Here is a 115,343-nt window from a genome sequence, read left to right on the forward strand (position 1 = left end):
AGAGCTGTCGCTGGCACTCAAGCAAATCCGGACAACGATCAGTTTGTTGGATGAAGGGAATACAATTCCTTTTATCGCGCGTTATCGTAAGGAAATGACAGGAGAGCTGGATGAAAATCAGCTACGTGAAATTGAAGATCGTGTAGTGTATTTGCGTAATCTGGAGGATCGTAAGGTAGAGGTCATCCGCATTATTGATGAGCAGGGCAAGCTGACGGAAGACCTGCAGGCGGCTATCACCTCTGCGGTTAAACTTCAGGAAGTGGAGGATCTGTACCGTCCGTATCGGCAAAAGCGCAAAACCCGCGCCAGTGTAGCAAAGGAACGGGGACTGGAGCCGCTGTCCATCTGGATCTGGAGCCAGCCGAAGCAGGGCGATGCTCTGAAAGAAGCCGAGTCTTATGTAAATGCGGAACTGGGAGTGGACAGCGCCGAGGCGGCCATCCAAGGAGCCTTGGACATTTTAGCTGAAAATATAGCGGATGATGCGGCTATTCGCCAATGGGTACGCCGATATACGCTGGACCATGGTATGCTGACCTCCGAAGCGAAGGACGCAGAGCAAGAATCTGTGTATGAGAACTACTACAGCTATCGTGAACTCGCTAAGAAAATGCCACCTCATCGTATTCTGGCGATTAATCGCGGGGAGCGGGAAGGCATTCTTAAGGTTGGTCTGGAGGTAGTGCCAGATTCCATTTACAATTACGTGGCAGGCCAAGTGATTAAAGGATCGTCTGTCGTGCAAGATCTGCTGCGCAGTGTCATTGAGGATGCGTATAAAAGACTTATCGCGCCGTCTATCGAGCGTGAAGTGCGCGCTGAAATGACGGAGAAGGGCGAGCAGCAGGCGATCTCCATTTTTGCAGGCAACTTGCGCAGCCTGTTGCTACAGGCTCCGATCAAGGGCCGACGTGTGCTCGGTGTCGATCCGGCCTATCGGACAGGCTGCAAGCTGGCGGTTGTCGATGACACCGGCAAGCTGCTCGAAGTGGCTGTGACGTATCCGACACCACCGAACAACAAGAAGCGCGAGGCTGCTGAAAAGTTCAAGCAGCTGATTGCCCAATACGGGATCGAATTGATTGTCATTGGTAACGGAACCGCTTCGCGCGAGACAGAGCAATTCGTAGCGGAAGTCATCGCGGACATTGGTGACAGCAGTCTAGCGTATCTGATCGTCAATGAGGCGGGCGCAAGCGTATACTCTGCCTCCAAGCTGGCACAGGAGGAATTTCCCGATTTGGACGTGGCCGAGCGCAGTGCGGCTTCCATCGCACGTCGTGTGCAGGACCCGCTGGCTGAGTTGGTCAAGATTGAGCCGAAGGCTATTGGTGTAGGCCAATACCAGCATGATGTGTCGCAGAAACATCTGGATGAAAGCTTAAAGGACGTTGTCGAATCAGCCGTTAACCATGTCGGTGTAGATGTGAACACGGCTTCCTCTGCGCTGTTATCCTATGTAGCAGGGATCAATGCGACGATTGCCAAAAACATCGTTAAGTACCGCGAGGAAAACGGTAAATTCAGCAACCGTCGTCAGTTGCAGAAGGTGCCGCGTCTTGGTGCAAAAACCTACGAGCAATCTGTTGGCTTTATCCGTATACCGGGTGGAGAAAATCCGCTGGATCGCACACCGATTCACCCTGAATCCTATGCTGTCGTAGACCGCCTGTTGGCGGAACTGGCCATCAATGCCCACGATCTGGGCACCAAGGCTGCAACGGAAGCACTGAACGTGTCCAACATTGACGAATTGGCCGCGAAGCTGGAAGTCGGCGTGCCGACACTGAAGGATATTCTGGACAGTCTCCAGCGTCCGGGCCGTGACCCGCGTGACGAGCTGCCGTTGCCGGTATTCCGCAAGGATGTGCTGAAGATCGAGGATCTGGCACCGGGTATGGAGCTTCAGGGAACCGTCCGCAATGTCATTGATTTTGGCGCGTTTGTCGATATCGGTATTAAAAGTGACGGGTTGGTTCATATTTCACAGCTGCGCAGTGGCTTCGTAAAGCATCCGATGGATGTCGTATCTGTCGGTGATAACGTAACGGTGTGGGTGTTAAATGTTGATTTGAAAAAAGGCAGGGTTGGTCTGACGATGAAACCTCCTGCAGAGGCGCAATCGCAGGCATAATACTTTAAATAAAACTGTACAACCTTCTTGTGAAGGGTTAACAAAAGCCGGAATCTCCGAACGCATCGGAGATTCCGGCTTTCATTTTGGATGCCTTTAGCTTTTACCCGTTGTTGGCATCGAACTCCACGCCAGGTGCTTTATGATAAAAAAACCAACAATCGTTCAACAGTTTAATTTGGCGCCGGTCCTTTTTGTAAAAGGCCCGCATGAGCTGATTGCTGAGCCATTGAGGCAAGCCGATCTCCTCCTCTGCGTTACATCTGTATGCTTAGCATATGGGGTGGGTACCTAAAGTGTGCTTATGAATTGGGGGTTAGACTTCGGCCGTTATTTTATAATATGCTTGTCAGTAAGGAGCAAAGGAGGAGAGACCGTAAGGATGGAGTCCAAGTCCCTGAGCAATTCAATGAACCATTCAATGAGCCGTTCTATGAGTAATGAAGAGCTTCAAGAATGGGTAGAGCGCATTTCGCTGGAGAGCTTCGGTGTGCCGTTTCGACATCAAGCCACCTTTAATGCACGCCTGTCTTCCACAGGCGGTAGGTATTTTATGAAAAGTCATCATATTGAAATTAATCCACATCAACTCGTAGCTTACGGACGTTCTGAGGTGGAGAAAATTATTAAGCATGAGCTGTGCCATTATCATTTACATTTGCGCGGGATGGGCTATCAGCATCGAGATGCTGACTTCAAAGCATGGTTGGCCCGTGTAGGAGGAAGCAGGCATTGTCAGACTCTGCCGGGAAGAACGGAACGTAAGCCTCAGCCTTATCGTTACAAGCTAGTATGCGTTTCCTGTAAACAGGAGTATATGCGCAAGCGTAAGATGAATCCTCAGCGATATCGCTGTGGGAAATGTGGAGGTAAGCTTCGCCTGTTGCACTTGACGGCACCCCCTGAATCATGGTAAATTAACCATACTGTAAGATAATTTACAGTAATGTTCCCTGATAGCTCAGTTGGTAGAGCACTCGACTGTTAATCGAGTTGTCACAGGTTCAAGTCCTGTTCGGGGAGCCATGGAGAGGTACCCAAGTGGCTATAAGGGGACCCTCTGCTAAGGGGTTAGGCTGCGAAAGCGGTGCGAGGGTTCGAATCCCTCTCTCTCCGTTGGTATTTGAAGCAGAAAAGGACGCTCGTATGCATTGTAATAATGCTTACGAGCGTCCTTTTCGTCTATATCTGCTTTAAGAATAACGGTGGACCGGAAATTGTTTAAATGGAGAGACGAACGTGCTGCGTACGGCATGAAGCGACGTCAGCCTGTCTTGTAAGCAGCCAATGACTTCTATTTCACAGTGTCGGCCTCAACTGTCTTGAGTATGTTCAACAGAGCATGAGCGACGCCATCTTCCGTATTAGTCAGAGTCACTTCGGAGCAGACGGCCTTAATGTCGTCTTTTGCATTGCCCATGGCAATGCCTCTTCCTGCCATTGTCAGCATGGAGATATCGTTGTAACTGTCCCCAATCGCTACAGCTTCCTGCATGGGAATGCTCAGATGATTCGCCAGATAACGCAATGCATTACCTTTAGACGCGTCCTTATGCTCGACTTCAAAGTTACGGTCTGAAGAGATGACCATGTTCAGGCCCTGAAAACTTTGGTAACGCTCACGGCCCCGATCCAATTTGGCTTGATCAAAGGAGAAACAGAGCACGTTATAAATCTCTACATCCAGTGGAATGTCCTCATATGAAGCGATGCGGGTATGTCCGGTCTGTTCATATTGTTTTTCGGCTGCGTGTAATAATGTATCCAGCGAAATATCCGGGTTGGCGCTCAGCAATCGATCCATTTCAACAGCAAGTAGCTGATGTCCGTTTTGTGGAGAATAAATAGCGCGGTCTGTCATGACCTCATAGTAAAAGTCGTTATCGTGCAGCCAGCTCAGCACTTCAAACGTTTCACTGCGGCCCATAGGAGTAGAGGTTAACTGACGACGATGCACATCGTGTACGGTTGCCCCGTTTGCTCCAATGACGGGAGTTATAAGTTCTGCTTCCTCTAGCTTTGTCCAGGCGTCATAAGCGGCTCTACCAGTGGCAATTGTCACCTGAACGCCTTGCTTTTGTGCTTGGCGTATAGCCTCCGCGTTCACTTTGCTTATTTTTCCTTCCTCGTTCAGCAGTGTTCCATCCATATCAATCGCAAACAGTTTCATTTCTCTCCAACTCCTGTCTTTCGATATCTCTGTGATAAATCTTGAGTTCTAGCTAAGCAGTCTCATATTTTATGAGGGGACAACAACTTCAATATCATGATGTTGCAAAATTTCCAGCATTGCTGGTTCTGGCAAGCGATCGGTGATCACGATATTAACTTCAGATAAATCAGCAAAACGATACGGGAAATTAATTCCGAATTTCGAATGGTCCGCAAGGATGATCACCTGATCCGCCTGTTTCATCATCTGATGCTTCAGCATACCGTCTTCTTCATGAATCAGGCTTAGTCCGTGAGATGATATGCCTCCAATCCCGATAAAAGCTTTGTCTACAAAATAGTGAGACAAAGTGGCGATTACGGACGAGCCATATACATACCGGTGCTCTTTTTGCAGGCGGCCTCCCAACAGATGAATGGAGACACCGTCTTTTCCAGATAGTACGTCGGCCTGATTAATTGAATTGGTGATAACCGAACATTCCTGCACATTCAGTCTTTCTGCACACGCCTGTACGGTGGTAGAGGAATCCAATATAATACGATCCCTATCTCGTACCATGTTGGCAGCCAATTGTCCGATCACTTGTTTCTCCTCAGATACAGTAAGCAGTCTTTCGTTATAATTTCCAATTGGATCGTGATGCAGTTTAGGGAGAAGGGCGCCGCCGCGGGTGCGAATAATTTTTTGATGCTCCTCAAGTTTTACCAGGTCTCGACGGGCCGTATCCCGTGAAACATTAAAAATTTCACAAATATCATCCACCGAAATACGCTTGTGAAGCTGTAAGTAATCAACGATTTTTAACATTCGTTCTTCCTGATACATAGAAAGCTCCTCTGATATATAATGATTTCGGTATCTCGTAAGTGATTATAAGTAAATGTAAGTGATATTGCAATCATTTATCATGATTTTTCAGGGATTAAATGATTCTAGATAAGTTAATGTAAGTGGACATGCATTTTGTAATGATAAAAACTGCTTTTTTTAAAATTTCAAAAATAAGTATTGCCATTTGTTATTCTATTTGATATACTCTTTCTTGTCGCCAAGTTGGCGCATAATAATAAGGCCCGTTGGTCAAGGGGTTAAGACACCTCCCTTTCACGGAGGTAACAGGGGTTCGAATCCCCTACGGGTCATTGTTGTCTTTATAGACTACATGTTGCATGCTTAAGGGAAATTCCTGAGGTCTGGTCTAATGGCGGACAGCTTGGATGAACAGCATGAGCCATTAGCTCAGTTGGTAGAGCACCTGACTTTTAATCAGGGTGTCGAAGGTTCGAGTCCTTCATGGCTCACCATTTATATTTTGTTATGCGGTCGTGGTGGAATGGCAGACACGCTATCTTGAGGGGGTAGTGAGCGTACGCTCGTGGAGGTTCGAGTCCTCTCGACCGCATCAATGGAATGAACGGAAAAGTCTCTCGCGGTAGAGGCTTTTTTTATTTGTGTAATGATGTAATAAAGTAATGATTATGATGAAATAATGATTCCATAGTATAATATAACGCCATAATGTTATAGAATGATAAGTATAAACTTATGAAGTGACGGTGAAAAATATGGACACTCAACTGTTAGGAAATATATCAGAAAATATTTTGGGCTTGTTTCCGATTGTGAAGAAGAAATTTTTCACCTACGGTCCGCTCGATTTCCCATTACACTTGTCGCCTAATAACTTTCAGGTGCTAATGCTCCTGCGTGAAGTACGTTCGTCTACGGTATCTGATTTATCCAAACAGCTCAATGTCTCACGTCCGAACATGACTCCTCTTCTGGACAAACTGGTGGAGCATGGGTTGGCTGACCGCCAGTCGTGTGATTCGGATCGCAGAGTCGTGAATGTGGCGATTACACAGGAAGGCGATGCTTTTTGTGAACAGGTATTTCATACCTTCTCCAATAAAATTCAAGAAAGACTGGTGTATCTGCCAGAAGAAGATTTATTGCATCTGAGTGAAACTTTGAATGAATTGAAGCATATTTTACTTAAAATCGACAACTCTGCTACGTGATTGGCGTAAGTGGACTGGCTTAAAGACCGCCCTTTCTTCGGAAAACAGGCGGTTTTTGTTGCGTGTTGTGGTATAATGGAAACCAACATACATAATTCGGTAATTTTAGCATACGTGATCTTTGAAATGGGAACAGAGAACATGATATCGTTATTTGAGAGCCTGCTAGGGAGGAAGGAACTTCTATGCAATCTATTTACCATCGCATCGAGGAACTCATCAAGGAACGGGGAATGACGAAAAAGGCGTTCTGCCAGCAGTTAGGCATTAGTACAGGGAACTTCGGGGATTGGAAAAGAGGAAAAACGACGCCGGGCACGAATAAACTCATTGAAATCGCTTCTTTTTTTGATGCGAGTCTGGACTGGATTATGCTGGGTCGAGATATACAGGGTGAGGTGCTAAAGGAGTCGCAAGACCCTTATTTTTTTGACGCTTCAGGGCAACTGAATTGCCAGGGGGAACCGCTTAGTGAGGCGGAAAGAAATTTTATACTTGAGTATATTGAATTTACCCGCTTTCGTAAAGAGAAAAACCAGCGCAATTCTACTATGGGGTAATGGTTGCTTAGGATTTAATGGGGATTACTAATGAGTAAGGCTGAAAAATGAAAATTATTTCAGAAAAAGTTACTGTTTCGGAGGGGAAACATTTTGGGAGATCAAACTATTTATCAACGGATTGAAGCTTTGATTAAAGATCGGGGAATGACCAAGAAGGCATTTTGTGAAAAGCTTAAAATCAGTTCAGGGAATCTCGGTGATTGGAGAAGGGGGAAAACAACGCCGGGTACCACTCATTTAATTCAGATTTCGGACTTTTTTAATGTATCGCTCGATTGGTTAATGAAAGGGATTAAGCCGGGAGAAGGCGTACTTCAGGAGCAGAAGGCTGCTTATTTTTTTGGAGTGATGGGGCCACTGAATTGCCAGGCAGAAGATCTTGAGACGGAAGAACAGAATTTTATTTTAGAATATGTTGAATTTGCGAAATATCGTAAGCAAAAAAGTGAGAAGGATAAAACAAAGCCGGAATGATTTTTTTGGCTAAAGATTGTCTGGGTTGAAAACCCGTAAACGAACTGGAGGGGTTCGCTTTACGGGTTTATTTGGTTTCTTGGTGATATGGAATGACCTGTATGTAACTGGAATGCTTGTTGGATTTAGAGTGGCGATGCCTCCTTATAATCGTTATCGTCGATGTTCAGAATTGCAGCAACTTGTTTTCTGTACCTTTGTGCTTTGCGGGTGCCGTGAATCAGATTGGACAAGCGTGAAGGCGGAATATTGTGTGTCTCACAAAATGTTTTCTGATCCAGTCGAAGTTCGACAAGCCGTTGTTTGATGGCCCACCCGAAGGAGGTGACAGGCATTTTGTTGTTCAAAAGAAATCGCCCCTTACGGATTCTTACGGAATAATTGGTGTGTTATAATAATCATCAGTAAACATGTTAGAATTAACCATCTGAAACTATGATACACTTTTATACGTGTTTTTACAATCGTAAATACGTTATTTCGTCAAATTAATTACTTAGTTAAGTGCTAGGTGGTTCTGATAATCCGTAAGGGGGCAACATTAATGCATAGTTCAGCAAGCGGTTATCTTTATGCAGGACGGTATTATTATCGCTCATATATGTAAGTTAAAATAATTATAATATTTTTGTTTACAAATAGTTGATGAGAGAGTATAATAAATCTGTTGCCTCAATACATTATGATTTGCGGTCGTGGTGGAATGGCAGACACGCTATCTTGAGGGGGTAGTGGGCGTACGCCCGTGGAGGTTCGAGTCCTCTCGACCGCATTATATGCAAGACCTAGTTAAAAAAGCATCCTGACACGGTTTACGTGAAAGGGTGCTTTTTTTGTTAAGCATTTTCGTTATATTCTTTAGCCACGGAAGCCACGGTTGCAACAGGTCGTTTATTAACTGTGATAATGAAGAATGTCAGTTTTGCTGCAAAAGCTTCTCTATATCTCCCGCCAGTTTATCTGGAGTGGTTTGCGGTGCATAGCGCTTAAACACGTTACCTTCTCTTGTAATTAAGAATTTAGTAAAATTCCATTTGATCGCTTTGGACCCTAATACCCCCGGAGCTGTTTGGGTCAGGTAGCGAAATAAGGGGTGTGCTTGATCGCCATTGACATCTGTCTTGGCGAACATCGGAAAGGTGACACCATAATTGATCTGGCAAAACTCGGAGATCTCCTCACTGGAACCTGGCTCTTGTTTGGCAAACTGGTTGCTGGGAAATCCCAAAATTTCGAGCCCCTGTTCATGATACTGGTCATATAGCTCTTGTAGCGCTTTGTATTGGGGGGTTAACCCACATTTGCTGGCAGTGTTCACGATAAGCAGAACGTTCCCTTCAAATGTGGATAACGGAATTTGTTTCCCTTGCAGGGTTTGCGCATCATATTCATAAACGGTCATAGCATCTCTCCTCATTCAATATTCAGCAATTAAATTTTAGACAATTTAAAGAAGGGTTGCAAGCCTGGAAAAGCTGTATAAAGCCTTCAGGCGCTGTAAAATCGTATTTTGCTCAAAACAGTAAATCGCACCGCAAATGGAGCGAATTAAGGTGTTTCTTCTTATAAAAGCGGGTTCAATCGGTGTTTAGCTGGTACATATAGCTTATTTTCTTCTCTTTTTGCAAAAAAAGGCCAATAACGCTTTACCCTACGCCAATATTGACATGCTTGTCATTTTCAAAAAGGGATGAAAAACAGAGATTAAAGGAGATGTGAGAAGCAAAGTTGCATTGTAAGCGTTATTATTAATCTTTTATGCTCTAAAGCCCGATTTATAACCCTGCAGTTGAGCTTTACAGTCTTCCATGCGCGGGTGTATGATTCAAGACGTAATTTCAAATTAACTTAAATGAAGCAACAACGAAATGTCTATAGCGCTGAATTTTGCAGTTGCAAAAGCGGGGGAACCAATCGAGACTGTACGGCTTCGGAAGCCGTGTGTCTCATGGGGTGAATTTTCCGGTCAAGTGCCAGAAATAGGGCGACTCTCACGTCCGAATCCGACAGCTAACCTCGTAAGCGTACAGGGAGAGGCAACAAACCGCCGTGTGCAGCCATGGTTTATTTTATCATGGATATGTCAGAAGCCGGAGGAAAGCCTTTTTCCTTCGGCTTCTTTTTGTTGTCTTTTTATACCGGGAGAGGAGCTACTGATGGAAGGTCGGTTAATTATTGTCACTGCACCGAATGAAGCGGGCAGAAGTTTTGTGAAATTGCTTATTTTCAAAAAATTGGCGTTTGCAGTTCTCACGAATAGCGCCCAGGAGGAACGACAGCTCAAAAAAATGGGTGTGGAGCACATTGTCCGCATCAATACCATGCAAGCGGGAAAATGGAATTTTCCAAAAAAAGAAATTGGTAGTGTGTATTTGTTCGAGAACAGCTTGAATCTGACTTGCCGTTTCCTGCAAATATGTCGACCACTAACATCGGAATCGATCTATGTTATTACACACGGCTGTAATCCACAAGGAATTTATCGGGGATTGGGAGCGGACCATGTGATCTACACATTGAACGGAGAGGTGGGTTTTCTGCTGAACGGATAAGCACTTATGACATAGTTGTTTTATGATTTTATGATGGAATAAGAATGGCGATCTGAGGATCGATACGGAGGGTATAAACATGATGGATATATACATGCTGCTCGTCATGGCTGTGAGTTATGGAGTGATACTGCTGTTTGTACGCTGGTGTGATGCGCAGACCTCTAAAGGAGGACGAAGAGGATGATCGTTATACTCGGGCTTACGGCTATTGTGTTTATGTATTTAATCTACGCACTCCTGAACCCTGAAAAGTTCTAGTCACTTGTAGGGATAGAGCGGGCGAAGAACAACAGATCTGAGCATTAAAGCATCATTGGTAGCAGGTTTTCGCAAACGTGTGCACTTCATAGATGGTCTAATCGGGTCTGTTGTTCCAAACGCAGGAGCATTTTGAAGGAGGAATAGAGGATGGAGCTGCTTCAAATTGGAATTGTGATCGTTATATTGCTGCTCTTGGTAAAGCCAATGGGTACATATATGTATCATGTATTCTCGAATGAACCGAATCGAACGGATCGGATTTTTGGCAGAACAGAAAAGCTGATTTATAAGGTAGTAGGCTTGAAGAAAGTGGAGAGCATGCGTTGGACTACGTATGTTATGAGTTTCATTGCTACGAACGTCGTGCTTGTGGCAATCAGCTACTTGCTGTTGCGTTTACAGGGAATGCTTCCCGGTAATCCGGCTGGAAACAGTAATATGGAAGCATCACTAGCTTTTAATACGGTAATCAGCTTTATGACGAATACGAATCTCCAACATTATAGCGGAGAAAGCGGGCTTACGTATCTGACACAGATGGCGTTCGTCACGATGATGATGTTCACTTCGGCTGCTTCCGGTTTTTCGGTTGCTGCGGCTTTTATGAGAGGATTGACGCGGCGCGGTGAAGGGATGGGCAATTTCTTTCAAGATTTTATTAAAGCTATTATAAGGATTTTCCTGCCACTGGCCTTTGTGCTTACGCTGGTGCTGGTGGGATTGAAGATACCACAGACGCTACAGCCTACGGCGGATCTTACGACGCTGAGCGGAACACAACAGCAAATTTCTATGGGACCCATTGCTTCTCTGGAGTCCATCAAGCATTTGGGGACGAACGGGGGCGGTTATGCGGGAGCTAACTCTGCGCATCCTTTTGAAAATCCAAGTCCTTGGACGAACGTGCTGGAAATTTTGGCAATGTGGGTAATGCCGGCTTCGTTGCCGTATACCTTTGGATTGTTTGCCCGTAATCGTAAGCAGGGCTGGATTATTTTTAGCTCCATGATGGTATTGTTTCTAATTTTTCTATCCATTACGTATGTGTCTGAGAAGACAGGTAATCCGTTAATCCAGACACTGGGTGTGGATGCTTCTCAGGGAAGCATGGAAGGGAAAGAGGTTCGTTTCGGTATTGGACAATCGGCTTTATTCACTGCGGTCACAACAGCGGCAACGACAGGTTCGGTCAATAATATGCATGATACACTAACCCCGCTAGGTGGCATGGCTGCTTTGGGAGAAATGATGCTAAACGTCATTTTTGGCGGCAAGGGTGTCGGGCTGATGAATATGCTGATGTATGCGATTCTGGGTGTGTTTATATGCGGACTGATGGTCGGGAGAACTCCGGAATTTATGGGAAGGAAAATTGAAGGCAAGGAAATGAAGCTGATCGCCATTGCCATTTTGGTACATCCGTTTCTCATTCTCGCCCCAACTGCGCTTGCGTTTATGAGTCATTGGGGATATGATGCGGTCACTAACCCTGGCTATCACGGGTTGACTCAGGTGCTCTATGAATATGCGTCATCTGCCGCAAATAATGGTTCGGGGTTTGAAGGTCTTTCAGATAACAACGTATTCTGGAATGTAACAACGGGGATGGTTATGTTCTTCGGGCGATATGTATCTATGATTGCATTGTTGGCTGTGGCGGCTTCGTTGAATGCCAAAGCGCCGACTCCGGTGACGACGGGGACACTGCGCACGGACAACAAGTTATTTGGAGCCATTCTGATCGGAGTCGTGCTGCTGATTGGTGCGTTGACCTTTTTACCTGTCATCGTATTGGGACCTGTTGCTGAATTTTTGACCATGTGAAGAAGAAAATGAGAATGGATGAACGGGGTGTTTGACCATGAAGGAACAACGCAAACACATGCTGGACAGAAGCATCTTGAAGCATGCGATCAAGGATAGCTTTATAAAATTAAATCCGATGATGATGATGAAAAATCCTGTCATGTTCGTCGTGGAGATCGGTACATTGGTCGTGCTGCTAATGTTACTGTTTCCCGGTTATTTTGGAACTGACAAGGAAATAGGCTTTAACCTGGCCGTGTTTGTTATTCTGTTGTTTACGTTGCTTTTTGCCAACTTTGCCGAAGCGCTCGCGGAGGGGCGGGGTAAGGCACAAGCTGCCTCTTTAAAAAAATCCAAGCAGGACACGCAAGCTAACAAGCTCGTCGGAAATGACATTCAGGTGGTTAGCTCAACCGAGTTGCGTAAGGGGGACGTAGTTATTGTCTCCCAGGGTGAAATGATTCCAAGCGATGGTGAGGTCATTGAAGGTTTGGCTTCGGTGGATGAATCTGCAATTACGGGAGAATCGGCTCCGGTCATCAAGGAATCGGGTGGTGATTTTTGCTCGGTAACCGGCGGAACGCGAGTGGTTAGTGACCGGATTAAGGTGCGGATTACGACAGAGCCGGGCGAGACATTTATTGATAAAATGATTTCGCTCGTGGAAGGCGCTCAGCGGCAAAAAACGCCGAATGAGATTGCGCTGAACACTTTGCTGATTAGCTTGACGATTATTTTTCTAATTGTGGTGGTTACGCTAGCGCCGATTGCCCGTCATTTTAACATTGATTTGCCTGTTCCTGTGCTGATTTCGTTGCTAGTCTGTCTGATTCCAACCACGATTGGAGGACTATTGTCAGCCATCGGGATTGCCGGTATGGACCGGGTCACCCAGTTTAATGTGCTAGCCATGTCAGGCAAGGCGGTAGAAGCTTCTGGGGATATCAACACGATGATTCTGGATAAAACAGGTACAATCACCTTCGGGAACCGGATGGCGAGTGAATTCGTGCCTGTAGAGGGCGTGGAGAAGGCAGAGCTAGTGAAGTGGGCAGCGACTAGCTCTATGAAGGATGAGACGCCAGAGGGTCGCTCGGTTCTCGAGTTGATGCGCAAACAGGAGCATACGTTGGATGAATCCTTGGCGGCAGGTGGAACCTTTATCGAATTCAAGGCGGAGACCCGGATGAGTGGTCTGGATCTGGCCGATGGACGAAAGGTACGCAAGGGCGCAGTGGATTCCGTTCGGCAATGGATCGTATCGCAAAATGGCAGTGTTCCAGCCGATCTGGAGGAAAAAGCGAATCAGGTAGCCTCTGAAGGAGGTACACCGTTGGCAGTCGCGCTAGATGATCAGATATACGGTATTATTTATTTAAAGGACACAGTGAAGCCAGGCATGAAGGAACGGTTTGATCAGCTCCGGGAAATGGGTATCCGTACGATCATGTGTACCGGAGATAATCCGCTGACAGCAGCTACAATTGCTCGAGAAGCGGGTGTGGACGACTTTGTAGCTGAGAGCAAGCCGGAGGACAAAATCGCGGTTATCCGACGTGAGCAGGAACAGGGTAAGCTGGTTGCCATGACTGGAGACGGCACCAATGATGCACCTGCGTTGGCGCAAGCCGATGTGGGTCTTGCCATGAATAGCGGCACAGTCGCGGCCAAAGAAGCGGCTAATATGGTGGACTTGGATTCCGATCCGTCCAAAATTATTGAGGTGGTCGCGATCGGCAAGCAGCTGCTTATGACGCGCGGAGCATTGACAACGTTCAGCATTGCGAACGATGTTGCCAAATATTTTGCCATCATCCCGGCGATGTTCATGCTAGCCATTCCACAAATGGGCGCTTTGAACGTCATGGGGCTTGGCTCCCCGCTGTCCGCTATTTTGTCGGCGTTGATCTTTAACGCGGTTATTATTCCGCTTTTGATTCCGCTGGCCATGAAGGGCGTGAAGTATAAGCCGATGAGCTCGGATCGCCTGCTGGGACGGAATTTGCTGATTTACGGTCTGGGCGGTATGGTCGTACCGTTTGTCGGTATAAAGGCCATTGATTTGCTGGTGCATTTGTGGATTTAGCGCAGAAAGGGTGAACGACATGAGTGGTTTTTATCGGATGATGTCTGGACGCAGATTTGCTGCACACGAAAAAGCTGAATCTGGCGGACAAGGTCATAACAAACATACAGGGACCGGGACTGTGTCGGAAGGAAAACCGGAGAGACAAGAGATGCGAGGAAGTACAGTTATTGGAGTGGCTTTGCGAACTTCGGTGCTGATGATTCTCTTGTGCGGTTTGGCATATCCGCTAGCCAGTACAGGAATAGCGCAGGTCCTGTTTCCGCAGCAAGCAAATGGCAGTATGCTCCGTGATGCGGAGGGGCGGGTGGTCGGCTCCGAACTGATTGGGCAGTCTTTCACTGATTCGGCGTTTTTTCAAGGTCGGGTATCGAGCGTTGATTATAATGGGGTTGGTTCAGGCTCTAGTAACTACGCACCGTCGAATCCGGCCTTGATACAGCGAGTCAAGGACTCTATTGCGGATTGGCAGAAGCATAACCCGGGTGTACCCGTCAGTCAGGTTCCGGTGGACCTGATTACGAACTCCGGCTCCGGTCTAGACCCACACATCTCGCCACAGGCGGCATGGGTGCAAATTCCGCGCATTAGCGGCTTGACGGGTATCCCGCAGGATCAACTGAGAGCACTGGTGCAGGAGCAGACAGAAGGCCGCAGCGCCGGCGTGTTCGGCGAGCCGCGTGTCAACGTGCTCAAGCTGAATCTCGCGCTTGAGGCGCAAATGAAAGTAGAGCATGTCAAGCCATAGATGGATCAAAAAAAGGTATTCCTGAGCGATAAGCTTGAGGGATACCTTTTTTTCAGGGACTGGAATGCTCTGTGGTGTAAAAATATGTAATAAAATGTTTTATTTCTTATGGGGATATGAATTTTTGGCTTTCCTTAAGGCTGAAGCGAGTACGCACATGTATATAAATACAATAATGCCTATGATTAAATAAGAGAACTTAATATTCATTAGATCCGTGAGAGTACTGCTCAAAATAGGGCCGATCATTAGTCCAATCGAGTATGCCGCGTTATAGAGTGCGAAAGTAATTCCATAAGAATGAATTCCACTTCGTTGAGAGATATCAGCAAGTTGAGGTAAGCAGGGAGCAAGGACCATACCCATGCTAACCCCTAAAACAGCTAAAATAACAGCTTGAAGCGATAATATTGCTGGAAGTGCAGTCAGAGGAAGTGCAATGGATATCATAAGTAGACCGAGGAGAATTCCGTTTTTATAGCCGATTTTACTAGAAAACTGTCCTATAAAAGGTGTTGCTAGGCCATAAGCAAGCGTGGGAATAGCAAATAATAATCCAATAAGTCCTGGGTTAGCGCTAAAATTGTGCTGTAGATGTAACGGTAATGTTGGCTCAAGTACGCTTGGGATGGATGCACCGATAATCACCACTCCAATAACCAAAAGCAAATCTTTATTTTTCATGAACGAGAAAGGGGAAATATACTTTTCATTTTTCGCTTCCGGAATATCATGCAGGAGAATTAGTCGAAGTATAGCATCGATGACGGCCAAGGAGATGGCAAAGTAAAAAGGAAGCTGGTAACTTCCCCATTGATACAACCAACCGCCAATTGTTGGTCCGAGAAGGGTTCCGGCGGCTTGACCGGATAATGCCAAGCCCATGGCTTTACCACGTTCTTCAGAAGGGTATAGATCAGCCAAGAGAGCGAGTCCTGCTGTCCAGGTCATTGCGGCTGCTATTCCCTGAAGAGCGCGTGCCACTACAAGTAGCCAGAAAGTGTGGGCTATGGCAAACATTAAAGTGGAGGCTATGAGTCCAATTAACCCCCATAATAGAGGTGTCTTTCTCCCAATCCGATCCGTTAATAGGCCAAAAACAGGTGTAGCTATAAATAATGCGATTGCATAACTGCTGAATAAAAATCCGATTTCAGTTTGAGTTGCGCCCAAAGAATCTGCATACCTTGGCAAAATGGGAACGACTAATCCATAGATTAACATATCAATGAATACAGCTAATCCGACAACCATTAGTGCAGCTTTTTGCTTATTTTGTGCTCCTTTACTCAGTTTCATTATTACATCCTCCTCATAAATTTCTTCTGATTTCCTCTTTAATTTGTTTGACAAATTTTAATTGAAGCTCACATTGATCATAAATATTTCTGAAAATTAACATAACGTTTACAGGGATATCCATAAGTTCAGCTTTTTGTTCTTGCCCTAATTTCATTTCTTTATAGATTTTTTCGATGGCTTGCTGCTGGAAACTTAAAGCTTCCTCAATTTCATGGAGCCCAGCCTCATTCATAAAAGTTAAAGCTGTGTACAGTGCTGTTGGAAATACAACAGAAGATTCCTTAAATGATTCGATTAAAAGCCGACTAAACTCACTTTTTCCAGCCTCCGTGATAGCATATATAGCTTTGGACCGGTTCCCTGTCTGTTCTAACGTTTCTAACTGTACAATTCCTTCTGAATCCATTTTTTTTAAGGCATGATATATGGAAGCTGGTTGCACATAAGCCCATTTATCCGTTTGTGCTGATTGCATTTTCTGTTGTATTTCGTATCCTGACATTGCTCCATATTGCAGCAAGAGCCCAAGAACCATCACACGTGTTGTACTCAAGATAATATCTCCTCCATATAGTTTAATAATAAACTTTTAATACTAAACATTTAGTATTATGATTTTACTGTAGCATTACAAACTAAGGAAGTAAAGAATTTTACTTAAATGAATAGACATACAATTGAAAATTGGTAATATGACTTTTGAAGTTAAAAGGAGCTTTTGAAAAGCGATACGAACAGGTTCGTAAGTAAGGGGAGCGCTCTACAACTCGGGAAATTCGATCCGTGTCGAGTAAGGAGATCATGAGAGCATGCTTGATGTTAGATTTGTGGAAAAGAATGCGGAGCTAAGCGTAAAGAAAAGAGATATCACTACGCCTTTTATGGCGTTTTGGATATCTCCTGTTTTGGGTGTAGCTAGGCGTCTGTAAGCATTATTGTTCAACCTGAAATCGTTTGGATGATGAGTACTACATTCAAGATGATAATGACTGCGGTCACGAGCCAGGTTAGTACTTTTTGCCACATTTTATTTGCGAATTCGCCCATAATCTTTTTGTCGCTGGTAAAGAGCAGTAATGGAATGATGGCAAAGGGAAGCTGGATGGACAGGATGACCTGGCTCAACACAAGCAGTTCCTCCGCACCTTTTTCACCTGCGATGGCAGTGACGATAACCGCTGGAATGATCGCGATGAGGCGGGTCACCAGACGACGCAACCAAGGTGAAAGACGAAGATTCAAAAAGCCCTCCATCACGATTTGCCCGGCTAAAGTGCCTGTTACGGTTGAATTTTGCCCTGAGGCGAGTAACGCTACCCCAAATAGTATGCTCGCCAGTGTGGTTCCCAGTAGGGGCGAAAGCAGATAGTAGGCATCGCTAATTTCGGCTACATCTGTTCTTCCTGCCGTATGGAATACAGCAGCTGCCACGATCAAGATGGCGGCATTAATAAATAATGCGAACATCAGCGCTATACTGGAATCCCAAGTTGCAAATGTAATAGCTTCCCGTTTACCTGCTGAAGTCTGCTCAAATTTGCGAGTTTGTACAATAGAAGAATGCAGATACAGGTTATGCGGCATTACGGTAGCACCCATAATACCGATAGCAATATACAGCATGCTTGGATTCGTCAAAATTTGCGAGTCTGGTACAAAGCCACCCAATACGCCGCCCCATTCCGGTTGTGCCAAAATGAGATTAATGCCAAAACAGCCGGCAATCGTCGCCATCAGTACAATGACGAGGGTTTCCAATGCCCGAAAGCCTTTGTTTTGCAGCAGTAAAATGAGCATAACATCAAATGCGGTAATGATAACTCCGTATAGTAACGGTAGACCAAACAGCAACTTCAGCGCAATGGCTGAACCGATGACCTCGGCTAAATCCATGGCTGCTATGGCAATTTCGCACAAGAGCCATAAGCCGATCGCGACAGGACGACTGTAGGCATCACGGCACATTTGAGCCAAATCTTTACCTGTGGCAATGCCAAGCTTGCCAGATAAGGCTTGCAGCAGGATGGCCATTAGGTTGGAGATTAGAATGACACTAAGCAGCGTGTAGCCGAATTTTGATCCGCCGGCGATGTCTGTAGCCCAGTTGCCGGGGTCCATATAGCCGACTGCGACCATATAGCCGGGTCCAGCAAAGGCAAGAAACTTCCGAAACCAGGTCCCGTCTTTTGGGACGCTCAAGGAACGATTCACTTCCGACAGTGAAGCGATTTCCGCGAAGTTACCCTTTGTATTTTTCATACGCTTCACCTTCTTTATGGATGTTGAAATATATTATTAGTGACATAACGATTGTGTTATCCCTATTGTACACTCCCAATAGTTTTTGTCTAGTACAACTTTTGTGTGGTCAAGCAAGTTAATCGTATTTTTGAAGCAATATGGCCATCGTATAAGCTGAACCATAGAAAAACCAAGCTATATCGCTCTGAGGGGAGCGGCTTGGTCGTTTTGGATTTTTTAAATTGTTGTCCATCTACCGGGTGAAGGCCCGTTCCATATTTTGTGAATTTCCTTCTCACGTGCGACAGAGTTATCCCATCGAATGGGTAGGACCATAAAATGGTCTTACCTTATTCCGTCCCTGAAAATTAAACGACTGGTGGAGATGGTTGTTCAATGTAGACGGCCCAAGTAGGGACCTATAACATATAGTGTAAACATGGTGGGGTGGAACTAAACGGTAAATGTACTAGTTTACATCCATATTTCAAATGATTCATTTTATGTAGTTCGTTTAAAGTACATACGAGAAGGAAATCATGTATTAACATGACGATAGGTTCCTGCGGAATGCAAAAAAATATAGTGAAGGAGAGATGAAATCATGGAAGCATTATACACAGCATCAGCAACGGTACATGGTGGAAGAGACGGTTCAGTCGCTTCATCCGATGGAGTTTTGAAGCATAAGCTCAGCACGCCGAAGGAACTGGGTGGCGCAGGTGGAGAAGCTACGAATCCAGAGCAATTGTTTGCGGCAGGCTATGGTGCCTGCTATGAGAGCGCATTGGCTAATGTGGCCCGGAAGGCTAAGGTGAAGGTGGACAATGTTGAGGTCACCAGCCACGTATCTATCGGCAAGGATCCAAGCGATGGCGGCTTCCAGCTGGCGGTACGTCTGGATGTGAAAATACCCGGTATTGAACGCGCCCAGGCCGAAGATTTGGCACGCCAAGCGCATGATTTTTGTCCGTACTCCAAAGCAACACGCGGTAACATTGATGTCGAGCTTAATGTCATTTGACTGCATTTCTATAACTTCTACACTCTGGCCGCCGATTTATCGGGGGCTTTTGCACATAGATCTTGATTCGCTGAGATTCACGACCATTTGACATCATCGCCAAAATTCATTAAGATGGCTTAGGTGATTCTGGTCATCAGGTACGAAACAAATTTGAAAAATACGGGTGATATGATGTCTTACAGACCGAATATTGTTAATTTCACGCTGGCTGGCAGCAACGAAAAAGAAGGGCTTTATGAGTTTAAAATGAGTTTGGCCGATGGAACGGAGTGCCGCGTTTTTTCTCAACGTCATCCGGAGTGGACCTTGACGAATATTAGTCGACTGCTAACGACGCCTTGCCCGGTATGCCATAAGGATTTTATCTGCAAGTGTATGGATAAGTTCCATGAGGAGTTTTTAGAGCAAATTAATACGAAACAGCTGTTTGAGAAAGCATTGAGCTAGTTTTTCGAACAGGTAAAGACTATACATTTCTAAACAAGCGTCGGATAATTTCGGCGTTTTTTTGTTTATATTCATATGGTTGCGTTGATGGTATTCATGCCGTTGATTTCCCTGGAGGTGAAATGCTATATGAACCAGTCTGATCATGCTCATTCAGATCACTCCATTGTGTTGGTGGATGGGGTATGCCACTTTTGTCAGGGAGCAGTCCGCTTTATTATCAAGCGTGACCCTAAGGGAACATTTCATTTTGGTTCCCTGCAATCCGAGGCAGGACAAGAACTATTACGTGCAGGAGGACTATCTGCGGATCAGCTGGATACGTTCGTGCTGATTGAAGACGGTACGTATTATACAAGGTCCACCGCGGCTTTGCGAATTGCCAAACGTCTTCGTTTTCCATACCCGCTGGCCTATGGTTTCATCCTGGTACCCCGCTTTGTGCGCAACGCAGTCTATAACTGGGTGGCGCGTAACCGATATCGTTGGTTTGGCAAGGATGAAGAGGATCAATGTCTGATCCCCCCACCAGAAATTAGACAACGATTTTTTTAGTTTCTTTTTTTAAGTTTCTTTTTTGGAGCGATGTCTACGAATTAGTAAGATCACAGCGATCACGATCAATATCAGGCTCGTAACAGCTACATACATGATATGTCGTACATTGGGCACGTTAACAGACAATTTTAGCTCGTTAGATTCCAATGGAGCAATGTTCCAGTACAGTGTTTTTCCGTCTTCCGACACACGGTCCGCATTATGGGTAGCAGGTTGGATGGGTAAGGATAGGCTGAAGTTAAGATCCAGCTGCCGCTCCAGTAATTTGCGCGCAAACACATTCATTTGCTTAAATTTGTCACTCAGTCCTTGAGCTTCTTCAGGAAGCATCCGTGGTAGATCGAGCTTCATGGTAAGATCAATATTCGTTGTGAAAAAATGTTGGCTCACAGCGCGCTTTATTTCTAATCCCTCAGGTAGATGTAATCCCTGACTGGGATTTTTTTTGTTTGTGCTCCAATCTCCTTGATAATGCCCCTTGATTTGATATCCCTTTCTTCCCTGTTCAGCTAGCGGCTGTACATCTACATTGTTGCTTTGAATACGCTTGACTAATTGATCTAGCACCCCGGGATTGTCCAACATCATCAGTGTCTGGTTGTTTACGCTGAACGTCGCATCCATATCTACACTTTGATCGAGATGAACATCTACATGGATGTCACCTCGAGCACAGGAAGTTAGGGCAAGCAGACAGCATACCAGCATAAAAATGAGCAGTATTTTTCGTATCCGAACTTGCCGACGTTTGTTCCGATATGGGCTGTACCCTATTGGCTTCATGACCTACACCTCTTTATATGTATTCTTTGGTTTAACGATTGGATATCTTCTATATATTACACATTGGGAGAACGAAAATCGAACGGTATAACGAAATACATAAGAAGAATTATATTTCGCAAAATGTTTCCCTAGGTAAAAACTTTAGTGTATACTCTAAAATATAGTATTGATAAAAAATAATTGAATCAAGGAAATAGTTTGTCCCAAAACGAAATTCAAAGGAGGATTTTAAAACATGAAAAAGCAGTTTAAGAAGGCTTTGCCGCGCTGGGTAACGACAGTTGGAGTATTGTCTCTAGCTCTGGTTCTAGCGACTGCATGTACCGATGCTAAGAAGAAGGAGCAGGGAAGTGCGAGAGAGACGGGACAAAAAATAAAGGCTACGGCTACCATCGGTATGATCTCTGACATTGTCGGCAAGGTCGGCGGTAATTATGTGGAGGTCACGGGAATTATGAAGTCAGGCGTTGACCCGCATTTGTACAAGGCTTCACAGGGAGATATGCGCAAGCTGGATCAGGCCGACGTTATTTTTTATAACGGATTGCATCTGGAAGGAAAAATGCAGGACATTCTGGAGAAAATCAGCAAGCAAAAACCCGTCATACCCGTGTCCAAAAACATCGCACAGGATCAGTTGCGTGCAGGTAGCCCGGAAATGGGATCTGAGCATGATCCACATATCTGGTTTAACGTACAGAATTGGATGTCTGCGGTAGAAACCGTCAGAGATGAATTGTCGGCGCTAGACGCTGTTCATGCGGAGGAATATAAGGCCAACGCAGAAGCCTATCTTACTGAGCTGCGAGAGCTGGATGATTACACGAGAGAGCAGATTGCCAGTATACCGGAAGCCCAGCGCGTGCTTGTCACGGCACATGATGCTTTCGGCTATTTCGGAGATGCCTACCACATTCAAGTGAGAGGACTTCAAGGTATGAGCACAGAATCAGAAGCGGGTTCTCAAGATGTGACCAAGCTGCGAGATTATTTGGTGGAGCATAAAATCAAGGCCATATTCGTAGAATCTAGTGTTCCGAGAAAGGCCATAGATGCGGTTATTCAGGGGGCCGCTCAGCAAGGTCATACAATTGAGGTTGGTGGCGAGCTGTATTCGGATGCCATGGGTGAAGAGGGCACAGAAAATGGAACATATATCGGAATGGTCAAGCATAACGTCAATACGATTGTTAAAGCTCTTAAATAAGGAGGCAGAGGTACATGGGGCATTCACCACTTGTCGTTCGTGATTTATCGGTAGCTTATCAAAAAAAGCCCGTTTTGTTCGATGTTTCCTTTGAGGTGCCGGAAGGCAAGCTGATTGGTATTATCGGCCCGAACGGGGCTGGGAAATCTACACTGATCAAGGCAACGCTTGGATTGATTCCAAAGCTTAGGGGCGAGGTGCTAGTTTACGGCAAGCCCTATAAGCAACAGCTGCTTAAGGTTGGCTATGTACCACAGCGGGAGTCGGTGGATTGGGATTTTCCGACGAACGCATTGGATGTGGTTTTGATGGGACGGTATGGCAGATTGGGCTGGTTTAAGCGTCCGGGAGCAGCAGATCGTCAGGCTGCAATGGAGAGTTTGGACAAAGTTGGAATGAGCCAATATGCAGACAGACAGATTAGTCAATTGTCTGGCGGCCAGCAACAACGTGTTTTTTTAGCCAGAGCACTCGCGCAGGACGCTCAGCTTTATTTTATGGATGAACCGTTCGTCGGTGTGGACGCTGCAACGGAAAAAGCCATTATTTCATTGCTCAACGATCTGAAACAGCAGGGTAAAACCGTGCTTGTCGTTCATCATGATTTATCTACAGTCACGGATTATTTTGATCAGGTTATGCTGTTGAACGGGCATCTTATGGCGTTTGGAGAGACGACAGATATTTTTACCGAGGAAAATCTGCAGCGTACGTATGGCGGGCGTCTGAGTATACTCAAAACAGGCCCGGATTCCGGCACGATACTTGGAGTGAGGTGAGCAGTATGACAAGCTTGGCAACGCTTTTGACCGATCCAAACATGCAGTGGATTTTGCTGGGCTGCATTTTGCTCGGTTTAAGCAGCGGGGTGATTGGCAGTTTTATGTATTTGCGCAAGCAGTCGCTCATGGGAGATGCTTTGGCACATGCGGCTTTGCCGGGGGTATGTGTGGCATTTATGATCACAGGTACAAAATCTGTGTTTGGATTTATGATTGGGGCCGCCATTGCAGGGATTGTTGCGACCTTTGCTATCAGTGCGTTAACCCGGTATTCGCGAATTAAAAGCGATTCGGCGATTGCAGCGGTGCTGTCGGTATTTTTTGGCTTTGGCATTATGTTGTTGACCGAAATTCAGCATAGTGGCGCAGGAAACCAAAGCGGATTGGACAAATTTCTATTTGGTCAAGCTGCGGCAATGGTATTGTCTGATGTCTATACGATGGCGGTAATTTCAGTGGTACTCATCGGAATATGTATATTATTTTTCAAGGAATTTAAGTTGCTCAGCTTTGATCCTGGCTTTGCGCGCGGACTTGGTTTTCCGGCAGGTTGGCTGGATAAGTTGTTGATGCTATTGATTGTCATTGCGGTGGTTGCTGGCATTCAGGCCGTGGGAGTCATAATGATGGCTGCCTTGCTGATTACCCCGGCAGTGTCGGCAAGATACTGGACAGAGAAGCTGGGTGTCATGGTGTGTCTATCAGGCTTGTTTGGTGCTATAGCGGGGCTTGGTGGGACGCTCATTAGCTCTCTGGGGCAAAATCTGCCTACAGGACCGTTATGTGTGTTGTGTGCGACTGTGGTGTTTGGAATGAGCTTGATTTTTGCGCCGCAGCGCGGGATGATCTCCAAGGCTATCGTTCGGTTGAACGCCAGGAAAAATCTGGAGCTGACAGTCGGAACACAGCCAAGGGAGGAGCGTGCCCTATGAGTTCATTTTATGTAATTTTGACGGGAATGTTAGTGGCAGGGGGATGTAGTATCGTTGGGTGCTTTCTTGTGCTCCGAAAAATGGCTATGATCGGTGATGCAATCAGTCATGCGGTACTACCGGGGATTGTCATTGCCTTTCTCATTAGCGGATCGAGAGATTCGGTGTGGATGATGTTTGGTGCGGCAGTGCTGGGTCTTCTAACGGTGTATTTGATTCAGCTGTTCCAACAAAGCGGTCTGCAAAGTGATGCTGCCATTGGCGTGGTGTTTACGTCATTGTTTGCTATCGGTGTTTTGCTGATCAGCGTGTTTGCTTCCAATGCCCATCTGGATATGGATCACGTTTTATATGGGGAAATTGCTTATGTGCCGTGGAATACGTTAGAGATAGCCGGCTTTGATGTAGGTCCGAGGGCTGTGTGGATTACGGGTGCGATGTTTTTGATCAATTTGCTCGTGATAGGGGGCTTTTTCAAGCAATTTAAAATTACTTCCTTCGATCCCGCTTTGGCAGCTTCATTAGGCATTCCAGTTGTTTTTTTTCATTATCTGCTGATGAGTCTCGTCTCACTAACGACGGTGGCGTCATTTGAGAGCGTGGGCGCAATTCTGGTGGTTGGCATGCTCGTTGTACCGCCTCTTACCGCTTATTTGCTGACGGAGAAGTTGTCCCGTATGATTGTATACAGTGTCGGACTTGGAGCCATCAGCTCGGTCGCAGGCTTTTACACAGCAAGTGTATTGGATGCTTCTATTGCGGCATGTATGCTGTGTGTATCGGGTGTGTTGCTGCTTTTGGCTTTTCTCTTTTCCCCGTCTCACGGTGTGGTATGGCAAAAGTTAATTCAACAGCGGGGGATCGTTGGCGAAGATAGCAAGTGATTATAGGAAGTGATCCCATATGAGTTACCCAATATAGCGTGCATTCAGGCATAAGAGACCCGAATGCACGTTTTTTTGCGCTTATGCTACCCTGTGCGGCTTTTTTTGGGGCAAGCTTGATTGATCATCTTGAATTGATTGGGACACGGGAGTACATTCATTACAACCATATAAGATGAACGGAACGAGCGGCTACGCTGTGGGGAGGAACGAAAGTGGAGAGCTTCAAACGTAAATCACCAGAGGAAATACTGGATTCGATTAACAAACTGCATCGAGGCAGACTCAAAATATACATGGGTGCGGTCAGTGGCTCGGGTAAAACGTATCACATGCTGCATGAGGGACGGTCGCTGCAGCATGAAGGTATCGATGTTGTGATTTGTGCGGTATCGACCATGCAGCGGCCTGTGACCGTGGAACAGGTCGGCACGTTGGAGCGCGTGCCTAGTATTCATTGGATAAAAGATGGTGAGGAGCAAAAGGATCTGGATGTGGAAGCTTTGGTGGCACGAAATCCCGAGGTGGTACTGGTGGATCATTTGGCACATCATAACCGCAAAGACGCCCCATTTCCAACACGGCTGGAGGATATTCGGTATTTGCTGGAGCAGGGGATTAGTGTCATTACGACGGTCAATGTTTATGAACTCGAAGGAATTACGGAGTGGGTATATCAGCTGACAGGCTTTGAAGCGGAATATACGGTTCCGGTTGATACACTGGAGCTGGCGGATGAAATTCGTCTGATTGATGCCACCCCGGAGATGATTTTGGAACGGCTGGCGAAAGGCTACATGCATACGCCCAATCCTGAGATGTTTCACCGGGGAAATCTGGGTAAATTGCGTGAGCTTGCCTTGCGATTGGTAGCGGAGGATGTGAATGATTCGCTGGAACGGCACCGGGAGGAGTTAGGCTTGCACGGGGCGTCAGGAGCCGCAGAGCGTATTTTGGTACCTGTCCAATATCATTGGAATGGGTCCATTTATGTACGCAGGGGGGAACAGGTCGCCAAGCGGTTGGGTGGAGATATGCTAGTAGTCTCCTTTGTCAGCTCGAAGCGCAAGCTGTCCAAGGAATCAGCAGCCTTTAAGCGCTCAATTGAGCAATTGGCTGACAAGATAGGATCAACATTTGAAGAAATCCCGCTTTTTTCCCGCAGAAGGTTGCCTCGCCAACTGATTCATTATGCGGTGACGCACAATGTTACCCGTATTGTTATGGGACATTCTCGGCAGACTCCGTGGCAGGAGCTGATGAAAGGATCGCTGGTGAACGGGATTTTAAAACGAATGAAAAATATGGATCTACTGCTGATTGCGGACCGAGCCGAGCAGGAGGGTGAGCGAATTTTACCAACGATGAGACAGGAGGTAGAAGAGAATGACCCGTATCATCGTTTGAGCGTTGAGGAAGCACAGGCTGAGGCAGCCAAAATCCTGCGAGGCAAGCTCAAGGTATACATTGGCGCTGCTCCGGGGGTCGGCAAAACATACACGATGCTGAGAGAGGGAAACGATCTGCTGGAGAGCGGGATCGATGTGGTTATCGGATTGCTGGAAACGCACGGAAGAGCAGAAACATTGGCCCAGGTAGGCTCTCTGGAGATGATCCCTCGTCAGTCCATTGAGCGTCATGGCGCACACTTGGAAGAAATGGACACCGAAGCTATTCTCAGGCGCAATCCCGAGGTGGTGCTAATTGATGAGCTGGCTCATACCAACGTCCCAGGAAGTCTGAGATCCAAGCGCTATGAGGATGTGCTCGCCATTTTGGAACAAGGGATTTCTGTGATATCCACAATGAATGTACAGCATCTGGAGAGCTTAAATGATGCGGTAGAACAGATTACTGGCATACGAGTGAGAGAGACTGTTCCCGACCATATGATGCGTCTGGCCGATGAAGTACAGCTTGTTGATGTGGCTCCCAAATCGTTGCAGCAACGTATGCGTGAGGGCAAAATATACGATCCTGCGAAGGTGGAACAGGCACTTAGCCACTTTTTTAAACTGGGCAATCTGATTGCGTTGCGTGAACTTGCTTTGCGGGAATTGGCAGATGACGTAGATGAGCGGCTAGAATCCTGGGATCGACACGAATCACTTCGGGGACCGTGGCGCAGGGAGGAAGTGATCTTCGTAGGCGTGACGCTAAGCGAAAATGCTGAAAGGTTGATCCGCCGTGGTTTTCGTATCGCCTTTCGGCTAAAGGCTGTGTGGATTGTGACGTATGTTCATGTCGGTGAGTGTATACCCGAGAGACTGAACCCTCGTCTGGAACAACTAAAGTTGTTGACCCACCGACTGGGGGGAACCTTTGAGATGCGGCTTGTTTCCAGCCGACGCGAGATTGCCGACATTTTGATTGCTCCGGTGGAAGGATATTCAGGTACGCAGCTCATCGTGGGGCAGTCTTCCCGAAGTAGCTGTTGGGGGAAGTCTGCGGTTGTGCCGAGGATTCTTCGTCAAGCACGTCATATGGATGTTCTAATTGTGGCGGATTATGATCCGGATATTAAGCTGGAGGTAGATCATTAATTCGCCCAGTAAATTCATAAATAGTCATATGCTGGTTACCGATGGTTCGCTGCTTCCATAGTATATTCTATCTCAAAGAAATGGAGGCGAATTTAAATGTTTAAACATCGTAAGCATCATTGTCATTTTCCAAAGCCAAAAAAACGTGTCTTTAAGAAGATCATTAAGGTGACTGTCATTAAGTTTAAACCTAAATTTGAACGTGATCATCGGAAACATGAAGATTTTGATATGAAATGTCATTGCCGGAAACGTCATCATCGCCATCATCGCCATCATGACTGTCATCGTCGTCACCACAAATTCTACTAAGATGAAGATGGTAGGAGGCGGGGCTAGACTGCCCGCCTTCTCTTAGTACGAGGATTTTGGAAGATACTTGCACAAAAAATACTTGCTCTAATATAAGCGCTATGCTATTCTACCAGTAATAGATTGCACGTGACGGAAGCACCGTTCACCAACCGTATGTACTTACGGATGGATGAACGGTGCTTTTTTGCGTTGTTGTGTTAGGGAAGGGATGAGCATTATGATTCCAGTGAAAGTGGTATTAGCCGTAGAAGGTCGGGATTATATTGAGCCGCTGCTGAATTATGTTCACGGAAGCGAGTATGCTAGAAGGCTGAGAATAACGGCTTTTTCGCAACCGGAGGCATTTCATCAATACATGATGGAAACCAGCGGAATGAAAAGACCGGATGTGGTGGTTGGTGAAACTGCCTTTTTGAATCTATGGACAGACAGGGAAGCTGCTGATATTCCTTGTTTGGTATTGCATGAGGGAGAACAAGTGAGGGAATATGGACAGCCTTTATTAAAATATCAGCCTTTATCTGAACTGGTCGGTTTTATTTTGGAAACGGCGAGACAGAAGTCAAATGGTCGGAAAAGTGTAAACAGCCGGGAAGGTGGGATGATTATCGGCATGGTAGCAGCTTCCGGAGGACTGGGCAAGACAACGGCCGCACTCAATATGTCCAAACAGCTGGGGAATGAGGGATATTCGGTATTCTATCTGAATCTGGAGACGGTGGATTCAAGCTCATTATTCACTGGTTCAGGCAGTGCTAGCGGAGCAGAAGGAGAAGGGCTGTCCAGGCTGCTCTATGATCTCAAGGCAGAAGGGAGTGAGGAGATTCCGTTATCCATGGCTTCCTATTGTGTTCGTCGCCCTGAAATTCAGGCGGATACTTTTCAGCCTGTCTATAATCGCAAGGAGCTGACGGACATGACTTGTGATGAAGCGAAAGAGCTGATTCGAACAGTTGCCGAAAGTGGACAGTATGATGTAGTGATCGTAGATGGCGATTCTGAAAAAGGTGATCGGGCTCAAGCCGTGCTTGAAGCTAGTCATAAGCTGATTTGGCTGCTGGCAGACGATTTAATGAGCATGCACAAGTGCGGATTATGGCTGGATGTTTTAGAAACCACGCGGCCTGAAGGGCTTGAAGACATGATATGCAAAACCAGCTTTGTGGTGAACCGCTATATGGGAACTATGATCAACTCGTTACCTCGTGACTTCATGGAGCTAAACGGAGCCTTACCCTATATACCTTCATGGAAACAGATGCAGCACCGTGAGCTGTTGCTAAGTTCACCGATTTATCAGCGGGAAATTCGTCATCTATGCCGCGAGCTACTGAATGTGGACGGTGTAACACATCCGGCCACCGTTTGGTCTTAAAAGGGGCTGATGAACATGAATGAGGGACGATTTAAGGCATTGCGAGCAGATATCCGAAACGGGCTGGACGTAACGTCTTCGGTAAAGGATGCAGATCTGGTACGGCATATTGAAAATCGAATTTTACACGATGTAGAGCTGGTGGGCTTAACTTCCCGTGAGAAGCACGCACTTGTCCGCAAGATTTTTAACTCTTTCCGTGGGCTGGACGTACTCCAGCCATTGATTGACGACCCGACCGTTACGGAAATTATGATCAACAGTCACCGGGAAATCTTTGTGGAGCGGGCTGGTGAGGTGATGCAGGTATCCGATCAATTTGAATCCCGCGAGCGACTGGAGGATTTAATCCAGACGATTGTAGCCGGGGTGAATCGAATTGTGAATGAGGCTTCCCCCATTGTGGATGCCCGATTAAAGGATGGATCACGCGTAAATATTGTGCTACCTCCGGTTGCTCTCAAGGGTCCGACGATGACCATACGGAAGTTTCCCGAGCGTCCTATGACGATGGATGACTTGATACGAATGGGTGCGCTGGATGCAGAAGCCGCTGCTATGCTCAAGGACTTGGTACGTAGCAAGTACAACATTTTTATAAGCGGAGGAACGGGTTCTGGTAAAACAACTTTTCTGAATGCATTATCCCAATTTATCCCGCCATCTGAACGGATTATTACCATTGAAGATTCAGCAGAGCTGCAAATTGTGACGGTCCCTAATCTGGTCTCCATGGAAACACGGAACGCGAACACCGAGGGGAAGGGAGAAATCACAATTCGTGATCTGATTCGTTCCTCCCTGCGTATGCGGCCCAACCGCATTGTGGTGGGTGAGGTCCGGGGAAGTGAGGCATTGGATATGCTGCAAGCGATGAATACTGGCCATGATGGGAGCTTGTCAACTGGGCATGCGAATAATATCCGCGATATGGTCAGCCGGCTGGAAACGATGGTGCTGGGAGGGGCAGAGCTTCCGCTTGGAGTAGTACGACAGCAGATCAGCTCGGCTATTGATATATTTGTTCATCTGTCACGGATGCGCGACAAATCCAGACGAGTGCTGGAAATTAGCGAAGTGATTGGTTTTGAAAAGGGTGAGGTGACGCTTAACCCCCTTTATCGGTTTCAGGAGCGAGGAGAAAGCAAGGGGCGAATCGTAGGAGGTCTGGAACGTTGTGGCGAGGGTCTGCAACATACTTTGAAGCTGCAAATGGCCGGGATCAATCCGGAAAACTGGCACAGGGGAGGCGTATCAGCGTGAAGTCAGGAAAAACGGCGGCCAAGCAAGTATCACGTGAGGCCCCTTCTCTGCCAGATTATACGGTGTATACATTATCGACAGTACAAAAAAGTCTGTGCATATTCTTTAGTGGCGTGTTGTTCGCGATGATCGGTTATCTATTTTATCACCAATGGATATTATCGTTGCTGTGCGCTGCCGGGGCTGGGGTGATGCCTCGTTATTTTAGGCAATTTTTGCTGCAAAGACGCAGGTCTGCCCTAAGCATCCAATTCAAACAGGCTTTATATTCGCTCTCGTCTTCTCTTTCAGCGGGAAGGTCGGTGGAGAATGGTTTTCGTGAGGCTGTAGAGGATTTGAGATTGCTTAGTCCAGATGGAGATCACGACCTGATTTTTGAATTTAACATTATTACCGCCTGTCTCGAAATCGGACAGCCTGTAGAAACCGCTTTGCAGGATTTGGCCCGTCGGGCGCAGATGGAAGATATTACGAATTTTGCGGACGTATTTGCGGCTTGCAAACGAACCGGAGGTGATCTGGTGGAAGTCGTAAGACGAGCTTCAAGTGTCATTGGTGAGAAGCTGGAAATTCAACAGGAGATCGGTGTAATGATTGCGCAGAAACGTTTTGAATCGAGGGTTATGTTTGCGGCGCCTTTTTTGTTTGTATTGTTTATGACCATGACAGCGGGTGATTACATGATGCCCTTATACAGCGGTACAGGTATGATTTTATCAACCTTTTGTTTATTAGTGCTTGGTGGGTGTCTCGTGTGGATCAACCACATTATGAAGATTGAAGTGTAAGGAGAGATGGGTGTGGTGATGTTGATTTGTCTGGTCATGCTGGTTCTGCAAGTGGGAGGTTGGGTGGTGCTGAACCAGATGCACGGTGCTAAGTATGCGCATTTTCGCCATATGAAGTTGGAGGGACTGCGGCTGCAAAGACTTTCAGTCCCATTTGTACACATGATTCATGCTTCACGTGCTACTCATAGGCTGCCTTTGCTAATGTTCAAGCTCCAGCGTTCGGTGCAAAAGCTGTATGGTATGCGCAACAGCGGAGAAAAAACGATGCTTTTTCTGGCAGAAATGTTGGGTTACGGATATATGATGGCTGCTGGTGGAGCTATAGTATCGCTTTTGCTGAGTGGGGATGCGACCGGGCTGGTGCTCGGATTGGGACTTGGTCTTCTGGTACCCATCGCGCTGATCAAGGATTTGCACGGGAAAGTACAGAAGCGGGATCAGCAAATTTTAATGGAACTGCCTGAACTGTTGAGTAAAATGATGCTTTTAGTAGGTGCAGGTGAGACGGTACAACGGGCATTGCTACATTGCGTGGAACGTAAAGGGGCGGATACGGAACATCCGTTGTATCGAGAACTGAGGCAGACGGTGGCGGAATGGGAAAGCGGCTTTTCCTTTCAACAGGCATTTGAGCACCTGAGCAAACGTTGTGGTATTCAGGAAATGACAGTATTTACGACCACAGTTTTGTTGAATATGAGGCGCGGCGGGAGCGATTTCGTGATGGCTTTACGTGAGTTGTCCCAGACGTTATGGGGCAAGCGGACTTCAATTAGCCGCACAAGAGGGGAGCAGGCTTCATCTAAGCTGGTATTCCCGATGGCGCTGATTTTGCTAACGGTAATTGTGCTGGTGGGCGCTCCGGCTTTAATGATGATGAATATGTAGGAGGAATACAACGATGATGACATTAGTAACAGGCAGTATTCGTAAATTGTACAAGGATGAGGATGGTCTGGGTACGTTAGAAATGATCCTGATCATTGCCATTCTGATTGCGGTGGCAATTATTTTTAAGGATCAGATCAAGAAAATTGTAGAAGGGCTTTTGAAAAAGGCGGATAAAAAAAGTAACGATTTTATGGATTCATAATGCTGTGCAAATTGGCACAAAAAGAGGACGGGAGCTTCTCCTTGGAAGCTTCCCTCGTCTTTCCCATTCTACTGCTGGTCATTTTTGTGATGTTATTTTTTTGCCTATATATATATCAAAAATCTATATTGGTGCAAGTCGCTTCTACTGCTTCAGAAAGAGCCGCTTACAGCTGGGATAACAGCTTCAAGGACCCACGTACAGGAGCATTTGCGCAAGGGCAACGGGATTCTCTCTATTGGCGCTTGAAGGATGATGTTATGCTGGGAGCCCTGTTTGGCTGGACCGGAGCCAACAATCAGGAAAATGTACAGGTGCCGGGCGGCAATGGGGGAGGCTCGTTACCTGCTCAAAAGCTGTCCAATGCAGAAAATAAAATGCCTGCGGGCATGCAGGGGCAGATGACATATGAGAACAGTATGATTCACCGTAAGGTGACCACAAAGTTAAATAAGATCGTGAAGGTACCTTTGCTGAATCAGTTTTTAGATCAGACAGATTTGCAAGGGAAAATGAGCTCTGGCGTGGTCGAACCTGTGGAATGGATTCGTACGGTGGAGTTGGTCCGTTATTATGGTGCGAAGTTTATGGGCAGAGGATCAGGTGAAAAGGTAGATTCGGCAGTTGTAGGCAAAGTATTGATGCAATATGGTCAAAATGGTCAGTGAGAAGTAAGGAATAGGAATGTAACTTGGAAGGAGGAAGCGGGTGTTTGGTAAGGGTCACAATACAAAGGACGGGGAATCAGGTGCTGTCACGGTCTTTTTAATTCTGATTTTGGCGGTCATGTTCGGTTTTATTGCTGTATTTATTGATTACGCGAGAATTGCTGCACTGCATGTGCAGACCGAACGGCTGACCCATGCGGCGGTTCGTTCAGTGATGTCTGCTTATGATCCGACATTACAACAGGAGTACGGTTTGTTTGCTTATGGCGAAGGCGGCGGAGAACAAATTATGGTCAAAGTGCTGAATGATAGCGCGCGGCGTACGGCACGCGCAGAAACGCTACCGCTTATGAATATGAAGCTGGATTCTAGTTCCCTGCAAATGGAAAGGGAGCTTGGTAAATATGCCATATTTAACGAGCAGATCCGTGAAGAGATGAAGTATAAAGCACCTGTCGATTTTACGTTTGAAGTGCTCGAAAAGCTAAAGCCGCTCTCTCAAAATATGAAAGAGGCTTCTCATACGGTAGATTTGCTGAAACGGCTGCAAAAGCTGTACGACAGACGAGAGACCAAACTGGATGTCATGCTGGAGAAGCAGCGTAAGGCAGGGGCTTATATGGAAGAGGTTCGTAAGCGGATTATTAAACAGAGGGGCACCTATATGCCCAATCAGTATATATGGGACCCGCTTGAGGTTGTAGCCGATATTGCCGCTCAATATAAGCATTACGTACATGTATATGAAGACAATAAGAAGAGTGTGGACGACGTTAAAATCATGCAGATGGAAAAGTATGCACGTAGAGCGAGGGCAGCGCTTGATCGCCTGCGTCAGATCATGGTTCAGGCTGGGGAAGAACATGATAAGTTGCTTCTGGAAGCCAAGGAACCGTTAAATGAGGCCCAACAGATTAATGAAGAGATGCGCAAAGTCATTGCCCAATATAAGCAGAGGGCGGCCAATGCAGGCTACGATGAGGTTTCAGCAGCCCCTACTCCAAGCGGAGCAGGCTCCAACGCAGACCCGTCGGTAGGAAGCGCACGGCAAAAAGCAGAGGATTTATTGATTCCAGACAAGGAATTTGAGCAATGGGAAGCAGAAATTGAAAAGCAACGGACTTCTATAAATACTGCTAACAATAGAATAACGAGTATGATGCGTACGTTATCCTTTTATACAGATCCATTTTTGAATGCAGACATGCTCAAGCAAGAAGTCGCTTCTACGCTCAAGGAGATAGATAAATACTTAAATGCGTATGCTTGGGCGGGACCCGCCAATGTACTCGACGGTGAAGCCAGGACGATGGATACGCGACGCGGCCCGGACAAAGAACGCAAGAAAATGGAAAAAGAGGCGAAAAACAAGCTCAAACAAGCCTATCGGATTATTGAGGTTCTATCCAAGGGTAAACAAAATGCAGAAAAATTCCAAAATATGGAGCGGTATTACAATGAAAGTATTTCGTTTAACCAGTCTACATCCAGTCCATCTGTTTCCTCCGATTTGCCCTATGACACCTATGATGCAGCGGGAGCTTCTATGGATAGTATGGATGGTCTATACGGATCGGCATCTAATTTACTGACTCAACTGGGAGACGAGTTTTACCAGAATGAATACGCACTTTCTTACTTCCATCATGTGGATTTCAGCCGTTTTGGCAGTTTGGCCGGATCGGGTGGAAATGCGGGAAATGCTGCACAGATTTTGGGAGATCAGCTAGAGGTAAATAATCAGGAAGTTGAGTACATCTTGTATGGGTTCCATAATCCGACGGGTAATCTGGCATCCGCCTATGGAGAAATTTTTGCTATGAGACTTGCCATTCGAACAATGGAGGGATTGGTTAAGAACAGCTCAAAAGGTAATCCGCTGGTCGTTTTGGCGGCAGCTTTGTTATATGGAGTAGAAAAAGCGATAGAAGACATGATTATGCTGGCACAAAAGGGGGACGTGCCATTGTCTGATTTTCTGAAATTTCGAATGACATACAAGGATCATCTGCGATTGTTCCTGATGCTCCATAGCAATAATGAACGAAAAATGTCCCGTATGCTGGCTCTGATCCGTCTGAATACAGATGTCAATCCTGCTGAGCGGCAAACGTATGCAACGGGTGAGGTCAAGAATGGGATGAGGCTGTGGTTTCTACCTGGGGTAATGAAGATGCTCGGGACCGCCTCAAAAGAAGGCGAGAGTATTAAGGGAAGTGTGTACTATGTCACGAAAACAGCGCATTTTTCCTATTAATCGGTGTTTACGGAAAGTTTGTGGGCAAAAGCAATGTGAACAAGGAAGTATTGTTTTAGAAGCGTCATTGGTGTTGCCAATGTTTCTGTTTTTTATTATTTTTCTCATTTATATGGTTCAGATGACACTGGTATCTACAGCGTTGCAGACCACCGCTTCAGAAGCGGTTAAACAGGTTTCGGCTAAAATCTACCCAGTTTCTCTAGCCGTGGAGGCGGCGTCCGCAAAAATAGATGCAGTGCGTGAACCGCTGGATGAACTGCCCAAGTTATCTGTGAGTGAATATGCAAGCCAATTCGCTGCCCAGTTGCCACCTCCAATTGGTGATTGGGTAGAAAGCGCTGTTCAGGGCGGTCAAAAGCCGATGGAGGAACTGCGGGGGCGATTTACGGAAGCTGCACTCGATCCTGTTTTGAAGCCGATGCTAAAGCCTTTTATGGAGGAAAGCATTCTGGAATATGACCGTATTCATATAACGAGCGTACATGTACCTGCTCTTACAGGAACTAAGGACCCTTATTTTAGAGTAGAACTGTCGTATGAACTGCCGATGAAGGTTCCTTTTCTGTATCGCAGCATTGTGCTTCAGGCGGCAGCTGAGGAACGTCTTTGGATTGGCGACACAGGGGAAGGGGCAGGTACAGGAAATGCGACGGGGGACAAGGATGCGGAGCATTCCATACAGTTGCTCGTTAAGCCTGAACCTGCTGTGAAGGGTGTGTACAATTTAATCAAGGCCAAGGTTGAGCCTGGGACGACTGCTAACCTTTCTGTGCTTTATAAGTCGGGTGAAAGCACAGCTCAGCACTTGGGCTGGACCTCTGCCAACGCGGACGGGATTATAGAATGGAACTGGTTTGTGGGAACGAACACAACACCTGGTCAATGGAGCTTTGTAATTGAAACAGAGGTTGGTCAACGTATAGAAGTTCCGTTTACCGTGGAAAAGCCAGCTGATGGATAGGATGGATATAGACTTGTAGGGATAGCTACGATGGAAAATGATTTGGCAGTCTGCTAGTTCTATTTTATAAAGGGGGAAGATCGCATTGACGTGGATGTATATTGTATGCGGAGTTCTGCTCGCGATCGCGTTAGTTACGGATTTACGTAGCATGAAAATCCCTAATAAGCTTACATTGCCCGGCATAGTGGTAGGCTTGGTATTCAATACTCTATTTGGGGGGTGGCACGGTTTTTTATTTGCTGTTGCTGGACTGGGTACCGGATTTGGGTTCATGCTGATTTTGTACTGGATGGGAGCTGTTGGTGCAGGAGATGTGAAGCTGTTCGGCTTGATTGGAGCATGGACAGGTGCCGCTTTTGCATGGCAGTCAGCTTTATATTCGATTTTTTTTGCAGGTATTATTGGCATAGGGATTTTGCTATGGAAGAGGGAAACCATCATGAGACTGCGGCGCGTAGCTTTTAATTTAGGAGGATTTTTTCTATTTCGCAGTGGAAAAGCACTGACCAGTGGAAATGAAGCACACCTCAGGTTTCCTTTTATGACGGCAGTCATTCCGGGGGCGATCAGTGCTTATTTTTACTTCTTGCCATGACATGTCCGCTGGGGGAGATCATGCTACCTCACGGAGATAGGAAATTGTTAAGGAGGTCATGAATTGTTTGGTTTAAGCAGGGATTTTGCCCGGAACGGCGGGACATTTATGATTCTAAACAAGGAAGACGGGCTCAAAACCGATGATTTAAATTCCGTGCAAACTGGAATGATGACTGGTAATCGGATTCCCGGTCTACTGGAACTTAGAATAAAGGAAGTCGATTTTCAGATTGAGTTACATTACGACATTTCGGGGCAACGCATGCTTTCCCAGTTATGGAAAGGTGGGGGCGTGTCGACTTCTGATTTCTACCGGATTCTTTTTGAAGTGGCAGATGCCCTCCATCGCAGCCCGCAATATATGTTAGATATTCGCCAGTTTATTTTGCACGAGGATTATATTTTTCTAAGTGGTTCAGGTACAAGGGGAACCGCCAGTTTAACCTATGTTCCTTTACGCAGTGTACAGTATGCAGGGCAAACAGGCAGTCAATTTAAGCAGATGGTTATTCGTTTAATGACTCGTGTGGCCCACTTTCAGGGAGAAAATATACAACGCATACTCGATCTGTGTGATAGAAATGAATTTGAATTGGGTTTGCTAAAGGAACTGCTGTTGCAAGGAATGAAGGCTGGTACAGAGAGTGCTAGCGTGCAGGCAGAAAGTATGGAAGAGCGAGCCTTTTCATCAGCCGATCCTATCCTATCTGCTCATACCTCACAGGGGAACTATACGGATCGTGGCGGAACATACGCGCGAGAGCATCGGGAAACTCTACAGGAGATTCAGGAGCTTAAACGGATCAATCGGCTCAAACCGTCCGTGAAACCAGAGGAGAATTCCGAGCATGTAACAGAAAACGAAGTAGAAGATGTGGAGCCTGGATTGCAAAAATATAAAACCTACATTGCTCTCGGATGTCTGCTCGCTTCGGCCATCGTGTGGCGTTATATTTATCTGGACCATCCAGAGACGGTACCGTTGATTATTTCCATGGTGCTGACCTTGGTACTTGCCGCTGTTGCTTATATAAGCTGGACGGGGAAATGGGAGCGCAATCGAACTTCATCTCATATGTACAGCGATTCAGTACCTGTATTGGATTCGGAATGGTTAGGAACTACTTCTTCCCCAGCACAGCGCAAAAATGATCGTTATCAGGTAGATAAGCTGACCGGATTTGTAGCGGGACGTCATCATCAAGACAAGCAATCTTCCGATTCGAGTGATCAAGGGCCGGAGGACTGGAGATGGACTTTTCCAAACTCAGAATCTAAGAGCGTGGGAAATCGAGTTACGGAAAATAGTAAGAAAACTTCAGCAAATTGTGACTTACACGAGCCATCGTGGAAAGGTGCGGAACGGGGAAATGAATTGGAAGCCAGTGATACCAGCGAGGCTTATTATAAGTCTCTCTCCGGGGTAACGGAGCTTCTAAATGCTGCATCTAAGCAGGAAACGATGCTGCTTCGTGCAGATCAAGAGATGCAGATTTCACCAGTGCAGCAATCACCGATGGCTTGCCTGGATCGCAAGCCACCAGGTAGTGGAGGGACAGAGCGCATCCGGTTGCAGCCAGACCAATTCGTTGCAGGCAGTTTTATCATCGGGAGAGATCCGCAACTGGTTCAGTTTGTAGAGCATACGGATGGAGCTTCCCGTTCTCATATTGAGCTTTGCATAGTTACAGGAGAACATAGCCACATTGTTAAGGATTTATCCTCGACGAATGGAACTGTTCTGAATGGAGAGCCTATGGTGCCTTATAAGGAGTACACAATGAAGGATGGAGATACTTTTAAAATCGCTGGAGTTTCTTATACTTACCGGTTGGACTCTTTTAAATCCTCCAATGCATCATAAATGAAGGTTATATGGATATATGTCAAGAAGAGGCCTGTTATATTCAGAGCCTCTTTCTTTTCCTCTTTTTCAATTCAATGCTGTTTTTGGGAAGAATGGAGTTCTTTAAGAGCGTCCTTAAGTGAAGGATAGTGAAACTTAAATCCGTGCTCCAGCGCTTTGCGCGGTATCACCTTCTGACCATCCAATACTAGCGTGCTCATCTCACCAACTAGCTTTGAAACGAGAATGCTGGGGACGGGAAACCAGTACGGACGGTGATATACCGTAGCTACTGTCCTCCCAAACTGGTCGTTCGTCAAGGGTTGTGGTGATGAAGCATTCACTGCCCCGACAATTTCCGTCGTATGGATGCAGTACGTGATCAGACGAACGATATCTTCAATATGAATCCAGCTCATCCATTGATGGCCGCTACCTATTTTGCCGCCGAATCCGAAGCTATAAGGCATCTTCATGAGTGGGAATGCCCCTTTTTTTCTGTCCAGCACAAGGCTAATGCGTAACTTAATTAAACGGGCTTCAGAAGGGTAGGCATTGGCTGCTTCTTCCCATTGCTCAACCACCTGAGACAGAAAATCTCCCGAACAGCGCGGGCTCGTTTCATCGAATGTTTCGGTCAGGGATGTACCATAGGCGGCAACAGCAGAAGCCTGAATGATTACTTTCGGTTTTTTTTGTAGAGCATTCAATGCTTGAGCCAACCGGGCAACAGATAGCAGTCGAGATTGAAGAATTCTTTGTTTGGACTTATCCGTCCAGCGCTGATTCAGCGTTTCGCCTGCTAAATTAACGACCGCATCTGTGCCTTCCAGTACTTCAGGCTTTTGTTTTAATTCGTTCCAGCTCATATATTGCAAGCGGGGGCTCGCTTCGTGTCCTACCAGTGGCTTGCGGGTAACGACTTTCACGGTGTATCCGTCGTCTAGCAGGCTTTTGACCAGTGCACTCCCCACCAATCCAGTTCCTCCACATACGATGATGTTCATGGAGCCAGCTCTCCTTCCAATTCACAAAAAATACATCTGTTATAGAATATAACCCTTTTCGAGAGAAAAAAACTTCATATGAATGTCCTTTATACGGTTAAGTGTCAATCCATGATTTTATTTACCCCTGTTTGACTAACATATATTCTGATGTGTACTTTATCTACGTATTCCCTTAATAGAGTTATTTGAGGATTTTGCAAAAGCCCAATAAGCGACTTTCAATGAAGAATATATTGATCGAAATGGTCTGGTTCGTCTGTATATTGCACTTTGGAGCGACTGGAATCGAATTTTGCAAAATCCTGATTTAAGAAAGTTGCCATAAAAGCTATGTTGTTTGATTTCAATAATCACGTTAAAATGATTAAATTAAAATAAGACAAGCATAACAGGATAAGGGGATGAATCAGGGTCATGCTGAAAATTGGTTCTCATGTGTCCTTCTCGGACAAGGGTCTGCTCAGCGCTACAAAAGAAGCGTCTACTTACGGGTCCAGCTCCTTTATGATATACACGGGAGCACCGCAAAACACGCGTCGTAAGCCGATGGAGTCCATGTATTTGGAGGAAGGCAAGCAGTTAATGGCTGAGAAGGGAATGGAAGATATCGTGGTGCATGCCCCGTATATCATCAACCTTGGCTCTTACAAAGAAAATACCTATGAGCTTGCGGTCAGCTTTCTTCAGGAGGAAATTCGGCGCACACACGCGATAGGTGTGAAAAATATTGTGCTGCATCCGGGCGCTTTTACCGATAAGGATGCGGAATATGGAATCGGGCGTATTGCCGATGGTTTGAACGAGGTACTGAACGGCGTGAAGGAGACAGATGTTAACATCGCGCTTGAAACGATGGCAGGCAAAGGAACGGAAATGGGGCGTAGCTTTGAGGAGATTGCCTCCATTATAGATAAAGTAGAGCGTAACGAGCGTCTTACGGTTTGTATGGACACCTGTCACATTCACGATGCGGGTTATGATATCGTAAATGATCTGGACGGTGTATTGGAGCAGTTCGACCGTATTGTCGGCTTGAATCGCATTGCAGTTGTTCACATTAATGACAGTAAAAATCCAGTTGGCGCTCATAAAGACCGCCATACTCCGATCGGATCAGGCTGGATTGGCTATCAGACTATTCATAATGTGGTGCATCATGAAGCACTTCAAGGACGTCCGTTTATTTTGGAGACGCCATGGATTGGGAAGGAAGCCAAAACTCAGCGTCCGATGTATGAGGTTGAAATTGCCCTGCTTCGCGGAAATGTAAAGGAGCGCTTTGGGGATGAGTTTTTGGGTCAGGTAGAGCAATTGCATTCGTTTTTCAAAAAACAGGATGTGGATGTCCGCAAATTTGTTCTGGACACCTGGGCTCTGCTGAAAAATGATGCCAAAGCAAGAAAAGCCGATCCACGTGAGCCGTTGGAACGTCTGTATGACATGATAACGGAAGCAGCACTATTTCCAGATTTGAGCGAAGAACACATTAATCAACGGTTGATTGCCTGGTTTGCCGGCAGTCATTTGCCAGTGACGGTATAAGCTAAGGGGGATTAATAGCCACATGGAAATTCACGTAAAACATCAGCCAAATAGCACTCTATCAGCCCATGAAAACCGCGCGCGTATGCTTGTATCTTGTCCAGATGGACCAGGTATTGTAGCGGCCGTGTCCCGTTTTTTGTACGAGCATGGGGCCAATATCGTTCAATCTGACCAATATACAATGGACCCGTCGGGCGGTATGTTTTTTATGCGGATTGAATTTGATCTGCCGAATTTGAGTGCAACCCAGCCACAGTTGGAGCAGGATTTTGCCGCTGTTGCTGAGCAATTCCGTATGGAGTGGACGATTTCTGCGGTTAGCCGCAAGAAAAAACTGGCCATTTTCGTTTCCAAAGAAGATCACTGTTTGGTAGAACTGCTGTGGCAATGGCAGGCAGGAGATCTGGACGCGGATATTTCATTGGTGGTTAGTAATCATCCGGATATGAAGGAGTATGTGGAATCGTTTGGTATCCCATATCACCATATTCCGGTAACCGCCGATACCAAGCCGGAGGCGGAGCGTCGCCAACTAGAGGTTATTGGCGAAGAGATAGACGTTATCATTTTGGCCCGTTACATGCAGATTATATCTCCCAAGTTTATTGAGCATTATCGCAACCGAATTATCAATATCCATCATTCCTTTCTGCCTGCATTCGTGGGTGGGAAGCCATATGCCCAAGCCTATAATCGCGGTGTGAAAATTATTGGTGCTACTGCGCATTATGTAACTGAAGAATTGGACGGCGGCCCGATCATTGAGCAGGACGTGCAGCGTGTAAGCCACGGAGATGATGTAAATGAGCTAAAACGGATCGGTCGCACCATAGAGCGGGTCGTTTTGGCAAGAGCCGTGAAGTGGCATGCAGAGGATCGTATTCTGGTTCATGAGAACAAAACAGTCGTTTTTAACTAATCTTAAAATTTTAGGAAAAATTTGTGAATCTATATTTTTTGTTAAACAAAGCCCATCGCATAACGGGCTTTGTTTTTTTATATAAGGATTTTGCAAAATCCTCATGTGAATTATTAGCCTTATAGCCGGTCAGTACATAATATTTTTGTGATTTTATATTTTTTTAAATGAGGTTAATACATTACGGGTATATTTATATGAGGACACGGTACTACATTTCCCACAATCATCTTTATAAACGATCTGGCAAACTTTCACGGCAAATGGTACAATACTTAAGAATGTATAAGTCATATTGAAACATTCAAGCAGATTCACTCACTTCAACAGATATCGTTTTTGTATCAGGCGGTGATGTTGGGGAGTATGACCGAATGCAATTGACATACTTTTTACAATATGAGGAGGCTAACCATGACTGACCAGAACCAAGCGATTCAAAAGGATGAAAACTCCACGATCGACAATTTGTCCATCACAACTATTCGTACGTTGGCAATTGATGCCATCGAGAAAGCAAACTCGGGACATCCTGGTATGCCGATGGGCTCCGCGCCAATGGGATACCAACTTTTTGCTAAAACGATGAATCATAATCCCGATCAACCTACATGGGTTAACCGTGACCGTTTTGTATTGTCTGCAGGACACGGTTCCATGTTGCTATACAGCCTTCTGCACCTGAGCGGCTATGATCTTCCTATGGAAGAACTGAAACAATTCCGTCAATGGGGCAGCCTTACACCGGGCCACCCTGAGTTTGGCCACACTGCTGGTGTAGATGCTACAACCGGTCCTCTGGGACAAGGTCTAGCAATGTCCGTAGGTATGGCAATGGCTGAAGCTCAACTGGGCGCAACCTATAATAAGGACGAATTTAAAGTTGTAGATCACTTCACATATGCAATTTGCGGCGATGGCGATCTGATGGAAGGTATTTCCCACGAGGCTGCTTCGCTGGCTGGTCGCTTACAACTGGGCAAACTGATCGTATTGTTTGATTCCAATGATATTACACTGGACGGCAAGCTTAATCTGTCCTCTTCCGAGAGTGTTGCCAAACGCTTTGAAGCTTACAACTGGCAAGTACTGCGCGTAGAAGATGGTAACGACCTTCCAGCCATCCAAAAAGCCATTGAAGAAGCGCAAGGCGACTCGACACGTCCTACGTTGATTGAAGTGAAGACAGTCATCGGCTACGGAAGCCCGAACAAACAAGGTAAAGGCGGACACGGCGGTACTCATGGTTCCCCACTGGGATCAGAAGAAGCCAAGCTGACTAAAGAATTCTACAAATGGGTATACGAAGAGGACTTCCACGTACCACAAGAGGTTCGCGAGCATTTTGCTAAAGTAAAAGAGCGCGGTATCGCAGCGAACAAAGCATGGGATGAACAGTTCGCCAAATACAAAGCTGCTCACCCTGATTTGGCAGCTCAGTTCGAAACAGCTGTAAACGGCGATCTCCCAGAAGGATGGGATCGTGACCTTCCGAAGTACACGACTGAAGACAAAGCCGTTTCGACTCGTGTAGCTTCTGGTAATGCTTTGAACGGATTGGCTCCAAACGTACCTTTCCTGACAGGCGGTTCTGCCGATCTGGAGAGCTCCACAATGACACATTTGAACAACCTGACGAACTTTACGCCAGAAGACTACGCCGGCCGTAACATCTATTTCGGTATCCGCGAATTTGGTATGGCTGCTGCGATGAACGGTATGGCGTTGCACCAAGGTGTAAAAGTATTCGGCGGTACATTCTTCGTATTTACAGACTATCTGCGTCCAGCCGTTCGTCTGGCAGCTCTGATGGGATTGCCTGTAACCTACGTTCTGACTCACGACAGTATTGCTGTAGGTGAAGATGGTCCGACTCATGAGCCGATCGAGCAATTGGCTTCCCTGCGTATTATCCCGAACTTGACAGTAATTCGTCCAGCGGACGGTAATGAAACTTCTGCTGCTTGGGCTTACACGCTGGAAAACAAGAAAAACCCGGTTGCTCTGGTATTAACTCGTCAAAACCTGCCAATCCTGGCTGCTAGTGCTGAGCATGCACGCGAAGGTATCAAACGCGGTGCTTATGTGGTTGCAGATGCAACAGATGGCAAACCAGTTGCTCAAATTCTAGCTACAGGCTCCGAAGTGCAATTGGCTGTTAAAGCTCAGGAAGCACTGGCAGAACAAGGTATTCAAGTACGTGTTATCAGCTTCCCAAGCTGGGATCTGTTCGAAAAACAAGACAAAGCATACAAAGATTCCGTTCTGCTGCCAGAAGTGAAAGCTCGTTTGGCTGTAGAAATGGCATATCCACTGGGCTGGGAAAAATATGTTGGCGACCAAGGCGACATTCTCGGTATCAGTACATTCGGCGCATCCGCACCTGGCGATCGCGTGATTAAGGAATACGGCTTTACAGTAGAGAATGTTGTTAGCCGTGTGAAAGCTTTGTTGAAATAAAACATTGGAGCATCTAAAACAGACAGTCGTAACCTGAGTAAGGCTTACGGCTGTTTGTTTCATACAGTTGATGTTTTGCGAAAAGATCACTTTGGAATTCCAGTGTATTGTATACGTGATACAGTGTGTATTTTCATACTGAAGCTGGAATCAAATCTATGTTATGATGCACCAATATTCATTCAACCATTGAGAGCAGATGAGGGGATAACGAATGACACAGTTTGATGGAGTAAGCGTAGTTAAAAAAGCAAACGTTTATTACGATGGTCAGGTTACAAGCCGTACAGTCATCCTGGGTGACGGTAGTAAGGTTACACTGGGGATTATGCTGCCAGGAACGTACGAGTTCGGCACGGATTCCCGTGAGATTATGGAGATTTTGGCAGGGGATCTGAGAGTGTTACTTCCAGGTACTGAGGAATGGCTGGAAATACAAGGGACAGCAACCTTTCACGTACCTGCAAAGTCTTCCTTCAAGCTGGAAGTACGAAGTGTAACTGATTATTGCTGTTCTTATCCCGAATAGTAAGCTAAAACGGGTAAGCACACTCAGCCTTCAAGCTAAGTGTGCTTACCCTAAAGCTATGCCATATGTACACAAGCACAGCAGTATAGTTACACAGAAAGGTACAGCTTATTCGAGAGGTTGACCACCAATGGTGCGGCCAATCCATGCTTCGTATGTCTTCACGACAGCGGATAGGTCCTCGTCGCCGTAGCCTTGCGTTTGCCCGGCTTGAAATAGGCTTTTGGCAATGGATAACATAGGTGCGGGGATGGACAGGCTGTCTGTTAGTGAGGAAGCAAGCTTCAAGTCCTTAAGCATCAAGGCAAGTGAGAACTGGTTGCTAAAATCATGCTCAATGATTTTGCGCCCTTTCAGGTCAGCGGCCTTGCTGCCTGCCGATCCGAGTTGTACCAATTCAAGGAAGCTGTCTGCCGGGATGCCGGATTTAGCCGCGATAGCAAAGCCTTCAGCCAGAGCGAGGTTATGAATACCGACCATCGTATTATGAGCGAGCTTGGCTACGGCCCCGCTTCCATTAGGTCCCATATGAAGTACCTTTTTGCCCAGGGTATCAAAAACATCTGATTGTGCCGCAATGGCTTCTGCATTACCACCAACCATGAACACGAGTGTGCCGTCTACAGCGGCAGGCTTACTGCCTGTTACGGGAGCATCAATGAAGGAACAGCCCAGCTTGTCCGCTTCGGCGGCTAGTTGTTTGACCAGCTCAGGTGAAATCGTGCTGTTGTCCATCACGGTCATGCCAGCCGTAAGGCCGGCAAACACACCGTCTTCGCCGTAATAGATGTCACGAATGGAATGATCATCACTGACCATGGTAATGACCAAGTGCTGACCTTCAGCTGCTTCACGAGGGGTTGAAGCTGTACGTGCGCCTTGCTCTTCCAGTGGCTCGCAGCGCGAAGCGGTGCGATTATAAACTGTGACTCCGAATCCCTGCTTTAGCAGATTGGATGCCATCGGGGCGCCCATGGTGCCCAGTCCGATAAATCCGATGTTTTTCATTGCTAATCACCTTTCTTGTTGGAAGTTGCCGTCCGATGCAGATGCGAGTCGGCCCTGAATTGAATATTGAAACAGGTTGATCTCAGTTAATTGTAGCATGGGCATGCTACCCTATCTACAGGAGGGGCTGTCAAGCACAGGATACATAGGTAACGCAAGCTTGTCAGGCCCAGCAAATTAAAGTATCCTATTCCTAAGTCCTTATGTTCGTATTCATGGTCTTAGTAATACCAAACAGGAGGTTCCAAACATGTCTAAAAAAGTTATTTTTGATTACACTAAAGCTCTCTCCTTTGTAGGTCAGCACGAAATTGATTATTTTGCAGAGCCTATCAAGCTGGCTCATGAGCAACTGCACAACCAAACCGGTGTAGGTTCCGATTTCTTAGGTTGGATCGACCTGCCTACCAATTATGATAAAGAAGAGTTTGCGCGCATCCAAAAGGCTGCTGCTAAAATTCAAAGCGATTCCGAAGTACTGATCGTAATCGGTATCGGCGGTTCTTACCTTGGAGCACGTGCTGCGATCGAAATGCTGTCGCATTCTTTCTACAATGCACTGCCTAAAGATCAACGCAAGGGCCCAGCTATCTATTTTGCAGGCAACAACATCAGCTCTACATATGTGAATCATCTGTTGGAACTGATTGAAGGTAAAGACTTCTCTGTGAACGTCATTTCCAAATCAGGTACGACAACAGAGCCAGCTATCGCATTCCGCGTATTCCGTGCAGCTCTGGAGAAAAAATACGGTAAAGAAGAAGCGCGCAAACGTATTTATGCAACGACCGATAAAGAACGTGGCGCTTTGAAAAAACTGGCTAACGAAGAAGGCTACGAATCTTTCATTATTCCTGATGATGTGGGTGGTCGTTACTCTGTGCTGACAGCAGTAGGCTTGTTGCCGATTGCTACTGCAGGCATTAACATCGAAGAAATGATGCAGGGGGCGGCAGACGCTTCCAAAGAATACAGCAACCCGAATGTAGCTGAGAACGAGGCTTATCAATATGCAGCCGTTCGTAACGCTTTGTACCGCAAAGGTAAAGCAATTGAAATTCTCGTAAACTATGAGCCGTCTCTTCATTTTGTATCCGAGTGGTGGAAACAGTTGTACGGAGAAAGCGAAGGCAAGGATTACAAAGGCATTTATCCTGCTTCTGTTGATTTCTCGACAGACCTGCACTCCATGGGACAATTCATTCAGGAAGGCAGCCGCAATATTTTCGAAACGGTAATCCAAGTAGAAAATGTACCTAGTCACATCACCATCGAAGCAGATGAGGATGATCTGGACGGACTGAATTTCCTGGCAGGCAAAACTGTGGATTTTGTAAATAAAAAAGCATTCCAAGGTACATTGCTGGCTCACACAGACGGACAAGTACCGAACTTGATTGTAAATATTCCTGACTTAAGCCCTTACTCTTTCGGCTATCTTGCTTATTTCTTCGAAAAAGCTTGCGGCATCAGCGGCTACCTGTTGGGTGTAAATCCGTTCGATCAACCGGGCGTAGAAGCTTACAAGAAGAACATGTTTGCGCTGCTCGGTAAACCAGGCTTCGAAAAAGAAAAAGCTGAGCTTGAAGCGAGATTGTCTGAATAAGAGTGCTGTAATCTCTGATGCGAAACAGGATTTCGGTCAGAAGTGTTATAGTGTATAGCAGCAATTAAAGTACAGGAAAGCAGTTCACCAGCTGCCAGTAGCGGGGGACTGCTTTCTTGTAAAATGAAGTAAGGAAGGTTATACGTGTATGTTGGAACAATACCGAACCGTACGCGGTGCCGGCAACAAGGAAATTGTGATCCGAAAATCCCGTTTTATCGGCCATATTCAGCCTGTTCAAACTGAGGAAGAAGCAGTTGCTTTCATAGAGCGCATCAAAAAAGAGCATTGGAACGCTACCCATAATTGTTCTGCTTACATGATTGGGGAAAGAGACGAAATCCAAAAGCAATCGGATGACGGAGAACCGAGTGGTACGGCTGGAAAGCCTATTTTGGAGGTGATCCGCAACCAAAAGCTGAAAAATGTCGCTATTGTTGTTACCCGTTACTTTGGTGGGATTTTGTTGGGAGCAGGCGGTCTGATTCGCGCGTATTCAGATGGTGCTGTTGCAGCAATCGAGGCAGGGGATGCAATTACACGTGTGCTGCATCGTGAAGTTTTTGTAGAATTGGATTATACCTGGTTGGGCAAAGTGGAAAATGAATTACGCAATCGCAGCATCCGTACTGGAGAAACAATGTTTACGGATAAAGTTACCTTAACCTGTCTGCCGCTGGCTGGTGATGCGGAATCCTTCAGCAACTGGATAACAGACTTGACGCAGGGGCAATCGCTTGTGTCGGAGGGAGAGCAGCTTTACTTTATTGAAGGGGAATAAATAATATGGCTAGAAGAGCAGTAGAACAGGAGTTGTCAAGAGGGCGGATTCTGGAAGCGGCTAGGCACTTGTTTATTACCAAGGGCTACCGTGCGATTTCAATGCGCAGCATTGGCCAGCATCTGGGGTACAGTCATGGTTCGTTATATTATCATTTTAAAGAGAAGGCTGAACTGTTCTATGCTATTGTGATTGAAGATTTTAATACATTGCGTGGGATTCTACTGCAAGCAGCAACAGGTACGCCTGATAATGGCTTGAGCAGGCTGGAGTACTTGATGCTGGAATTTATCCGTTTTGGTTTGGAAAATCCATATCAGTACGAAATTATGTTTATGATGCACGATGAAGAACTATTTGCATACTGTCGCACAGAGCAAAACCGTTGTGTGGAACTATTTGCGTCCATGATCCGTCAAGAATTGAGTGGTCTGGGGCATTCGGAGGAAGATTGCTCAAGGGTACCGAAAAGCCTGTTTTTATCCATGCATGGCTTTGTATCCTTTTATATTCAGGACGGTTTAACATTTGAAGAAATTAGGCCCGCTGCTTTAGCACATGTAAAGCTGCTGTGCAGACACCTATGAGCGTACCTGCATTCACACGCTTCACCCATGAACATGTAGGGCGCTTTTCTAGGTGTATGCACTTCATGACGGTGACTTATCATTACGGTACTTTGCGAAAGCGACTAAGAATTTAACAGACGATGATGCATCCAGTAGGAAAACATCATGGTCTGTTTTTTTACCCGTTTCCGTCAGCCCTTCATGATTTTCACATGGTATTGACGTCTGCGTGGTCCGTCGAATTCACAAAAATAAAGTCCCTGCCATCGTCCGAGCAACAGCTTTCCATCATGGATGATGATCGTTTGTGAGGGGCCTGTCGTGATGGATTTTAGGTGGGACGCTGTATTTCCCTCCATATGGCGATATTGGGGATGCTCCCACGGATAGACTTCATCTAGTCTTAACATCACATCATGTTTGACATCTGGGTCTGCATTTTCATTAATGGCGATGCCGGCTGTCGTGTGTGGACAATAAACAAGTGCGGTTCCTTGTTGCACCCCGCTTTTTTCGATCAATGAAGCAACCTCTCGTGTAATATCACGAATTTCATCTCGCCGTGTAGTGGATAATTCTAAAGTATGCAACAATAACTCCATCTCCTTTCTTCCTAATACTTTACCCTTTTAATTCCTAATATAATATATAGAGTTGACGAAAATTACTTTCCTTTGATAAAGTATCACATAAGAAAAAACATAGTATATGCATTGGAATAATTAAATGATTTTAAATGAGGTACGTGCTTTGCGGTAAGCAAGGCTGCTGCTGTTCCTGAACAGGTCCAGAAGCGGAAAGGAAGTGTACGGATATGCATGTGGAAGTAAGAGGATTAAACAAGCATTTCGGTAATTTTCATGCAGTAAAGGACGTATCTTTTGATATTCAGGCGGGCCATCTTATTGGCTTACTCGGTCCAAGTGGTGGGGGGAAAACCTCCATTCTTCGCATTTTGGCGGGTCTGGAGCAACCGGATGCGGGAGAAATTCATTTTCATGGAAAAAGGGTAAACGAGCTGTCCCCGCAGGAACGTGGAATCGGATTTGTATTTCAAAACTATGCTTTGTTCAAGCACATGAGCGTCTACGACAATATTGCCTTTGGTCTGAAAGTGAAAAAAAGCTCCAAAACCCGTATCAAGGAACGGGTCACGGAGTTGGTCGAACTAACGGGGCTCAAAGGATTTGAGCATCGTTATCCGCATCAGTTGTCAGGTGGACAGCGACAGCGAGTTGCTTTTGCGCGTGCTTTGGCACCAGAGCCTCAATTGCTGCTGTTGGATGAGCCTTTTGCAGCTATTGATGCCAAGATTCGTCAGGAGCTGCGCACCTGGCTGCGAGAGTTGATTGAGCGGGTGGGCATTACTTCAATTTTTGTCACCCATGATCAGGATGAGGCGATTGAAGTAGCGGATGAAATTATGGTGATTAATCAGGGACGACTGGAGCAGAAGGGAACGCCTTGGGATATTTATAAAAAACCGGGTACCCCGTTCGTGGCTTCCTTCATTGGGGAATCTACGGTGATTGAACAGGCAGGCAGTCTCAAAGGCTTCGAAGAAGCTGCTGGAGTGGGAACACGTGCCTTGATCCGTCCGGAGTATATTGATGTCGGGCCAAGCGAGGAATTTACGCTTCTGTCGGCGACCGAGGAAGGCGTAGTGAAGCATTTGCATTTTCGTGGAAGTGAGTGGATGGTTGAAGTACAAGTTGGGGACCATCGTCTCATGACGTACCGTTCGCTGGAGAAGTCTACGCTGGAACCTGGTCAGCAGGTGCGAGTGTTGGTGCATCGAGCCTATCTATATAATGACCAGTCCAGCTGGATGGTGGAAAACCGCCTGAAGGAAGATCCCATGCCTATCATCATTTAAAAATCAGGCTTTTGCAAAATTCTCAAATATATATGATCACGCTTGGGGGGATGTCTAGCCTGATTTCACGGCTTTGGGCATGCTCCTTTTGGCGTTGGACGCTGGAAGGATTTACGCAGATGATTTACGTAGAATCGGTCTGTTCGTTATAATAGTAGTAAAAAGACCCAAATAGATAGGAGTTAAACCATGAATCGGCTTATTTTTCTTGGCACGGGGGATGCAATGGGGGTTCCGCGTGTATATTGTGATTGTCTCGTATGCACAGAAGCTCGCACGACAGGGGCGAACATAAGATTGAGATCGTCTGTGCTGATCGAAAGCGAGACGGAGGACTTTATGATTGATTGTGGCCCGGACTGGCGCAGACAGCTAGAATTACGCGATCTGCGTTTTATCCCTACGATCCTTGTGACACATGCACATTTTGACCATATTGGAGGATTACCAGAATGGGCAGATGCCTGTCGCTGGACTGGGAACAGAGGTCGATTGTACGCGCCACAGGAAGTGATCGACACGATCTTGCGGCAATTTTCCTGGCTCTCTGGAAATTTGGATCTTATTCCAGTAGATCAGGGAGCCCAACTTGGCGGGTGGAATATCCGGGGATGGCGTGTGAATCACGGGAAGAACGGATATGCCTACGCTTATCGCCTGGAAAAGGACGGCTTCTCGTGGGCCTACTGTTCGGATTCGATTGGATTAAATGAGGCGGAAATTCTGCCTTTGCACAATCTGAATTTGCTCGTCCTGGGAACGAGTTTTTATCATGAGGAGGCCGAGTATGCCACCCGCTCTGTATATGACATGCTGGAGGCACAGGAGCTTATAGGAAGGCTTAAGCCCCAAAGCACAGTGTTTACACATATGTCCCATGATGTGGATGTCACACGCAATTATGGGCTTCTGGAAGGGATTAGTTTGGCACACACCGGCATGAGTTTGCCGTTAGAATAAAGGTGCATTTTACCTTTACATCGTTCGACTGATACGTAGAAGGGCGGAGATTCCTTCTTTGATTTGTAGCTCGTTGGCGTATGAATAGGACAGTCGTACATGCGTTTTACCCTCTGCGCCGATGGGATCAAATACATTGCCGGGGACAAAGGATACAGATTCTTGTACACTTTTGGCAAGTAATTCATTAGGTTTCAACGTAGAAGGCAGCTGGAGCCACAGGTTGAGTCCTCCCGCTGGGCTGGTCCATGTCCAACCGGAATCGCGGAGACTGTCTTCCATCGTTTCCTTACGAATCTGGAGCGCGATACATAGTTTTTTAATATGCTGCTGCATACGTGGAGATTGAAAGTATTCTAAAAATAGCTTTTGATTCAGCAGTGGCGATCCATTGTCCACCAACGCTTTGACGTTGAGCAGGCTGTTCATGAGCTGTGGTCGGCAGGTCACGGCTGCGATTCGTAGACCGGGTGCGACATATTTACTGTAACTTCGAATGTAGACGACGCTTCCCGAAACATCATAGGCGAAAATCGGAGAAGGAGGCTTTTGCCCAAAGCTGATGTCATAGGTGCTGTCATCCTCAACAATGAGGCAGCCGTAGCGCTCGGCTAGTTCAGGCAGTCGTTTGCGTTGCTCATCGGGGACCGTAAAGCCCGTCGGGTTGTGGAATGTCGGATTCATATAAAAGAGACGTGGTTTTTCCGTTTTCATGCACCACTCAATCTGGTCCATATCATATCCTTCTGGTCGAATATCGGTCATGGTCAGACGTGCGCCTTGTCTGCGGAATATTTCCATGGCAGGACCATAAGCAGGGCGTTCGATCAATACACGGTCTCCTGTATGGAGCAGAGATCGGGCAATTAAATCAATGGCTTGCTGTGCTCCCGAGGTAATCATCACTTCATCCGGTGATAAAGCAAAATGCTTATCCACGCTAAAATGCTGCGCCATGGCCTCCCGAAGCTCGGTATCACCCTGTACAGCGGAATAGGTGGCTGCTACTTTCGGATGCTTTTCAAAAACCTGCATCATCAGCTCTCCCCAAAATCGGTTGGGCAGGAGAGAGGGGTCAATCAGCGCTTTGGAAAACTGGAAATTCGCATTCACTGATTGAACGCGGGTAAGTCCATCCATTCCTCTCCAGGCTGAAACTGACGGATCATCTGCCGCATGGGCAGATTTGGAGTGAATCGTGAGGTCTATGGACGTATGTCTCGAGTAGCCAGCATATTTTGCATGTCCAGTCGCTTGGGAAGCATGAACGTAATATCCTGATTTGTCCCTTACATAGACCAGTCCTCGTTGCTTCAACTCCTGATATGCCCGGAAAACAGTTAGCCGATGTACACCCAGCTCCTGAGCCAAGCTTCGTACGGACGGCAGCTTCATGTCTGTTTGCCAATCCCCGCGATCGATCCGCACAGTTACATAATGGATAACCTGCTCATACAGCTTTAAGGCATGATCGGCTGGAAAAAGTAGTTCGCTGTTGTTCTTACCCATGCTATCCACGCTCCTTTGTGTGTATTGTACTATATAGCACTTCAAAAACGTATACAACTGTTCTGTAGTTATACAACTGTTCTGTTCGTCTCCCTGTATGCTTAAAAGCAACTGAAGGGAGAGGGACGTATCATGATTGGGATCGCGTTTACAGTAATGTGTCTTATTTTTGGCACAACGTTTTTGGCCATAAAAGTGGGAGTGGAAGCCGGGCTTCCGCCGTTTTTATCGGCAGGGGTACGTTTTTTCGCCGCAGGTGCGATATTATTTATTGCTATGAAGCTGACCGGAAAGGTGAAATGGTCGTTATTATGGCGTAAGGAAATGTTGCTGATTGGAGCAGGAACGACCTTCGGTACCTTTTCGGCCTTGTATTGGGCAGAGCAATATGTCAGCTCCGGGATCGGAGCTATTCTGTCAGCTACTGGGCCGATGATGATCGTCATTTTGCAATCTGTACTGCTACGGCAAAAAACGTCACGGATTACGGTCGTTGGCTGCATGATCAGCTTTCTTGGTGTGGTGCTGGTTGTGCTGCCCGGATTGGCGGTTCAGATCAGTGGTCTGTGGCTGGCGGGATGCCTTGTTATTTTGCTGGGGGAGCTGTGTTATTCAGGGGGAGCTCTTTATTCCAAGCGAGTGATGGATGTATTTCGTGAAACGAACCCGATTGCCCTGAATGCGGCGCAAATGATCCATGGGGGATGGATGCTGCTGTTACTGTCTGCGATCACGGAACCGTGGAGTTCTGAGGGGTGGCAGTACCTTCCTGCCATGGGGTCTTTACTCTATCTGATCCTGTTTGGTTCGATGATTGCACATACACTGTTCTACTGGCTCATGGAGCGTACAAATCCCCTGTTTCCGACGACGTGGCTGTATATATCACCGCCGATTGCGGTGGGCTTGGGAGCGTTGTTGTATGGAGAGCATGTAAGCTGGTGGATGCTGGTTGGGGTGCTGCTCATTGTGACCGGACTAATCCTTATGAACAATGGAATTATCCGTTTGGTGAACAGGCGTAAGTTACGTTCTGCTGCCTGATATTTTATAGCGGTCAGGTTATTATATGATCTGACAGAAAAGGCCTCCAAACTGTCGTATGTTACTGATCATGCGACAGTTTGGAGGCTTTGTTGTTGTATTACTTTATTTAAGAATTATGGGAGCAGGCACTTTTTGCTTATTCAACATTGAGTACGAATTTGTCGATGGCGTGCTTAACACCATCTTCGTTATTGCTGCGAGTGATGTAATCAGCCAGCTTCTTCAAATCAGGAATGGCATTCTCCATCGCTATGCCGAGACCAGCGCATTCAAGCATTTCATGGTCGTTCCAAGAGTCGCCGATGGCAATCGTTTCCGACAGTTCACAGCCAAAATGGTTTGCAAGGAAGGTAAGCGCGTGACCCTTGGTGCCTTCATGGTGCATAATTTCCAGAAAGTGAGGCTTGGATTTTGTAATGTGAACTTCATTGCCAAGCAGTACGCGAAGTTCAGGAATTAATTCATCCAACACTTCCGGCTCGTCGATAATCAGCAATTTAGGAGCCGGCTGCTCTATAACTTTACTGAATACAGGCTCTACAAAATATTCCGTGTTGTTCAGCTCCGTGTAATCTTTGATTTTCTGATTATCTTCACGTGTGTACAATTTGTCATCAATATACGTTTGTAGATGCAGATTGCGTTCCACGCAGAATTCATACAGACGACGTGCAGCCACGAGTGGAACATAACGCTCATACAGCACGTTTTCGTCCAGCAGGTTTTTAACCAAAGCTCCTTGATACGTAATGATCGGCACGTTCAAACCAGTCTGGCGAGCAATTTTGTGTGCAGAGGCATAAGCTCGTCCAGTAGCGAGGGTAACCACCACACCTTTCGCTACAGCAGCTTCTAATGCCTGTTGTGTCGCTGGTGTAACTTCTTTTTGGTCGTTAATGAGTGTATCATCAATATCAATGGCAATTAATTTATACATATCGGTATTCTCTCCTTTATCTCTATCATGGGGCAATGCTAAAATTGTATCTTATAATATTCAAAATGACAATATCGCAAGGAAAAGGGGACGGCTCCTATAAGAGCCTGTCCCCTTATAACCACTGAAGTATTGGTTTGAAACGATGGGAAAAAGTAACGGTTAGTCTTCCAAAAATACAAGTCCAACAAAATCGTCCAACTCAATATTACCAAAATAGTGCTTCAAATCGAGAGAGGATAAGGCTTGACGTACCTCACCTTCATCATAACGCTTGCCGCGCAGGATGTTTTCAATATCAGCAACGTCACCCACACCGAAGAAATCCCCATAGATTTTAATATCACGGAGGTAGCCTTCCTTAAGATCCATGCGGATATCAATAATACCGACTGGAAATTTACGTGTGTGCTTGATATTGCTCTCGGGGGATAGACCGTAGTTCCAATCCCACGATTGGTAGCGTTCTTTGGATATTTCATGGATTTTGGCCCAATCGGTATCGGTGAGCTTATATTGAGGTACTTGATCCAATTCTGATTCGAATATGAAACGCAACAGTTCCTCGCGAAATTGCTCTATGGTCATCTCACGGTCCATCAGTTCGCTGATGTTAGCTACGCGACTGCGGACAGATTTAGTGCTTTTGGATTTGAATTTTTCGGGATTGGCATGCAGTGATGCAGCCACATTGTCCAGATTCAGGTTAAACATCAATGTACCGTGGCTGAACATACGTCCGCGTGTGGCAAATTGGGCGTTTCCTGAAATTTTACGTTCTCCGACCTGCAGATCGTTGCGGCCTGTCATTTCAGCTTCTACTCCCATTTGGCGCAGAGCATCAATCACAGGTTGCGTAAATTTAAGGAAATTATGAAAGGACTCCCCGTTATCCTTGGTAATAAAACTGAAATTTAAATTACCGAGGTCATGATATACAGCACCGCCGCCGGACAGGCGACGAACGACTTGAATATTGTTATCTCTGACAAACTCGGCGTTGATTTCTTCAATGGTATTTTGATGCTTGCCTATAATAATAGAAGGCTGATTAATGTAAAACAGCAAATAGCTGTCGTCCAGCGGTAGATGCTTGAGCGCGTATTCCTCAATAGCAAGATTAATGGCTGGATCGTGTATCCCCTGGTTGTCGATGAACAGCATGTCCATTCCTCCGTATATAAACTGTGTAATTTTATGTGTGCCTCCTTCTATTGTAACCCAAGTGAGCCATGTACAAAAGCTCATTTGCATTGACGGGACGCAAAAAGCAGCCTCATAATGGAGCTAAATGATTGGAAACGGGCGGAAAGGATGAGAGGCAATGATAGAGGTTTACGGTCATGGCGGGGACAGGGAAACAGCTGCGGCGACATTTGGCGGGACTGCTGCTGATTTTGTAGATTTTAGTGCAAATATTAATCCGCTTGGTCCACCGCCTGAGGTGCTTGAGGCGCTGCAACACTCATTTGACACTGTGATTCGCTATCCAGACCCTGGGCATCGGAATTTTAAAAATATGCTCGCACGGCGACTGCATGTTCCACCGGAGTCGTTAAGTATCGGAAACGGAGCGGCTGAGAGCATGGCGCTCTTGTTATTGGGACTAGCTCCTAAGCGTGTGGGTACAGTGGAGCCGTGTTTTTCGGAATATGCCGAGCTGGCTGGCAAATTCGGAGCCGAGGTCAACCGGGTGTATGGGAAGGCCTCGCTTCAATGGAAGGCGGACGTGGAGGACATCCTTCAGCTCATGGAGCAGGTAGATGTTTTGTTCCTCGGGCAGCCGAATAATCCAAACGGTGTGCAGTATGGTGAGCAAGAGCTGTGCGAGCTGGCAGAGGCGGCTGGCACAACGGGGACCGTGCTGGTGGTGGATGAAGCATTCATTGATTTTATTCCGCTGGAACGGCGAATCTCACTGCTGCCTGTGCTGGATCGCTATCCTCATGTGATTTTGATCCGGTCAATGACCAAATTTTATGCCATTCCTGGCCTACGATTGGGTTATGCGATTGCTCATCCGGACTATATCCGGCGAATGACGGCCAAACAGGTGACCTGGAGTGTGAATGGATTGGCGTTGCTGGCTGGCGAGGCGTGTTTGAGAAGTGGGCAAGCATATGAGCACCAAACACAGGAGCTGATTGCTGCGGAGCGCAACCGTCTGTTAACCGCCTTGGCGGAATGGGGCTGCGGTGTCGTTCCCGGTGAAGCCAATTACGTGCTGGCAAGGGCGCCGGGTACGTGGAGTGCATCGGCTATTCAGCAGGCGCTTGGACAACGCGGAGTTCTTATACGTAGCTGTGCTATGTATCCGGGACTGACGACGAGCCATTTTCGGATTGCGGTCAAGGATGCAGAAGCCAACGACAGGCTGCTATCTGTATTGGGTGAAGTGCTGGAGGAGGAACAGCGGCGTGACAGTTAGCTTGATTATCCTGGCAGCCTACCTTTTGGACAGGATGATCGGTGATCCGAGGTGGTTGCCGCATCCAGTCATCGGTATGGGACATGCCATTTCGGCATTGGAAAAATTGATTCGCCGCCAGGTCCGAAGTGACCGGGGGCTGAAACGTGCGGGTATACTGCTTCCACTCATTGTGGCGGGAGGCTCCTTTGCGCTCGCCTGGGCGCTGTTGCAATTGCTTGCCTGGATTCATCCGTGGTTATCTGTCGGCGCAGAAATAGTGCTGATTGCGACCACGATTGCTTCCAAAGGACTAAAGGATGCAGGAATGGCAGTCTACCGAGCGTTGCAGGCGGATGACCTGGCTGCGGCACGGCGGGAGCTGGGCATGATAGTCGGGCGGGATACGCAGCAACTTGATGAGCCTGAGATTGTACGCGGTACGGTTGAAACGGTCGCTGAAAATATCGTGGACGCGATTATTTCCCCGCTTTTTTATGCCTTGATCGGGGGAGCACCCTTGGCGCTGGCTTATCGTGCTGTGAATACGCTCGATTCCATGGTTGGCTACAAAAATGAAAAGTATCTGCATTTAGGCTGGGCTTCAGCACGTCTAGATGATGTGGCTAACTACATTCCAGCACGCCTGACAGCGGCAATGCTTGTGATAGCGGCGTGGATGTACAAACGAGATGCTGCAAGAAGCTGGCGCACAGTCAAGCGAGACGCTCGTCTGCACCCAAGTCCGAACAGTGGCTTCCCGGAATCGGCTGTTGCTGGTGCATTGGGGATTCGTCTTGGAGGATATAATGTGTATCATGGCGTGCGCTCCTTTCGTGCATACATGGGGGATTGGATACGACCGCTAGAGTCGAAAGATATACGGCATACGATCCAGCTGATGTTCGCCGTGTCCAGTATGTTTGTAGGATTGTGTTTGTTAGGAGCCGCAGGTTGTTTTGCCTTGGGATGGGTGCGGTGAGGGTGAGGAGTGACACACTGAATAATGATCGAGCAGGAAGTGACATTTCTTGAAACAAGATATAGCAGCAAAAAGGACAGTAGAATACGCACAAAGACCGAACTCACAGGAGGATAAGGTGCCGTATGATGCTAAAGAAGATCTGCATTGGGATATGGAGCTCGTGTTAGTTCGTCACGGCACAACCTTATGGAACAAGGAACGTCGATATCTGGGACACTCCGACTTAGGTTTGCTACCGGGGGCAGAGCAGGAATTAAAGCCTTTGCAGGAAAAATTGCAAGGTCAGTCCTTTGCTCGAATCTATTGCAGCGACTTAATGCGATGTCGCCAGACCTTGCAGATCATTGTGCCGGAATCAGAGTTGACGTCTGGGCGTTCCCTATCTACTATGCCTCCTATGATGGAACCATGTCTGCGAGAGCTTCATTTTGGCGAGTGGGATGGAAAAACGTATGACATGCTCAAGGATGTGTCGTTGTATCGGGCTTGGATTGATGAGCCGCAACGGATCACCCCACCTGGTGGAGAGTCTTGGACAGATTTTGTAAATCGTCTGCGCAAATTTCTTGACTCTCTGTATGAATGGCGTGTTGCTATGGAAGTTCAACCCATGGATTTGACTGCTACGTCGCCCTCTGTTTTGGTCGTTACGCATGGTGGCGTAATTCGTCAGCTAGCTTGCATGCTGATACCGGGCCATGATTTTTGGAGTCTGAATCCGAAGCCGGGAGAAGCATTAAGGATTCAATTGAGGCTGGCAGGACCGCACAATTACATAGCGGAAATGCTTCCTCATTAGGTTAGACACCAGCGGATAAAGAGGCTGTTTGGGTTGTAAGCCGCCTCATTTTAACCTATAATCATCAAGTAAAAGAACGGCTTGACTACCACTACATCAAATATCCAGCAGACGAGGTCGGCGCAGCGTGATGAAACTATGGTTTCCCTCCCTGCGCTGTTAAAAGGGAAGTCGGTGTGAATCCGGCGCGGTCCCGCCACTGTAAATGGAAACATGCCCGTTAGTCCTCTTTATATGTTACTAAGCATATGAAAGAATTTCAGGACATGTATTTTACCATAAGTCAGGATACCTGCCCGTCCGCCTGTCACCATAATCCTTCGAGGAAAGGATGACGTGTTCGCAGTGACTGTCCATGCGGAAAGAAGCTGCCGCCTGCGCACGATCTGCGCTAACGTGACCCCTGTGTCCTGATATGAGGATGCGGGGGTTTTTGATAGGAAAAGAAGGCTAGATTTAGAAGATATCTGATGATGTTCAAGTAACGCTCTTAACGATTTATTTATGAAGGGGTGCAAATCATGGCAGGAAAAAAAATAAAGGTGTGGACAACAGGTCTATTGGCTCTGATTTTGGCAGTTGTGCTGAGTGCATGTGGCGCTAATGGAAAAAATGCAGAAAATAAAGAGGGTCAGGCTTCTTCACAGCAGCCGGGACAGGCAGTAAACGCACAAGAGCCTCCGGGCAAAACGGTTTACCCGCTCACAGTTAAAGATGCAACAGGACAGGAATTTACATTCAAAAAAGCGCCGGATAAAATCGTTTCCGTCTCCCCGGCAGAAACCGAGGCGTTGTTCGCCATTGGGCTGGATAAGGAAATTGTCGGCGTCTCCGACTACTCTGATTACCCGGAAGCAGCTACGAAAAAGCCTAAAGTGGGCGGTATTATGAAACCGAACGAAGAGGCGATCATTGCTGCGAACCCGGAAGTCGTTTTTGCAGGGATATCACTTAGTGAACAGGCTACGACCAAGCTGCGCGACATGGGAATTATGATTTTTAAAACGGAACCGAAGACAGTGGAAGATGTCATGGCTAACATCGAATTGTATGGGAAAATCACCGATCATCAGAGAGAAGCAAGAGCGGTGACTGACAAGATGAGAGCAGATGTAGCAGAAGTAAAAGAAGGAATTAAAAATATCGGTAAAGGGCAGAAGCTGCGGGTATACGTCGAGTTTTCACCAGGCTGGACAGTGGGTAAAGGCGAGTTTATGGACGAGCTGATTACGTTGGCGGGCGGCGAAAATGTAGGTGCCACGCAGAAGGGGTGGTACCAAATCAGTGAGGAAAATATTATTGCTGCGAACCCTGACGTGATTTTGTACAGCAAAAGTGTCAAGGACGACAAAACGGGCCAGACGCTCGGTGATATCATTAAAGCTCGCAGTGGATGGGATCAAATATCGGCTGTTCGCCACAACCGGGTGTTTGCCGTGGATGATAATTTGATCAGTCGTCCGGGTCCACGCGTAACGGAAGGTCTCAAGGAAGTGGCCAAGGGCGTGTATCCTGAAATTTTCAAATGAACCGTAAACTGATCGGCTTTGGAGGGACAGGTCTTGTCCTGCTGTTGCTGACGCTGCTGCTCTGTCTTGGCATCGGCTCGGCCAAGCTTCCGGTCAGCCAAATCACGGGCATTCTGGTTAACCACCTACCGTGGTTAGGCGATACGTTTACACCGGATTGGAATACATCCTCAGAGCAGATTATTTTGAAGGTCAGATTGCCACGAGTGTTACTGGGAATGTTGGTAGGAGCAGCGCTGGCGCTGGCGGGAGCCGGATTTCAGGGTGTGCTGCGTAATCCTTTGGCTGATCCGTATACACTGGGGGTATCCTCGGGGGCTTCGGTAGGAGCGGCAGTACTGATTTATTGGGGCCTTCAATTTTCATTTGTTGGCATATGGACGCTGCCGCTAGTGGCATTTACGACCGGAATGCTTACGCTGTGGATGGTGCTGACGTTGGCACGGGAAGGTGGGAAAATTCCGACACAAAGTCTCATTTTGTCGGGTGTGGTGATGCAATCCTTTCTGGGAGCGGTTGTTTCCTTTCTGACAGCCATGTCGAAGGAGACGGTCAATGAAATATTGTACTGGACGATGGGAAGTCTTAGTCTGCGCGGTTGGTCATATACAGGAATCCTTTTACCTTATGTGGTCATAGGGCTGGTATTTCTATGGAACCGGGCACGTGTGCTGAATATTTTGGCTTTGGGTGAACGTCAGGCGGCGCACATGGGAGTTCATGTAGATGCGACGAAGCTATCTGTTCTGATTATTTCCACGCTGCTGACAGCAGCCGCTGTCTCGGTGTGTGGCGTGATTGGCTTTGTTGGACTCGTTGTACCGCATATCATTCGTCTGGTGACAGGTCCTGATTACCGTATGATTGTTCCATTATCTGCGCTCGGCGGAGCTGTTTTTATGGCTTGGGCAGATACGGCGGCTCGCACATTGTTAGCCCCCACAGAAATTCCTCTGGGCGTGATGACGGCCTTTGTTGGGGCACCGTTCTTCGCATATCTCCTGTACCGAAACAAGAAGCTGCGCAGGGGGGGACTGCTGTGACAGAACAAAGTGAATCACAGAAGGTGCGTGATCGGGCATTAGAGGTAGTGGGTCTGACACGTGCCTATGGAGAGTTCCATGCTTTAAAAAATATAAGCTGGAGCGTCGACGAAGGAACTTGGTGGGGGATTATTGGTCCGAACGGCAGTGGAAAATCGACCTTGTTGCATTTGCTTTCCGGTGTAGATCAGCCAACTTCGGGAAACGTTCATATCTATGGCAAAAAGGTCGGTAGCTACAGCAGGAAAGAGCTTTCCCGACTCATAGCCGTACTCCAACAGGAAGGGCTTCCTCCCGTGGGATACACCGTCAGGGAAGTCGTAGAAATGGGACGTTTTCCCCATCAGGACTGGCTAGGCAGGGAAAAGGGTGTTGATGTGGAGGCGATCGCGGATCGCGTGCTGGAGCGATTGGGTCTTACCACGCTGGCGGACAGAGCATTAGACCGTTTGAGTGGGGGACAGCGACAGCGTGTAGCTTTGGCAAAAGTAATGGTGCAGGAGCCACGAATATTGCTGCTGGACGAGCCTACGACCTATCTGGACTTGCGCTATCAGCTTGAATTTATGGAACTGCTGGCAGATTGGCGCCAAGAAACGGGTGTGACGATCATTGCGGTCTTGCATGATCTTAACTTGACAGCCCAATTTTGCGAAGATTTGCTTGTACTCAAGGATGGAATGGTTGAAGGATTGGGAGCTTCATCGAAGTTATTAACTGAGGATCGGATTCGACGAGTATACGGTGTTGAGCCTGTGATGCTTCCGCATCCTGATAGCGGTGTGCCGCAGCTCTTGCTGCGCAGGAGCGCTTCGGATACAGCAGATTAAATAAACGATGAAACACACTTAAAAAGAGCAGGGAGTGGAAGGTATGAACGACAAGCTGCGTCAGCTGATCGATAGCATTGCCCAGCCGGATGGGGTGGCGGCCTCGGCAGCTTCAGCCCATTTGGACCAATTAACAAAGCCACCGGGAAGTCTTGGAAAGTTGGAAAGTGTGGTCATTCAGCTAGCAGGAATTACAGGAGTGGATAAGCCTGAATTCGATCGTAAAACGGTTATGGTCATGGCTGCGGATCACGGGGTGTGTGAAGAGGGAGTCAGTGCCTTTCCGGCTGAGGTTACACAGCAAATGCTGTATAACATGCTGTCAGGTGGCGCAGCAATTAATGTGCTGGCACGCCATGCGGGCGCAGATGTCAAGGTGGTAGATGTTGGCGTGAATGCGGATGTCGCTCACGCGAATCTGGTGGACCGAAAGGTACGCATGGGTACTTCGAATATAGCTAAAGGGCCAGCGATGCTGCGTACGGAAGCGGAACAGGCGATTTTGGCCGGAGCTGGAGCTGTAATAGAAGCGGTCAAAGGTGGCACACGGCTATTCGTTACTGGAGAGCTGGGCATCGGGAATACCACAGCCAGCGCTGCGGTCGTATGTGCTCTTACCGGGCTAGAGCCGGAAGTTATCGTAGGCCGGGGAACGGGTGTAAATATGGCTGGGCTTACCCGCAAAATAGCGGTTGTCTGCCGCGCATTGGACGTGAACCAGCCAGATGCAAATGATGCGCTCGACGTGCTCACTAAGGTCGGCGGTCTGGAGATTGCCGCCTTGGCAGGAGTTATCCTCGGCGCAGCCGCACATCGCTGTCCAGTCGTGTTGGACGGCTTTATTTCCGGCGCAGCTGCCCTCGCAGCGCGTGCACTTGCGCCTGCAAGCGCTGCGTACATGCTCGCTTCGCACGCCTCGGACGAGCGCGGGCACGCGGCGGTGCTCCGCGAGCTCAAGCTGGAGCCCATGCTTCATTTGGACATGCGGCTCGGGGAGGGCACAGGTGGTGCGCTTAGCTTGCACCTGATTGATGCGGCGTGCCGCATTATGCGCGAAATGGCGACCTTTGCCGATGCAGGCGTATCGGACGGTCAGGGAGCCGCGCAGCGATGAAAGCGCTCGTGACCGGCGGGGCACGCAGCGGGAAAAGCGGCTTTGCCGAGCGATTATGCATGTCGCGCGCGCCTGGCGCATGCTACATTGCAACGGCGCAGGCCTACGACATGGAGATGAAGGAGCGCATCGCCCTTCATCGGGTCCAGCGCGAGTCTGCCGGGTACGACTGGCAGACGCTGGAGGAAGCGCAGGCGCTGCCGGAGCTGCTGCGACGGCTTGGCGGCGATCAAGCGTCGCAGCCATCACCCGCGCCTATGGTGTTAGTCGACTGCCTGACCCTGTGGCTGTCGAACGTGCTGCTGGCCGCAGGCGAGGACGGCGAAGCTGCGTCCAAAGTTGCCATTAATGAACTGACGGCAGCTGTGGAGCAGTATCCGGGGCAGCTTGTCATCGTGACCAACGAGGTTGGTGACGGCATTGTGCCCGAATATCCGCTTGGTCGGCTGTATCGGGATTTGAGTGGGGTTATGAATCAGCGGATTGCCCGTCTTTGTGATGAAGTATTTTTGGTGACGGCGGGTATTCCCGTAGAACTCAAACGGCTGGAATATAAGCTATGAGCCGCGAACGTCAGGCTGTTGCTGCTGCTTTTCAATTTTTAACGCGTCTTCCGGTGAAGGCGGAATTGGATTTTTCCCCGGATTTGCTTAAACGCAGTGCAAGTTATTATCCGCTGGTGGGAGTGGTCATTGGCATCATCGTCTGGGGCTTTGCGGCGCTTGCTTCTATGGTGCTGCCGCCGTTGCCGTGTACGATTCTTACTCTTGTTGTCTGGGTTTGGTTGACGGGTGGATTGCATTTGGACGGGTGGATGGATGCAGCTGATGCCTTGTTCAGCTACCGATCCCGTGAACGGATGCTGGAGATTATGAAGGATAGCCGTGTAGGGGCAATGGGCGTTATTGCTTGCGTGTTGCTGCTCATGCTCAAGGCTTCTTTGCTATATACGGTGCTGGTTGAACGGAATGTGTCTGGCTTGCTGCTGCTTCCGATGGTTTGGAGCCGCTGGTTTATGGTACATGCGATGAAGCGCTGGCCTAAAGCCCGTAATGATGATGGACTGGCTGCGCGTTTTGCTGATATGAGTGGTGGCCGCGTAGGGTTGGCCGTATTCTGGGCTGTATTAGTGACCCTGAGTGCTGCCGTAGGACAATATCTTCTGGCAGGTTTGGCTACAGCAACAAGGGATACTGGGAATCTGTCGTTGGCAGGATCATGCTTACAAACCTTGCCTTCATATTCTGAAAGCCTTCCAATCTCGATAGGTTTTGTGTTGATTCCGCTCTTGGCTTACGGTGTTGGAACCTTCACGGCAAACCGTATTAACCGCCGCTTGGGTGGACTTACGGGAGATATATACGGAACTTTAAACGAATTGCTGGAGACTGTTTTATTGTTGTTTATTGTCATTTTGTACGGGTTGTGACCAGATTTGAAATGAATTCGTTAAAGGGGAAGAGGCAATTGTCAACTTTCGAACCGTCCTGCACGAGCCCGGCAGCCGTATTGATGCTTCAAGGAACAGCGTCGGATGTGGGCAAAAGCGTGGTGACGACTGCGCTTTGCCGTATTTTTACGCAGGACGGATATCGTCCAGCACCGTTTAAGTCGCAAAATATGGCGTTAAACTCTTATGTTACCGAAGACGGCAAGGAAATTGGACGCGCTCAGGGGGTGCAGGCTGAGGCCTGCGGTATTGAGGCCACGACCGACATGAATCCGATTCTGATTAAGCCGGTCAAAGATATGCACTCACAAATTGTTGTACACGGTGTACCTTATGCCTATATGAGCGCCTCCGATTACCGGAGGGATTTTTTGCCAAAAGCCAAGCAGACCGTTATGGATGCTCTGAATCGGTTGCGCGATACCTATGATATTGTCCTTATGGAAGGGGCAGGCAGCCCGGCAGAGATTAATTTGAAGGACCGCGATATCGTAAATATGAATCTGGCAGGTTGGGCGGATGCTCCAGTGTTGCTTATTTCAGATATCGACCGGGGCGGTGTTTTTGCCTCTCTCGTAGGAACCATCGAGTTGCTGGAACCCCATGAAGTACAGCGTATCCGCGGATTTATCATTAACAAATTCAGAGGCGATCTGTCTCTGCTGCAGCCGGGATTAGACTGGCTGGAGGAACGGACAGGCATTCCTGTACTCGGTGTATTGCCCTATCTACCAGACATTCGCATTGAAGCAGAGGATTCGGTAGTACTGGATAAGAAGCCCAAGCTATCTGCAAAGGATAAAGAACTGGATATTGCAGTGATACGATATCCGCGGATTTCCAATTTTACGGACACGGATGCTCTGGCCGCAGAGCCGGATGTGAGTGTTCGTTATGTCACAGAAGCCGGACAGTTGGGCGTACCGGACGCCATTATCTTACCGGGGACCAAAGACACCATTGGAGACCTGTTGGAATTGCGTGAGAGAGGTCTGGAGAAAGACATTCGGCAGGCTATGAATACCGGCTGCACACAGCTAGTTGGCATTTGTGGAGGTTATCAGATGCTGGGTACAGCGCTATTTGATCCCGAAGCCGTCGAATCTGGGTTGCCGCAGCAGGCAGAGGGGTTAGGTTGGCTGGCTCTGTCCACGACCTTTTTGAAGGAAAAGCAAACCGTACGCGTACAAGGAACCCTGTCTAATCATTGTCCGCTTTTGCTTAGCGCTACGCCTGATTCGGGTTATGCCTCTAAGCCAAGCATTGAAGGTTATGAAATACATATGGGCGTTACGGAGTATGTTACGGAACCATACGCACCTACAGATGGAACTTTAAAACTAAGCGAAATGAAAAGGTTATTCCATATCCGGCGTGGCGAAGGAACAGTTTTTGAGGAAGGCTGGGGTACGACAGACGGTAAAATATGGGGAACCTATTTGCACGGTGTGTTTGATAATGACCGTTTTCGCCGATGCTGGCTGGATGGATTGCGACAAGCCAAGGGCTTGGCACCTTTAGAAAGCACTTTTACTGTACGTGAAGCCAAGGAACGAGAGTTTGACCGTGTCGCAGAGGTGGTTCGGGCTCATTTAGATATGGAGCAAATTTATCGTATGATGGGAATGAATTCATAAACTTCATAAAATGATTATTTAAATCGCTCTTAAAAATAAAGAGGTATCTCTACAGCCATTTTCATGACTGAGAGATACCTCTCTTTATTCAGGATTTTGCAAAATCCTCTATGGTATCGGCTTACGTAATTTTAAATTTTTGGACAGCCTTTTGCAGCTCGGTTGCTTGTTTGCTTAATTGGCGAACAACCTCGCTGTGGCTTTCCATTTCATTCAGTTGCTCATCGGCATTTAAACCGATTTCCTGAATCATATGCTGTGCATTGGCAGCGATGAGAGCTGTCTCTTCCACGGAAGCAGATACTTCTTCCGAGCTGGCGGATACTTGTTCCGTTGCTGCAGATACCGTTTGAATCGTAGCATTGATCTTTTGCATAAGCTCACTTAGCTGGTTAAAGGCTGAGCTCGCTTGTTGAACCATTTCCGTTCCCGAATGAATTTCACGGCTCACCTGGGTCACAGAGTCCACAGATTGTTGCGATACTTCTTGAATGGTAACCAAATAGTCGGAAATTTCTTGAGTGGCTTCTTTAGATTGCTCCGCAAGCTTGCGCACTTCTCCGGCTACTACGGCGAAGCCCCGTCCATGTTCGCCCGCACGGGCAGCTTCAATGGAGGCATTCAGGGACAACATTTGGATTTGCTTCGTGATATCGAAAATAGCCGAAACGATACTGCCAATGGCTTCTGAGCGCTCATTCATACTATGGATGTATCGAAGCGATTCATCGGCAGCATGTCCTACCTGTGACATTTGAGCTACAGCTTTTTGAGCGAGCGTAGTACCGTTAACCGTTTCTTTTGTCGCTTCACTGATTTGATCGGATACATCATTGGCAGAGGAGGCGATGTGCTGAACACCTTGAGCGATTTCCTCCATAGCCTGCGCATTTTCAGCAGCAGCTGTAGCTATGCTGGTACTGCCCTTTGCTATTTCCTCTGCGGCAACTGTAGAATCCTGGACTTTTACACTCATAGCCTCAGTCCGACGAAGCAGCTCGTCCGATCCTTCAACAACCGCACCGGATGTAGAAAGCACATGGCCGATCATTTCTTTTAAGTTATGAGACATCGATTGGAAGCTGCGGGCAAGTTGCGCAATTTCATTGACGCCATGAACCTTCGCTTCTTGTGAAAGATCACCTTGAGCAATTTTTTCGCTATGACGAACCAATTCAGCAATGGGTTTTACAACTTTACGTATCACGAGGGTAGAAATAATTCCGCCCAGCAGGAGTGTTGCCACTGTAATACCTATGCAAATCCATAGAATTTGTTGGGATTTTTCTTGTACGAATCCAACATCTTCGTTCACGCCTAGAACTAAATTACTACCCGATATAGCAAAGAAGGCGGTTTTGTGTACTCCGTACGAATCGCTATATATTTCACTGATATTCATCTCGCCTTGTTTTGCCTTTTTTACATCCTCTACAGGAATGAGTGCATCCTTGACCTTGTATACTGATTTTACATTCCGTGCGACGACTTCGGCTTTACCATCCTTCACTACCGCGATATATGCCGATTCTAATTTGAGGGTATCGACTTTGTCCTGCAGATAGGATTCCATCTGTATAGCGGAGCCGGAATCAGAACCGCTTCCTTGCCCGGCCTGAACAGCTAAGGAAATATTGAGATCCTGATATACATTTTTAGCTCCAATTTCTAGCAATTGGTCTACCTGAGGCATGACACTGTTATTAATGATACTCATGGATATTGCATAGAAACTGATGCTGAACAAAAGGGATGCAAAGAGCTGAATCAGCAAAAACATAATTCGTAATTTCGCGCCAATGGAACGATTAAAACTCTTCATGAAAATTCTCCTCTCACATGATGGTAATAAAGTCAGACGAATTCCCCTGCTTGATGTAGGCCGCTTGTCCAATAAGATGCTAGACACGCCATGATCTACTTGTTTTCCTCTCCTTGCTTGAAGAAAAGACTGAAAATGTTCGGATTCTATGTATATTTCAGCTGTATTCAAGGAACAAGAATGTGAAAGGGAAGTAATCCATGATTTACTAAAAAGTAGGTTAGACCTATTTTACATAATTAACAGGCGGTTGAATAGTCATATTTGCCCAAAAACAAACAAAAAATATATAACTATGGTCTTAGGTGTTTAGATGTAAGTTTGATGTAAATTATCAGGTGCATAAAAACGAATAGATTACTCCTTCTTTAAAACTATTGTAAAAAAGAAGTAATATAAGTAGCATAAGGAATACCGCTTTTATAACAATATTCTTCTAAGCTTGGTTTGGTAAGTTCGAAAGTGTTCTTCAATATACATATAAAAGGGGAAAAGGTAGTTATGAATGGGGATTTACTTTCCAAAGAAATGATTTCGCAGGTCAGAGGAGAAGATGAACTAGAGCCGACTTCCGGCAGTAACAGAGCTGCTACAGGGGGAAATCCGATAAGTCGTCTATTAGATTATGTATCAGGCGTATTCACTCCGATCTTGCCGGCAATGATTGGGGCAGGAATCATCAAGGTAATTATATTAGTTTTAATGTCCTTCGGTTTATTGTTGTCTGATCCGCAGGTATATACTATTTTAATGGCTATCAGCGATGGGGTATATTACTTTCTACCTATTTTTGTTGCGGCAAGTGCGGCAAGAAGGCTGCGCAGCAATGTATTTGTTGCGGCAGCCATCGCAGTATCCGTATTCCATCCCCAACTAACAAGTTTATTCCAGTCAAGTGAGGAGGTACGTTTTGCCGGTCTGTCAGTTATAGACCCACAAGCTGCTTCATCTATAGTACTCATACTTGTTGTCGTTTGGATAGCATCGTGTGTCGAAAGATGGTTAGACAGGTATACCCCTTATTCACTTAAATTATTGGTTGTCCCGACTTTGACACTGATAATCACTATACCTTTGATGGTGTTCGCTTTCGGACCACTGTGGAGTTATCTCGGCCAACATGTATCGGATGGACTAGGCTGGTTGTTTGACAATGCAGGAATATTTACAGGGCTGTTGCTCGGAGGCGCGATGTCTTTGCTTATTATTGCAGGCATGCAATATATAATGCTACCGATTATGATCAGCTCGCTTACAACATTGGGTTACGATCATATTTTTCCCGTGGTCATTGCAGCGGCTTTCGCTCAGGCTGGCGCAACATTTGGCGTATGTGTTAAATCCAAAAATCCCAAAGTCAAAACGCTGGCTGCGTCCACAGGTTTGTTAGCCATGCTGGGAATCATTGAGCCGGCCATGTATGGTGTCAATATCCGTTTCAAAAAACCGTTAATAGCAGTTATGATTGGTGGAGCCGTTGGTGGGGCTTGTATGTGTTTGTTTGAAACAGAGCTTACTGCTATTGGTACGTCTGCTGGGCTGCTCAGCTTACCTTTATTTTCTGAACCCACGCTTGTGTACGGTATTGTGGGTATACTGATTTCGTTTGTTACGGCTGGCGTAATTACGTATTTTATGGGCTTTGTGGATGAAAAAGATGAGCATTCGCAAGTAGCATCTACATCTGGCATGAATGCTTCTCCGAACTCGGTTGTGGAAAAGAGCCCCGGCAGCTAAGTTGAATACATGTCGTTCTGTTCAGGATAACAAACAGCAAGCCTTCATCTTACGAAGGCTTGCTGTTTGTCATTTTGATAAATCTAAGGCTGAAGCAGATTTATTATTTTTATTTCAATAAAACCTACAAAAATAGTTGGCTTTGTGATATAGTAATCTTCGAATTGAAGGGTCACTTTAGAAAACATCTTACGTTTAAGTTTGGAGGAAATGATATATGGATACCTTCTTTATTATTTTGAATGTCATCGTGCTGCTTGCACTGCTCGGCGTGTTGGTCTGGATGCAGAAAAAGCACATCTCCTTTACAAAAAGGGTATTTGCCGCACTTGGCTTCGGACTGATCTACGGGGCTATTCTACAATATGCCTATGGGGCAGGCTCAGAGGTCATTACAAAATCAGTTGATTGGTTCAACCTCGCAGGTAATGGTTATGTCCGTTTGCTGCAAATGGTCGTTATTCCGCTTATCATGGTGTCGATTATTTCGGCTATTATGAATTTGAAAGGAAGACAGAACCTTGGCAAAATCAGCGTGTCCATTATTGCAGTACTACTGATTACAACGGCAATTGCTGCTTCAGTGAGTATTGTAACCAGTCTGTCATTTGATTTAAAGGCCATTGAGATTCAAGGTGGAGAAAAGGAACAAGCACAGGGCTTGAAGATGGAAGAGCGCCTTGGAACAGTTCAGGACATGACCATTCCACAGCAGGTGCTGGAATTTATTCCTTCAAATCCTTTTGAGGATATGACGGGAGCACGTCGTACGTCGACGCTGGCGGTGGTTATTTTCTCGGCCTTTATCGGGGTGGCTGTGCTCGGATTGGATCGTAAAAAACCGGAACAGGCGCAAACCTTCCGTAAAGTGATCGATGCAATGTACGCTGTAGTGATGCGGATTGTAACGTTGGTGCTGAGATTGACACCTTACGGTATTTTAGCACTGATCACTAAAGTAGTAGCTACGACCAATCCAGATGAAATTTTGAAGCTAATCAAGTTTGTGCTCGCTTCTTATGTGGCTTTGTTGGTCATGTTTATCATTCATCTTATTTTGCTGGCCTTGTTCGGCTATAATCCGGTGACGTATGTGAAAAAGGTATTGCCTACACTGGTTTTTGCTTTTACTTCTCGTTCCAGTGCGGCGACCATTCCGTTAAATGTTGAAACGCAAACGAAAAAACTTGGTGTGTCCGATGGCATCGCGAATCTGTCTGCGACCTTGGGAGCGACTATTGGACAAAACGGCTGTGCTGGTATTTATCCGGCGATGCTGGCGGTTATGATTGCTCCAACCGTGGGTATTGATCCAACGAGCTGGGATTTTATCCTCACGCTTATTTTAGTCGTTACGATCAGCTCGTTCGGCGTGGCGGGTGTAGGCGGTGGTGCCACTTTCGCTTCCCTGATCGTGCTTTCCACCATGAATCTTCCAGTGGCATTGGCAGGATTGCTCATCTCAGTCGAACCGTTGATTGATATGGGTCGCACAGCGTTAAATGTCAATGATTCTATTACCGCAGGTCTCATTTCAGGCAAGGTGCTCAAAGAGAACGATCAAGACGTGTTCAACAATCAAGGTATGGATTTGGATGCAACGGCGCACTCTTAAGTAAAAGATAGACAAGATGGTGTAAACTACAGTCTCATATCGCATCTATCGCATATGTAACACGTGCACTGTGCACCTCAATACTCAGAGTCGACCTTAAGGTCGGCTCTTTATATTAGGCTTAGGACAGTGTAAATTATAGCTGTTCACGAATCCTAATCTATGATACATTAAAATAATGTTTTTCCGGCTTGCTTCGGATGAACCGCGGTTCGCAACCATCCCGCGCTATCAAAACTAGGAGGATTTTATGTTTAATCTTTTATGGGGGGCAGCTTTTGTCCTCGTCAATTTTATGTTCTTTTTGTTATGTTTTCGGTTGTTCGGTAAAAAAGGGCTGTACGCCTGGATTGGTGTTGCTACTGTACTAGCTAACATTCAGGTAACCAAAACGATTGATCTGGTCGGCATTACCACGACATTGGGAAATACGATGTATGTTTCTATGTATATGGCCAGCGACTTGCTGAATGAAAAATATGGGCCTAAAGAGGCGCGTAAAGCTGTGTGGTTCGGCTTTTTCACTCTGATTATGACGACGGTCACGATGCAAATGGTGCTGCAATTCGAGCCAACTGCAACGGATTTTGCCCAGACCCCGATGCAACAGCTGTTTGGATTGTTGCCAAGGCTTGCGCTTGCCAGCTTGACAGCCTATGCAGTCAGTCAATTGCTGGACGTGCGTCTGTACGCCTGGATTCGCAAGTTTTTCCCGGAACGTCATCAGCTCTGGATTCGCGGCAATGGCAGCACGATGATCAGCTCGTTTATAGATACGCTCATTTTCTGTACTATTGCCTTTTACGGTTATGCGTGGGGGATATGGATCGAGATATTATTCACCACCTACATCTTAAAATTTGTATTGACTGCGGCGGGTACACCCATTTTGTACATTGCACGCAATTTCAGCTTTATAGAAGAGGAGGGGCAAACCCTAAAGCCATGATGGCTTGGGGTTACCCCTCCTTTTTTCATACTTTTTATATAATGAATAGCAAATGGATTTATCCGAGCACTGTCAGTTCTTTTGGAAAAGAGGTAAGCACTTCAACACCATCAGAGGTGACCAGAACGTCATCTTCAATCCGCACACCGCCGAGGCCTGGCACATAGATGCCGGGTTCGATTGTGAACACGAAGCCTTCATGAAGCAGATCGCTATTGCCTCCGTGTACAGATGGATATTCGTGAACACTCATGCCAAGGCCGTGTCCAACTCGATGGTTAAAGGCAGGGCCATATCCAGCGGATTCAACAACAGCCCGTGCTGCCTGATCTACGGATGCGCAGGAAACTCCCGGGCGAATGGCGGCAATTCCTGCTTCGTTCGAGCGAAGAACCGTATTATAAATTGTTTCGAGCTCAGTCGATAGCTTTCCAAAAGCAAAAGTACGTGTAATATCCGAAGCATAACCATCGGAATATACGCCCATATCAAACATGAGCAGATCGCCGTGTTGCAGCTTGCGGGTACCCGGAACACCATGAGGCAAGGCTGTTTTGGGTCCAGACAGCACTGTTGTGTCAAAAGACGGGCCATCTGCACCGATTTTTTTCATCTGGTATTCGATTTCGGCCACCAGCTCGACTTCCGTCACCCCTTCACGCACATGGGTGAGACCGTGACGAAGGGCATCTTCCACCAAACGAGCTGCATGTTTCAGACGTTGTACTTCCTCAGGAGTTTTTCTCACACGCATTTCTTGAAGCACTGGACCCAGGTCCACATATTGAGCCGCGCCAATGGCAGTATGTAGCTGTTCGTAACGGAGGACGGAGACGTGCTCCTTTTCCAGTGCGAATGCTTTCACACCGGTGCCTGTGCGTTGACGAAGCAGATCATATGGATTGTCCGTATCGGTGTGGGTGGATATACGAGTCACAGAAGAAGCAGCTTGGGCGGCTTCTGCATCCAGGGCGGGTACGATCAGTTCTGGTTCTTGGTCCCGAAGCAACACCAGACCAAGAAAACGCTCATGCGGATCACTGGCAAAGCCCGTCAGGTAGTAAATATGTTTAGGATCGGTCACAAGCAGGCCGTCCCAAGACTGTGACTTCAGTTCATCATACAGTCGGGTTATTTTCTCATTCATAAAGTCTCATTCCTTTCTGCCTATTTATTCATTATAGCTCTTCATACATCATTATTTATAGCATGGAATGACTTATTCTCTTTCCTGACTTAATGTTTGCAGACGTGCCTGTACATTCTGATCATAGTAACCACCATGGTAGCAGAGTACCTTATCAACATCCAATACAGTCAGTTTATCGAGGCTCTTTAGGGCCAGTGGCATATCCGGCGTAGCCGACTCAGCGGGACCGACCAGTTCACCTTCGACTACAAGCAACTCATCTGCTGCCAAGAGCAGCTTTTGTGCGGGCACATACAAGCTGATATGCCCGGGCGTGTGGCCGGGTGTATGTATAATCTGTATTCCTCCACCATAGGGTAGATGCTCACCATCCTCAAGAATATGAGCAAAGCGCAAATCTGGCAGGCGGCGAATCAGATCCTCTGCTTGTTGCTTGAGCGTAGTATCCAACTGATTAATCCGTTCCGGCGTTAGCTTCACAAATGGTCGCTCTCCTGTCATATAAGGGACGTCATCCTTATGGGCTAACAGGGCAGTATTCGGCAGCAAGTCCAGCAGTGCATGAACATTTCCGATATGGTCAATATCTTGATGTGTTAAAATAATTCTTTTCAGGCGGCTGATATCCTCACCCACATCTGAAATAGCCTTGCGTAATGGCTCCAATTGGCCGAGCATTCCCGTGTCAATCAGTGTAAGTCCATCCTCGTCCTTGAGCAGTACAGGATAAATGGTTGTTTTTCCAAAAAAAGATTCCATAGGTATTTCCAAAATCAAGAGTTGAGTTCCAATATTCATATTAAGCTGCTTCAGAATCCTTGACTCCGAAACATACCTCCCGTCTCGTCATGTTAAATCGCTTACTCCGTTTTTGTTTTTCTTCAAGCTCTATTATAAAACCCTTTGGGACTAATCCGCAAAACAACTCGATATGGCTGATCGGGCGCTTGTCTTGTACAATAAATAAATCACACAATAGGAGGCGGATACGAATAATGAATAACGACCAATCTTTTTCCATTGAATTTGCATGCAAAGAGGATCTTCCCGATATTGTGGACATTTATAATTCTACGATCGCAGGACGAATGGTCACGGCAGATCTGGAACCGGTGACAGTGGAAAGTCGAATTCCATGGTTTGAGGCTCATCAGGAAAACCACCGGCCTTTGTGGGTTTTAAAACAAAAGGGTACAATTGCCGGATGGGCCAGTCTTCAGTCCTTTTATGGGCGTCCAGCTTATAACGGTACAGCAGAAATTAGCATATACGTCCATGAGGATTCTCGTGGAACCGGAACAGGAAGTCGACTGGTGCAGCACTTGCTAAATGAATGTCCGAGACTGGGGATTACCACGTTGTTGGGATTTGTTTTTGGTCATAATGAGCCAAGTATTGGGCTGCTACGGAAGTTTGGTTTTGAGCAATGGGGGTACTATCCGCGTGTAGCTGTGCTGGACAGCATAGAGCGAGATTTAGCGATATTGGGTAAGCGAGTGGATGAATAAGCTTATGACATATAAATATTCTTTGTAACGTGTACAGAAAAAGGCTGTTTCCAAAATCGTCTCATACACTGCAGATGATTTTGGGAGCAGCCTCTTTTGCTTTTCTATTTTCATCGCTTTTAGCGCTGTGGTTTAAAACGTATACTGTGAAAAATCTGATTAAGCACTTCAGACAGCACCAAACCGACAGCAATCGCTCCTGCGATCATCAGCGTGCTCATCGCCAGCTCCAGTGCCTGCGGATAATGTTGTTGTACGAACTGGCGCATGGCATTATAGGCCATTCCCCCTGGAACGAGCGGAATCATGCCTGCGACACTGAAAATAATCACAGGCATTTTGTACAGCCGCGCAAAGCCTTGACTGACGATGCCGATGAGGATCGTTGCCAAAAGGCTGGCGCTCACAGGTCCCATGCTGTCCGTAGTTGAATAATAGACCAGCCAGCCTAGCATACCGACGAAACCGCATTGCAGCAGCGAGCGCCGGGGGGCATGGAAAAGTATGCCGAATGCAGCGGTGGCAATAAAGCTTGTGAATAATTGTGCAAGCATAGACTTGAATCTCCTCCGAATCACATATAAGAAATGATCACCGCAACGCCAGCTCCAATGCCGAAAGACGTCAGGCAAGCATCGGCTCCCTTGGAAAGACCCGAAACAAGGTGCCCGGACATTAAATCACGGATGGCATTTGTAATTAACAAGCCTGGAACCAGTGGCATGACAGAGCCAATAATAATTTTATCCATCATCTGTCCCCAGCCTACTATCGTTAATAGAGCCGCCAGCAAACCGATTAGAAAAGATGCAGAAAACTCTGAGAAAAACTTAACCTTAACGAGCCTGTGAAAATACTGTACGGCTGCAAATCCGATACCTCCGCATAACACAGCTGCGGGGAAATCTCGCCAAACTCCACCAAACATGATCATAAAGCAACCGCTGGCCAACGCAGCAGCCATCAGCTGTATACGGTTAGAATAACGGAGGGGACCACATTCAATCTCCGAAAGCTCCTTGACGGCAGCGCGGGGAGACAAATCACCTGTGCTGATTTTACGTGAAATGGAATTGACCTCTGTCACCTTGTGCAAATCGGTGGTCCGCTCTACGATGCGAATGAGCGTGGCAGGCTCCGAGTCATTAATGGCAAAAAAAATCCCAGTTGGTGTGACATAGCTATGGGACTGGGATATGCCATAGGCCGAAGCAATGCGGGACATCGTGTCTTCAACACGATAGGTTTCGGCTCCATTTTGCATCATCAGTTTGCCCGCCAACAGACAAACCTCAATGATTTCAGGAGTAGGATAGGAATGATTATTCATGCTCGCTCTCTTTCATTCGTACCGGGCCGTTCGACCCTATTATTTTCATTTATTGTAGCACAAAAAGCCGCCTTTTCGGAGGCGGTTAGGTTAGGGGAAATCCAAGGAATTCATCATGATTCTATCATATCAGGAATAACGGTATAGTAGGACTCTTCCAGATATGTTGCGGCCTCAGATAGGCCCATCAACTTAAGCTGTCCAGCTACAAAAGCACGAAGGGCAGAATGGGTGAACAGATGCCGTGTCTGGGCATCTCGAATAAAGGCCAGTCTGGCTTCACGCGAACCGTTGTGGAATAACTCACGCACAGCTTCGCCTTGTTGTTCCCAAAGGAAAGGCTCCGTTACGGTCAAGAGGGCACTCTCCTTAGAAGAGCTATGCTTCGCAGAAGAAGATACCTGAATGCCCAAGCCGTTCAGCGTAGGAGCTGCTTCATTGTGCTTCCGTTCTGTACGCAAACTATCGATATAGGCAGCCATATCCTGAATCGGTTCGATACCAAAGCGTTCCCGGAAGCATTCGCGTACAAACGCGGTACGTTCATCTACAACCTGAGGCAGTCGCTGACCTGCATGTCCAGAATAGTCATCTCCACTGGCGTAGTATCGTTGTAATGAACTGTTCTCTGTATAAACAACACTTAAAAAATCCTGCAAATGACGGGCAACCACCCATACACCCGTCCAATCGACGGGAGATACGCATACGATAGGGGCCTGTGAAAGGTCCTTTTCAAGACCAAAATCCGTTAAAAAGCCATAATGTATTCCGTCCACCCCTGCATGGGCAAAAGGAATAACATCTGGTGGTGTAGCCATATATCGTGGCGCGCGGCCCTGCTCCATAATCAATCCCAAATCAAAACTCAAAGAATGCCGGTTCGCTTCGAGCTCCTTTTCAAATTCTATAAGTGCCTCAATCAAAGGTGTAGCTGATCCATAGGCTAGGTTAGAACCGGAATCCATCGTGTATGCCTCCCTTATCCAATACATCCATAAAGCGTCCATCCCTAAAAGGTACGTGATTTTACACGAAATGTAAACCTGTATGACGAATCTTTTCAAAAATGTGACCTTTTACCCGTGTGTTGTCAAATAAAACGCTTTCGGGCAAAGCAGGACAAGATACCTATATTAGCTCGGTAGAGAAGTAAAGTGAGTTTGCGAAAATGCGGTCTTTTTCAGTGTATGTTAGCAACCGTGAAGTGTGAATGCAGGAGCGCAGTGTGAAGGACAGGGTGCAACGCAACAGGCCAACGGGTATAATATCAGGACAAGGTGAAAAGGAGCGACATCCGAAGATTTAACAGAAAGAAGTGGGCATATGAACTTGCAAAAGAAGGCTGTTTTTTTTGATGTAGATGATACGATGTACGATCATTTGCACCCTACACGCGATGCATTGCGAACAGTATTAGGATTGAGTGAGCGTTTTCCTTTTGAGAAAGCCTACCATCGTATTCGCTATTACAGCGATGTACTATCGGCTAAAGGAGGACTACTGGAGGGGAAGGCAGGGACGCATGAACTGGATGAGATGAGAGAAGGCCGTTTCATTCTGGCTTTACAAGAATTCGGGATAGAAATTACCCGTGAGCAGGCAGTACATGTTCAACAAGAATATTTGGATCGTCAGTACCGAATTGAGCCTTTTGAGGGGGCTACCTCGTTAATAAATGATTTGAGCTCGGCTGGCTTTTTAGTTGGATTAATTACCAACGGTCTTGAAGAACACCAGATGAGCAAGATCAAGGCTATGGCGTTGGAAAATCATGTTGCAGCAGAGCATATCTTTGTATCTGGAACCGTTGGCTATGCCAAGCCTGATCCGCGCATTTTTGAAGTAGTGAACGAACGGACAGGAACGTTAGCAGAGCACTGCTGTTACATTGGGGATTCCTGGCGCAATGACGTGGCGGGAGCTATAGCTGCGAATTGGCAGGTGATCTGGTTCAATCACAGGAACGCTCCCCCGGAAACTGACGTGCTAGGAATCTATAAAACAGCGGCAAGCTATGCAGAGTTAAGAAGGTTGCTTTTGCCGGACGCTCGTTAGACACGGCACATACCGTTTTTTCTAAAAGAATCAACCTATTTTGAAGCCATTCCCAAAGCTAACCCGTAATACTATTTATCTGTTATAGATCTAATTTCATTGGTAATGGTTTAGAACAGAAAAGGAGGGGATCGCGCATGGTAGAACAATGGAGGCAGGCAGAAGACATCATAAGTCAAGTGACCGTATACAGTACAGAGGATAATGATCCGGTTACCATTAAAACAGCCACTCAAGACGTCCGCTGTATTGGCATCGGGACAGATGCGGCCGTATTTACGCTGGATACGTTGCCAGGCTACGCATTCAAGGTGTACTCAGACATGGCGATCGACAAGAAAGATGCGGAGGCCGACGTATATGAGCGTTTGCGAGGGTCTGACTTTTTTCCTCATTATTACGGAAAAGGCGACAAGTATATTGTCATAAGTTATGAATCCGGTATTACGCTGCTGGATTGTTTGCTGCAAGGAATTCCTGTGCCAGAGCAGGTCATTCTGGATGTGGAAAAGGCGAGAGAATTTGTCCGATCCAAGGGGCTGAACCCCCGTGACATCCACCTCAAGAATGTACTCATGCAAGACGGGCGTGCCAAGGTATTGGACGTATCTGAATACGTGAAGGAAGGCGATGACAAGCGCTGGGAGCATTTGGTGTGGGCGTATCATACGTTTTATTCCGGTATCTCGGAGGTTAAAGTTCCCTCATGGATTTTGGATACGATTAAAAAATGGTACTACAAGCTGGACAACTCCAACTTTAATCTGGAGGAATTTGCCCAGCGTGCCAGTCAATTGTTCTCCAAATGGAGGTCATAACCGCTGTGAAGATAACGGATATGCAGTCTGATCTTTCCATAGCAAAAAGGATTGCACCCGCATTTAGGGGAGCAATCCTTTTCTTTTATCTGAAATCCCGAGGCACTCTTCTCGCTGTACCACTCGCAATTGCGGCTTGAATTACCTTTTCACGCACCCGTTGAACCGCACTCTCGTTAAATACACCAGGGATTATATACAGCTTGTTTAGTTCTTCAGGACGGATCGTGCCTGCGATGGCCTCGGCGGCCGCCAGCTTCATCTCTTCGTTGATTTCACGGGCACGGCAGTCGAGCGCTGCTCGAAAGATGCCTGGGAAACAAAGCACATTGTTAATTTGGTTAGGATAGTCCGAACGTCCGGTGGCGATGACACCCGCAATGTCCTCGACGTCCTCTGGCGCAATTTCGGGAACCGGGTTAGCCATAGTGAACAGTACCGGGGCTTCTTTCATACGTTTCACGTCTTCTCGTTGCAGTAGTCCGCCTGCCGATAGTCCGATAAACACGTCAGCGTCCTTCAGAACCTCGGACAGCGTGCCAGACAGCCGTTCGGGGTTGGTATGCTGCGCATACCAATTCCACATTTGATGCTCGTATGTTTCATGCGCTGTAAGCGCTCCGTGACGATCTACGCCAATGATATTGACTGCTCCTGCAGATAGCAAAATTTTCGTACAGGCCACACCCGCAGCCCCGATACCACAGACGACAATTTTGACGTCAGACAGGGCCTTGCCGACAACCTTGAGCGCATTGATCAGCCCTGCGTACAAAACGACAGCTGTACCGTGCTGATCGTCATGAAAAACAGGTATGTCCAGCTCGTTACGTAACCGCTGTTCAATCTCAAAGCATCGTGGCGATGAAATATCCTCCAGATTAATACCGCCAAAGGCTGGGGCCAATTGCTTAATGGCCTTAATGATTTCTTCGGTGTCCTGCGTGTCCAGACAGATGGGAAAGGCATCGACGGACCCGAGCTGCTTGAACAGCATAGCTTTGCCTTCCATAACTGGCATGGCTGCATAGGGACCGATGTTGCCTAGCCCGAGGACAGCGCTTCCGTCAGAGACGACGGCGACCGTATTGCGCTTGATCGTCAAACGGAAAGCTTTGTCCGGCTCCTCGTGAATCGCCATGCATACGCGTGCTACATCGGGGGTATATACCCGGGATAAGTCATCGCGGTTTTGAATGGGGACCTTGGGCTGCATTTCAATTTTGCCCCCGAGGTGTAATAGGAAGGTACGATCAGAGATGGATAATACCTTAACACCTTGTGCTTTTTTAATCCGGGCAATCATTTGATCGATTTCTGCTGGATCAGCAATGGTGACTGTAATATCTCTCACAGTGACCTTCTCAGAGGTGCGGATGACGTCAATGGCGATTACATCCCCGCCATGTTCGTTTACCAACGTAATCAATTGACCAAATTGGATGTGCTCTGTGGAAATTTCCAGTCGTAAAATGATATTTTTACCGCCAATACCGCCTTGCATGCAAATTCCTCCTTTGTCTTCCATGACAAAATCATACGTAGGATCGATTGATTGCGCTTACAATATGAAGCGGATGTAAAATCTATGCTGATATTTCAAATTAGTGGTTTCTTCCCCTATCATAGTGAACAATCACTCGCTTGTACAGATTAAGTTGAGTAATATCTTTTATTTTGTATCAAAAAAAGGATGAAAGCCTGGCTGTATTTCAGTCCAAGCGATCATCCTTTTTTTCAATGAAATGATTCACTTTATTTTCACGCATTCGATCTGTTACGTCATATTTTTACCGTAGTAAATTTCGTCCATTTCAATTTTGAGACGTGTTGATATATTTTGTTGCTCTTTTTCAGTCAGACTTTCCTTGGTGTAGCCGAACAGGTAATTGTCTAAATCGAATTGTTTTAGCTTACATTTGGTATGGAAAATATTTTCCTGATACACATTCACGTCGATCATGTCATACTGACTGCGCACTTCGTCTGGAATATAGTTTTGAATGGAGCCGATATCATGGTCGATGAAAAGCTTATGTCCATTCATATCACGTGTGAAGCCGCGTACCCGGTAATCAATCGTCATAATGTCGGTGTCGAAAGAATGAGTCAAATAGTGGAGTGCCTTGAGCGGGGAGATTTCCCCACAGGTAGAGACATCAATATCTGCTCGAAACGTACTGATCCCCTCGTCTGGATGATATTCCGGGTAGGTGTGAACCGTAATGTGGCTTTTATCCAGCTGTATCACGACAGATTCAGGTAGGGGGCCTGGTGACTCGGCATAAGATTCAGTCGGAACCTCCACAATGGGTCCCTCTGATATAAGTACTGTCACGCTGGCTCCTTGAGGAACATAATCCTGCTGGGCTACGTTGAGCACATGGGCGCCGATAATGTCAGATACATTCTTTAAAATAGCTGTCAGCCGATCTGAGTTATATTGTTCATCAATATATTCAATATACGCCTCGCGTTCTTCTTTGGTTTTGGTGTAACAAATATCGTACATATTGAAGCTCAATGATTTGGTCAGGTTGTTAAATCCGTGCAGGGTAATCCGCTGTTCCGGTGTTATGGTCATAGGCTATTTCCCCTTATAGTCGCAGTATTCATACATAATATTCCCAACACGCCTTTTCATATACCGATTCATAAAATCAGTTCTGTAGCTGTTAGATTAAAGGCTTGAACAAGTATGTCTTACCCGTTTGGCATAATTAAAAACAGGCAGGGGAGTGGCTTTGTTTTTACATGTATGGAAATTTTAATGTATATATACTTTATTTCTTACTCAGCAATTTTTAAGTAACAGGACTTATAATATGAACTATGTATACGAAGAAGGAACTGAACTGACAGAGAACTCGTAGTAGAACTTAAGAACCAGGTTAGTAATTCAGTAATTTAATGTGTATCACCTTCACAATGCCGAAAGCTTAACCGAATATGATTATAGACCCGGAAAAATAGTGATTTTGTATATTGCATAAATCGAGAAAGCAACTTCAGCTAATAATATGCGTATAATAAAATAAACGTAAGAAGCTGAGAATTATGAAGTTAAAATGAATTTGTTAGCGAGTTTAATTTACAAACCGATCCCATGTTACTGTCAGGATTTTGCACAATTCGATTCCAGTCGCTCCGAGGTGCAAGATATAGACGAACTAAACTACTTCGTTCTATACCTTTGTTCATTGGAAGTCGCTTATTGGATTTTTGCAAAATCCTTTACTGTAAGAAAAACGGTGGAAGGAGTATCAAGATGCTGGCTTTGTCCGATCCGGCCTGGACTCTGCTCCAAGGCCCTTATGGTTCTTCTCAATACGTCCCGGAAATGTTGAAGCAGCTCCAAGCCGGATATGATGGCGAAATGGCTGACACCTTGTATTGGGAGGAGCTGTATCACCAAAATACGTTGTATACTTGTACATTTGCGGCTGTACCTTACCTTGTAGACATTGCGTTAAAAAGTTCTGATATAGGGATTCGTGCAGATATATATAACATTTGCGGAATATTCGAAGCGAAGAATAACAATCCCTTACATACCAAAGTTCCTTTGGAATTTACAAGGGATCAGGTGAAAGTGGATTCTAGTCTGGCTGAATATATTTACGCGCAATATCGGTGTGCCATTGTCCGACTTGCAGAATTGACTGAAGAAATGGTGCTGTATGCGAAAGAACACGAAGGAGATGTCGGTAAACGCTATGTTCTGGCTGCGGGTGCCGCTTTTCAGGGTTATCGCTGCGTAGCTTATATGCTACAAAGCTTCGATACTGGTGACGAATATACGCTGGATTGTCCGCATTGCGGTACCCCGCTCTATATTTGGCCTGATGAACAGAATGACACCTTGGTTGTCTATGATAAGGATCCTGTAAATTCAGATAATCTGGTTCCCCAACCGATTCGCCCCCGTTCATTGGACCATAGAGGTGCTAATATGCAGTGGTTGCACGAATATGCCCAAAAAATTGAAGAGAACAAGCTGATTGCCCAATTACCCTATTTAAATGGTTGGGTAGATTGTCCAGTGTGTAATACGCCCATATATATATGGGATGAGTTGATGAAAATGGCTGATGGTGTTCGGAGGTATACCGCTTAATCAATCAAAAAAGGGTGCTGTCCTTCTACAGCCCCCTCATTTCCTCTTCTATTTTTCTATCTAATCTCCGTATGCTTTGCTCAATTCTACTCCCGGAACGGATTCAAAAAGGTTTTAGGGATGTCGGATTCAAAACGCAGCAATACCCCGGTGACGGGATGAATAAAAGACAATACCCTCGCATGTAGGCCAAGGCGCCCAATCGACTTGGATTTGGAACCGTATTTTTTATCTCCAACAATGGGATGACCGATATCCTCCATATGTACGCGGATTTGATTTTTGCGTCCGGTCTCCAAACGTACTTCCAGCAAAGAAAAATGCCGATTGGCTTGAAGTAGCTTGTAATGAGTGACTGCGTGTTGTCCGTCATTCGGATAAGGACTGGAATACATTTTTAGCGTCTTGCTTTCTTTCAGCCATGAGGTGATTGTACCCTCAGCTTTTTTAACCTGTCCTTCTACAAGAGCAATGTATGTTCGTTCATACACAACTTCCTTCCACGCTTTTTGCATTTCCTGCTGTATGGCTTCGCTTTTCGCAAACATCATCACTCCTGATGTATCACGATCCAAACGATGCAGTACAAAAATACGATTGTACGGATGCTCGCGTCTCACATGGGCCGTAAGCTGGCGATAGGCTGTTACTTCCTGCTCCTGCGCTGAAGCCACGGACAGCAACCCGGCATCCTTATGGATAACGATAATGGCTTCATCCTCATGCAAAATACGTAGCCCAGTCAGTGGTACGACGGGAATTACCTTTTCCTTGGAAAGAGCGACAGTCTGACCTTGCTCCAGTGGAAAATTATGCACGGTACGCGGAATGCCGTTGACGGACACCTGCCCACGAGCCAGTGCTGATTTAATGGAGTTGCGACCCATGCCAGTCACATGCTCTACTAAAAAGCTTAACAGCTCGGCAGGCTCCTGGACGATGTATGTTTTGGCAGGGGCTTTATCAAAAGCATTCGTTCTCCGTGGAGCTTCCGGTCTATGGGAGCCAGATCTTCCGGCAGGTTTATGACTGCGTTTGGAATGGCTTGCGTTTGACGTAGATTTTGTATGATTTTTCCGTTGGGGTTTCCGATTGTTCATGGGTTCTTTCTCCTTCTTGGAACCGTGTCTCTTCATAATTATGGACAAATTTTCGGCACCGTGTTCACTATATCATGAGAAAACAGCGAACGCCATAAGGGACTAAACCAGATTGGCAGTCTTCTAGCGGTTGAACATTACCCTGAACCCCGGTAAACTAAAGGTAACGAAAGAAAAGCCGATATGCGTCAAGGACGCTAGAAATATGAGGAGTTTTGAAACTATGAGTGTACAAGCACCAACCTTGGAACGGGCGCAGGACTTGCTGCAAAAATTTTATGGCTATCCCGATTTCCGGGAGGGACAAAAGAAAATTGTGGCCAGTATGCTGGAGGGCAACGATACGTTGGGCATCATGCCGACAGGGGGCGGAAAATCGATATGCTACCAGATCCCCGCGTTGTTGCATGAGGGGCTGACCATTGTCGTGTCACCGCTCATTTCGCTGATGAAGGACCAGGTGGATGCGCTGACCACGATGGGGATTGCTGCTGCCTACATCAATAGTACGTTGAGTGGTCGAGAAGTGAATGATCGCATACGAGCCGCACGGAATGGTGACTTGAAGTTACTGTATGTCGCACCGGAACGACTGGAACTGGACTGGTTTCGCGATGAAATGGCTCAGTTGCCGATTTCCTGCGTAGCGGTAGATGAGGCTCACTGCGTATCGCAGTGGGGCCATGATTTCCGTACCAGCTATCTGGCTGTGGCTCCATTCGTGGACGGGCTGTATGAACGTCCAATCGTGGCTGCGTTTACGGCAACGGCGACACCGCAGGTCATGGATGACATCGTGCGCTTGCTTCGTCTGCGCTCACCGGAGACGTTCGTTACAGGCCTTGGACGGCCCAATTTGGCGTTCAGTGTGCTGCGCGGGGAAGACAAACGCAGCTTTTTACTGAATTATGCCCGTGAGCATGAGGGTGAATCGGGCATTATTTATGCGGCGACACGTAAGGACGTGGACGATTTGTACCAACGGCTGCGTGACGCAGGCATGGCGGCTGGACGCTATCATGCCGGGATGACAGATCAGGAACGTGCAGATAGCCAGGAAGGGTTTCTGTACGACGATATCCGTGTCATTGTAGCAACCAATGCCTTCGGCATGGGGATAGATAAATCGAACGTACGCTATGTCATTCACTACAACATGCCTAAAAATATGGAGGCGTACGTGCAAGAGGCGGGACGCGCAGGACGTGATGGCGACCCGAGTCAATGTATTTTGCTGTTCGGACCGCAAGATATTGTGACGCAGAAGTTCCTGATTGAGCAAAATCCACAGGATGAAGACCGCAAGCGTAATGACTATCGCAAGCTCCAGCAGATGGTTGATTATTGCTACACGACTCGTTGCCTACGTACAGCACAGCTTGAGTATTTCGGAGAAGCGGAGGAGCATAAAGCTTGCGGCATATGCAGTTCATGTACAGATGAACGGGAACTGGTTGATATGACCATAGATGCGCAAAAGATTTTTTCGTGCATTCATCGCATGCGGGAACGTTATGGGGTCTCGATGGTCGCCTCGGTGTTGAAAGGCTCGCGTAACAAAAAAGTGCTGCAGTATGGTTTTGACAGCCTACCAACCTATGGCGTGATGGGCAACCGGACGGAAAAAGAGATCGCCGAAATCATCAATGTTCTTGTTTCGGAAGGCTATCTGATGTTGTCCGAGGGACAATATCCGGTCGTACGCTTGCAGCAGCTTGCGGCTGAAGTGCTGAAAGGCCAGCGAGAAGTCATGCAGCGTGTGGTGCGACATGCCACGGCTTTTGCAGGTGGAGCAGGTTCACGCGGACGACAGGGACGCGATGCATACCCGGCCGCAGTCAACGAAACCGTGTTCGAGCAATTGCGCCTGATCCGCCGCGATCTGGCCGCTCAGGAGCATGTACCGTCTTATATCATTTTCAATGATGCGACGCTGCGTGAGATGAGCGTAGCGAGCCCACAATCCGAGGCAGAGATGTTGCGGATCAAGGGTGTCGGAGAAGTGAAGTTCCGCAAGTACGGCAAGCCGTTTCTTGATTTTTTTCATAATCAGGGGAATATCGGGGGAACGGTAAGTGAGGACGAGATTTATGCAGACGATGTGTACGAGGATTTTGAATAGCCATACTAAGGTAAGGATATAACAGTCCATGCAAACTATAGAAGGTTGTGACCTATGAAAGTCATTTTATCAACGTTAAATGCAAAATATATTCATACCTCGCTGGCAATTCGATGCCTCAAAGCCTACAGTGAAAAGGACTTTGATATCGAGCTGGCGGAGTACACGATTAAGGACCCGGTGATGAACATCGTATCCGATTTGTTTCAACGGGGGGCAGATGTCATCGGCTTTTCCTGTTATATTTGGAACATTGAAGAGACGATTAAAGTCATTGATGTGTTGAAAAAGATTATGCCCGAAGTCAAAATTGTTCTGGGTGGTCCAGAGGTATCCTACGATACGGATCACTGGATGAAGCGTTTGGCGAATGTGGACTTTATCGTGGTTGGTGAAGGAGAGGAAACCTTCCATCAACTGCTGCAGGAGCTGGAAGGGGATCGCAAGTTCCATTTTGTGTATGGACTGGCTTACCGTAAGGGAGAAGAGGTCATTCAGATGCCCGGTCGTCCGAAAGCGGACTTGAACGAGCTGCCGTCGCCCTATCGTTTTGCAGAAGATATACCGGAACTCGGGAAACGGGTTGTTTATTTCGAAACGAGCCGGGGCTGTCCGTTCAGCTGCCAGTTTTGTCTGTCAAGCATCGAAGTTGGGGTGCGCTATTACGATATCGAGCGTACAAAGTCAGATATTCTGTATCTGATCGACAATGGAGCCAACCTAATTAAGTTCGTGGATCGGACGTTTAATATTAAACGCGATTATGCGCTGGAAATGTTCAAATTTTTGATTGAAAATCACCGTGGTTGTGTCTTCCAGTTTGAGATTACGGCAGATATTATGCGTCCCGAGGTATTGGATTATTTGGCGGAAAACGCGCCGCCGGGCGTATTTCGTTTTGAAATCGGCGTCCAATCAACGAATGATCCTACCAATGAGTTGGTTAAGCGTCGCCAGAACTTTACCAAACTTTCCCGTACTGTTACCAAGGTCAAACAAAGCGGTAAAATTGACCAGCATTTGGATTTGATCGCCGGGTTGCCCTTGGAGGACTACAACACATTCCGTAAAACGTTTAATGACGTTTTTGCGCTCGGCCCGGAAGAGCTTCAACTTGGCTTCCTCAAAATGCTGCGTGGCACTGGACTGCGTATCGACGCAGATAAGTACAACTACACGTACATGGACGTGGCGCCTTATGAAATGCTGAGCAATGACGTCCTTTCCTTTGCCGATATCGTCCGACTCAAGCGCTTGGAAGATGTATTGGAAAAATATTGGAACTCTCATCGTATGGATCATACAGTCAACTATCTGATTGAGCGTGAATTCTCGTCCGCCTTTGATTTCTTTCAGGAATTCGGAGACTACTGGGAAGGACAGGGCTGGCAAAAAATCGGACATCAGCTCGAAGACTTGTTCACACGTCTCCAGTCCTTTCTGGAATCGCGTGGAACAAAGCGAATGGATATGGTGCTTGGACTGATGAAGCTTGATTATTTCCTTAACCATAAATATAAGCCGCGTAAAATTTGGTGGGAGCATAGCTTGGAGAAGAATGATTGGTCCAGCTATATGAAAATGGTTCTCCAGCACCCGGATGCGCTGTTGTCACCTGTGGTTGCAGATTTTGTGGCAGATGCGAGCAAGGAGAGTACAGGCGAAACGGATGTAGGCATTCAACAGCCGCAGCCATACCGCGAGATTATCCCAGCCTTTGCTTCCTTGAAGCTGAGTGAAAAAGAACTGCAAAAGCACGCTGTTCTAGATGTACTGCCGTTCAGTCTGGATCATATCCTGAGTGGGGGTAGCCCATTGACTGCCGAAGGCCGCACGCTTCTGCTTGTAGTCTATCAGCAAAATGGACAGCAAAAGCCGCTCTACTACACCATGCCGATCGGCAAAAATATCGCTGCGATTTAATATAAGAGGCATCGACTTTGATATACCAAAAGTCGGTGCCTTCTTTTGTCTTATAAAAAACAGGTGAGCACTCCAAATTTTACATTCGTGTAATCTATTGCTTTACGATACTTTACAAAGCAGATATATGATTACTTTATCATATATGAATATTAAATTTATTGGAGTGTGACCTTGTGAAAAAGCGTTCGATGAAAAAGAGTATCCTTGCTTTAGGTGCCATTACCGTTTTGAGTGCGCCATTGTTATCTGCTAATATCCCTAACGCTTTTGCAGCCTCATCTAATACCAAGTCTACTACGACACAGGTATCCAAAGGACAGAAAACCTCGTCAGCGAAAGTCGATGCCCCTAAGAATGTCATTCTCTTTATCGGCGATGGTATGGGAGAAGCAAGTCGCAACGCGATTCGCTTGGCGACGGTAGGGAAATCGGGATTACTTGAAATGGACAACATGCCTGTAACCGGCCTGGTTAGCACAAGTTCAGGGGATAACCTGGTTACGGATTCTGCCGCCGCTGCGACTGCTATTGCAACAGGTGTGAAAACGTATAACGGCGCGATTGGAATGGATTTGAATAAAAAACCAGTGACAACGATTATGGAGCTGGCTAAAAAAGCAGGCATGTCTACAGGTGTCGTGACGACAAGCCAAGTGACAGACGCAACGGGGGCTGCCTTTGGTGCGCATGTCGAAAAACGCTCCGCTCAAAGCGAGATTGCCAAACAGTATTTGGAGAAAAGCAAGCTGGATGTTATTCTGGGCGGTGGTGAGGATTTCTGGTACCCTGCCGGAACAGTAGGCAAACATCCAGATGCTCCGGCAGAAGATCCTGAGGAAGCGAGTAAGGGAACTCAAGGGAATTTGGTAGAACAAGCGAAGAAGCTGGGTTATAGCTATGTGACGGATCAGACAGGAATGAAAGCAGCCAAAGGTTCTAAGTTGCTGGGGCTGTTCGCCAATGAAGAGATGTTCCAAGCTCACAACAAGCAGGGTAACTCTTACAATCCAACGGTTTCTTTACCGGATATGACGACCAAAGCAATTGATGTTCTTTCCAAAAACCAAAAAGGTTTTTTCCTGATGGTAGAAGAAGAAGGAACGGATGAGATGGCGCATGACAATGAAGGTGAGCTAACGATTAAGGCTGGGCAACAGCTCGATAAGGCCGTTAAAGTAGCTAAAGAGTATGCCAAAGCACATCCAGATACATTAGTGTTGGTGACAGCAGATCATGAAACGGGCGGTTTGGCGATTGAAGGCGAAGATGCGGAGGATGAATCCGGTGAAGGTGTTTCCAAAGAGGATGGTCCTTTTACTGTAAAAGGCTCTAATGAAAAGTTTTATATTGACTGGACCACGGGAGGACATACATCTGTTGATGTGGCGTTAACCGCGATGGGCCCAGGCTCTTCTCAGTTTAGCGGGAATTACCCGAATACTGCCATTCATGATAAGCTGGTTAAGTTGCTTCAATTAAAGAAATAGCTCGGGGTGTAAGCCGCCACTTTAAAGGCTTTCCATATTGGCAATATGGTTTTTCCTGTGATAAATTAAAGCTAATAAGTATATACTGAAAAAGAGCAAGGATGCTGCCAACATCCTCACTCTTTTGCAACAGCCGCTTATAAGGGCGGTAGTTGTAGGGTTGGATTAGTAAAATAGACCGCATTCCTTTTCCAGAGGGCGGTCTATTTCTTTTTGTTGAAGGAAAGAATCAAGATCACCAATGTCGCAAATTGAATCATCAACATCAATGTATCTTTAACCTCCACAGGCATTACCTCCTTTGCAGGAGACTAGCCGACCGTGTTCTACCTTTACTCCTCCGTTGTTTTCTTTCCCCATACTAATTTCATTATAAAAAATATAATGGTCAGCATGATGACAAGCAATGCCATCTGCGAGCCATAACGATGAATCAGTTCTCCTACTGCCTGTACATGATCGCCAAAGATACGCCCGAGTAGAAAGAAGATCAGCGTCCAGATCAAACCCGTTGAATAAGAGAAGAGGGCATAGCGCTTGAAGCTCATTTTATTGATTCCGACAATATAAGGAATAATGTGACGGACGATCGGCAGCAAATAACTGATGCAAATAGTGAAGTTCCCATACTTATGTATCAATTTTTCCGAAAACGTAATGTACTTGTCCATTTTTTTCTTCCGGCGTAAACGTTCTAGAATCGGTGTGCCCACGGTTCTCCCCAATACATAACCTAAGGACAGGCCTGATATAACCCCAAGATATACAATTAAAAAAGCGGGTAACGGGTGAAGTATGCCCATGCCTGTTACAGCCCCGCCAGTCATCACAATGACTTCATCCGGGATGGGCAGACCCACAATCCCAAGCCATAGAGAAAAGAATAATGCTGCATAGCCGTATTGTTCGATGATGGAAATTAAATATTCCACGTCCATACCCGTACTCCTTTCTTAAGCTTTCTTTCGGCATACATACACGAATGCGGGTGGAACATTCATGGGCACAAACTTGATTTCTTCAATATCAAACCATTCACCTAACTGCTGCTTCATCTGTTTAGAGTATTGAAAGGCCACAAACATTCCTCCATCCCTGAGCGATAGATGAATTTGTTCTACAATTTGATTCCGCATCGCTTGTGGGAAATTGAAAAAAGGCAGCCCACTGATTATGCAGTCAAGCTGTTCTATTTGGGCATTTTTCATAGCAAGCTGAAGCTCACGCGAGTCGGAATAGCACAGATAATTCGGGAATCTTCTTTTTAAACTCTGCTGCATGGTTTGGTCTTTCTCAAAGAGTAAAACCTTGGGTTGAAATTCAGCAGCAGACGGGATGTATTGGGTAATTGCCCCTGTTCCAGCACCAAGCTCGGCAACAGCATGAACTTCACTCCATGGAATGGATTCTATCATATTTTTAGCTAAAAATCTGGAACTTGGTGTTACACTACCCACATATGCAGGCGAGTACAAAAATTTGAATAGAAACATAAGTCTCTCGTGAACCAAATGGCTAATACGGATCATACATCATTTCCCTACTTTCAATTTTTAAAATACGTTCATTTATTCTTTGCTAAGAGTAACAAATTATCCCTTTACTTACTCCTGTCTCAAGTAGGGTTGATCCCCCCGTCTTGCGGAGGGGATTTTCCTTGACTATGGTCTAGGAAATAATAAAAGGGTTACGGTATTAATGAGTCTGTATTGATTCAGTTATCATTCAGCATACCCTCAGGTTGCATTCAGATTTGCTACCGATGAAAGGTAGGTGGGCAGCCAAAAACATTATGTACACTGAGAGGGAATCTATTTTGTCACTATCCATTAACAGACATCTTATCACGACTTCCTATGATCATTCGAATACGGTGAAGTCACATGAGAATGGACTAAATACCACGGGGCATACCACACACAAGAAATCTAACGATTCACTCGAACTGAGCAAGGAATTCATGAAATACACGGGAGGAATGCAGGCTCCGCTTCCTACGAATGCCACAGATGAAGAAATATCGGCTTTATTCGATAAAATCGCTAAGACTTTTGAACAATCTGTATCATCGTAGTCATAGTCATTAGAGTGCAACACCATAGCTTAGAACCGGTTAGCCCACACGTGTAAACTCATACTTTTATAAAGGGGAAATCTCGTATGAACATTTCATCCACATCCAGCAGTTCTATATCTATTTCAAGCACTTCATCTTCATCCAGTACCAACGATACAGCTAGTCTGGAAAAGCAAAAAGCTCAACTTGAAGCGGAGTACAACAAGGTACAGCAAAGTAAGGATAATAAAGATACAAAAGAAACAAAAATGAAGCAGCTTCAGCAACAAATTAAACAGATTGAAGCTCAAATTGCACAGCAAAGTTCGCAATCCAGCAGTACGTCAACTCCAAAAATGGAAAAGCCCGCTCCAAGTAACACAGAAACAACTCGTATCAACAGCGCTAACAGCAGCGATATTACGGGAGTTGGGAAATCACTGGATATTTCAATTTAATCATCCCCTCTCTTCTCCTGTATGGCAGACGATGGATATAAAGGATAGCAGGTTCTCCGTTTCAGAGGGGCCTGCTTTTTTCGTTACTAAATATTTTGCATGAATCCAGGGAACGACTTTAATCAGCGATATTTAGATTAGAATAATTCTGTCCATCTAAATTGAATCATGTGACTAAACATAGAAAAGTATATACAATATATAACAGTAGGAAGATGAAAGTATTTTAACCCTATTATTTTCTATATTTAAATCAGTAAGTGCTAGTAATCATTTCAAATTGGAGGATTTATGCCATGACGCTGGAACCTCAGATGAATCGAAGTAGTAGAGATGAAGCGCGTTTAGTCAGAAACAAGTTGATTGAGTTTAATGCGAAACACGTTCCAGCAGATATTCGAACCCAATACGAAGAGATTAATCTTACGCTTAAAAATGAAGACGGTCAGGTGATAGGCGGTCTCCTAAGTGTACTATGTTGGAACTGGGTGGAGGTTGATATTTTGTGGGTAGATCAGAGCTACAGAGGAAAGGGCTACGGTTCACAACTACTCGGTGAAATTGAACAAATTGCTAAAGAAAAAGGGTGCGATTTTATACAACTTAATACCTTTACTTTCCAAGCGCCCGAATTCTATGAAAAGCAGGGGTATGAAGTCGTTGGTGTCATTGACGATGCTCCGAGAGGCTTTAAACACTATTATTATAAGAAAAATATCTACTGAGGATTCTATAGATGCGCGTACAGATCAAGGAAATAAATAAAGATCAGCATATCACCATTCGTAATATTGGCAAGGAAAAAGTATACGGCTACTGGACATATTTTTGGCATGAACTGACTTCTGGATATGCGTATGTTGTCCCGTATGAACAAAGCTTAAATAAGATGATTCCCGGTTGTGTAATTTCGGTCGAGACTTCTCAATCCAGTATAGAGGGGTTCAGGAGGCTGAAGCCTACTGAAGAGACAGGGATTTTTCGACCTCAACCAAAGCTAGGCGACTATTGGATTCAAGGAACGATACATCAAGTGATGCAAGGCGAAGCAGACGAGATAGAATGTGTGGAGATTGTAGTAGGAGACACTACGTTTATTTTGGATTCTGAAGAAGTGAATGGTGATGTCAACGTTAAAGCGGGCGACGGTGTCGCCTTTGAAATCATAGGCCTACAGTTGTTTGACGAGGGACTGTGAGCGTTCTATAGCGATTGATTCGAAAAGAGGTAACACATGTCTAATGATAATAGTAAATCGAAAACGTTGGGAGCTTTTCTGAAATCACGTCGAAATCGACTTCAACCAGAGCAGGCAGGTCTTAGACTTTCACAGGGTCAGCGAAGAACACCGGGGCTTCGCCGAGAAGAAGTTGCGATGCTGGCAGGTGTCAGTGCGACGTATTACACATGGCTGGAACAAGGTAGAGAAGTAACAGCATCTAAGGAGATTATCGAAAGTATAGGAGAAGCTCTACAATTAACTCATGATGAGAGAGCACATCTAATTCAATTGTGGAATCCTAATGAGGCGGTTGCGATTTCGCCCATCCATACAAGGCTGAATCCACAGTGGCAACATATTATTGATCAGTTGTCCTATCCTTCCTTTATCAGCAATGAAAAAGCGGAAGTGCTTACTTGGAATAGCGCGGCGAATGAGGTGATTACCGATTTTTCTTCCCTGTCCGTTTCTGAACGTGTCATGATTCGTTTATTGTTCGTGGATTCCGAATTACGTCGTCGAATGGTTAACTGGGAAGAATTCGCGTCCTATTCGGTAGCTGTTTTTAGAACCTATTATGACAAGTATTTAGGAGATCCTTGGTTTGAGGAGACGGTAGAACGGCTGCGTGTGGAAAGTATGGAGTTTGACACCATGTGGAAGCAGCATCATATCCAGCTCAAAAAGGTGAATCGGGTTTCCCTTCAAATCCCTGGCGCTGTGGAAGCAGTTTCCTATGATATTAATTCTTTAGCAAGTATTACGGACCAACCGGGTCTGCACTTTTGTATCTACACGCCAGTAAGCCAATCCTCTGCCTGGTAATCTTGTTACTAGTATAAACGTACTGTGGTTGCCTCCATAAGGGTCTATTAGAATGAGTACATGTTCATTCCATCCATTTACCCAAAGAAAAGAGGGAACCATGATATGCTGAAAAGGAAATTGGGATGTGAAGGGCTGGAGGTATCAGCTCTGGGCCTTGGCACGATGATGATGCCGAACAACGAGGAGTCGGTGCGCACACTTCAGGGAGCGCTGGACCTTGGCGTAACGTTGTTTGATACAGCAGATCTTTATGGTGAGGAATACGCACAGCAGAAGTTCGGCGGCAATGAGAAGCTAGTTGGACGTGCGCTCAAGGGTCGTCGGGAGGAGGTAGTGATTGCCACTAAATTCGGGATCACACACACTCAGGGACCCAAGGGAGATCCGGCATATATTAAAAAATCCGTAGACGCCAGTCTGTTTCATCTGGGGACTGATTATATCGACCTGTATTATCAGCATCGAGTCGATCCCAATACTCCGATTGAAGAGACCGTCGGAACGATGGCCGATTTGGTTAAGGAAGGGAAAATCCGTTATATCGGCTTGTCGGAAGCGTCGGCTGAACAGATCCGCCGCGCGCATGCGGTGCATCCAATTACCGCAGTAGAAACCGAATATTCCTTGTGGAGCAGAGAAGTGGAAGACGATGTCCTTCCGCTACTAAACGAACTGGGAATCGGCTTCGTCCCCTACAGTCCACTGGGTCGAGGTTTCCTCACGGGACAGATCAAAAAATTTGACGATCTGCCAGTGGATGATTACCGCCGTCATTTCCCTCGCTTCCAAGGCGAGAATTTCACCAAAAATCTAGAGGTTGTCCTCCTGATCGAAAAGCTGGCTGCCCAAAAAGGTTGTACTTCTGCTCAGTTGGGGCTGGCATGGCTGCTTGCGCAAGGCGACCATATCGTCCCGATTCCAGGAACGAAGAGATTGGAAAGAGTGCGTGAAAATCTTGGTGCCCTACAGGTCTCTTTGTCGGAAGCAGAGCTTCAAGAGATCGAGCGTATTTCGCCTAAAGGTTTCGCAGCAGGTTCTCGTTATCCGGAGCGTGCCTAGAAAACGGAGTATTGGCATGATGATTAAGTTTAGGATAAGACCGTTCCTTTCTGGAGCCGCTTGGTAGTACCAGCGGCTCTGTAGAAAGGCGGTCTTTTTTTTACTAATTTTGACCGACTTAGGCATGAGTTCTCAAGTCTAGTCTATGGTTAGAGTTATTGCGCTCTACAAAATAACGAGTTAAAGTATGGGAAATGCCATATTTAACCACAGTTTGTCGGTGTGAAAGTAAAACTAGATTTTAGTGAATCGTGAATAAAGAAAGGTATGATCGGATTGACAACAGAAGTGACACACAAAATATATACCATGTGTATGATTCAGGACGGAAGTAAGGTATTGCTTATGAATAGACCCAATCGAAAGGGGTTTCCGGGTTATATTGCTCCAGGAGGAAAAGTAGAGTTTCCAGAAAGCATTGTGAATGGGGCCATTCGTGAAGTAAGGGAAGAAACAGGCTTAACCGTTACGAAAATCGTATTTAAAGGAATCGACGAATATTGTGACCCAAGCCAAGGGCTGAGATATATGGTCTTTAACTATTTGGCTACAGCCACTGAAGGTGAACTATTAAAAAATCCCCCCGAGGGAGAACTGCTGTGGGTGGATATGAAAGAAGCGCTAAATCTGCCGATGCAGGATTGGTTTAAGCGGAGATTTCCATTGTTTTTTGAGCCAGGAACGTTTGAAGTTAGTTCCGTGTGGCTGGCGGATACAGATGAAACTCTGGAAGCAACGATTAAGAGCTATGGTGTATAGAGATGACGACGACCATATATTTCTCATCTAATCGGCTAGGCGAGGTAACAATTGAACAAGTGCAAAGGATGCTGAATCGTTTTGATTTGGGACGTTTGCTGTCTTATAAGCAAAGCTGACCTCGCTGGATAAACAGCAAATGGTTGAAATGCTTGCTACTGTTTTGTTAGAGCTTCATAGATGGAAGGTTAAGAACAGTGGAGAGCTGGATACAACAACTCTAGGCATTCGTCCTTTTGAAGTCTCTTATCGAGTATGGTTGTATGGACGAATTCGCTATTGGCTAGAGGATGCCAAAAAATACTCGAACATTTCTGTACAGGATATGGAATGGGTAGAGGAAATATTGGAAGGCTCCCGTCAAGCATTCGATCAGCTGGAAGCTGCCACTTTCGTGATGGGGGATTTTAAACCGCAAAATTTCCTTGTGCAGAATGGGAATAAGGGCTGGGGAGTCAGTGGTCTTTTTGATTTTACGACAGCCTATTTTGGGGATGGGGTTGCAGATCTTCCGAAAATAACCACCATGTATCTGGAGAACGGCGAAGAAGAATTGGCAAAAGGTTTTCTTACTGCCTACGCACAAGGGATGGAAGCTAAAGAAGGATTTACTGAGCGTTTCCGGGTGCATATGCTGCATCAGCAGGTTCTAAACTGGGGATGTGCCAAAGCGATGAAGCAAATCACTTGGGATGATAAGCTCTCTTTTGCAGATTGGGCGCAAAAATTCATGGATATTGAGGTATAAAGCAATAGCAGACAAATTGAGTGTTTAAAGAGGAGGTAGTGAGTGGGATGCAGACCGTCAGATTGGTAAAGCCGGATCAGGACTGGAAGGAAGCTTATCTTTCATTTTATGAGGAATGGAAACAGAGTCAGGAGCATATGGTACCTTGGGTGATCTCTGTAGAGCCGTACGATTTTGAAGGTATGCTGACGTTTTTAAGTAATCAGGAAAATGGAATGAACCTGTCTGAAGGCTGGGTCAAAAGCTCCACATACTGGCTTGTGAATGCGAATGAACAGGTTGTGGGAGCGGTGAATATCAGGCATGTCCTTAACGAACACCTAATGAATGCCGGAGGTCATATCGGTTACGGTATCCGTCCTTCTGCACGAGGGAACAGGTACGCTGTTACAATGCTGGCCTTGGCGCTGGAAAAAGCAAAAGAGCTGGGGATTTCCCGAGTCCTGGTCGTATGCGACTCCGATAATATTTCCTCCAAAAAAACAATCATACAAAACGGCGGAATGCCGGACAAGGATTACATAGAGGAAGACGGAAACCGTGTAAACCGGTTTTGGATCGAATTGTGAGTGAGAAAGAGAGGAACGCGAGAAGCTCATGAAATTATGGCCTGAATATGCGCAAAACATCATTGTTGGTGTTATTTTTGAAGGAAAATGGAATTGGTATGTGACGGAAAGAGAATATTGGTTTTTGAATACCGAGATGGAGGAACGGTTTGGTATCCCTATTTTGGATGAAACCACAGCAGGAGCATTTTTAGATCACATCTGTGAATATAAGGTGGCTACAGGGGAGCTAACTTCAATGCTCCAGTTGCTGGATGATGCTATTCAGCATCAGGATGAAGTGCTGGAGTTTTATCCTGCTCTGTATGTTAACTTTGATGAGAAAGTTCTCTATTCGCTATTTCCTGAGCCAGCTTCGTTTGAACACTATGTCCCAGTGGGGTGGAAAGGAGAATATCAAAACTTTATGAACGAGGTACCTTCATCTGAACAGTATTGGATGATCGATGGAAGTAACTTTTTTGAAACATTCACTTGATAGAACGAAAGAGGAAATGAATATATGGATGCTTCCATGCATGAGTAGCTATATTAACCCATAAGATGTAGTTCTAAGGTCACGAAAACCTCTCCAAGGGCCATGTTTTTATTTCCTAATTGATATTGATAATTATTATCACTTATAATAAAAGCAGACATATTACGCTATGATAGGGAGAGTTGCAGAGTGACAGTGTCCTTGGAATTATATGATGTAACGATCATCGGCGGTGGTCCTGCCGGTATGTATACCGCATTTTACAGTGGAATGAGAGATATGAAGACCAAGCTGATCGAAGCCAAGCATGAGTTGGGCGGACGGATGCGCATATACCCAGAGAAGATGATATGGGATGTCGGAGGGGTTACCCCGGTTTTATGTGAAAAGCTGATTGATCAGCTGGAGCAGCAAGCGCGGACGTTCGAGCCTACCATTGTGCTGGGGCAGCAGATCACTGGTTTGGATCGGCAAGAGGATGGCACGTTCCTGCTAACTTCTGCCACAGGGGAACAGCATTGGACACGCACGATCGTTCTGGCAGTAGGCTATGGTATTCTCAAAATGGCTAAGCTGGAGATTGAGGGGGCGGACCGCTATGAGGTTACGAACCTGCATTATACTGTACAAGAGCTAGAGCCATTTCGGGGCAAGCACGTCCTGATTTCCGGTGGGGGCGACTCAGCAGTGGATTGGGCGAATGAGCTGGAGTCTATTGCGGCGAGTGTGACCGTCGTACATCGTCGGGATCACTTTGGTGGACATGAGAAAAATGTAGCGCGTATGAAATCATCTTCGGTCCGTGTTCTCACGCCATACGCGGTGAGTCAGCTACATAGCAACAATGGAGAGACGATTGAACAGGTAACGATCAGTCATGTAGATACGGACGAAATACAGGTGCTGAATGTCGATGCAGTCATCGTAAATCATGGACTAAAATCCGATTTCGGTCCGCTTCGGGATTGGGGACTGGATATGGGGGAGTGGCATGCCCGAGTGAGCGAAAAGCTGGAAACGAATCTGCCGGGGATTTTCGCGGCAGGCGATTTTGTCGAGTACGGAAGTAAGCTGTATCTGATTGCCGGTGCGTTCACAGATGCCGCCCTTGCGCTGAACAGCGCGAAGCTGTATATTGATCCGGCAGCTGACAAAGCGGCATATGTTTCTTCTCATAACAGCCGCTTTAAGGAGAAGAACCGCGAGCTTGGTGTCGTGGAGTAGAGTAAGATACGGAATTAAGTTATATAGGATTAGAGATAGGGTAGGGAAAATGTAAAAGAACTTCCGCGACTACGATTGATGTGGTTTGCATTAAAAAATCAAACGAACCTACCTATAGAAAGTATGGACTGGATTGAAAGGTGACATATGAAGAGACGAACGGAGCAACAGGAAGCGATTTGTGCAGATATTATTCAAAAGGCAGAGCCCTTTGTACAGCAACAGTTGGAGCATGATCATAGTGGTCACGATTGGTGGCATATAGACCGGGTGAGAAAGCTGTCTCTTAAAATTGCTGCCAAAGAGGGCGCAGATTCGTTTATTTGTGAACTGGCAGCACTGCTGCATGATGTAGCGGATGAAAAATTAAATGATTCCAAACAAGCCGGGCTGGATAAAGTAGAGCAGTGGCTGCTTCTGCATGTAAGTGATCTGGATATAATCGCGCACGTGATGACTATTATTGCTACGATGTCCTACAATGGTGGACAAAACCCGCCCATGGAGACGCTGGAGGGTCAAGTTGTGCAGGATGCGGATCGGTTAGATGCTCTTGGAGCAATTGGGATTGCAAGAACCTTTATGTATGCAGGCTCAAAAGGCAGTATGATGCATCACCCGGATAAAGATTTTTCACAGCATGAGTATCGTGCCGCAGGTAAAAGTGCCATATACCATTTTTACGAAAAGCTGCTCAAGCTCCAGGATTTAATGAATACCACTTATGCCCGAGAGCTGGCGGAGGTTCGGCATCAATGGATGGAGCTGTACCTGGAGCAGTTCTATAGAGAATGGAATGTGGATGATGTTCAGCAGAGAGAGGAAGGCTGATGCTTCTTAGATGCAGTGATTCCAAGGAAAAAAGCTCACCTTTTTAATAAATATTAGAAAAAATATTGCAATGCACTGATTTCTCTCCTACTATTGATAATAGTTATCATTGATAATGATAACTATTATCTGTAATCAAGCAGTAGAGGGGAGCCATTCAGGTTATGAAGAAGTTTGCAGTAGGGGTGTGTACTTTATTATCGGCAAGTTTGTTGTTGACAGCGTGTGGTGGAAAAGTGCAGGAGGTGGATAGCTCGGCTCAAACGAATTCCAATGCATCGACACAGACGTCAGTTTCCGACGGAGAAAGTGCCAAGACGATTACATATCTAGATAAGACTTATAAGCTGACCAAGACGGATCATATTATTGTAGCAAGTCTGGAAGCGATGGAAGATGCGGCTGTCCTGGGAGTAAAGCCGACTGGGGCGGTTACTTCGGGAGGAAAATTCCCCGAATACATGGAAAAAGCGATGGAAGGAGCCGCAGATGTTGGTGACCGAATGCAGCCTAGTGCTGAAACGATCCTGAAACTGAAGGCAGATGTGATTCTTGGGAGCTCCAAATTTCGACCTGCGGTGGCAGAACAGCTGGGGAAGGTCGCTACATTGATTCCAGTATCTCATATTTCAACGAACTGGGAAGCGAACCTGCTCATGTTGGGGCAACTTACGGGCAAAGAGGCGAAGGCGAAAGAGATACTGAACAAGTACAAGCGAGATGCTCAGGCGGCCCAACAGAAGCTCAAGCCATTATGGGAAAACAAAAAGGTGCTTATGGTACGGATTCGTACAGGTAATCTGTATGTATATCCTGCAGATGTATATTTCAATCCTTCGCTATATGTTGATCTGGGAGCTAAGGTACCGGAAGAGTTAAATACAGTAAAGGCACAAGAGGCAGTTTCTTTGGAGAAGTTGGCTGATATGAACCCTGATTATCTGTTCGTGCAATTCTCAGAAGGAGAGAACAAGGATCAGCCGCAGGCATTAGCAGATCTGGAGAAAAATCCGATTTGGAGCAGTATCAGCGCCGTAAAGAATGGGAAAACCTTCGTCAACATCGTAGATCCCAATGCTCAAGGCGGTACTTCATGGAGCAAACTAGCCTTTTTGGAAGCGGTTATGAACCGACTTTCGCAGTAAAGGTAGGAACATGGGAAAAAAATTAATCTCTCCTTACCTTATCATCTTCGTCTCTCCCTTGTTTATCGTGTTAACGTTACTGCTGTCTGTGATGTACGGAGCCAAGACGATAGAATGGGAGACGGTAATTGCTACCTTTTTCCATTTTGATGCTGGGAATGTAGATCATCAGGTCGTATTAAACTCTCGTCTGCCTAGAGCGGTCGGCTCTATATTGATTGGTGCTTTTCTCGCGATTTCAGGAGCCATTATGCAGGGAATGACGCGGAATTTCTTGGCTTCACCCTCCATTATGGGCGTGTCAGATGGAGCGGCATTTGTGATCACCTTAATGATGATCCTCGCGCCGAACTCCACTTCGATGGGGCTGATCGGCAGTTCTTTTGTAGGATCGGCTCTTGGGGTAGCTATTGTATTCGGTTTAGCCTGGATGATTCCCGGGGGTCTTGCTCCGGTTCGTATGGCCATTTTGGGAACAATCATCGGCACGTTTTTAAGCAGCCTGTCGGCCGTTCTTTCCATTTATTTTAATGTATCGCAAAATGTAAGCTTCTGGTTTAACGCACGACTGCATCAGATGGATCCCGGGATGATCCAATTGGCAATTCCCTTTGCTCTTGTGGCAGTTGTGGGGGCGATGCTGCTGGCCAAGCCAATAACACTACTGTCGCTAGGCGACGACGTGGCCACAGGCCTGGGACAGCGGTCATTACCGGTCAAGCTGGGGGCGATGCTCTGTGTAGCATTGCTGACGGGTGTTTCTGTTGCGCTGGCAGGAAAAATTGCTTTTGTTGGCTTATTGATTCCGCACATCACCCGATATTTAATCGGAGTAGATTACCGTTGGGTCATTCCATGCTCTGGTTTGATCGGTGGCGTTTTTTTGGGTATGTCTGATGTGTTGAGCCGTTTTCTAAATTATCCGTTTGAAACGCCTATTGGTGTGGTTACCTCAGTCATTGGCATCCCTTTCTTTCTGTACTTAATACGTAGAAAAGGAGGGGGAGAGCATGCGTAAAATCAGTGCAAAACGCCTGTGGCTCGTACTTTTAAGCGTGGCTGCGCTCATTTTAGCAGCCTCCTATATTAGTCTGACCCATGGGGAGTTTGACATGACTCTGCAGGAAGTGGTTCAGACGTTGTTCCGTATTCATCCTACTCCGCAGTTGGATTTGGTAATTTTTGATTTTCGGCTACCTCGTATTGTAATTGCAGCCTTGGTCGGTCTGGGGCTGGGGATTGCTGGGGCGGCGGTACAGGGAGTTACACGGAATGGCTTGGCTGATCCCGGCATTTTGGGCATTAATGCAGGGGCGGGGGCAGCCATCGTCATATTTATGTTCTTTTACCAAGGACAGATGGAAACGACAGGCTGGACTGCGGCGTTGGCTATGCCCTTTTTTGGCTTGATTGGAGGATTGATGGCTGCACTGCTGATCTATTTGTTTGCATGGAAAGCAGGACGCCTGGATCCGCAGCGGCTGCTTCTCGTAGGTATCGCTATTGGCTCTGGCTTCGGTTCCTTAAGCTTATATCTATCGCTGAAAATGAAAGCCTCGGATTTCGAGATGGCGACAGTATGGATGTCGGGCAGTATTTGGAGTGCGGATTGGAAGCTGGTTGCCGCCGTAATTCCGTGGCTTGTCATTTTGATCCCTGTTATTTGGTTGAAATCGTATGTTCTGGATCTATTTCAATTGCATGAACATACAGCTAAAAGTCTCGGCGTTGCGACCGAAAAGGAAAAGTCTATTCTTCTGCTGTCCAGCATTGGACTGGTGAGTGCCTGTGTGTCTGTTTCAGGAGGAATAGGCTTTGTAGGATTATTGTCCCCTCATATCGCCAGAAGATTGGTTGGCCTTCATCATCGTCTTGTGATTCCCGTATGCGGCATGGTGGGTATGGTGCTGGTACTGTTGTCTGATTTTGTTGCCAAAACGGTGGTTGCGCCTGCGGAAATTCCCGTTGGGCTGATTATTGCGGTGATCGGGGTCCCTTATTTTGTAGTCTTGCTCATGAAAAAAACGGCCTAATTGAATTGAAATTGAGGTTCTATAGGAGGTTATTCCCGTGAAAGACCTATTTACGCATGTTCATCGTTCCAGTGATGCACATGGAGCTGTGTACGTTCCTCGAAGCCAGCATCGAGTGATGTATTCACAGGCTGAAAACCGTGAGTATCATATTTATATTGCCATCCCTGCTGAGGAACCTCCTGTATCCGGATATCCAATTATTTATGTACTGGATGCCAATTCTGTTTTTGGAACCATGGTGGAAGCGGTGCGTGTTCAGGGCAGACGACCCGACAAAACGGGGGTTGTCCCAGCTATCATTGTAGGAATAGGCTACCCAACAGAGGCTCCGTTCCATCCTTCTCGATATTACGATCTTACACTACCAAGAACGGCAGTAGAGCTTCCTGTAAAACCAAATGGAGAAGCACCTATTGAAAGCGGGGGAGCCGAGCATTTCCTGTCATTTATTGAAGATGAGCTAAAGCCTGAAATGGAGCATGATTTTCACATTGATCGCAGCCGACAAACGATCTTCGGTCATTCATTAGGGGGCCTGTTCGTATTACATACCCTGTTTACAAGACCCGGCTCTTTTCAGGTCTATGTGGCGGGAAGTCCCTCTATTCACTGGGGCGGGAGGGCCATTATGGAGGAAGAGAAACACTTTTTAGCCTCCACAGCTCAGGAACAACGGAACAAAAGGCTGTTGATTGCGGTGGGTGAGCTGGAAGCAGGACATTCAAGTGGTATGCAGGAAAAGGCCAGGGAGCTTGCCGAGCGTTTAACAAATGTGAATGATTCGGGCTTGCATGTAGAATTCCGTGAATTTGCAGATGAAGGCCATATATCCGTGTTGCCAGTACTGGTGAGCAGAGCCGTTCGTTTTGCTTCGGTTTGTCACTAAAACTATAAAAAGAACCAAAAAATGAAGATATCTAAAGGGATATAGAGTATAAAAAGGGATAAAATTCAAAAAAACCTCTCCGATGCTACCAGGAGAGGTTTTTTTGAATTGATAATTTTCTTAAATGTACAAATATGGACTAAAACAGACGATTTTCAACATTGACTGTAATTGATGGTTTAGTTATCATATTTTGTAACTCTTAATTGATAATGATTATCATTATTAGTTATTTAAATTCAAAATGAATGATGATTACAGTAGAAACTGGGCATTAAACTGCTTCTTTTGATTTCGCTGGAAAGGGTGGAATGAACATGAGTGATGACGGAATACAGGGGAAGGTAGCTCTGGTTACAGGTGCTGCCCAAGGTATCGGTGCTGCTGTGGCGCGTTCTCTGGCCGAATTGGGAGCAATCATTGCCGCTGTAGACCGAAACGCAGAAGGTGTGAGCAGGCTGGTAGACGAGCTGGTGCGTGACGGCTATCGTGCAACGGCTTTTCCTGTCGATATCAGCCATCGTGCGGCTGTCGACGAGATGGTAGAGCAGATTGAGCATCATCTCGGACCAGTTGGCATTTTGGTGAATGTTGCGGGTGTGCTACGAATTGGGCTAGTAGACACGCTCCGTGACAGTGACTGGACGGAAACCTTTGCTGTAAACACAAACGGTGTCTTTTACATATCCCGGGCTGTGGTGAAGCATATGATTCCCCGGAAATCGGGTTCGATTGTCACGGTGGGTTCCAATGCGGGAGCTGTACCTCGTATGTATATGGCAGCTTATGCAGCTTCAAAGGCCGCTTCGGCGATGTTTACTAAATGCTTGGGATTGGAGGTTGCCTGCCATCATATTCGCTGTAATGTGGTGTCCCCAGGTTCTACGGAGACAGAAATGCAGTGGTCCCTGTGGTCTGATGAAAGTGGGGCACAAGCAGCTATTGACGGATCGCCGAACGCTTACAAGGTCGGCATTCCACTGCGAAGGTTGGCTGATCCGGCAGATATCGCGGATGCTGTTGTTTTTCTTGCTTCGGACAAGTCACGCCATATAACGATGCATGATTTGCGCATTGATGGTGGCGCTACGTTAGGTGTCTGAGTGGAATGCAGCGGTCTTGTATGGGAATAGGTAATGGCAATCGTGACAGAAAACAATGGAATAGGAGGCAATAACGTATGAAATCCAATACTGCGCTTGAAGTGCAAGCGACTCACTTGCTAAAAGATTACAAGCCAGGCTCTTCCTTCTTTTTTGCGTCACCCACCCGGACTTTACTGGCCCAAGGTACGTTGGGGGCATTGCCGCATGGGGAGGCAAGCGATACGGAGGGCGGATTGACCGGGCGTGTAGCCACGTTGCTCGAGAGTGTGCGTCAGTCCCACGGTGGACATCCGATTGTGGTGGGAGCTATTCCCTTTGATGCTTCACGGGCTGCACAGCTTCTGGTTCCGGCAGAGACTCGATGGGCGGGGCCGCTTCATTCTCACTCTACGAACTGGCACTCCGAGAATGGGAAAGCTGCCGATTCAGCGAATGCTGCCAGCCGTGTGAACCCGACAAAGCTTGGGCAGGCTCCGGACTACGGTATTCGTTCCGTGCCCGAACCGTCGGAGTTTGTACAGGGGGTGGAACAGGCCCTGAAATATATTGCGTCCGGGGAGCTGAACAAAATCGTGCTCTCCAGAACACTACAGCTGGATACTTCGGAACAAGTAGACGTTCCAAGTTATTTGCATAATTTAGCCAGACATAATACCAAAGGCTATACCTTCGCTGTTGATTTACCCGCTTTGGAGGCGGAAGAAGCAGGCTCGGACGGGGCTGTTGTCGGTGTGGAACAGCGAACGCTGATTGGAGCTAGCCCCGAGCTGCTCGTTTCCCGAGAGGGGCTGCATCTGACGGTTAATCCGCTGGCTGGCTCTGCACCTCGCAGTGATGATCCTGTCGAAGATAAGCTGCGGGCTGCGGCATTGCTGGAATCAGTCAAGGACCGGCATGAGCACGCGGTAGTCGTTGAAGCGGTGGCCTTGGCACTCAGACCGCTATGCCGGAGACTGGATGTGCCGCAGGAGCCTTCGCTGATACAAACAGAGACGATGTGGCATCTTTCGACTGAAATTACGGGGGAATTAGTGGATTTGACGGTTTCATCTTTGGCCGTTGCCCTGGCGCTGCATCCTACGCCAGCCGTATGCGGTTCGCCTACAGAGCAGGCCAAAAAGGTTATCCGAGATATCGAATCGTTTGATCGGGGCTTTTACACGGGAATTGTTGGATGGTGTGATGCAGCAGGAGATGGAGAATGGGTGATTACGATCCGTTGTGCAGAAGCTGCAAAGCATTCCTTGCGTTTGTTTGCAGGGGCAGGCATTGTGGCGGCTTCAAACCCGGAAGACGAACTGGCGGAAACAGCAGCCAAGTTTGGAACCATGCTTCAGGCATTGGGACTGAAGCATGAATAACGAGAACGGTACAGAAAGAGGAGGAATATCATGATGTTGCCCGGATGCCCTACATGGCCGCAGGAATTTGCCGAGCGTTACCGGAAGGCAGGCTACTGGGAGGGAGTGACCTTTGGAGAAATGTTGCGGGAGCGTGCAGTATCGCAAGGTGACCGGACGGCAGTGACGGACGGCCAAACAAGTACAAGCTACCGTGAATTGGACGAAAAAGCAGATCGTCTGGCAGCCGGATTTTACCAATTGGGAATTAGACCGACGGATCGGGTCATCGTTCAGTTGCCAAATGTCACGGAGTTTTTTGATGTATGCTTTGCGCTGTTCAGATTGGGTGCGTTACCCATATTCTCGCTTCCGGCTCATCGAAGTAGCGAGATTGCCTATTTCGGTGAATTTTCCGAGGCGGTCGCTTATATCATTCCAGATGTATATTCGGGCTTTGACTATCGTGGACTAGCTAGAGAGGTACAAGCCAGAGTGGCAACCCTGCGTCATGTCATTGTTGTGGGCAAGCCGCAGGAATTTACGGCTCTATCCGGATTGTATATCCAACATGATCAGTCGTTACCCCAGGTGCTTGCAGGGGATATTGCCTTTCTCCAGCTTTCCGGTGGGAGTACAGGCTTGCCCAAGCTAATTCCAAGGACACACGATGATTATATTTACAGTCTGCGGGGCAGTGTTGAAATATGCGGTCTGGATGAAGATAGCGTGTATTTAGCTGCGCTTCCCATGGCTCACAATTACCCGCTCAGTTCTCCGGGTGTCTTCGGAGCCTTATATGCGGGAGCTAAAATTGTACTTGCGCCTACGCCGAGTCCAGATGATGCCTTTCCATTGATTGAACAGGAGCAGGTGACGATTACTGCTTTGGTCCCGCCGCTTGCGCTGGTATGGCTTGATAGTGCTTCGTCGAGAACCTGTGATTTGTCCAGTCTTCAGGTGCTTCAAGTAGGGGGAGCCAAATTCAATGAGGAGGCTGCTCGTCGCATAAAGCCGGAACTTGGGTGTACCCTGCAACAGGTGTTTGGTATGGCGGAGGGGCTGGTCAATTATACCAGACTGGATGATCCGGAGGATATCATTGTAGCAACTCAGGGACGTCCCATTTCAATCGACGATGAAATTAAAATATTGGATGATGAGGACAAAGAAGTGGCACCGGGAGAAGTAGGCCATTTGCTTACACGCGGACCTTACACGATTCGGGGTTATTATAAGGCGGATCAGCATAATGCAAGAGCATTTACGCGGGATGGATTTTATCGTACGGGCGATTTGGTGAGGTTGAGTCCCGATGGCAATGTGATTGTGGAAGGCCGAGCGAAGGATCAAATTAACCGGGGCGGAGAAAAGGTGGCGGCTGAGGAGATTGAAAATCATTTGCTGGCCCATCCCGGTGTGCATGATGCAGCGATTGTAGCCATGCCTGACGAATATTTGGGTGAACGTTCCTGTGCTTTTATTATCCCGTATGAGATGGTACCGACCGTAACGGAGTTGAAGAAATTTCTGCGTGAACGTGGTTTGGCGGCTTACAAAATTCCTGACAGAATTGAGTTTATAACAGCGTTTCCACAGACCAGTGTAGGCAAGGTTAGTAAAAAAGCATTGCGGGAAATGATTACACAGCAGCTAGCATCTGCACCTGAACCGCATGGAGACATAACGATGAGCAAGAACACATAACGCAAGACAGATACTCGTAATGAAAAATGAAAGGAAGCGATATGATGGCTATTCCTCCAATTTCAGCTTATCCGATGCCGAGTGCTTCGGATATGCCCCAAAATAAAGTGGCATGGCGGCCTGATCCCAGACGTGCAGTGCTATTGATTCATGATATGCAGCAATATTTTGTTACCGCTTTTGAGGCTGGGCAATCTCCGGTCAAGGAGTTGATCGCTAACATCCAGTTGTTGAAAAGCCACTGCCAGCAGCTTGGGATACCTGTAATCTATTCGGCGCAGCCGGGAGGTCAGGCTCCGGAGAAAAGGGGGCTACAGCAGGATTTTTGGGGCAAGGGGATGGATGATGGACCTGTTCAAAAGGAGATTGTGAACGAGCTTGCCCCTTCGGATCAGGATATGGTTATGACGAAATGGAGGTATAGCGCATTTCAAAAAACCAATTTAGACGATATATTGCGGCAATATCATCGCGATCAGATCATGATTACCGGTATTTACGCACATATTGGCTGTCTAATGACCGCGACCGAGGCATTTATGAAGGATATACAGCCTTTTTTTGTAGCTGACGCCTTGGGGGACTTTTCACTGGAATACCACAAAATGGCCCTGACTTACGCTGCTGAGCGTTGCGCGGTTACGATGCTGACTGTCCCCTTGATTGACGAGTTGGAGACTACGAAGGGGGCAGCAACGGAAGGTACTCAGGTGCAAAGTGTAAATATGGCTACAGCTCAGACAGGCATAGCTGACCAGAAGCCTGGTGAAAGAGAAAGCGAGGCAAAGACTTTAGATTCAGCAATGGCTGAAAAGGAAGTGCCTGCGGCTCCGCAGTTAACTGAACAATTGGTACGTGAGCAGGTCGCAGGACTGCTGCAGGAATCAGCGGAAGGATTGGCTGCCCACGATAATCTGATGGATAGGGGACTGGATTCGATTCGTATGATGAGTCTTGTGGAAAAATGGCGCCGCTACGGGGCAAGGGTGACGTTCGTGGAGTTGGCTGAACGTCCGACACTTGCTGATTGGTGGAAGCTATTGTCTTCGCGAACTAGGCAGTCAATGCCTAATTTAGACTATTTTTCCCTTTAAAGGAGGGTTTATGTATGCTCAAGCATCAGGCTATTCGTCTTCCTTTGTCGGGAGCGCAAGCGGGCATTTGGTTTGCCCAACAGATGGATTTGCAAAATCCGGCCTATAATACCGGTGAATACGTTGAAATTCACGGGCCGGTCGATCCCATTTGCTTTAAGGAAGCACTTCGCCGCACGATGGCAGAGGCTGAATCACTGCATTTGCGGTTCGGAGAGGATGAGGATGGACCCTGGCAGATGATTATGCCTTCGGGGGAATGGACGCTGCACCAAATCGATGTAAGCGCAGCTCCTGACCCTCGTAAAGTTGCTGAAGTCTGGATGAGGGATGATTTGCTGAAGCCGATTGATCTTACCCAAGGGCCACTGTTTACACAGGCATTGTTTCGGGTAGGTCATCATCAATTTTTCTGGTATCAGCGTGTTCATCATATTGCATTGGATGGCTTTGGCTTTTCGCTCATAGCGCAGCGGGTGGCTCAACTGTACACATCTTTGGCGGAAGGACGCTTGGACGAAGAGGGCTGCTTTCCGCGGTTTAGTCAACTATTGGAGGAAGATTCGATCTATCGCGCCTCGGAGAAGTTTGGGCAGGAGCGTGAATTTTGGATCAAACGCTTTGCCGATGGGTTCGAGGTGGCCAGTTTGGGAGACCATGCGACGAGAAACTCCGGGCATGTAGCTTCGAAAGAAGCGATGGCTGGAGGTTTCGTACGCGTTACAGCCCATGTCACCTCTGCGGAGCGTGAACGTCTTCAGATGGCTGCGGAACGTCTCAACGTGAGCTGGCCGGATGTATTTTTGGCGGCAATGGCTATTTATATTCACCGGTTCACAGGTGCACAAGACGTTATACTTGGCTTGCCAATGATGAACCGATTAGGCTCAGCCTCGCTCCGTGTGCCGGGTATGGTGATGAATTTGTTGCCGCTGCGTTTGTCGATTCAGCCAGGAATGAAGGTAGCCACATTGCTCCGTCAATTGGTACAGGAGCTGGGTGAGATACGGCGTCATGCAAAATACAGGCATGAGGAGCTACGGCGTGATCTGCGCTTGCTTAGTGAAAACAGGAGATTGTTTGGTCCATTGGTCAATATTATGCCATTTGACTATGAGCTGAATTTTAACGGTTCTCGCGGAATTACACATAACCTGTCGGCAGGCCCGGTTGATGATCTGTCCTTGAATGTGTATGACAGGTCGGACGGATCTGGATTGCGCATAGATTGGGATGCCAACCCTGCTATGTATAGCAAACGGGAAATAGAAGAGCATCAACAGCGTTTCTTGCAGTTGCTTACAAAGGTCGCAGCTTCGGAACCAGAACAGCCGATTGGACAAATCGACCTCCTGCTGCCTGCGGAGCGTCAGCTTATATTGAAGGGCTGGAATCGTTCTTCCAGTCCGATGCCAGTCGCTTCCTTACAGGAAATGCTCCAGCTACAGGCGGAACTTAGACCTGATGCTGTAGCTGTGGAATGTGACAACGACATGGTAATTAGCTATAAGGAGCTGAATAAGCGGGCGAACCGATTGTCCCATTGGCTGATTGCTCATGGGACAGGACCTGAGCAGATCGTTGCCCTGATGCTCCCTCGCTCCGTCAACATGGTTATAGGGATGCTGGCTGTGCTTAAAACGGGCGCGGCTTATGTTCCACTGGACCCTGATTATCCGCAGGATCGTGTTGCTTATGTGCTGGAGCATGCGTCTCCGGTCTGCATTTTAACCAATGCCCAGGTAGCGGACCGCATTCCGGCAGACATTTCTGTGCCACGTATGTTTTTGGATGGAGGAAGCGGCCAAGGGGATTCGGCGGCTGTTTTGAACGGACATAATCATGAACTATCAGCCTACCCGGATACGAATCCTACGGATCGTGAACGTGTTCAGCCTTTATCCACGGACCATCCTGCGTATATTATTTATACCTCTGGCTCAACGGGCAAGCCGAAGGGAGTCGTTATTACTTTCAAGAGCCTGACAAATTTTTTGCTTGCCATGCAGGATCAATTCACGTTGTGTGAGCAGGATCGACTGCTGGCAGTTACGACGATATCCTTTGATATCTCCGGACTGGAAATCTATTTGCCCTTGTTGAATGGTGCGCAACTGATTATTGCCCGGAAGGAAACCGTTCAGGAGCCGTCTGCTTTGGCCGAACTGATTAACCGTTCACAGCCTACCCTGATGCAGGCGACGCCTACGCTGTGGCATGTGCTGGCAACAGAACATGCAGAGGCTATTCGGGGTTTGCGGGTGCTGGTTGGAGGCGAGGCTCTTCCAGAGGAATTGCTGCATGCACTCCAGCGTCTGGATTGCCGCATTACGAATCTGTACGGTCCCACCGAAACGACGATTTGGTCTACTGCAGCTTCCATCGAAAAAGGGGACACGGGAACACCGGCTATCGGCAGACCTATCCGCAATACGCAAGTGTACGTGCTTGACGGTAGTCTTCAGGCAGTTCCGGCAGGGGTCACAGGGGACCTGTACATTGCCGGGGATGGGTTGGCTCGGGGATATTATGGGCGCCCGGATTTGACAGCGGAGCGTTTTGTAGCCAATCCGTTTGGCCCTCCGGGGAGCCGCATGTATCGAACTGGAGATTTGGCCCGCTGGAGATTGGATGGATCTCTTGAATACGGGGGGCGTGCGGACCACCAGATTAAAATTCGCGGCTTCCGCGTAGAACTGGGTGAAATTGAAGCCGTTTTGGCGCGGCATTCCGATGTAGCCCAGGTTTCTGTGATTGTCCGTGAGGACCGAGAGGGCGATCAGCGGCTGGTTGCCTATATCGTACCGATCGCTGCCGCAGCAACGCCGGTGCTTACCGGAGCTGAGACAGAGACTATTCAGCAGGAGCCGGGTAGGTCATCGGGACAAAGTGAGCAATCCGAACAAAAAGCGCCTGCCGAACCTTTTGGATATCAAAGTATAAGAGGGGACTTGGGCTCATCGCCTCATCGTTTGCATTCACTGGCGTTACGTGAATATGCCGCTGCGAGTCTGCCCGATTATATGGTACCTTCAGCGTTTGTGATGCTGGGGGCCTTGCCGCTCATGCCTAATGGGAAGCTGGACCGTAAGGCATTGCCTGCTCCTGTTATGGATAAGATTCTCCACGTCCGTACTCCCAGAACACCACAGGAAGCCATGTTGTGTGACCTGTTCGCAGAAGTGCTGGCACTACCGATAGTCGGTATTGATGACAGTTTCTTTGATCTGGGCGGTCACTCGCTACTTGGCGCACGCTTGATGGCAAGAATCCGGGAGGTATTCGGGGTAGAACTGAATATAGGCCGCCTGTTTGAAACTCCTACGGTTGCCAGTTTTGCGGAACGACTGGACCAAGGGCAGAGCTTAAGGCCCTCATTGCTTCCGGCCGTACGTCCACAACGAATTCCTCTCTCCTTCGCCCAGAGCCGATTATGGTTCCTGCATCGGATGGAGGGACCAAGCCCTACATATAATATCCCACTCGTTATCCGTATGTCGGGGGATGTAAATGTGGAGGCACTTCAAGCTGCCTTAGGAGACATCGTGGCCCGCCATGAGACGCTGCGTACGATTTTTCCAGATGTGCAAGGTGTAGCGCAGCAGGTCATTCTGGAAATGCAGCAAGCTTGGCCTGTACTCCGTGTGACGAAAATTTGTGAGGCAGAGCTGCCACACATGCTTGCTGAAGGGTCACGTTACTGCTTTGATCTTGCAGTGGAGCCGGCTTTGCGAACCGAACTGTTCACGCTGTCTGCTGACCAGCATGTGCTGCTTATGACGTTGCACCATATTGTCGGAGATGGCTGGTCGCTGAATGCACTCACACGTGATTTGGCAACAGCCTATGCTGCGCACATCGACCGTAATGCACATGCGGAACAATCCGCACATCCTGAAAGCATGGCACCGGTGTTGCCGATGCTGCCTGTACAATATGCGGATTATGCGCTATGGCAGCAGGATCTGCTTGGAAGGGAGAACGAGGCTGGCAGCCTGATGAACAAGCAGCTTGCTTATTGGCACGACGCATTGAAAGGTCTACCGGATCAAATAGATCTGCCTACAGACTATCCACGCCCTTCCGAGGCCAGCTACCGGGGAGATACCGTTGTATTGCGTATCGCTCCCGAATTGCATGAGCAGTTGCTGCGTTTGGCTCGTGAAAGTCGGGCCAGCCTGTTTATGGTGGTGCAGGCCGGGTTGGCCGCATTGCTAACCCGATTGGGTGCAGGGACGGATATCCCGGTGGGCAGTCCGATAGCGGGACGTAACGCAGAGGGACTGGATCATCTCGTGGGCTTGTTTATCAACACGCTGGTGCTTCGTATCAACACATTGGGCGACCCTACTTTCCGTGAGCTGTTGGAACGGGTCCGTCGTACTTGTCTGGATGCGTATGAACATCAGGATGTACCCTTCGAGCGGCTTGTAGAGATGCTGAACCCTACACGTTCCAGATCGAGACATCCATTGTTTCAAGTTATGCTTGCTTTACAAAACACCCCTGATCCCGAATTGCTGTTGCCCGGTGTGGAAACTCAACTGCAATTGGCCAGTGTGGGTGCAGCGAAATTTGATCTGACGGTGGAGCTGCGCGAGTGTCGGACCGCAGACGGGCGACCTGATGGAATCGAGGGATGGATCGAATACAATACCGATTTATTTAAAAGAGAAACGATAGAAGCTATGAAGGTACGGCTGGAACGGCTATTAGTGGCCGCGGTGGCTAATACAGAACAACCGATAGGGGCCCTGGATATTTTGGGACCCGAGGAACGACACGAAATTCTCGTGAAGT

At 46.9% G+C, this 115,343-nt stretch carries 104 protein-coding genes, 6 tRNA genes and 2 riboswitches (2 of these 112 only partly in view); of the genes, 84 read left to right on the plus strand and 26 right to left on the minus strand.

Features of this window, described 5'->3' with window-relative positions; translation table 11 throughout:
* Window positions 1-2,137: the 3' portion of a Tex family protein gene (locus MHH57_RS06520; RefSeq protein ID WP_039269623.1), read on the plus strand. Its footprint begins 86 nt before the window's first position; only the last 2,137 of its 2,223 coding nucleotides appear in the window; the start codon falls outside the window, past its left edge; it ends in the stop codon at window positions 2,135-2,137.
* Between the two features lie 103 nt (window positions 2,138-2,240).
* On the opposite strand, the gene cmpA is transcribed toward MHH57_RS06520, so the two are convergent.
* Window positions 2,241-2,375, minus strand: a complete 135-nt coding sequence (cmpA, locus tag MHH57_RS06525; protein WP_007429337.1) for a cortex morphogenetic protein CmpA — start codon at window positions 2,373-2,375, stop codon at window positions 2,241-2,243.
* 144 nt (window positions 2,376-2,519) lie between these two features.
* On the opposite strand from cmpA, the gene MHH57_RS06530 reads away from it, so the two are divergent.
* The 3 genes from MHH57_RS06530 to MHH57_RS06540 all read left to right on the plus strand — a co-directional run bounded on the left by MHH57_RS06530 (window position 2,520) and on the right by MHH57_RS06540 (window position 3,253).
* Complete coding sequence (locus MHH57_RS06530) at window positions 2,520-3,053, plus strand: SprT family protein (RefSeq protein WP_318626936.1); 534 nt, start codon at window positions 2,520-2,522, stop codon at window positions 3,051-3,053.
* Between the two features lie 34 nt (window positions 3,054-3,087).
* Window positions 3,088-3,163 (plus strand) — tRNA-Asn (locus tag MHH57_RS06535).
* A 1-nt stretch (window position 3,164) separates the two neighbouring features.
* Window positions 3,165-3,253, plus strand: a tRNA-Ser gene (locus tag MHH57_RS06540).
* A 178-nt stretch (window positions 3,254-3,431) separates the two neighbouring features.
* On the opposite strand, the gene MHH57_RS06545 is transcribed toward MHH57_RS06540, so the two are convergent.
* Both MHH57_RS06545 and MHH57_RS06550 read right to left on the minus strand, forming a co-directional pair.
* Window positions 3,432-4,307, minus strand: coding sequence for a Cof-type HAD-IIB family hydrolase (locus MHH57_RS06545; RefSeq protein WP_029516346.1), 876 nt, complete (start codon window positions 4,305-4,307; stop codon window positions 3,432-3,434).
* 69 nt (window positions 4,308-4,376) lie between these two features.
* Complete coding sequence (locus tag MHH57_RS06550; protein ID WP_029516347.1) at window positions 4,377-5,138, minus strand: DeoR/GlpR family DNA-binding transcription regulator; 762 nt, start codon at window positions 5,136-5,138, stop codon at window positions 4,377-4,379.
* Window positions 5,139-5,383: 245 nt separating this feature from the next.
* On the opposite strand from MHH57_RS06550, the gene MHH57_RS06555 reads away from it, so the two are divergent.
* From MHH57_RS06555 to MHH57_RS06580, 6 genes are all read left to right on the plus strand, one after another.
* A tRNA-Glu gene (locus MHH57_RS06555) sits at window positions 5,384-5,455 on the plus strand.
* A gap of 86 nt (window positions 5,456-5,541) precedes the next feature.
* Window positions 5,542-5,617, plus strand: a tRNA-Lys gene (locus MHH57_RS06560).
* Between the two features lie 15 nt (window positions 5,618-5,632).
* Window positions 5,633-5,715 (plus strand) — tRNA-Leu (locus tag MHH57_RS06565).
* A gap of 163 nt (window positions 5,716-5,878) precedes the next feature.
* Window positions 5,879-6,334 carry a MarR family transcriptional regulator gene (locus MHH57_RS06570; RefSeq protein ID WP_023987598.1) on the plus strand — a complete coding sequence of 152 codons (456 nt, stop codon included), beginning with the start codon at window positions 5,879-5,881 and terminating at the stop codon, window positions 6,332-6,334.
* Window positions 6,335-6,519: 185 nt separating this feature from the next.
* Complete coding sequence (locus tag MHH57_RS06575) at window positions 6,520-6,894, plus strand: helix-turn-helix transcriptional regulator (RefSeq protein WP_318626934.1); 375 nt, start codon at window positions 6,520-6,522, stop codon at window positions 6,892-6,894.
* A 93-nt stretch (window positions 6,895-6,987) separates the two neighbouring features.
* Entirely contained in the window at window positions 6,988-7,371 is a 384-nt protein-coding gene (locus MHH57_RS06580; RefSeq protein ID WP_013309253.1) for a helix-turn-helix transcriptional regulator, read from the plus strand.
* A gap of 125 nt (window positions 7,372-7,496) precedes the next feature.
* On the opposite strand, the gene MHH57_RS06585 is transcribed toward MHH57_RS06580, so the two are convergent.
* Complete coding sequence (locus MHH57_RS06585) at window positions 7,497-7,718, minus strand: hypothetical protein (RefSeq protein WP_029516349.1); 222 nt, start codon at window positions 7,716-7,718, stop codon at window positions 7,497-7,499.
* A gap of 342 nt (window positions 7,719-8,060) precedes the next feature.
* Between MHH57_RS06585 and MHH57_RS06590 the strand changes: the two genes are divergently transcribed.
* Window positions 8,061-8,143: transfer RNA gene (locus MHH57_RS06590), tRNA-Leu, on the plus strand.
* Between the two features lie 144 nt (window positions 8,144-8,287).
* Here MHH57_RS06590 and MHH57_RS06595 read toward each other — a convergent pair.
* Complete coding sequence (locus MHH57_RS06595) at window positions 8,288-8,773, minus strand: glutathione peroxidase (protein ID WP_069012206.1); 486 nt, start codon at window positions 8,771-8,773, stop codon at window positions 8,288-8,290.
* 466 nt (window positions 8,774-9,239) lie between these two features.
* Window positions 9,240-9,412, plus strand: a riboswitch (cyclic di-AMP (ydaO/yuaA leader).
* Between the two features lie 115 nt (window positions 9,413-9,527).
* On the opposite strand from MHH57_RS06595, the gene MHH57_RS06600 reads away from it, so the two are divergent.
* The 4 genes from MHH57_RS06600 to kdpC all read left to right on the plus strand — a co-directional run bounded on the left by MHH57_RS06600 (window position 9,528) and on the right by kdpC (window position 14,827).
* Entirely contained in the window at window positions 9,528-9,923 is a 396-nt protein-coding gene (locus MHH57_RS06600; protein ID WP_023987603.1) for a hypothetical protein, read from the plus strand.
* Between the two features lie 411 nt (window positions 9,924-10,334).
* On the plus strand, window positions 10,335-12,011 hold the full coding sequence (gene kdpA, locus MHH57_RS06605) for a potassium-transporting ATPase subunit KdpA (protein ID WP_029516351.1): 1,677 nt from the start codon (window positions 10,335-10,337) through the stop codon (window positions 12,009-12,011).
* Between the two features lie 37 nt (window positions 12,012-12,048).
* Complete coding sequence (gene kdpB / locus MHH57_RS06610; RefSeq protein WP_029516352.1) at window positions 12,049-14,079, plus strand: potassium-transporting ATPase subunit KdpB; 2,031 nt, start codon at window positions 12,049-12,051, stop codon at window positions 14,077-14,079.
* A gap of 19 nt (window positions 14,080-14,098) precedes the next feature.
* Window positions 14,099-14,827 (plus strand): potassium-transporting ATPase subunit KdpC, encoded by a 729-nt coding sequence (kdpC, locus tag MHH57_RS06615; RefSeq protein ID WP_342434967.1) that lies wholly within the window; start codon window positions 14,099-14,101, stop codon window positions 14,825-14,827.
* Between the two features lie 99 nt (window positions 14,828-14,926).
* Here kdpC and MHH57_RS06620 read toward each other — a convergent pair whose 3' ends face one another.
* The 3 genes from MHH57_RS06620 to MHH57_RS06630 form a co-directional block, all read right to left on the minus strand.
* Entirely contained in the window at window positions 14,927-16,126 is a 1,200-nt protein-coding gene (locus MHH57_RS06620; RefSeq protein WP_342434968.1) for an MFS transporter, read from the minus strand.
* Between the two features lie 13 nt (window positions 16,127-16,139).
* Window positions 16,140-16,682: a PadR family transcriptional regulator gene (locus MHH57_RS06625; protein WP_069012203.1), complete on the minus strand. Its 543-nt coding sequence runs from the start codon at window positions 16,680-16,682 to the stop codon at window positions 16,140-16,142.
* A gap of 386 nt (window positions 16,683-17,068) precedes the next feature.
* The gene (locus tag MHH57_RS06630) at window positions 17,069-18,388 is read right to left on the minus strand and encodes an Nramp family divalent metal transporter (RefSeq protein WP_340884731.1); all 1,320 of its coding nucleotides are present in this window, start codon (window positions 18,386-18,388) and stop codon (window positions 17,069-17,071) included.
* Between the two features lie 586 nt (window positions 18,389-18,974).
* Between MHH57_RS06630 and MHH57_RS06635 the strand changes: the two genes are divergently transcribed.
* The 3 genes from MHH57_RS06635 to MHH57_RS06645 all read left to right on the plus strand — a co-directional run bounded on the left by MHH57_RS06635 (window position 18,975) and on the right by MHH57_RS06645 (window position 20,399).
* Complete coding sequence (locus tag MHH57_RS06635; protein ID WP_013309264.1) at window positions 18,975-19,394, plus strand: organic hydroperoxide resistance protein; 420 nt, start codon at window positions 18,975-18,977, stop codon at window positions 19,392-19,394.
* A 123-nt stretch (window positions 19,395-19,517) separates the two neighbouring features.
* Window positions 19,518-19,844: a hypothetical protein gene (locus tag MHH57_RS06640; RefSeq protein ID WP_013309265.1), complete on the plus strand. Its 327-nt coding sequence runs from the start codon at window positions 19,518-19,520 to the stop codon at window positions 19,842-19,844.
* Window positions 19,845-19,973: 129 nt separating this feature from the next.
* Window positions 19,974-20,399, plus strand: a complete 426-nt coding sequence (locus MHH57_RS06645; RefSeq protein WP_029516356.1) for a thiol-disulfide oxidoreductase DCC family protein — start codon at window positions 19,974-19,976, stop codon at window positions 20,397-20,399.
* A 9-nt stretch (window positions 20,400-20,408) separates the two neighbouring features.
* Here the strand turns inward: MHH57_RS06645 and MHH57_RS06650 are convergent, their stop codons facing one another.
* Complete coding sequence (locus tag MHH57_RS06650; RefSeq protein ID WP_049816931.1) at window positions 20,409-21,185, minus strand: DUF3153 domain-containing protein; 777 nt, start codon at window positions 21,183-21,185, stop codon at window positions 20,409-20,411.
* 238 nt (window positions 21,186-21,423) lie between these two features.
* Between MHH57_RS06650 and MHH57_RS06655 the strand changes: the two genes are divergently transcribed.
* From MHH57_RS06655 to MHH57_RS06725, 15 genes are all read left to right on the plus strand, one after another.
* Window positions 21,424-22,395 carry a zinc ABC transporter substrate-binding protein gene (locus MHH57_RS06655; RefSeq protein WP_069012200.1) on the plus strand — a complete coding sequence of 324 codons (972 nt, stop codon included), beginning with the start codon at window positions 21,424-21,426 and terminating at the stop codon, window positions 22,393-22,395.
* Between the two features lie 14 nt (window positions 22,396-22,409).
* Window positions 22,410-23,174, plus strand: coding sequence for a metal ABC transporter ATP-binding protein (locus tag MHH57_RS06660; protein WP_029516358.1), 765 nt, complete (start codon window positions 22,410-22,412; stop codon window positions 23,172-23,174).
* Window positions 23,175-23,179: 5 nt separating this feature from the next.
* Window positions 23,180-24,109 carry a metal ABC transporter permease gene (locus tag MHH57_RS06665; protein WP_029516359.1) on the plus strand — a complete coding sequence of 310 codons (930 nt, stop codon included), beginning with the start codon at window positions 23,180-23,182 and terminating at the stop codon, window positions 24,107-24,109.
* A complete protein-coding gene (locus MHH57_RS06670) occupies window positions 24,106-24,993 on the plus strand; it encodes a metal ABC transporter permease (RefSeq protein WP_029516360.1) in 888 nt (295 codons plus the stop codon). Before MHH57_RS06665 ends, MHH57_RS06670 begins: the two co-directional genes overlap by 4 nt.
* A 215-nt stretch (window positions 24,994-25,208) precedes the next feature.
* Complete coding sequence (locus MHH57_RS06675) at window positions 25,209-27,536, plus strand: histidine kinase (RefSeq protein ID WP_342434969.1); 2,328 nt, start codon at window positions 25,209-25,211, stop codon at window positions 27,534-27,536.
* Window positions 27,537-28,068: 532 nt separating this feature from the next.
* Window positions 28,069-29,226, plus strand: a complete 1,158-nt coding sequence (locus MHH57_RS06680; protein WP_342434970.1) for a ParA family protein — start codon at window positions 28,069-28,071, stop codon at window positions 29,224-29,226.
* A 15-nt stretch (window positions 29,227-29,241) separates the two neighbouring features.
* Complete coding sequence (locus tag MHH57_RS06685; RefSeq protein ID WP_029516364.1) at window positions 29,242-30,489, plus strand: CpaF family protein; 1,248 nt, start codon at window positions 29,242-29,244, stop codon at window positions 30,487-30,489.
* A complete protein-coding gene (locus MHH57_RS06690) occupies window positions 30,486-31,277 on the plus strand; it encodes a type II secretion system F family protein (RefSeq protein ID WP_318626876.1) in 792 nt (263 codons plus the stop codon). Before MHH57_RS06685 ends, MHH57_RS06690 begins: the two co-directional genes overlap by 4 nt.
* 6 nt (window positions 31,278-31,283) lie before the next feature.
* The gene (locus MHH57_RS06695; protein ID WP_342434971.1) at window positions 31,284-32,168 is read left to right on the plus strand and encodes a type II secretion system F family protein; all 885 of its coding nucleotides are present in this window, start codon (window positions 31,284-31,286) and stop codon (window positions 32,166-32,168) included.
* 13 nt (window positions 32,169-32,181) lie between these two features.
* Complete coding sequence (locus tag MHH57_RS06700) at window positions 32,182-32,373, plus strand: Flp1 family type IVb pilin (protein WP_013309278.1); 192 nt, start codon at window positions 32,182-32,184, stop codon at window positions 32,371-32,373.
* Complete coding sequence (locus MHH57_RS06705; RefSeq protein ID WP_069012192.1) at window positions 32,373-33,041, plus strand: TadE family protein; 669 nt, start codon at window positions 32,373-32,375, stop codon at window positions 33,039-33,041. Before MHH57_RS06700 ends, MHH57_RS06705 begins: the two co-directional genes overlap by 1 nt.
* 40 nt (window positions 33,042-33,081) lie before the next feature.
* The gene (locus tag MHH57_RS06710) at window positions 33,082-35,298 is read left to right on the plus strand and encodes a hypothetical protein (RefSeq protein ID WP_342434972.1); all 2,217 of its coding nucleotides are present in this window, start codon (window positions 33,082-33,084) and stop codon (window positions 35,296-35,298) included.
* Window positions 35,267-36,262, plus strand: a complete 996-nt coding sequence (locus MHH57_RS06715) for a TadE family protein (RefSeq protein WP_029516369.1) — start codon at window positions 35,267-35,269, stop codon at window positions 36,260-36,262. Before MHH57_RS06710 ends, MHH57_RS06715 begins: the two co-directional genes overlap by 32 nt.
* An 85-nt stretch (window positions 36,263-36,347) precedes the next feature.
* Window positions 36,348-36,860: an A24 family peptidase gene (locus MHH57_RS06720; protein ID WP_342434973.1), complete on the plus strand. Its 513-nt coding sequence runs from the start codon at window positions 36,348-36,350 to the stop codon at window positions 36,858-36,860.
* Between the two features lie 63 nt (window positions 36,861-36,923).
* Complete coding sequence (locus tag MHH57_RS06725; protein WP_342434974.1) at window positions 36,924-38,726, plus strand: DUF6382 domain-containing protein; 1,803 nt, start codon at window positions 36,924-36,926, stop codon at window positions 38,724-38,726.
* Between the two features lie 74 nt (window positions 38,727-38,800).
* Here MHH57_RS06725 and MHH57_RS06730 read toward each other — a convergent pair whose 3' ends face one another.
* Complete coding sequence (locus MHH57_RS06730; RefSeq protein WP_029516372.1) at window positions 38,801-39,715, minus strand: TIGR01777 family oxidoreductase; 915 nt, start codon at window positions 39,713-39,715, stop codon at window positions 38,801-38,803.
* Window positions 39,716-40,132: 417 nt separating this feature from the next.
* Between MHH57_RS06730 and MHH57_RS06735 the strand changes: the two genes are divergently transcribed.
* From MHH57_RS06735 to MHH57_RS06750, 4 genes are all read left to right on the plus strand, one after another.
* On the plus strand, window positions 40,133-41,260 hold the full coding sequence (locus MHH57_RS06735; protein ID WP_029516373.1) for a deoxyribonuclease IV: 1,128 nt from the start codon (window positions 40,133-40,135) through the stop codon (window positions 41,258-41,260).
* A gap of 22 nt (window positions 41,261-41,282) precedes the next feature.
* Window positions 41,283-42,182: a formyltetrahydrofolate deformylase gene (gene purU, locus MHH57_RS06740; RefSeq protein WP_029516374.1), complete on the plus strand. Its 900-nt coding sequence runs from the start codon at window positions 41,283-41,285 to the stop codon at window positions 42,180-42,182.
* A 414-nt stretch (window positions 42,183-42,596) separates the two neighbouring features.
* Window positions 42,597-44,642 carry a transketolase gene (gene tkt / locus MHH57_RS06745; protein ID WP_029516375.1) on the plus strand — a complete coding sequence of 682 codons (2,046 nt, stop codon included), beginning with the start codon at window positions 42,597-42,599 and terminating at the stop codon, window positions 44,640-44,642.
* Between the two features lie 214 nt (window positions 44,643-44,856).
* On the plus strand, window positions 44,857-45,171 hold the full coding sequence (locus MHH57_RS06750) for a pyrimidine/purine nucleoside phosphorylase (RefSeq protein ID WP_013309288.1): 315 nt from the start codon (window positions 44,857-44,859) through the stop codon (window positions 45,169-45,171).
* Window positions 45,172-45,279: 108 nt separating this feature from the next.
* Here MHH57_RS06750 and MHH57_RS06755 read toward each other — a convergent pair whose 3' ends face one another.
* Complete coding sequence (locus tag MHH57_RS06755; protein WP_029516376.1) at window positions 45,280-46,179, minus strand: NAD(P)-dependent oxidoreductase; 900 nt, start codon at window positions 46,177-46,179, stop codon at window positions 45,280-45,282.
* Window positions 46,180-46,429: 250 nt separating this feature from the next.
* Here MHH57_RS06755 and MHH57_RS06760 point away from each other — a divergent pair, with 250 nt between their 5' ends.
* The 3 genes from MHH57_RS06760 to MHH57_RS06770 all read left to right on the plus strand — a co-directional run bounded on the left by MHH57_RS06760 (window position 46,430) and on the right by MHH57_RS06770 (window position 49,153).
* A complete protein-coding gene (locus MHH57_RS06760) occupies window positions 46,430-47,785 on the plus strand; it encodes a glucose-6-phosphate isomerase (RefSeq protein WP_013369975.1) in 1,356 nt (451 codons plus the stop codon).
* Between the two features lie 148 nt (window positions 47,786-47,933).
* Entirely contained in the window at window positions 47,934-48,566 is a 633-nt protein-coding gene (locus tag MHH57_RS06765; protein ID WP_029516377.1) for a YigZ family protein, read from the plus strand.
* Between the two features lie 5 nt (window positions 48,567-48,571).
* Window positions 48,572-49,153 carry a TetR/AcrR family transcriptional regulator gene (locus MHH57_RS06770; protein WP_069012425.1) on the plus strand — a complete coding sequence of 194 codons (582 nt, stop codon included), beginning with the start codon at window positions 48,572-48,574 and terminating at the stop codon, window positions 49,151-49,153.
* A 173-nt stretch (window positions 49,154-49,326) separates the two neighbouring features.
* Here the strand turns inward: MHH57_RS06770 and MHH57_RS06775 are convergent, their stop codons facing one another.
* Complete coding sequence (locus MHH57_RS06775) at window positions 49,327-49,728, minus strand: secondary thiamine-phosphate synthase enzyme YjbQ (protein WP_029516379.1); 402 nt, start codon at window positions 49,726-49,728, stop codon at window positions 49,327-49,329.
* A 221-nt stretch (window positions 49,729-49,949) separates the two neighbouring features.
* On the opposite strand from MHH57_RS06775, the gene cysA reads away from it, so the two are divergent.
* Window positions 49,950-51,011: a sulfate ABC transporter ATP-binding protein gene (cysA, locus tag MHH57_RS06780; protein WP_029516380.1), complete on the plus strand. Its 1,062-nt coding sequence runs from the start codon at window positions 49,950-49,952 to the stop codon at window positions 51,009-51,011.
* 189 nt (window positions 51,012-51,200) lie between these two features.
* Entirely contained in the window at window positions 51,201-51,971 is a 771-nt protein-coding gene (locus MHH57_RS06785; protein ID WP_029516381.1) for an MBL fold metallo-hydrolase, read from the plus strand.
* Between the two features lie 15 nt (window positions 51,972-51,986).
* Here the strand turns inward: MHH57_RS06785 and MHH57_RS06790 are convergent, their stop codons facing one another.
* Window positions 51,987-53,480 (minus strand): PLP-dependent aminotransferase family protein, encoded by a 1,494-nt coding sequence (locus MHH57_RS06790; RefSeq protein WP_069012424.1) that lies wholly within the window; start codon window positions 53,478-53,480, stop codon window positions 51,987-51,989.
* A 132-nt stretch (window positions 53,481-53,612) separates the two neighbouring features.
* On the opposite strand from MHH57_RS06790, the gene MHH57_RS06795 reads away from it, so the two are divergent.
* Complete coding sequence (locus MHH57_RS06795) at window positions 53,613-54,524, plus strand: EamA family transporter (RefSeq protein ID WP_029516383.1); 912 nt, start codon at window positions 53,613-53,615, stop codon at window positions 54,522-54,524.
* 139 nt (window positions 54,525-54,663) lie between these two features.
* Here MHH57_RS06795 and MHH57_RS06800 read toward each other — a convergent pair whose 3' ends face one another.
* Together MHH57_RS06800 and MHH57_RS06805 are read right to left on the minus strand one after the other, a co-directional pair.
* The gene (locus MHH57_RS06800; RefSeq protein ID WP_029516384.1) at window positions 54,664-55,464 is read right to left on the minus strand and encodes a Cof-type HAD-IIB family hydrolase; all 801 of its coding nucleotides are present in this window, start codon (window positions 55,462-55,464) and stop codon (window positions 54,664-54,666) included.
* Window positions 55,465-55,626: 162 nt separating this feature from the next.
* A complete protein-coding gene (locus MHH57_RS06805; protein WP_069012426.1) occupies window positions 55,627-56,628 on the minus strand; it encodes a lipoate--protein ligase in 1,002 nt (333 codons plus the stop codon).
* 160 nt (window positions 56,629-56,788) lie between these two features.
* On the opposite strand from MHH57_RS06805, the gene cobD reads away from it, so the two are divergent.
* The 10 genes from cobD to MHH57_RS06855 all read left to right on the plus strand — a co-directional run bounded on the left by cobD (window position 56,789) and on the right by MHH57_RS06855 (window position 67,258).
* Window positions 56,789-57,892 (plus strand): threonine-phosphate decarboxylase CobD, encoded by a 1,104-nt coding sequence (gene cobD, locus MHH57_RS06810; RefSeq protein ID WP_069012423.1) that lies wholly within the window; start codon window positions 56,789-56,791, stop codon window positions 57,890-57,892.
* On the plus strand, window positions 57,882-58,853 hold the full coding sequence (gene cbiB, locus MHH57_RS06815; RefSeq protein WP_069012422.1) for an adenosylcobinamide-phosphate synthase CbiB: 972 nt from the start codon (window positions 57,882-57,884) through the stop codon (window positions 58,851-58,853). Before cobD ends, cbiB begins: the two co-directional genes overlap by 11 nt.
* A gap of 49 nt (window positions 58,854-58,902) precedes the next feature.
* Window positions 58,903-59,655, plus strand: a complete 753-nt coding sequence (locus MHH57_RS06820) for a histidine phosphatase family protein (protein WP_029516388.1) — start codon at window positions 58,903-58,905, stop codon at window positions 59,653-59,655.
* A gap of 122 nt (window positions 59,656-59,777) precedes the next feature.
* A riboswitch (cobalamin riboswitch) is annotated at window positions 59,778-59,970 on the plus strand.
* Window positions 59,971-60,176: 206 nt separating this feature from the next.
* Complete coding sequence (locus MHH57_RS06825; RefSeq protein WP_029516389.1) at window positions 60,177-61,184, plus strand: cobalamin-binding protein; 1,008 nt, start codon at window positions 60,177-60,179, stop codon at window positions 61,182-61,184.
* Window positions 61,181-62,227, plus strand: a complete 1,047-nt coding sequence (locus MHH57_RS06830) for an iron ABC transporter permease (RefSeq protein ID WP_029516390.1) — start codon at window positions 61,181-61,183, stop codon at window positions 62,225-62,227. The genes MHH57_RS06825 and MHH57_RS06830 overlap by 4 nt, the downstream gene beginning before the upstream one ends.
* On the plus strand, window positions 62,224-63,057 hold the full coding sequence (locus tag MHH57_RS06835) for an ABC transporter ATP-binding protein (RefSeq protein ID WP_029516391.1): 834 nt from the start codon (window positions 62,224-62,226) through the stop codon (window positions 63,055-63,057). The genes MHH57_RS06830 and MHH57_RS06835 overlap by 4 nt, the downstream gene beginning before the upstream one ends.
* Window positions 63,058-63,100: 43 nt before the next feature.
* A complete protein-coding gene (gene cobT, locus MHH57_RS06840) occupies window positions 63,101-64,171 on the plus strand; it encodes a nicotinate-nucleotide--dimethylbenzimidazole phosphoribosyltransferase (RefSeq protein WP_029516392.1) in 1,071 nt (356 codons plus the stop codon).
* Window positions 64,168-64,734 (plus strand): bifunctional adenosylcobinamide kinase/adenosylcobinamide-phosphate guanylyltransferase, encoded by a 567-nt coding sequence (gene cobU, locus MHH57_RS06845; RefSeq protein ID WP_069012672.1) that lies wholly within the window; start codon window positions 64,168-64,170, stop codon window positions 64,732-64,734. Before cobT ends, cobU begins: the two co-directional genes overlap by 4 nt.
* The gene (gene cobS / locus MHH57_RS06850) at window positions 64,731-65,600 is read left to right on the plus strand and encodes an adenosylcobinamide-GDP ribazoletransferase (RefSeq protein ID WP_069012673.1); all 870 of its coding nucleotides are present in this window, start codon (window positions 64,731-64,733) and stop codon (window positions 65,598-65,600) included. Before cobU ends, cobS begins: the two co-directional genes overlap by 4 nt.
* A gap of 38 nt (window positions 65,601-65,638) precedes the next feature.
* Window positions 65,639-67,258, plus strand: coding sequence for a cobyric acid synthase (locus tag MHH57_RS06855; protein WP_069012674.1), 1,620 nt, complete (start codon window positions 65,639-65,641; stop codon window positions 67,256-67,258).
* Between the two features lie 121 nt (window positions 67,259-67,379).
* Here MHH57_RS06855 and MHH57_RS06860 read toward each other — a convergent pair whose 3' ends face one another.
* Window positions 67,380-69,080, minus strand: a complete 1,701-nt coding sequence (locus tag MHH57_RS06860; protein ID WP_029516396.1) for a HAMP domain-containing methyl-accepting chemotaxis protein — start codon at window positions 69,078-69,080, stop codon at window positions 67,380-67,382.
* A 501-nt stretch (window positions 69,081-69,581) separates the two neighbouring features.
* Between MHH57_RS06860 and MHH57_RS06865 the strand changes: the two genes are divergently transcribed.
* The 3 genes from MHH57_RS06865 (at window position 69,582) to MHH57_RS06875 (ending at window position 73,381) form a co-directional block, all read left to right on the plus strand.
* On the plus strand, window positions 69,582-70,817 hold the full coding sequence (locus MHH57_RS06865; protein ID WP_342434975.1) for a PTS transporter subunit EIIC: 1,236 nt from the start codon (window positions 69,582-69,584) through the stop codon (window positions 70,815-70,817).
* Between the two features lie 217 nt (window positions 70,818-71,034).
* Window positions 71,035-72,432, plus strand: a complete 1,398-nt coding sequence (locus MHH57_RS06870) for an L-cystine transporter (protein ID WP_342434976.1) — start codon at window positions 71,035-71,037, stop codon at window positions 72,430-72,432.
* 250 nt (window positions 72,433-72,682) lie between these two features.
* Window positions 72,683-73,381, plus strand: coding sequence for a queuosine precursor transporter (locus tag MHH57_RS06875; protein ID WP_165144939.1), 699 nt, complete (start codon window positions 72,683-72,685; stop codon window positions 73,379-73,381).
* A 58-nt stretch (window positions 73,382-73,439) separates the two neighbouring features.
* Here MHH57_RS06875 and MHH57_RS06880 read toward each other — a convergent pair whose 3' ends face one another.
* Window positions 73,440-74,528: a Xaa-Pro peptidase family protein gene (locus MHH57_RS06880; protein WP_069012552.1), complete on the minus strand. Its 1,089-nt coding sequence runs from the start codon at window positions 74,526-74,528 to the stop codon at window positions 73,440-73,442.
* Window positions 74,529-74,600: 72 nt separating this feature from the next.
* Window positions 74,601-75,329, minus strand: a complete 729-nt coding sequence (locus MHH57_RS06885) for an MBL fold metallo-hydrolase (RefSeq protein ID WP_069012553.1) — start codon at window positions 75,327-75,329, stop codon at window positions 74,601-74,603.
* Window positions 75,330-75,526: 197 nt separating this feature from the next.
* On the opposite strand from MHH57_RS06885, the gene MHH57_RS06890 reads away from it, so the two are divergent.
* On the plus strand, window positions 75,527-76,039 hold the full coding sequence (locus MHH57_RS06890; protein WP_069012554.1) for a GNAT family N-acetyltransferase: 513 nt from the start codon (window positions 75,527-75,529) through the stop codon (window positions 76,037-76,039).
* A gap of 119 nt (window positions 76,040-76,158) precedes the next feature.
* Here the strand turns inward: MHH57_RS06890 and MHH57_RS06895 are convergent, their stop codons facing one another.
* From MHH57_RS06895 to MHH57_RS06905, 3 genes are all read right to left on the minus strand, one after another.
* Window positions 76,159-76,593, minus strand: coding sequence for a threonine/serine exporter family protein (locus MHH57_RS06895; RefSeq protein ID WP_013309318.1), 435 nt, complete (start codon window positions 76,591-76,593; stop codon window positions 76,159-76,161).
* A 20-nt stretch (window positions 76,594-76,613) separates the two neighbouring features.
* Entirely contained in the window at window positions 76,614-77,369 is a 756-nt protein-coding gene (locus MHH57_RS06900; protein WP_029516404.1) for a threonine/serine exporter family protein, read from the minus strand.
* Between the two features lie 113 nt (window positions 77,370-77,482).
* On the minus strand, window positions 77,483-78,337 hold the full coding sequence (locus MHH57_RS06905) for a hypothetical protein (protein ID WP_029516405.1): 855 nt from the start codon (window positions 78,335-78,337) through the stop codon (window positions 77,483-77,485).
* 358 nt (window positions 78,338-78,695) lie between these two features.
* On the opposite strand from MHH57_RS06905, the gene MHH57_RS06910 reads away from it, so the two are divergent.
* Window positions 78,696-79,427, plus strand: coding sequence for an HAD family hydrolase (locus tag MHH57_RS06910; protein WP_029516406.1), 732 nt, complete (start codon window positions 78,696-78,698; stop codon window positions 79,425-79,427).
* 137 nt (window positions 79,428-79,564) lie between these two features.
* Window positions 79,565-80,245 carry a serine/threonine protein kinase gene (locus MHH57_RS06915; RefSeq protein ID WP_029516407.1) on the plus strand — a complete coding sequence of 227 codons (681 nt, stop codon included), beginning with the start codon at window positions 79,565-79,567 and terminating at the stop codon, window positions 80,243-80,245.
* Window positions 80,246-80,330: 85 nt separating this feature from the next.
* Here the strand turns inward: MHH57_RS06915 and MHH57_RS06920 are convergent, their stop codons facing one another.
* Both MHH57_RS06920 and speD read right to left on the minus strand, forming a co-directional pair.
* A complete protein-coding gene (locus MHH57_RS06920; protein WP_342434977.1) occupies window positions 80,331-81,749 on the minus strand; it encodes an NAD-dependent malic enzyme in 1,419 nt (472 codons plus the stop codon).
* A gap of 273 nt (window positions 81,750-82,022) precedes the next feature.
* Complete coding sequence (speD, locus tag MHH57_RS06925; protein WP_029516409.1) at window positions 82,023-82,829, minus strand: adenosylmethionine decarboxylase; 807 nt, start codon at window positions 82,827-82,829, stop codon at window positions 82,023-82,025.
* A 684-nt stretch (window positions 82,830-83,513) separates the two neighbouring features.
* On the opposite strand from speD, the gene MHH57_RS06930 reads away from it, so the two are divergent.
* Complete coding sequence (locus tag MHH57_RS06930; protein ID WP_029516410.1) at window positions 83,514-84,362, plus strand: hypothetical protein; 849 nt, start codon at window positions 83,514-83,516, stop codon at window positions 84,360-84,362.
* Between the two features lie 86 nt (window positions 84,363-84,448).
* On the opposite strand, the gene MHH57_RS06935 is transcribed toward MHH57_RS06930, so the two are convergent.
* Complete coding sequence (locus MHH57_RS06935; protein ID WP_069012016.1) at window positions 84,449-85,462, minus strand: RluA family pseudouridine synthase; 1,014 nt, start codon at window positions 85,460-85,462, stop codon at window positions 84,449-84,451.
* Window positions 85,463-85,685: 223 nt separating this feature from the next.
* On the opposite strand from MHH57_RS06935, the gene recQ reads away from it, so the two are divergent.
* The 3 genes from recQ (at window position 85,686) to MHH57_RS06950 (ending at window position 90,997) form a co-directional block, all read left to right on the plus strand.
* Window positions 85,686-87,584: a DNA helicase RecQ gene (gene recQ, locus MHH57_RS06940; protein ID WP_029516412.1), complete on the plus strand. Its 1,899-nt coding sequence runs from the start codon at window positions 85,686-85,688 to the stop codon at window positions 87,582-87,584.
* Window positions 87,585-87,638: 54 nt separating this feature from the next.
* Window positions 87,639-89,507, plus strand: coding sequence for a radical SAM protein (locus MHH57_RS06945; RefSeq protein ID WP_165144953.1), 1,869 nt, complete (start codon window positions 87,639-87,641; stop codon window positions 89,505-89,507).
* A gap of 176 nt (window positions 89,508-89,683) precedes the next feature.
* Window positions 89,684-90,997 carry an alkaline phosphatase gene (locus MHH57_RS06950; RefSeq protein ID WP_185156331.1) on the plus strand — a complete coding sequence of 438 codons (1,314 nt, stop codon included), beginning with the start codon at window positions 89,684-89,686 and terminating at the stop codon, window positions 90,995-90,997.
* A gap of 332 nt (window positions 90,998-91,329) precedes the next feature.
* Here the strand turns inward: MHH57_RS06950 and MHH57_RS06955 are convergent, their stop codons facing one another.
* Both MHH57_RS06955 and MHH57_RS06960 read right to left on the minus strand, forming a co-directional pair.
* Entirely contained in the window at window positions 91,330-91,935 is a 606-nt protein-coding gene (locus tag MHH57_RS06955) for a DedA family protein (protein ID WP_342434978.1), read from the minus strand.
* A gap of 15 nt (window positions 91,936-91,950) precedes the next feature.
* Complete coding sequence (locus MHH57_RS06960; RefSeq protein WP_322251346.1) at window positions 91,951-92,526, minus strand: phospholipid methyltransferase; 576 nt, start codon at window positions 92,524-92,526, stop codon at window positions 91,951-91,953.
* Window positions 92,527-92,813: 287 nt separating this feature from the next.
* Between MHH57_RS06960 and MHH57_RS06965 the strand changes: the two genes are divergently transcribed.
* The 21 genes from MHH57_RS06965 to MHH57_RS07065 form a co-directional block, all read left to right on the plus strand.
* Window positions 92,814-93,071 (plus strand): hypothetical protein, encoded by a 258-nt coding sequence (locus MHH57_RS06965; RefSeq protein ID WP_341071810.1) that lies wholly within the window; start codon window positions 92,814-92,816, stop codon window positions 93,069-93,071.
* A gap of 86 nt (window positions 93,072-93,157) precedes the next feature.
* A complete protein-coding gene (locus MHH57_RS06970) occupies window positions 93,158-93,511 on the plus strand; it encodes a FlxA-like family protein (RefSeq protein ID WP_165144962.1) in 354 nt (117 codons plus the stop codon).
* A 296-nt stretch (window positions 93,512-93,807) separates the two neighbouring features.
* Window positions 93,808-94,236, plus strand: coding sequence for a GNAT family N-acetyltransferase (locus MHH57_RS06975; RefSeq protein WP_165144965.1), 429 nt, complete (start codon window positions 93,808-93,810; stop codon window positions 94,234-94,236).
* Between the two features lie 11 nt (window positions 94,237-94,247).
* Window positions 94,248-94,709: a hypothetical protein gene (locus tag MHH57_RS06980; RefSeq protein ID WP_069012027.1), complete on the plus strand. Its 462-nt coding sequence runs from the start codon at window positions 94,248-94,250 to the stop codon at window positions 94,707-94,709.
* A 36-nt stretch (window positions 94,710-94,745) separates the two neighbouring features.
* Window positions 94,746-95,558 carry a helix-turn-helix transcriptional regulator gene (locus MHH57_RS06985; protein WP_342434979.1) on the plus strand — a complete coding sequence of 271 codons (813 nt, stop codon included), beginning with the start codon at window positions 94,746-94,748 and terminating at the stop codon, window positions 95,556-95,558.
* 105 nt (window positions 95,559-95,663) lie between these two features.
* A complete protein-coding gene (locus tag MHH57_RS06990; protein WP_318626846.1) occupies window positions 95,664-96,620 on the plus strand; it encodes an aldo/keto reductase in 957 nt (318 codons plus the stop codon).
* Between the two features lie 267 nt (window positions 96,621-96,887).
* Window positions 96,888-97,379, plus strand: a complete 492-nt coding sequence (locus MHH57_RS06995) for an 8-oxo-dGTP diphosphatase (RefSeq protein ID WP_069012034.1) — start codon at window positions 96,888-96,890, stop codon at window positions 97,377-97,379.
* A gap of 139 nt (window positions 97,380-97,518) precedes the next feature.
* Window positions 97,519-98,127, plus strand: coding sequence for a phosphotransferase (locus tag MHH57_RS07000; protein ID WP_342434980.1), 609 nt, complete (start codon window positions 97,519-97,521; stop codon window positions 98,125-98,127).
* Window positions 98,128-98,174: 47 nt separating this feature from the next.
* Window positions 98,175-98,696: a GNAT family N-acetyltransferase gene (locus tag MHH57_RS07005; RefSeq protein ID WP_341039104.1), complete on the plus strand. Its 522-nt coding sequence runs from the start codon at window positions 98,175-98,177 to the stop codon at window positions 98,694-98,696.
* Window positions 98,697-98,724: 28 nt separating this feature from the next.
* Window positions 98,725-99,174, plus strand: a complete 450-nt coding sequence (locus MHH57_RS07010; protein WP_342434981.1) for a hypothetical protein — start codon at window positions 98,725-98,727, stop codon at window positions 99,172-99,174.
* A gap of 189 nt (window positions 99,175-99,363) precedes the next feature.
* Entirely contained in the window at window positions 99,364-100,398 is a 1,035-nt protein-coding gene (locus tag MHH57_RS07015; protein ID WP_103047635.1) for an NAD(P)/FAD-dependent oxidoreductase, read from the plus strand.
* Window positions 100,399-100,545: 147 nt separating this feature from the next.
* Window positions 100,546-101,229: an HD domain-containing protein gene (locus tag MHH57_RS07020; RefSeq protein WP_029516427.1), complete on the plus strand. Its 684-nt coding sequence runs from the start codon at window positions 100,546-100,548 to the stop codon at window positions 101,227-101,229.
* A gap of 164 nt (window positions 101,230-101,393) precedes the next feature.
* Window positions 101,394-102,374: an ABC transporter substrate-binding protein gene (locus MHH57_RS07025; protein ID WP_029516428.1), complete on the plus strand. Its 981-nt coding sequence runs from the start codon at window positions 101,394-101,396 to the stop codon at window positions 102,372-102,374.
* A 10-nt stretch (window positions 102,375-102,384) separates the two neighbouring features.
* Window positions 102,385-103,392 carry an iron ABC transporter permease gene (locus MHH57_RS07030; protein WP_039269698.1) on the plus strand — a complete coding sequence of 336 codons (1,008 nt, stop codon included), beginning with the start codon at window positions 102,385-102,387 and terminating at the stop codon, window positions 103,390-103,392.
* Window positions 103,385-104,407 carry an iron ABC transporter permease gene (locus tag MHH57_RS07035; protein WP_029516431.1) on the plus strand — a complete coding sequence of 341 codons (1,023 nt, stop codon included), beginning with the start codon at window positions 103,385-103,387 and terminating at the stop codon, window positions 104,405-104,407. The genes MHH57_RS07030 and MHH57_RS07035 overlap by 8 nt, the downstream gene beginning before the upstream one ends.
* Before the next feature lie 118 nt (window positions 104,408-104,525).
* Window positions 104,526-105,296: an alpha/beta hydrolase-fold protein gene (locus MHH57_RS07040; protein ID WP_340933886.1), complete on the plus strand. Its 771-nt coding sequence runs from the start codon at window positions 104,526-104,528 to the stop codon at window positions 105,294-105,296.
* Between the two features lie 317 nt (window positions 105,297-105,613).
* On the plus strand, window positions 105,614-106,399 hold the full coding sequence (locus tag MHH57_RS07045; RefSeq protein WP_322251360.1) for a 2,3-dihydro-2,3-dihydroxybenzoate dehydrogenase: 786 nt from the start codon (window positions 105,614-105,616) through the stop codon (window positions 106,397-106,399).
* Window positions 106,400-106,476: 77 nt separating this feature from the next.
* Window positions 106,477-107,763, plus strand: coding sequence for an isochorismate synthase DhbC (gene dhbC, locus MHH57_RS07050; protein WP_341039107.1), 1,287 nt, complete (start codon window positions 106,477-106,479; stop codon window positions 107,761-107,763).
* Window positions 107,764-107,796: 33 nt separating this feature from the next.
* Window positions 107,797-109,449, plus strand: coding sequence for a (2,3-dihydroxybenzoyl)adenylate synthase (locus MHH57_RS07055; RefSeq protein WP_342435165.1), 1,653 nt, complete (start codon window positions 107,797-107,799; stop codon window positions 109,447-109,449).
* A 44-nt stretch (window positions 109,450-109,493) separates the two neighbouring features.
* Complete coding sequence (locus MHH57_RS07060) at window positions 109,494-110,543, plus strand: isochorismatase family protein (protein WP_341071815.1); 1,050 nt, start codon at window positions 109,494-109,496, stop codon at window positions 110,541-110,543.
* 14 nt (window positions 110,544-110,557) lie between these two features.
* Window positions 110,558-115,343: the 5' portion of an amino acid adenylation domain-containing protein gene (locus MHH57_RS07065; protein WP_342434982.1), read on the plus strand. It continues 2,687 nt past the right edge of the window; 4,786 of the gene's 7,473 nt are visible here — the first part of the coding sequence; the start codon lies at window positions 110,558-110,560; its stop codon lies beyond the right edge, outside the window.

The sequence above is a fragment of the Paenibacillus sp. FSL H7-0442 genome, assembly GCF_038593105.1.
GTDB classification, from domain to species: Bacteria; Bacillota; Bacilli; order Paenibacillales; family Paenibacillaceae; genus Paenibacillus; species Paenibacillus polymyxa_D.

Bases quoted from the DNA above. Each gene is read 5' to 3' on its own strand.
- MHH57_RS06530 (WP_318626936.1), top strand. From the start codon at position 2,520: ATGGAGTCCAAGTCCCTGAGCAATTCAATGAACCATTCAATGAGCCGT.
- MHH57_RS06545 (WP_029516346.1), bottom strand. From the start codon at position 4,307: ATGAAACTGTTTGCGATTGATATGGATGGAACACTGCTGAACGAGGAA.
- MHH57_RS06550 (WP_029516347.1), bottom strand. From the start codon at position 5,138: ATGTATCAGGAAGAACGAATGTTAAAAATCGTTGATTACTTACAGCTT.
- MHH57_RS06570 (WP_023987598.1), top strand. From the start codon at position 5,879: ATGGACACTCAACTGTTAGGAAATATATCAGAAAATATTTTGGGCTTG.
- MHH57_RS06575 (WP_318626934.1), top strand. From the start codon at position 6,520: ATGCAATCTATTTACCATCGCATCGAGGAACTCATCAAGGAACGGGGA.
- MHH57_RS06595 (WP_069012206.1), bottom strand. From the start codon at position 8,773: ATGACCGTTTATGAATATGATGCGCAAACCCTGCAAGGGAAACAAATT.
- MHH57_RS06600 (WP_023987603.1), top strand. From the start codon at position 9,528: ATGGAAGGTCGGTTAATTATTGTCACTGCACCGAATGAAGCGGGCAGA.
- kdpA (WP_029516351.1), top strand. From the start codon at position 10,335: ATGGAGCTGCTTCAAATTGGAATTGTGATCGTTATATTGCTGCTCTTG.
- kdpB (WP_029516352.1), top strand. From the start codon at position 12,049: ATGAAGGAACAACGCAAACACATGCTGGACAGAAGCATCTTGAAGCAT.
- kdpC (WP_342434967.1), top strand. From the start codon at position 14,099: ATGAGTGGTTTTTATCGGATGATGTCTGGACGCAGATTTGCTGCACAC.
- MHH57_RS06620 (WP_342434968.1), bottom strand. From the start codon at position 16,126: ATGAAACTGAGTAAAGGAGCACAAAATAAGCAAAAAGCTGCACTAATG.
- MHH57_RS06630 (WP_340884731.1), bottom strand. From the start codon at position 18,388: ATGAAAAATACAAAGGGTAACTTCGCGGAAATCGCTTCACTGTCGGAA.
- MHH57_RS06635 (WP_013309264.1), top strand. From the start codon at position 18,975: ATGGAAGCATTATACACAGCATCAGCAACGGTACATGGTGGAAGAGAC.
- MHH57_RS06645 (WP_029516356.1), top strand. From the start codon at position 19,974: ATGAACCAGTCTGATCATGCTCATTCAGATCACTCCATTGTGTTGGTG.
- MHH57_RS06650 (WP_049816931.1), bottom strand. From the start codon at position 21,185: ATGAAGCCAATAGGGTACAGCCCATATCGGAACAAACGTCGGCAAGTT.
- MHH57_RS06655 (WP_069012200.1), top strand. From the start codon at position 21,424: ATGAAAAAGCAGTTTAAGAAGGCTTTGCCGCGCTGGGTAACGACAGTT.
- MHH57_RS06660 (WP_029516358.1), top strand. From the start codon at position 22,410: ATGGGGCATTCACCACTTGTCGTTCGTGATTTATCGGTAGCTTATCAA.
- MHH57_RS06665 (WP_029516359.1), top strand. From the start codon at position 23,180: ATGACAAGCTTGGCAACGCTTTTGACCGATCCAAACATGCAGTGGATT.
- MHH57_RS06670 (WP_029516360.1), top strand. From the start codon at position 24,106: ATGAGTTCATTTTATGTAATTTTGACGGGAATGTTAGTGGCAGGGGGA.
- MHH57_RS06680 (WP_342434970.1), top strand. From the start codon at position 28,069: ATGATTCCAGTGAAAGTGGTATTAGCCGTAGAAGGTCGGGATTATATT.
- MHH57_RS06685 (WP_029516364.1), top strand. From the start codon at position 29,242: ATGAATGAGGGACGATTTAAGGCATTGCGAGCAGATATCCGAAACGGG.
- MHH57_RS06695 (WP_342434971.1), top strand. From the start codon at position 31,284: ATGGGTGTGGTGATGTTGATTTGTCTGGTCATGCTGGTTCTGCAAGTG.
- MHH57_RS06700 (WP_013309278.1), top strand. From the start codon at position 32,182: ATGATGACATTAGTAACAGGCAGTATTCGTAAATTGTACAAGGATGAG.
- MHH57_RS06705 (WP_069012192.1), top strand. From the start codon at position 32,373: ATGCTGTGCAAATTGGCACAAAAAGAGGACGGGAGCTTCTCCTTGGAA.
- MHH57_RS06715 (WP_029516369.1), top strand. From the start codon at position 35,267: ATGTCACGAAAACAGCGCATTTTTCCTATTAATCGGTGTTTACGGAAA.
- MHH57_RS06730 (WP_029516372.1), bottom strand. From the start codon at position 39,715: ATGAACATCATCGTATGTGGAGGAACTGGATTGGTGGGGAGTGCACTG.
- MHH57_RS06735 (WP_029516373.1), top strand. From the start codon at position 40,133: ATGCTGAAAATTGGTTCTCATGTGTCCTTCTCGGACAAGGGTCTGCTC.
- purU (WP_029516374.1), top strand. From the start codon at position 41,283: ATGGAAATTCACGTAAAACATCAGCCAAATAGCACTCTATCAGCCCAT.
- tkt (WP_029516375.1), top strand. From the start codon at position 42,597: ATGACTGACCAGAACCAAGCGATTCAAAAGGATGAAAACTCCACGATC.
- MHH57_RS06750 (WP_013309288.1), top strand. From the start codon at position 44,857: ATGACACAGTTTGATGGAGTAAGCGTAGTTAAAAAAGCAAACGTTTAT.
- MHH57_RS06755 (WP_029516376.1), bottom strand. From the start codon at position 46,179: ATGAAAAACATCGGATTTATCGGACTGGGCACCATGGGCGCCCCGATG.
- MHH57_RS06760 (WP_013369975.1), top strand. From the start codon at position 46,430: ATGTCTAAAAAAGTTATTTTTGATTACACTAAAGCTCTCTCCTTTGTA.
- MHH57_RS06765 (WP_029516377.1), top strand. From the start codon at position 47,934: ATGTTGGAACAATACCGAACCGTACGCGGTGCCGGCAACAAGGAAATT.
- MHH57_RS06770 (WP_069012425.1), top strand. From the start codon at position 48,572: ATGGCTAGAAGAGCAGTAGAACAGGAGTTGTCAAGAGGGCGGATTCTG.
- cysA (WP_029516380.1), top strand. From the start codon at position 49,950: ATGCATGTGGAAGTAAGAGGATTAAACAAGCATTTCGGTAATTTTCAT.
- MHH57_RS06785 (WP_029516381.1), top strand. From the start codon at position 51,201: ATGAATCGGCTTATTTTTCTTGGCACGGGGGATGCAATGGGGGTTCCG.
- MHH57_RS06790 (WP_069012424.1), bottom strand. From the start codon at position 53,480: ATGGGTAAGAACAACAGCGAACTACTTTTTCCAGCCGATCATGCCTTA.
- MHH57_RS06795 (WP_029516383.1), top strand. From the start codon at position 53,613: ATGATTGGGATCGCGTTTACAGTAATGTGTCTTATTTTTGGCACAACG.
- MHH57_RS06800 (WP_029516384.1), bottom strand. From the start codon at position 55,464: ATGTATAAATTAATTGCCATTGATATTGATGATACACTCATTAACGAC.
- MHH57_RS06805 (WP_069012426.1), bottom strand. From the start codon at position 56,628: ATGCTGTTCATCGACAACCAGGGGATACACGATCCAGCCATTAATCTT.
- cobD (WP_069012423.1), top strand. From the start codon at position 56,789: ATGATAGAGGTTTACGGTCATGGCGGGGACAGGGAAACAGCTGCGGCG.
- MHH57_RS06825 (WP_029516389.1), top strand. From the start codon at position 60,177: ATGGCAGGAAAAAAAATAAAGGTGTGGACAACAGGTCTATTGGCTCTG.
- MHH57_RS06830 (WP_029516390.1), top strand. From the start codon at position 61,181: ATGAACCGTAAACTGATCGGCTTTGGAGGGACAGGTCTTGTCCTGCTG.
- cobT (WP_029516392.1), top strand. From the start codon at position 63,101: ATGAACGACAAGCTGCGTCAGCTGATCGATAGCATTGCCCAGCCGGAT.
- cobU (WP_069012672.1), top strand. From the start codon at position 64,168: ATGAAAGCGCTCGTGACCGGCGGGGCACGCAGCGGGAAAAGCGGCTTT.
- cobS (WP_069012673.1), top strand. From the start codon at position 64,731: ATGAGCCGCGAACGTCAGGCTGTTGCTGCTGCTTTTCAATTTTTAACG.
- MHH57_RS06860 (WP_029516396.1), bottom strand. From the start codon at position 69,080: ATGAAGAGTTTTAATCGTTCCATTGGCGCGAAATTACGAATTATGTTT.
- MHH57_RS06865 (WP_342434975.1), top strand. From the start codon at position 69,582: ATGAATGGGGATTTACTTTCCAAAGAAATGATTTCGCAGGTCAGAGGA.
- MHH57_RS06870 (WP_342434976.1), top strand. From the start codon at position 71,035: ATGGATACCTTCTTTATTATTTTGAATGTCATCGTGCTGCTTGCACTG.
- MHH57_RS06875 (WP_165144939.1), top strand. From the start codon at position 72,683: ATGTTTAATCTTTTATGGGGGGCAGCTTTTGTCCTCGTCAATTTTATG.
- MHH57_RS06880 (WP_069012552.1), bottom strand. From the start codon at position 74,528: ATGAATGAGAAAATAACCCGACTGTATGATGAACTGAAGTCACAGTCT.
- MHH57_RS06885 (WP_069012553.1), bottom strand. From the start codon at position 75,329: ATGAATATTGGAACTCAACTCTTGATTTTGGAAATACCTATGGAATCT.
- MHH57_RS06890 (WP_069012554.1), top strand. From the start codon at position 75,527: ATGAATAACGACCAATCTTTTTCCATTGAATTTGCATGCAAAGAGGAT.
- MHH57_RS06895 (WP_013309318.1), bottom strand. From the start codon at position 76,593: ATGCTTGCACAATTATTCACAAGCTTTATTGCCACCGCTGCATTCGGC.
- MHH57_RS06900 (WP_029516404.1), bottom strand. From the start codon at position 77,369: ATGAATAATCATTCCTATCCTACTCCTGAAATCATTGAGGTTTGTCTG.
- MHH57_RS06905 (WP_029516405.1), bottom strand. From the start codon at position 78,337: ATGGATTCCGGTTCTAACCTAGCCTATGGATCAGCTACACCTTTGATT.
- MHH57_RS06910 (WP_029516406.1), top strand. From the start codon at position 78,696: ATGAACTTGCAAAAGAAGGCTGTTTTTTTTGATGTAGATGATACGATG.
- MHH57_RS06915 (WP_029516407.1), top strand. From the start codon at position 79,565: ATGGTAGAACAATGGAGGCAGGCAGAAGACATCATAAGTCAAGTGACC.
- MHH57_RS06920 (WP_342434977.1), bottom strand. From the start codon at position 81,749: ATGCAAGGCGGTATTGGCGGTAAAAATATCATTTTACGACTGGAAATT.
- speD (WP_029516409.1), bottom strand. From the start codon at position 82,829: ATGACCATAACACCGGAACAGCGGATTACCCTGCACGGATTTAACAAC.
- MHH57_RS06930 (WP_029516410.1), top strand. From the start codon at position 83,514: ATGCTGGCTTTGTCCGATCCGGCCTGGACTCTGCTCCAAGGCCCTTAT.
- MHH57_RS06935 (WP_069012016.1), bottom strand. From the start codon at position 85,462: ATGAACAATCGGAAACCCCAACGGAAAAATCATACAAAATCTACGTCA.
- recQ (WP_029516412.1), top strand. From the start codon at position 85,686: ATGAGTGTACAAGCACCAACCTTGGAACGGGCGCAGGACTTGCTGCAA.
- MHH57_RS06945 (WP_165144953.1), top strand. From the start codon at position 87,639: ATGAAAGTCATTTTATCAACGTTAAATGCAAAATATATTCATACCTCG.
- MHH57_RS06955 (WP_342434978.1), bottom strand. From the start codon at position 91,935: ATGGACGTGGAATATTTAATTTCCATCATCGAACAATACGGCTATGCA.
- MHH57_RS06960 (WP_322251346.1), bottom strand. From the start codon at position 92,526: ATGATCCGTATTAGCCATTTGGTTCACGAGAGACTTATGTTTCTATTC.
- MHH57_RS06970 (WP_165144962.1), top strand. From the start codon at position 93,158: ATGAACATTTCATCCACATCCAGCAGTTCTATATCTATTTCAAGCACT.
- MHH57_RS06975 (WP_165144965.1), top strand. From the start codon at position 93,808: ATGACGCTGGAACCTCAGATGAATCGAAGTAGTAGAGATGAAGCGCGT.
- MHH57_RS06980 (WP_069012027.1), top strand. From the start codon at position 94,248: ATGCGCGTACAGATCAAGGAAATAAATAAAGATCAGCATATCACCATT.
- MHH57_RS06985 (WP_342434979.1), top strand. From the start codon at position 94,746: ATGTCTAATGATAATAGTAAATCGAAAACGTTGGGAGCTTTTCTGAAA.
- MHH57_RS06990 (WP_318626846.1), top strand. From the start codon at position 95,664: ATGCTGAAAAGGAAATTGGGATGTGAAGGGCTGGAGGTATCAGCTCTG.
- MHH57_RS06995 (WP_069012034.1), top strand. From the start codon at position 96,888: ATGATCGGATTGACAACAGAAGTGACACACAAAATATATACCATGTGT.
- MHH57_RS07000 (WP_342434980.1), top strand. From the start codon at position 97,519: ATGGTTGAAATGCTTGCTACTGTTTTGTTAGAGCTTCATAGATGGAAG.
- MHH57_RS07005 (WP_341039104.1), top strand. From the start codon at position 98,175: ATGCAGACCGTCAGATTGGTAAAGCCGGATCAGGACTGGAAGGAAGCT.
- MHH57_RS07010 (WP_342434981.1), top strand. From the start codon at position 98,725: ATGAAATTATGGCCTGAATATGCGCAAAACATCATTGTTGGTGTTATT.
- MHH57_RS07020 (WP_029516427.1), top strand. From the start codon at position 100,546: ATGAAGAGACGAACGGAGCAACAGGAAGCGATTTGTGCAGATATTATT.
- MHH57_RS07025 (WP_029516428.1), top strand. From the start codon at position 101,394: ATGAAGAAGTTTGCAGTAGGGGTGTGTACTTTATTATCGGCAAGTTTG.
- MHH57_RS07030 (WP_039269698.1), top strand. From the start codon at position 102,385: ATGGGAAAAAAATTAATCTCTCCTTACCTTATCATCTTCGTCTCTCCC.
- MHH57_RS07035 (WP_029516431.1), top strand. From the start codon at position 103,385: ATGCGTAAAATCAGTGCAAAACGCCTGTGGCTCGTACTTTTAAGCGTG.
- MHH57_RS07040 (WP_340933886.1), top strand. From the start codon at position 104,526: ATGTATTCACAGGCTGAAAACCGTGAGTATCATATTTATATTGCCATC.
- MHH57_RS07045 (WP_322251360.1), top strand. From the start codon at position 105,614: ATGAGTGATGACGGAATACAGGGGAAGGTAGCTCTGGTTACAGGTGCT.
- dhbC (WP_341039107.1), top strand. From the start codon at position 106,477: ATGAAATCCAATACTGCGCTTGAAGTGCAAGCGACTCACTTGCTAAAA.
- MHH57_RS07055 (WP_342435165.1), top strand. From the start codon at position 107,797: ATGTTGCCCGGATGCCCTACATGGCCGCAGGAATTTGCCGAGCGTTAC.
- MHH57_RS07060 (WP_341071815.1), top strand. From the start codon at position 109,494: ATGGCTATTCCTCCAATTTCAGCTTATCCGATGCCGAGTGCTTCGGAT.